The organism is Paracoccus aminovorans (assembly GCF_900005615.1).
In the GTDB taxonomy this organism is placed as follows: Bacteria; Pseudomonadota; Alphaproteobacteria; order Rhodobacterales; family Rhodobacteraceae; genus Paracoccus; species Paracoccus aminovorans.
Genome location: NZ_LN832559.1, coordinates 490,664 through 603,012, shown reverse-complemented (window position 1 = coordinate 603,012; position 112,349 = coordinate 490,664). Strand labels below are relative to the sequence as shown.

Genomic DNA, 112,349 nt, shown 5'->3' with positions numbered 1-112,349 from the left:
TCGTCCTGTTCGACGGCAAGCTCGATCATCTTGCCGCGCCATTCTTCGGCGACGTCCTGAAGATCGGCACGGATGGGCTGACGGATCCAGCTGGCGCCCAGATCCTCACCGATCCAGACCCATTCTTCCATCTTGATCAGGTCGACGATGCCTTCCAGCTTGTCCTCGGCGCCGATCGGCAGGGCGATCGGGCAGGGGGTGCCGCCAGTGCGGTCCTTGATCATAGCGACGCATTTGAAGAAATCGGCGCCGATCTTGTCCATCTTGTTGACGAAGACGATCCGCGGAACCTTGTAGCGGTCGGCCTGGCGCCAGACGGTTTCGGTCTGCGGCTCGACCCCGGCGTTGCCGTCCAGCAGGCAGATCGCGCCGTCAAGCACGGCCAGCGAACGCTCGACCTCGATGGTGAAGTCGACGTGGCCGGGGGTGTCGATGATGTTGAAGCGGTTGCGCTGCGAGGGATCGATCTCGTAGTCCGAGTCCTCGTGCTTCTGCCAGAAGGTGGTGGTCGCCGCCGAGGTGATGGTGATGCCGCGCTCGGCTTCCTGTTCCATCCAGTCCATGGTGGACGCACCTTCGTGCGTCTCGCCCATCTTGTGGTTCTTGCCGGTGTAGAACAGGATGCGCTCGGTCGTCGTGGTCTTGCCCGCGTCGATATGGGCCATGATCCCGAAGTTCCGGTAACGCTCCAGCGGATATTCGCGTGCCATAAAGGGCCTTCCTTCCGGTTACCAGCGGTAGTGGCTGAACGCCTTGTTGGCGTCGGCCATCTTGTGGGTGTCTTCGCGCTTCTTCACCGCGGTGCCGCGGCCGTTGACGGCATCGGCCAGTTCGCCGGCCAGGCGCTCTTCCATCGTATGCTCATTGCGCTTCTTGCTGGCGTCGATCAGCCAGCGGATGGCCAGAGCCTCGCGGCGGGTCGGACGCACTTCGACCGGAACCTGGTAGGTGGCACCGCCGACGCGGCGCGAGCGCACTTCGACCGAAGGCTTCACATTGTCGAGGGCTTCGTGGAACACCTCGATGGGCTCGCGCTTCAGCTTGCCCTGGACGCGGTCCAGCGCCGAATAGACGATGCGCTCGGCGACCGACTTCTTGCCGTCGATCATCAGGTTGTTCATGAATTTGGTCAGCACGCGATCGCCATACTTGGCGTCGGGCAGGACTTCGCGCTTCTCAGCGGCGTGACGACGAGACATATGCGGATCTCCTTACTTCGGACGCTTCGCGCCGTATTTCGAACGGCGTTGACGACGGTCTTTGACGCCCTGGGTATCCAGAACACCGCGCAGGATGTGGTAACGGACACCCGGAAGGTCTTTCACCCGGCCGCCGCGGATCAGCACGACGCTGTGTTCCTGCAGGTTGTGCTTTTCGCCCGGGATGTAGGAGATGACCTCGAAGCCATTCGTCAGGCGCACCTTGGCGACCTTCCGCATGGCGGAGTTCGGTTTCTTCGGCGTCGTGGTATAGACGCGCGTGCATACGCCCCGCTTCTGCGGGCAGGATTGAAGGTGCTGCGACTTCGAGCGCTGCACCTTGGGCTGCCGCGGTTTGCGGATCAGCTGTTGGATCGTCGGCATTCGGTTCCCCGTCTTGCTTTCGTCAATACTCGCAACCATCGGCTGCGCCACTTCTCGACAGCGAATCACGCGAATCGTGAAACGCCACGACCCATCCTGTCCCCGGACTGGGGGCGGGACGGGTGATTTCCAGAGGATCGGGGCGGTTCCGGCCCGGATCGTGACCGGTAAGGGCCCTGGGCACCCGGCAGTCTCCTGTCGGGTGTGCGGCGTATATGGGGAATCCCCGGGCGAGTCAACAGCGCGCCCCGGGCGCCGCGCCGGCCTCAGGCCGGGGGCAGCGCCCGCGCCCCGGTGGCGAGCCCCGGCAGGTCGATGCGGAAGCGCCGGGCCAGCAGCCCCTCGATGTCCTCGCCCTGCCCTTCCACCGCATAGCCCGCGCCCACCGCGCCCGAGTCGTTGTCCTCGTGCAGCATGCGCACATACATCGGCTTGCCGGCCAGCGTCACGCCGGGCATGGACAGGTTGACCTTGAAATGCGGGAAATGCAGCACGCAGCGTCCGGCATCGGGCGGCAGGAAGATGGTCAGCGCGGCGCTGGCATTGTGGATGATGCGCATCTCGGCTTCGATGCCGCCCGGCCCGGCGCGCAGCACCGCGCCCCGCGCATAGTCGCAGGACAGCCGGCGGTTCTGCCGCCACAGCGGCTTCATCCGCGCAAAATCGCGACGCGCGTCGCGAATGAAGTCGACGGCCACCGCATCGTCGTCGTCATGCCGGAAATGCCCGACCACATCGGCATCCGGATCGATATGCGGCGCCACGGCGGCCATGCAGGCGTCGATATGCTTCTCCATCGGCGGCACCAGCGCCAGCCGCAGCTGCGGCAGGATTTCGGTCAATTCGTGCAGACGCGACAGCCAGGGCTCGGGCAGGTCGGGGCCGGTCATCAGCACCAGGGTGAAATCGGGATCCTTCTGCGCCAGCCAGGCCGGCAGGGCGACGTTCTGGAACCAGAACCAGCGCCGCGCCAGCCGCGCCGGGTCGTAGAGAAAGGCGCGGCGCTGCGCCAGCGTCTCGTGCGCGACCTGGAAACCGCGCCCGCCCAGATAGGAAAAGCGGCACAGGCCCAGCATCTGCACGCGCATCAGGACGTTCCTCCGACTTTCCGTTCGCGCAGGATCGTATAGATGCCCGCGCCCACCACCAGCGCCGATCCCGCCCAGGTCCACAGGTCCGGCCAATCGCCGAAGACCAGCAGCCCCAGCAGGATCGCCCAGACCAGCGAGGTATAGCGAAACGGCGCGACGAAGGAAATCTCGCCCACGCGCATGGTCGCCACCGCGGTCAGATAGCCCACGGCCAGGAACGCCGCCGACAGCAGCAACAGCGCGAACTCCCCGCCGCTCGGCATGCGCCAGGCCTCGGACCCTGCCATGACGAAGCCCGAGAGCATCACCGTCAGCGCCGCATAGAAGGCCACGGTCGAAGAGCCGACCCCGACCGAAAACAGCCGCGTCGCCATGTCGCGCAACACGATCAGCAGCATCGCCGCCAGCGCCAGAACCGACCAGACATCGAACGCACCGGTTCCGGGGCGCAGGATCAGCATCACGCCGACAAAGCCCACCCCGATGGCCAGAAGCCGCCGCCATCCCAGCCGCTCGCCAAAGAACAGCGCCGCGGTCAGCGTCACCGCCAGCGGCAAGGCCTGCATGATCGCCGACAGGTCGGCCAGGGCCATCTGCCGCAGCGCCAGAAGGTAGAGCAAGGTCGAGACGACATCGGCACTGCTGCGCAGCAGCAGCGGCCCCAGGTCGCGCCGCGGCACCCGCAGCCGCAAACCGCCCTGCGCCCGCGCCACCGCCAGCATCAGCGCCAGCACCATGGCGCCGCGGATCGCCACCGATTCGTAAAGCGGCAGGCTCTGCGTCACCGTCTTCATCACGGCGTCGTTGCAGGTAAAGGCCGCCATGCTGAGGATCATCAGCAAGGTGCCCCGCAGGTTGTCCGCGGGGCTGGCTTGCAGCGCGGCAGAGACCGGGGCAGACCTGACCGGCCGGTCTACGGAACTGAGCGGTGCGCGCATTGAAACCCCGGCCTTTTATCCATGCCTAAAAAGCCCGCAGGGAAAAAGCCAGTGCTGTTTAGACCCCGCGATACGACGCCAGCAGGTCCGCGGCCCTTTCGTCACGCACCATGCGCGCGGCCTCGACCGGCACGACGCGGCGACCGACCGGCCATATGGAAATCGCCGCCAGCTTGAAGCCTTGCAGGCCGAAGGAGATGCCGATGACGGTCAGGCAGCACAACACGCCGGCAAGCAGATAGGCCAGGAACAGCGCAATGCCGAATGTCGCCGCCCAGAGCAGGTTGAAAGACGAAGCCGATGGTGCCGGTCGCGGCGGTGGTCGCCGTCAGCCCTTGCGGTCCAGATCGCGGACATGGACCACCTCCTCGCCGAAGGGCCAAGCCGACATCCTGGCCATCTCGATCGCGGCGCGGGTCAGTGGCAGCCCGATGATCGAGATCGCGAACACCGCCGCACCGATCAGCCACAGCAGGCCCGTATACCAGCCGCCCAGCACGAACCAGATGACATTTCCCGCAAATCGCATCGCTCGATCCTTCCATGTTTGCTCCGGTCTGACGGCAAATGGCTGAGGGAACGTTAACGGAGAAATGCAAAAGGCCCGGCTGATGCCGGGCCTTTCGTTGTCATGGTTCAGGCGATCACTCGCCCGCCTGCTCCACCGAGGTTTCCTCCGGCGCGATCAGCGCGGCGGTGGCTTCGGCCTCGGCGCGGCGGGCCTCGATCACCTCGTTGTCGCGCTCGCTGGCGATGCGCTTGACGCGGGCGGTGGCGCCGCCGGTGCCGGCCGGGATCAGCCGGCCGACGATGACGTTCTCCTTGAGGCCCACCAGCTTGTCGCGCTTGCCCTGCACGGCGGCTTCGGTCAGCACCCGCGTGGTCTCCTGGAACGAGGCGGCCGAGATGAAGCTGCGGGTCTGCAAGCTCGCCTTGGTGATGCCCAGCAGCACCGGCTCGCCCACGGCCGGACGGCCGCCCTTGGCTTCGATCTTGGCGTTCTCTTCCTCGAATTCCTCGCGGTCGATGTGCTCGCCCTTCAGAAGCGTGGTGTCGCCCGAATCCAGGATCTCGATCTTCTGCAGCATCTGGCGAACGATCACCTCGATGTGCTTGTCGTTGATCTTCACGCCCTGCAGTCGATACACGTCCTGCACCTCGTCGATGAGATAGTCGGCCAGAGCCTCGATTCCCATGATGCGCAGGATGTCATGCGGCGCCGGGTTGCCGTCCATGATGTAGTCGCCCTTCTGCACGAAGTCGCCTTCCTGCACCGGGATGTGCTTGCCTTTCGGCACCATGTATTCGACCGGAGCCAGCGTGTCGTCGGCGGGCTCGATGGCGATGCGGCGCTTGTTCTTGTAGTCCTTGCCGAAGCGCACATAGCCATCCAGCTCGGCGATGATCGCGTGATCCTTGGGACGACGGGCCTCGAACAGTTCCGCCACGCGGGGCAGACCCCCGGTGATGTCCTTGGTCTTGGCGCCTTCGCGCGGGATCCGCGCCACCACGTCGCCGGCCTTGATCTCCTGCCCGTCCTCGACCGACAGAATCGCGTCGACCGACATCGGATAGGTGACCGGGTTGCCGTTCTCGTTGCGCACCGGCTCGCCATCGGCATCGACGATGATGATCTCGGGCTTCAGCTCGTTGCCTTTCGGGGCCGAGCGCCAGTCCGTCACGATCTTCTGCGTCATGCCGGTCGCGTCGTCGGTCTCGTCGCGGACCGAGATCCCCGACAGCAGGTCGACATATTTCGCGACGCCGGCCTTCTCTGCGATGATCGGCAGGGTATAGGGGTCCCATTCGAACATCTTCTGGCCGCGGGCCACGGCATCACCGTCGCGCACGAACAGTTTCGAGCCGTAGAACAGCTTGTGGCTGGCCAGGGTCTCGCCGGTGGCCGACTTGATGTGCAGCTGCATGTTGCGGCTCATCACGATCAGCTCGCCATTGGCGTTTTCCAGCGTGCTTTCGTTCTCGAACGCGATGGTGCCGTCCTGCGCCGCCGCGATGAAGGACTGCTGGCCACCCTGGGCGATGCCGCCGATGTGGAAGGTGCGCATCGTCAGCTGCGTGCCCGGCTCGCCGATCGACTGCGCCGCGATGATGCCCACCGCCTCGCCGATGTTCACCAGCGTGCCGCGCGCCAGGTCGCGGCCATAGCAGAGCGCGCAGATGCCGTCGTCCGACTCGCAGGTCAGGGCCGAGCGGATGCGCACCGAGGCCACGCCGGCCTGCTCGATCTCGTCGGCCTTGCGTTCGTCGATGAGTTCGTTCTTGCGAACGATCACGACATCCTCGCCCGGCACCAGCACGTCGTCGGCCGCGACACGGCCCAGAACGCGCTCGCTCAGCGGGCTGACCACCTCGCCATCGTTGACCGCCGCCGAGGCGGTGATCGCGCGGTCGGTCCCGCAGTCATGCTCGCGGATGATGCAGTCCTGCGCCACGTCGACCAGACGACGCGTCAGATAGCCCGAGTTCGCCGTCTTCAACGCGGTGTCCGACAGACCCTTCCGGGCGCCGTGGGTCGAGTTGAAGTATTCAAGAACGGTCAGACCTTCCTTGAAGTTCGAGATGATCGGCGTCTCGATGATCTCGCCGTTCGGCTTGGCCATCAAGCCGCGCATCCCGCCCAGCTGCTTCATCTGGCTGACCGAGCCCCGGGCGCCCGAGTGCGCCATCATGTAGACCGAGTTCGGCTCAAGCTCCGCACCCTTCTCGTCCTTCTTGGTGGCCGAGATGGTCTTCATCATCGCGTCGGTGACCTTGTCGTTGCACTTCGACCAGGCGTCCACGACCTTGTTGTACTTCTCGCCCTGGGTGATCAGGCCGTCGAGATATTGCTGCTCGAAGGACTTCACCTGGTCCTGGGTTTCCTCGACCAGTTCCCATTTCGTCGGCGGCACCACCATGTCGTCCTTGCCGAACGAGATGCCGGCGCGGAAGGCCTCGCGGAAGCCCAGACCCATGATCTGGTCGCAGAAGATCACCGATTCTTTCTGGCCGCAGTAGCGATAGACGGTGTCGATGACGTTCTGGATGTCCTTCTTGCGCAGCAGGCGGTTCACCAGCTCGAAGGGCGCCTTGGCGTTCTTCGGCAAGAGCGAGCCCAGGCGCAGACGGCCCGGCGTGGTCTCATAGCGCTTGATGACCTCGTTGCCGTTCTCGTCGATCTGCGGCAGGCGGGCAGTGATGCGGGCGTGCAGATGCACGGAACCCGAGGCCAGAGCGTGCTCGACCTCTTCCAGGTTCGCGAAGACCATGCCTTCGCCCTTCATGCCCTCGCGCTCCATGGTCGTGTAATACAGACCCAGAACCATGTCCTGCGACGGCACGATGATCGGCGCGCCGTTGGCGGGCGACAGCACGTTGTTCGTGGACATCATCAGGACGCGCGCTTCCAACTGGGCCTCAAGGCTCAGCGGGACGTGAACCGCCATCTGGTCGCCGTCGAAGTCGGCGTTGAAGGCCGAGCAGACCAGCGGGTGCAGCTGGATTGCCTTGCCCTCGATCAGGATCGGCTCGAACGCCTGGATGCCCAGGCGGTGCAGCGTCGGCGCGCGGTTCAGCAGCACCGGATGCTCGCGGATCACCTCGTCCAGGATGTCCCAGACCTCGGGGCGTTCCTTCTCGACCAGCTTCTTGGCCTGCTTGACGGTGGACGAAAGCCCCTTCGCCTCAAGCCGCGAATAGATGAACGGCTTGAACAGTTCGAGCGCCATCTTCTTCGGCAGCCCGCATTGGTGCAGCTTCAGCTCCGGCCCGGTCACGATCACCGAACGGCCCGAGAAGTCGACCCGTTTCCCCAGAAGGTTCTGGCGGAAGCGGCCCTGCTTGCCCTTCAGCATGTCCGACAGCGATTTCAGCGGACGCTTGTTGTTGCCGGTGATGACCCGGCCGCGGCGACCGTTGTCGAACAGCGCATCGACCGATTCCTGCAGCATCCGCTTTTCGTTGCGGACGATGATGTCGGGCGCGCGCAATTCGATCAGCCGCTTCAGGCGGTTGTTGCGGTTGATGACCCGGCGATAAAGGTCGTTCAGGTCCGAGGTCGCGAACCGGCCCCCGTCCAGCGGCACCAGCGGACGCAGTTCCGGCGGAATGACCGGAATGACGGTCAGCACCATCCACTCGGGCCGGTTGCCCGACTCGAGGAACGATTCGACGATCTTCAGCCGCTTGATGATCTTCTTGGGCTTCAACTCGCCGGTCGCCTCTTTCAGCTCCTCGCGGAGTTGCTCGGCGGTGGCGGCCAGGTCGATGTTCGCCAGCATCTCGCGGATCGCCTCGGCGCCAATATTGGCGGTGAAGGCGTCGGCGCCATACTGGTCCTGCGCGTCGAGGAATTCCTCCTCGGTCAGCAGCTGCCCATAGGACAGGTCGGTCAGACCCGGTTCGATCACGACGTAGTTTTCGAAATAGAGGATGCGCTCAAGATCGCGCAGCGTCATGTCCAGCATCAGGCCGATGCGCGAGGGCAGCGACTTCAGGAACCAGATATGCGCGACCGGGGCGGCCAGCTCGATATGGCCCATGCGCTCGCGCCGGACCTTTTGCAGCGTCACCTCGACGCCGCATTTCTCGCAGACCAGGCCGCGATATTTCATGCGCTTGTATTTGCCGCACAGGCATTCGTAATCCTTGATCGGGCCAAAGATGCGCGCGCAGAACAGGCCGTCACGCTCGGGCTTGAACGTGCGGTAGTTGATGGTCTCGGGCTTCTTCACCTCGCCATAGGACCAGGCGAGGATTTCCTCGGGCGAGGCCAGCGAGATCTTGATTTCGTCGAACTGCCGCGGCGCAGCCAGCGGGTTCAGGGGATTGGTGGCAAGTTCCTGGTTCATTTTCAAATCCTAATGAGGGGCGCGGGGGAACGGGCGGCACGGCCGCAGGGTGCGCTGAAGCGCACCCCCGGGACCGATGCTCACTCGTCCTCCTCCGCATCCAGGAGTTCCATGTTGAGGCCCAGACCCCGGACCTCCTTGACCAGCACGTTGAACGATTCCGGCACGCCGGCCTCGAAATTGTCCTCGCCCTTGACGATGCTCTCATAGACCTTGGTCCGGCCGGCCACGTCGTCCGACTTGACCGTCAGCATCTCTTGCAGGGTATAGGCGGCGCCATAGGCTTCCAGCGCCCAGACCTCCATCTCACCCAGACGCTGACCACCGAACTGCGCCTTGCCGCCCAGCGGCTGCTGGGTGACGAGCGAATACGGGCCGGTCGAGCGGGCGTGCATCTTGTCGTCGACAAGGTGGTGCAGCTTCAGGACGTATTTCATCCCGACGGTGACCTTGCGGGCGAACTGCTCGCCGGTGCGGCCGTCGAACACCACGGACTGCCCCGAGGTGTCGAAACCGGCCCGCCGCAGCGCGTCGTTCACATCCGCTTCCTTGGCGCCGTCAAAGACCGGTGTCGCGATCGGAACGCCGCCGCGCACGGCATTGGCGTGCTCGACCAGCGTCTCGTCGTCCAGGCCCTCGAAGGTCTCGGCATAGAACTGGTCGCCATAGCCGATCTTCATCGCCTCGCGCACCGGGGCCATATCGCCGTTGCGGCGATAGTCCTGCAGCGCCTCGTCGATCTTGATGCCCAGACCGCGCGAGGCCCAGCCCATGTGGGTTTCCAGGATCTGCCCGACGTTCATCCGCGACGGCACGCCCAGCGGGTTCAGCACCAGGTCGACCGGGGTGCCGTCGGCCAGGAAGGGCATGTCCTCGATGGGAACCACCTTGGACACCACACCCTTGTTGCCGTGACGACCGGCCATCTTGTCGCCCGCCTGCAGCTTGCGCTTCACGGCGACAAAGACCTTGACCATCTTCATCACGCCCGGAGGCAGGTCGTCGCCCTGGCGCACCTTCTCGACCTTGTCGTCGAAACGGTTGTCCAGCGCCCGCTTCAGGCTGTCGAACTGCTGGTTCAGCGCCTCGACTTCCTTGGCGGTCTCCTCGTCGGCGACGGCAAGCTGCCACCACTGGCCGCGGCTCAGCTGGCCCAGCACGTCCTCATCGACATTGACGCCGGCGCGGACGCCTTTCGGCCCCTTGACGACTTCCTTGCCCATGATCAGCGATTTCAGGCGCGCATAGATGTTGCGCTCCAGGATCGCCAGCTCGTCGTCGCGGTCGCGCGACAGGCGCTCGACTTCCTCGCGCTCGATCTGCAGCGCACGCTCGTCCTTGTCGACGCCGTGGCGGTTGAACACCCGGACCTCGACGATGGTGCCATAGGCGCCCGGCGGCAGACGCAGCGAGGTGTCGCGCACGTCGCTGGCCTTTTCGCCGAAGATGGCGCGCAGCAGCTTTTCTTCCGGCGTCATCGGCGATTCACCCTTCGGGGTGATCTTGCCGACCAGGATGTCGCCCGGACCGACTTCGGCGCCGATATAGACGATGCCAGCCTCGTCGAGGTTGCGCAGCGCCTCTTCACCGACGTTCGGGATGTCGCGGGTGATCTCTTCCGGGCCCAGTTTCGTGTCGCGGGCCGCCACTTCGTATTCGTCGATGTGGATCGAGGTGAACACGTCGTCGCGGTGGATCCGCTCCGAGATCAGGATCGAGTCTTCGTAGTTGTAGCCGTTCCAGGGCATGAAGGCCACGACCACGTTGCGGCCGATTGCGAGTTCGCCCTGATCGGTCGAGGGACCGTCGGCCACGACCTGGCCCTTGACCACGCGGTCGCCCACCTTGACCAGCGGACGCTGGTTGATGGTCGAGGACTGGTTCGAGCGCTTGAACTTGCGCAGGCGATAGATGTCCACGCCAGCATCGCCCGCGGCCATGTCCTCGGTCGCCCGGATAACGATCCGCTGCGCATCGACCTGGTCGATGATGCCGCCGCGACGGGCCATGATGGCCGCCCCGGAATCGCGCGCCACGGTCGCTTCCATGCCGGTGCCGACGAAGGGCGCCTCGGCCCGCAGCAGCGGAACCGCCTGACGCTGCATGTTCGAACCCATCAGCGCGCGGTTGGCGTCGTCGTTCTCCAGGAAGGGGATCAGCGCCGCCGCCACCGAAACCAGCTGTTTCGGCGACACGTCGATCAGGTCCACCGCATCGACCGGGTTCAGCATGAAATCGCCCGATTGCCGGGTCGAGATCAGCTCGTCGACGAACTTGCCGTCCTCGTCCAGGGTGGCGTTCGCCTGGGCGATGGTGTGACGCATCTCCTCGGTCGCGGACATATAGACCACGTCGTCGGTGACCTTGCCCTCGATGACCTTGCGATAGGGGGTCTCGATGAAGCCGTATTTGTTCACGCGGGCAAAGGTCGCGAGGCTGTTGATCAGGCCGATGTTCTGGCCTTCCGGCGTCTCGATCGGGCACATCCGGCCGTAATGGGTCGGGTGAACGTCGCGCACCTCGAAGCCGGCGCGCTCACGCGTCAGACCGCCCGGGCCAAGCGCCGAAAGACGACGCTTGTGCGTCACTTCCGACAGCGGGTTGGTCTGGTCCATGAACTGCGACAGCTGCGACGAGCCGAAGAACTCGCGCACCGCGGCAGCCGCCGGCTTGGCGTTGATCAGGTCCTGCGGCATCACCGTGTCGATCTCGACGCCCGACATGCGTTCGCGGATCGCCCGCTCCATGCGCAGCAGGCCGATGCGATACTGGTTCTCCATCAGCTCGCCGACCGAGCGCACCCGGCGGTTGCCGAGGTGGTCGATGTCGTCGATCTCGCCCTTGCCGTCGCGCAGTTCCACCAGCCCGCGGATGCAGGCGATGATGTCTTCGTGACGCAGGGTGCGCTGGGTATCCGGCGCGTCCAGATCCAGGCGCATGTTCATCTTGACGCGACCGACGGCCGAAAGGTCGTAGCGCTCGCTGTCGAAGAACAGGCTGTTGAACAGCGTCGAGGCGGCCTCGACGGTCGGCGGCTCGCCCGGACGCATGACGCGATAGATGTCCATCAGGGCACCGTCGCGGTTCATGTTCTTGTCGGCCGCCATGGTGTTGCGGATATAGGGACCGACGTTGACATGGTCGATGTCCAGAACCGGGATGTCCTCGATGCCGTTGTCCAAGAGCACCTTCAGCAACCCGCCCGACAGCTCGCCGTCGCGGTCGTATTCGGCGGTGATCTCGTCGCCGGCCTCGGCATAGATCAGGCCGGTCTGCTCGTTGATGATGTCCTTCGCCACGAAGCGGCCGATGATCTTGTCGAAGGGCAGCAGCAGGCTGATGTCGCCTTTTTCCGCCAGTTGCTTGACCAGACGCGGCGTCACCTTGTCGCCGGCCTTGGTGATGACTTCGCCGGTCTCGGCGTTCACCAGGTCATAGCTCGGACGGGTGCCGCGCACGCGCTCGGGGAAGAAGCGGGTGACCCAGCCGGCTTCCTTGCCCTTGACGGCGCGCTGCAGCTTGTAGTCCACGGTGTCGTAGAAGGCATCCATGATGCCCTCCTGGTCCATGCCGAGCGCATAGAGCAGCGTCGTCACCGGCAGTTTCCGGCGGCGGTCGATGCGCGCGAACACCAGGTCCTTGGCGTCGAATTCGAAATCCAGCCACGAGCCGCGATAGGGAATGATCCGGCAGGCGAACAGCAGCTTGCCCGAGCTGTGCGTCTTGCCGCGGTCGTGATCGAAGAACACGCCGGGCGAGCGGTGCATCTGCGACACCACGACGCGCTCGGTGCCGTTCACGATGAAGGTGCCGTTCTGCGTCATCAGGGGCATGTCGCCCATGTAGACGTCCTGTTCCTTGATGTCCTTGACCGACTTGGCGCCGGTGTTCTCTTCGACATCGAACACGATCAGGCGCAGCGTCACCTTCAACGGCGCGGCATAGGTCATGTCGCGGGCCTGGCACTCGTCCACGTCGTATTTCGGGCGTTCCAGTTCGTATTTCACGAACTCCAGCGTCGCGGTCTCGTTGAAGTCCTTGATCGGGAACACCGACTGGAACACGCCCTGGATGCCTTCGCCGTCCTGGTGGCCCTCGGCCTCGCCCGACCGCAGGAACAGGTCATAGGAGGATTTCTGAACCTCGATCAGGTTCGGCATCTCCAGAACTTCGCGGATATTGCCATAGTAACGCCGGATGCGTTTCTGGCCGACATAAGCTTGCGCCATAGAGGGTCTTACCTTTCGTCTTTCGCTTGCGGCGGTCGTCGGGGCCCGACCGGCGCGAGGCGGCGAATGAGGGGCGGGGTCCAATTCGTGCCGCGCGTCCCACCGCGCCGCTCCCGAACCCCGAACATGCCCTGAAGGAAGGTCTGGTCATGGCCCGCGGCCGAAAACCGTCCTTCAAGACAGGTTCGGCAGGGACCGGGAGAACCCCCGGACCCTGCCATTTTCTTCCGAAATCAATCGGCGCGCACCATCCGGTGCAGGCCCGATTACTTCAGCTCGACCTTGGCGCCAGCCGCTTCGAGCTTTTTCTTCATTTCTTCGGCGTCGCCTTTCGAGGCGCCTTCCTTGACCTTGCCGCCGGCTTCCACCAGGTCCTTGGCTTCTTTCAGGCCCAGGCCGGTGATCGCGCGCACTTCCTTGATCACGTTGATCTTGTTGGCGCCGGCGTCGGTCAGGACGACGTCGAATTCGGTCTTCTCTTCGACGGCTTCGGCGGCCGCGGCCGGGCCGGCAACCATGACGGCGCCACCGGCGGCCGGCTCGATGCCGTATTCGTCTTTCAGGATGGTCTTCAGTTCCTGGGCTTCCAGCAGGGTCAGGCCCACGATTTCTTCGGCGAGTTTTTTCAGGTCAGCCATTTTTCCGTTCTTTCCATTAAGTGTTCCAACGTCGGGGTTTCAACCCCACGACGGGACGGGATTGCCTCAAGCGGCCTCGCGCTCTTCCAGAGTCGTAAGGATGCCCGCGATGTTGGAAGCAGGTGCGCCGATCGCGCCCGCGATGTTCGCAGCAGGGGCACCGATGCAGGACACGATCGAAGCGATAAGCTCCTCGCGCGACGGCATCTGGGCCACGGCTTTCACACCGGCCGGGTCAAGCGCCGTGTCGCCCATCGCACCGCCCAGGATCACGAACTTGTCGTTCCCCTTGGCGTATTTGTCCGCGACCTTGGCAGCAGCCACGGGATCGTCGGAAAAGGCGAGCACGGTCATGCCCGTCAGATAGTCGGCGATGCTGGCGCAAGGCTTTCCATCCAGGGCGATCTTGGCGAGCCTGTTCTTGGCAACGCGAACGGACCCGCCAGCTTCGCGCATCTGCGCGCGCAGGTCCTGCATTTCGGCAACCGTCATCCCCTCGTAGCGGGCAACCACCACGACGCCAGAGGCTTCAAAGATCTGGCCGAGTTCCTCGACCAATTGCTCTTTCTGCGCTCTATCCACGGTTTCACTCCAAGTATGGGGGTTTCCCCCCGGCTCTCACTTCCCTGCCGCCAGAACAGCGGCAGGAATGGGTCCGTGACGGTCCAAGATCCCCCGAAGAAACCCTCGGAAAATGGTCTTGATCCCATCTCAGGAAGGACGATTAAGCGGGGCAGGCCCCGCACCCTCCGTCTCGGACAGGACGGAGCATCGCTGCCCCGCCATCCGTCGGCCCCCGTCGAAGGACGCCGGCGAAATTCTTGCCGCTTACTGCGCGGCGGTCGAAGACAGGTCCAGCGACACGCCCGGACCCATGGTCGAGCTGATCGAGACTTTCTTCACATAGGTGCCCTTCGCGCCCGAGGGCTTCGCCCGGGTCACCGCATCGACGAAGGCGCGGATGTTCTCGGCCAGCTTGGCGGCGTCGAACGAGGCCTTGCCGACGCCGGCGTGGACCACGCCCGCCTTCTCGGCCTTGAACTGGACTTCACCGCCCTTGGCTGCTTCCACGGCCGATTTCACGTCCATGGTCACGGTGCCGACCTTGGGGTTCGGCATCAGGTTGCGCGGGCCCAGGATCTTGCCCAGACGGCCGACGAGCGGCATCATGTCCGGGGTGGCGATGCAGCGATCGAATTCGATCTTGCCCGACTGGATGGTTTCCATCAGGTCTTCCGCACCGACGATCTCGGCACCAGCGGCCTTGGCTTCGTCGGCCTTGGGACCACGGGCGAAGACGGCGACGCGGACGTGCTTGCCGGTGCCGTTGGGCAGGGTCACGACGCCGCGGACCATCTGGTCGGCGTGGCGCGGATCGACGCCCAGGTTCATCGCGATCTCGACGGTCTCGTCGAATTTCGCCTTGGTGTTGGCTTTCACCAGCGCCACGGCATCCTCGACCGACAGGTTCGACTTGCCGTCGAAGGCGGCGCGGGCGGCGGCTTTGTTCTTGGAAATCTTAGCCATGACTTAGCCTTTCACCTCGATGCCGATGGAACGGGCCGAGCCGAGGATGATCTGCATCGCGGCTTCGACGTCGTTCGCGGACAGGTCTTTCATCTTGGCTTCGGCGATCTCGCGCACCTGCTTGACGGTCACGGTGCCGGCAACCGCACGGCCGGGCTTTTCCGAACCCCTGGCGCGGTTGCGCTTGCCGACCGGCTTCAGGCCGGCGGCCTTCTTCAGCAGGAACGAGGCCGGCGCGGTCTTGGTCTCGAAGGTGAAGGACTTGTCGGCGTAATAGGTGATCACGACCGGAACGGGCGAGCCCTGTTCCATTTCCTGCGTGCGGGCATTGAACGCCTTGCAGAATTCCATGATGTTGATGCCGCGCTGACCCAGGGCCGGGCCGACGGGCGGGGACGGGTTGGCCTGACCGGCCTTGATTTGCAGCTTCAGGCTGCCGACGACTTTCTTGGCCATCTGGCCCTCTCCTTATCATCACGCCCGCCAGGCGGGCCGACTTAGCGGTACGGCCTTGCCCCCGGTCCATTCCCGGCGGCGCAGCCTCCCGCGACGATCACGCGGTCTTGGCGACCTGCGTGAATTCCAGCTCGACCGGCGTCGGCCGGCCGAAGATCGAGACGGTGACCTTGATGCGGTTCGAGACCTCATCCACCTCCTCGACCATGCCCGAGAAGCCCTCGAAGGGCCCGTCGGTCACATTCACCTTTTCGCCCACGTCGAAGCGGATCAGGTTGCGCGGCGCGACCTCGGCCCCGCCCTCGCCGGTGCGATGCAGGATGCCGTTCACCTCGTCGTCGCGCATCGGCTGCGGCTTGCCCTGGGCGCCCAGGAAGCCGGTGACGCGGTTGATCGAGTTCACCAGGTGATAGGTCCGGTCCGAAAGCTCCATCCGCACCAGCACATAGCCGGGCATGAAGCGGCGCTCGGAGGTGACCTTCTTGCCGCGGCGGATCTCGATCACTTCCTCGGTCGGGACCAGGACCTCGTCGATCTCGTCCTCGAGACCCTTCTCGGCGACGGCCTGACGAATCGCCTCGGCGACCTTCTTTTCAAAGTTCGACAGGACGCTGACCGAATACCAACGCTTTGCCATGTCTCGATCGACCCCTGTTTCCTTCCGGGCAGGCCAAGCCAACCCCTTGAATTCCCTTACCGCCCCGGCCGGATCGCGGAAATTCCGCGCAGCCTCCGGCCAAATTGAAATCGGCGCGCACGACCGAATCGATGCACGCCGCGTCACGGGCAGGTCGGGCGGACATACCGCCACCCGGCCCTGGATGCAAGCCCTCAGCTGCCGACCAGGTGGATGACCCCCGAGATCCCGGCCTTGATCGCCAGATCGACCAGGAAGAAGAACAGCGAGGCCAGCGTCGCCATGATGAAGACCATGATCGTGGTCGTCACCACCTCGCGGCGCGTGGGCCAGACGATCTTGCCGACTTCGGCGCGGACCTGGCTGATGAACTGGACGGGGTTGGCCATGGGGATTCCCTTCGGTCTTGCAGCGCGTCAGATAGACCGCGCCGGCCGGGTTTTCAAGCGCGGATCTGGTCGGCGGCCTGCGGTTCCAGGAACTCGACCCGCGGCAGCCGGCGCAGCGCCGCCACCTGGGCGGCGTAATTCTGGGCCGAGCGTGCATGATCCGCCGCCTCCAAGAGGCGCAGCGGGCCGTGCCCGTCGGCGCGACGGAACCGGCGCCGCGCCCGCGCCGCCAGGTCGCGCAGATCCGCCTCGGTGTCGGCCATGGCGCGGCGCAGGAACCATTCGTATCCCGGCTGGGTCAGGCTTTCGTTCGACGGCGGCGGCTCGGGCACCGCGTCCGCCAGCCCCGGCGGCAGCAGGCGGCGCAGCAATTCCGGACGCAACGCGGCGTAATCCTCGTAGCGCCAGACCACCACCCGCGCCACCTCCTCCATGGCCGCCAGCCGCTTGACCAGACCCAGCCAGCCGACCTCGGCCGGATCGCGGCCGCGCAGATAGGGGGCCAGTTCGATCTCGTTGCCGAGCGCGACCTGCAAGGCAAAGGCCGAGACGTTGAACCCCGCCGGATCCCGGATCGCCAGATAGAGCACCGCCGGCCCGCCGCCCGCCAGCCCGATCGCCTGCCGCAGCCGGCGCACGGCGAAGGGATAGAGCAGCCCGCGGCGCGAGAAGATGCGGCCGCGATGGGTGCCGCCCAGGATGTTCTCCTCGGACAGCAGCAGGTCGGCGCAGCCCTGACGGCGGTCCTGCAGGGCGGCGGAAAAGGCGGGTTCGGCCGCACAGCCGGCGCCGTCGGCCAGGATCTGCGACAGGTCCATCGGCGCCTCGCGCAGCTGCGCGGGATCGACATAGCACAGCCCGGCCGCCTGCAGCCGGTCGCGGATCTGGCGCAGCGAATATTGCAGATGGGTCGAGGCGGTCTTGTGCGCCCCCAGATGGATGCTCAGGGCCATGAAATCCGTAAGGTCAGGGCACGCGGCAATATCGCGGAGGGCGGCTGGCAGGGGTTGGGGGACTCGAACCCACGACCCTCGGTTTTGGAGACCGATGCTCTACCAACTGAGCTAAACCCCTAAGCCGCGCGCCTGATTACGGCAGGCGCGCCCGCGGTTCAAGAGGAAATCAGTCGGCCTCGATGAAACCGCCCGACTGCCGCGCCCAAAGTCCGGCATAGATGCCCCCCTGCGCCAGCAGCGCCTCATGCGTGCCCTGCTCGACGATGCGGCCCCGCTCCATCACCACCAGCCGGTCCATGCGGGCGATGGTCGACAGCCGGTGCGCGATGGCGATCACCGTCTTGCCCTGCATCAGCATGTCGAGCTGGCCCTGGATCGCCGCCTCGACCTCGCTGTCCAATGCGCTGGTCGCCTCGTCCAGCACCAGGATCGGCGCGTCCTTCAGCAGCACCCGCGCGATGGCGATGCGCTGGCGCTGGCCGCCCGAGAGCTTCACCCCGCGCTCGCCGACATGGGCGTCCAGACCGTGCCGGCCCTGCGAATCGGTCAGGCCGGCGATGAAATCGGCCTCGGCCAGGGCGGCGGCGCGCAGGATCTCGGCCTCGGATGCGTCCGGCCGGCCATAGGCGATATTGTCGCGGATCGAGCGGTGCAGCAGCGAGGTGTCCTGCGTCACCACGCCGATGGCCGCGCGCAGGGATTCTTGCGTGACCTGGGCGATGTCCTGGCCGTCGATCAGGATGCGGCCCGATTCCAGGTCGTGGAAACGCAGCATCAGGTTCACCAGCGTCGATTTCCCCGCGCCCGAGCGGCCGACCAGCCCGATCCGTTCGCCCGGCGCGATGGCCAGCGACAGGTCGTCCAGCACCGCGCCGCGGCCGGGCCGCGCCGCCTCGCCATAGCGGAAGGTGACGCGGTCGAAGGCGACCCGGCCCTCGGGCACCGCCAACGGCCTTGCGCCGCGCGCATCGGTGACCATGCGCGGCAGCGACAGCGAGCCGATGCCGTCGCGCACCGTGCCGATGTTCTCGAACAGGCCGGCGAATTCCCACATGATCCAATGCGACATGTTGCCCAGCCGCAGCGCCAGCGGGATCGCCACCGCGACCGCGCCGACGTCGATCTTGCCGCCGACCCACAGCCACAGCCCCAACACGGTGACCGCGAAGGTCAGCAGCGAGTTCAGCGAGGACAGCAGGATGTTCTGGATCGAGGCCAGCCGCATCTGCCCGTGCACGGTCTGCAGGAACCCGTCCATGCTTTCGCGGACATAGGCCTCTTCGCGCGAACTGTGCGAGAACAGCTTCACCGTCGAGATGTTGGTATAGCTGTCCACCACCCGGCCAGTCATCTGCGCCCGGGCATCGGCCTGCGCCTCGCTGATGCGGCCGATGCGCGGGATCAGCCACCACAGCAGAAGCCCGTAAAGCAGCCCCCAGCCGGCAAAGGGCAGCGCCAGCCAGCCGTCGGTCGAGGCCGCCAGGATCAGCGCGCCGATGAAATACACCCCGACATAGACCAGCACGTCCATGAACTTCATCGCCACTTCGCGCACGGCCAGCGCGGTCTGCATCAGCTTGGTGGCGATGCGCCCGGCGAATTCGTCCTGGAAATAGCTCATCGACTGCCGCAGCAGATAGCGATGCGCCTGCCAGCGGATGCGCTGCGGGAAATTGCCCATCAGCGTCTGGTGCATGAGCAGCGAGAACAGCACCTGCAGCAGCGGCAGGCCGATCACCAGGATGGCGCCCATCAGCAGCAGCCGGTTGCCCTCGACCGCCCAGAAATTCTCGCGGTCGGCGCCGGCCAGCCGGTTCACCAGCTCGCCCAGATAGCCGAAGAGCACCACCTCGCCCACGGCGATCATGGCCGAGCAGGCGGCCATGGACAGCATGTAGCCCTCGGCCCCGCGCGCGAAATGCAGCATGAACCGCCACAGCCCCTGCGGCGGCATCCGCGGCGGATCGGCGGGATAGGGATCAAGCCGGCGCTCGAACCAGCTGAACATGTCGGACCTCGTTCGCATCAGCCCGGGCCGTCGCCCGGTCGGTTTCGTCGGACCGCCTCAGGCGGCCAGTTCCTCCAGCGCCGCGACATCGGCGCGGGCCAGCGCGACGGTGGCGCGGGCGATCCGCTCCGGCGGCCAATGCCACCATTGCAAGGCCAGCAGCCGGCCGATGGTGGCCTCGTCGAAGCGCAGCCGCAGCACGCGGCCCGGATTGCCGGCGACCACCGCGTAATCCGGCACCACGCCGCCGACCACCGCACCCGCGCCGATGATGACGCCGCTGCCGATCCGCGCGCCCGGCAGGATGGTGGCGCCGTCGCCGATCCAGACGTCGTGGCCGATCACCGTATCCGGCAGGCCGCTGATCTGGTCGATGTAATCGCCGACCCGCGCATGGTCGAAGATCGCGAAGGGATAGGTCGAGATCCCGGCCATCGGATGATTGGCCGAGGCGGTGACGATCCGCACCCGGTCGGCGATCTGGCAGAACCGTCCGATCACCAGCCGTTCGGGTGCGCCGGCATAGGTATAGGGCGCCAGCCGCACCGCCCAATCCTCGGGCGGCTCGAAGCTGCTGGCATAGGTGAAATCGCCGATCTCGATATTCGGGTGGTCGATCACCCGGTTCAGATGCACCAGCCCCCGGTTCAGGGTGCCGTCGGGAAAGCGCATGGGATGGGGCGAAGCCGCATCAAGGAAGTCAGCCGTCATGGGAATCCTCTTCAATCCGTCCGTGAAAGGTCAGATCTGCGGGCTGTCCATGACACCATTCTCCTTTGCTGCGGCGGCCACCATAATCGGATTTCGCCGCCGAGGCAACCGGGGCACCCCGGGCGGATCCGGGAAAACGGCGAAGGCACATCGGGATGCCCTCGCCGACGCGGCCTTCACCCCGACCTAAAGGTGCCGGCTTTCGGGCGCGGGGTTCCACCAGGCGTCATGGGCGCCGTCGGCGTAAAAGACCGGGGCGGCGATCAGTTCGGCCTCGGGCACGTCGTCCAGGGCCGAGACGCAGACCATGACGAAGCGCCCGCCCATTTCGGCAAGGTCGCCCTCGGTCCACAGCCGGGTGCCGCAATGGCCGCAGAACATGTGGTGCATGTCCACGCCGTCCTCGCGCCGGCGCGGCGTTTCGACCAGCAGTTCCGTGCCATGGGTCAGCCGGAAGCGGCTGGGATCGGGCAGCCGCATCTCCCAATACCGCATCTTGCGGCAGAAGCGGCAGTTGCAGCGCATGGTGCCCAGGGCGAGGTCGCCCTCGGCCTCGAAGCGGACGGCGCCGCAGAAGCACGAACCGCGATAGGTTTTCATGGCGCCGCTCCGTGATGCACGGCTTCGATGTTGTTGCCGTCGGGGTCCAGCACGAAGGCGCCGTAATAGCCGGGGTGATATTCGGGCCTCAGGCCGGGGGCGCCGTTGTCGCGACCACCCGCTGCCAGAGCGGCCGCATGGAAGGCATCCACGGCTGCCCGGTCCGACGCGGCAAAGGCGACATGGGTGCCCGGGCCGGCGGGCCTGCCGCTCCCGATCCAGAAGAAAGGCTTGTCCGCCCGGCCATAGCCCAGATGCGCACCATGACCGCCGGTCATCTCTTCCGTCACCTCCATCACCGCGGCAATCCCGAGGGGCGCCAGCGCCATGTCGTAGAAGCCGCGCGACCGGGCCAGGTCCGACACGGCAATTCCGATATGATCGATCATCCGCATTCTCCTTTCGCGGCGATGATCAGGCACAACTGCTGACAGATCGTGTCAGTTTCCGGATTGCGGATCAGCCTTTCGTCAACGTGGGGCTGGCCAGGATTCCGGACCTGATATCCCGCCACGATGGCCCAGATCTCGATCCCGAATCTTCCGTCCCACGGCCGCCCGCTTACCCGGCTCGGGGCGGACGGCGCCGAGGCTTCCGTCATCTCCGGCAACTTCGCCCAGTCGGCTCTGGGCTGCCCCGTTCCGGATCGATCCACCTCGCCATGCGGGGGATCCAAGGACGGGGGCCGCACCACCGATACCGAACTTGTTTGTCCTCCTCGCCATAGGCGCGCGCTTATCCCTCTGGCGGGAAAGAAGAACCCGGCAGAGAACTCCCGCTGCCCGATGTGTCCGATCAGCCGCATCGACGCGATGCGGTGGCGGAGGTGTACCGGCCTGCCACACCAACTCAGGCGCGGGCGCCACGCTTTGGCGCGCCCTTCCCCGCTTGCCCCCGTCACAGATAGCGGCCGCCGCGCTGAAGCACTTCGATCTGGTAGCCGTCGGGGTCGGCGATGAAAAAGAAGCGCGCGATGACCGCGCCGCCGGGGGCGAAATCGACCAGCTTGCGCGGCGCGAAGCCCTCTGCCTGCAGCCGCGCATGCAACCGGTCCAGGTCGTCGACAGAAAAGGCGACATGGCCATGGCCGTCTCCCAGGTCATAAGGCCGGGTCCGGCCCTTGTTGATGGTCAGTTCCAGCTCGGTCTCGCTTTCGCCATTCGCCAGATAGACCAGCGTAAACTCCGGAAAATCCAGCCGCTCAGCCACCTTCAGCCCGAACACCCGTTCGTAGAAGGCCACCGAGCGGGCCTCGTCCAGCACCCGGATCATGGAATGGATATATTTCGCCACGCACGGCCTCCATTGCATCTGCGTCGAGGGTCACGTTAGGCGTTCGGGCCAACCGCGGGTAGGGGTGGCCTCCAGCCGCACGGCGCGAGACGGGCACTTCCTCCACGGCAGCATACCGATGCCGCTTCGGCGTCAATCCGCTCCACCGGCCCCCTCGCCTCTCGCTCTTCGCGATCTACCGCTGCCCCCAATACTGCGCCCCAGACGGCCTTATCCATCAGCACCCCAGCCCCCTCACCCCGAATTCTTTTGTGTCGAAATATCCCGGGGTCCGGGGCAGCGCCCCGGCCGCAGCGGTGCCACCACCGCCCAGCGCCGCCGCGACCAAGCCCCCGCCCGCCCACATCAAAAAGCCCGCCCCTTTTCCGGAGCGGGCCTGTCCGCCGCGATATCCCGCCGATCTCTCGGACCGGGATCACCCGGCGCTGTCTCGACCGGGCGGGACCACAGCCCCGCCCCGCATCGTCACTTGATGATCTTCGACACCACGCCGGCGCCGACCGTGCGGCCGCCTTCGCGGATCGCGAAGCGCAGCTTCTCTTCCATCGCGATCGGCGCGATCAGCTCGACCTCGAACTTCAGGTTGTCGCCCGGCATCACCATCTCGGTGCCTTCCGGAAGCTTCACCGTCCCGGTCACGTCCGTCGTGCGGAAGTAGAACTGCGGCCGGTAGTTCGCGAAGAACGGCGTGTGGCGGCCGCCCTCTTCCTTGGTCAGGATATAGGCCTCGGCCTCGAACTGCGTGTGCGGCTTCACCGAACCCGGCTTGCACAGCACCTGGCCGCGCTCGACGCCGTCGCGGTCGATGCCGCGCAGCAGCGCGCCGATGTTGTCGCCGGCTTCCCCGCGGTCCAGGAGCTTGCGGAACATCTCGACGCCGGTGCAGGTGGTCTTGCGGGTGTCGCGGATGCCCACGATCTCAAGCTCGTCGCCCACGTTCACCGCACCGCGCTCGACGCGGCCGGTCACCACGGTGCCGCGGCCCGAGATCGAGAACACGTCCTCGATCGGCATCAGGAACGGCTGGTCCACGGCGCGCTCGGGCGTCGGGATGTATTCGTCCACGGCGGCGATCAGCGCGCGGATCGAATCCTCGCCGATCTCCTTGTCGCGGCCTTCCAGCGCGGCCAGGGCCGAGCCCTTGATGATCGGAATGTCGTCGCCGGGGTAGTCGTAGGACGACAGCAGCTCGCGCACTTCCATCTCGACCAGTTCCAGCAGTTCCGGATCGTCCACCTGGTCGACCTTGTTCAGGTAGACGACCATGTAGGGGATGCCGACCTGGCGGCCCAGCAGGATGTGCTCGCGCGTCTGCGGCATCGGGCCGTCGGCGGCGTTCACCACCAGGATGGCGCCGTCCATCTGCGCCGCGCCGGTGATCATGTTCTTCACGTAGTCGGCGTGGCCGGGGCAGTCGACGTGCGCGTAGTGCCGGTTCTCCGATTCGTATTCCACATGCGCGGTCGAGATCGTGATCCCGCGGGCACGTTCTTCGGGCGCGCCGTCGATCTGGTCGTAGGCCTTGAATTCCCCGAAGTATTTCGTGATCGCAGCCGTCAGCGTCGTCTTGCCGTGGTCAACGTGCCCGATCGTCCCGATGTTGACGTGCGGTTTCGTCCGTTCAAACTTTGCCTTTGCCATCATGGCCTCCTATCGGGGGGCCACCCGCGCGACAGCCCCGTCGTGAAACATCCGCCGCGACTTATAATCGTGCCGGGGAAAAATCAAGGGCAGCCAGGCCTTCCGGGGCGCCCATCTTGCCGCCGTAGCCTGGCGGAACCGAAACCGGGCGGCCGCGTTGCAGTTTCGGACAAGAGGGTGCCCGGTGATGGGGCTCCCGCCACGCTTCCGGAGGATCACGATGAGCCTGATGAAATCCCTCGCCCGCGTCGCGGCCGGCGTCATGCTGGCCAAGGGCATCGGCACCATGATGAAGAACGCCCAGAGCCGGTCGCAGCAAAGCGGCAGGCCAAGCTCGGGCGGGCTGCTCGACGACCTGCTGGGCAGCAATACCGGACAGGGCGGCAGCCGCTCGTCTGGCTCGGGGGGCCTGGGAGACATGCTGGGGCAGGTGCTGGGCGGGCGCGGCGGCGCCGGCTCGGGCAGCGCCTATGGCGGGCCGAATTCGCCGCGGCAGGCCGGCACCTCGGGCGGCCTCGGCGGCATCCTCGACCAGCTGACCGGCGGGCGCGGCAGTTCGGGCAGCAGTTCGGGCGGCGTGCTGGGCGGCGCGGCGGCCGGGGGGCTGGGCGGCGTCCTGGGCGATCTGCTGGGCCAGCGCGGGGCGGCGCAGGCGGGCGCTCCGGCCGGCGGCGGGCTGGCGCACAAGGATGCCCAGGCGCAGAACGATTCCAGCTTCGGCGATCTTTTCAACGAGGCGCTGACCACCGGGGACGAGCCTCAGACCGCGCCCACGCCCGAACAGAACGCCCTGGCCGGGCTGATGCTGAAGGCGATGATCCAGGCGGCGAAATCCGACGGCCAGATCGACGAGGCCGAGAAGGCCAAGCTGATGGACCAGTTCGGCGAGCTGGACGACGACGAGCGCGCCTTCATCCGCGAACAGATGGCGGCCCCCGTCGATGCCGCCGCCCTTGCCGCCGAGGTTCCCGAGGGCGCCGGCCCGCAGGTCTATCTGATGTCGCTGATGGCGATCGAGTTCGACAACCGCAAAGAGGCCGAATACCTGCACGCGCTGGCGCAGGGCCTGGGCCTCGACAAGCAGACCGTGAACGGCATCCATGAAAAGGTCGGCGTCATCAACCTCTACGCCTGATCGAACAGGCCCAGCTGGCGCGGGGCGTCCTCCGCCCCGCCCTCTTCCAGCCCCGACAGCGTGATGCCCAGCAGCCGCACCCCATGCGGATCGGCAAAGACCGGGGCCAGCAGGTCGCAGGCGATGCCCAGCATCTCGTCCCGGCTTTCCACCGGCCGCGGCAAGGACCGCGCTCGAGTGATCTGGCGGAAATCGCCGTATTTCACCTTCAGCGTCACCGTCCGCCCGGCGCGGCCCGCGCCCGAGGCATGGCGCCAGACCTTGCCGGCCAGCTCCTCCAGCGCCGCATGGGCGTCGGGCAGGTCGCGCAGGTCGTGGAAATAGGTGTTTTCCGCGCCGATGCTCTTGCGGATGCGATCAGGCCTGACCTCGCGATGGTCGATGCCGCGCGCGATGTTCCAGTAATAGCTCCCGGACTTGCCGAAGCGCGCGGTCAAGAATTCCAGGCTCTGCCGGGCCAGGTCGGCGCCGGTGGCGATGCCATGGGACTGCATCCGCGCCGCCGTGGCCGGGCCGATGCCGTGGAAGCGGCCGATGGGCAGGCTCTGCACGAAGCCCGCACCCGCCTCGGGCGGGATCACGAACAGCCCGTCGGGCTTGCGCTGGTCCGAAGCCAGCTTGGCCAGGAACTTGTTGTAGCTGACCCCGGCCGAGGCGGTCAGCCCGGTCGCCGCCCTGATCCGCGCCCGGATCTCTTGCGCGATGCGGGTGGCGGTGCGGCCGCCCAGGTGGTCGGTCAGGTCCAGATAGGCCTCGTCCAGCGACAGCGGCTCGACCAGCGGGGTGTATTCGGCAAAGATCGCGCGCACCTGCTGGCTGACGACGCGATAGACGTCGAACCGCGGCTTCACGAAGATCAGGTCCGGGCAAAGCCGCATCGCCCGCATCGAGGGCATGGCCGAGCGCACGCCAAAGCGCCGCGACTCATAGCTGGCCGCCGCCACCACGCCGCGCTGGATGCCGCCCACGGCGACCGGGCGCCCGCGCAGGTCCGGGTTGTCGCGCTGCTCGACCGAGGCATAGAAGGCGTCCATGTCCACATGCACGATGCGGCGGACGCGCTCCCCGGCCGGGGCGGTCACGGGATGATGCGGGCATCCCCCGCCGTCAGCCCGTCTCCCATGCGGTCGAAGCGCATATGGGCGATGGCCCGCCCGCCGGACTGGGTGCAAAGCACCCCGGCTTCGCGCCCGTCCGGCATCAGGATCGGCGTGCCGACCGGCGCCGAGCCCTCTATGCCGACCGTCACCAGGCCCTTGCGCAATTCGGTCTTGTGCTTCATCCGCGCGGTGACCTCTTGCCCGACATAGCAGCCCTTGCGGAAATCGACGCCGTGCAGGCGCTCGAAGCCGGCTTCCAGGATGAAGGTCTCGTTCGGGATCAGCTCGACCAGCGTTTCCGGAATGCAATGCGCGACCCGGATCGCGTCCCAGTCGCTGCCGTCGTCGCCCTCGGCCCCGTAAAGCCGCCAGCCCAGCGCCTCGTGGCGCGGGTCGGCGATCGCGCCCTCGGGCATGGGCGAGGTGCCGCGCGCCACGGCCAGTTCGGTCGGCTCGACCGCCACCTTCGAGCGCAATTTATACATCGACAGCCGCCGCGCCAAGTCGTCCGCCAGCCGCGCGTCCACGTCGAGCAGCAGCCGCTCGGCCTCGGGCACGACCAGGAAATCGGCCAGATACTTGCCCTGCGGCGTCAGCAGCGCCGCCCAGGCCGGGGCCGCACCGACCCTGTTCGTCACCAGCCCCTGCAGGAACTCGACCCGATCCGGTCCCGAGACCGCCAGAATCCGCCGCATCACGTCTCTCCGAATTGCAGCCTGACCAGGGCGGCATAGGCGCCGCCCCGGGCCATAAGCTGGTCATGGTCGCCCTCTTCGACAACCCGGCCGTGGTCCATCACCACGATCTTGTCGGCCTGGCGCACGGTGGACAGCCGATGCGCGATGACCAGCGTGGTGCGGCCGACCGAAAGCTCGTCCAGCGCCTGCTGCACCAGCCGCTCGCTTTGCGCGTCCAAGGCGCTGGTCGCCTCGTCCAGAAGCAGGATCGGCGCATCGCGCAGGATCGCGCGGGCGATGGCCACGCGCTGGCGCTGCCCCCCGGACAGGGCCGAGCCGCGCGGCCCGGCCGGCGTGTCCAGCCCCAGGGGCAGCGCATCGGTGAAATCGGCGACATGGGCGGCGACGATGGCGCGGCGCAGCGCCTCGTCGTCCTGGTCGCGGCCCAGCAGGATGTTCTCGCGCAGGGTCTCGTCGAACAGCGCCGCCTCCTGGCTGACGGTGGAAAACTGGTCGCGCAGCACGTCCAGGTCGAAGTCGCGCAGCGGCACGCCGCCCAGCGTGATCACCCCCGAGGCCGGGTCGACCATCCGCGTCAGCAGGTTGAAGACCGTGGACTTGCCGGCGCCCGAGGCTCCGACCAGCGCCGTGGTCCGGCCGGCCTCGGCGGTGAAGCTCAGCCCCCTCAGCACCGGATGGCCGTCATAGGCCATCTGCACGTCCTCCAGCCGGATGGTGGTGTCCGGCGGCGGCTCGTGGCGCGGTCCCGACACGATCGAGGGCCGCAGGTCCATCACCTCGTAGATCCGCTCCAGCGAGGCCGCGGCCGCCTGCCAGGTTCCGGTCAGCCCGCTCAGCCGGCGCAGCGGCTGAAAGGCCAGCGCCAGCGCGGTGAAGAAGGACATGAAGTCGCCGACCGTGCGCTCGCCGCGGGTGACCTCGGCCCCGCCCAGCGCCAGCACGCCGACGAAGCCGATGCCGGTGACGACATCCACCAGCGCCGGCACGGTGGCGCCGATGCCCGACATCTTGATCTCGGCCCGGCGGATGCGGTTCACGATCTGGTCGAATCGGCCGGCCTGATAGGCCTCCATCCGGTTCAGCTTGACGGCGTTGATGCCGTGCAGCACCTCGTCCAGCCGGGTGGCGCGCTGGCTGGCATTGACGCGGTTCTGCCGCACCTTGCGGCGGATATAGCGCTGGACCAGAACCGTCGGCACGATCAGGATCGGCGCCCCCACCAGCGCGGTCAGCGTCCACCACGGGTCCACCGCCACCGCGACGCCGAACAGCGACACCAGCGACACCATGTCCCGCCCGGCACCCGAGATGAAGGTGGTCCAGACGCCCTGCACCGCCTGCGTGTCGCCCTGCACCCGCTCGATCACCGCACCGGGCGGGTTCTTCTGGAAGAAGCCGCCGTCCAGCGTCATGATATGCGACAGCAGGTCCGTCTGCATCCGGGTCGAGACCGACAGCGACACCGAGGTCATCAGACTGCGGTTGATGACGAAGGTCGCTGCCCGGACCAGGAACAGCGCGAAGATCGAACCGCCGACCCACCAGATCGCCCCGGTGTCGCCGCCGACGAATACGCGGTCGAACAGCGGCTTCAGCATCCAGCTGAGCAGGCCCAGGGTCGAGCCTTCGAGGATCAGGAAGAACAGCGCCAGCAGGATGCGCGCCCAATAGCGGTGCAGATAGTCGCGCCACATCCGGGCGAACAGATGGGCCGTCTTGTGAAGTCTGTCCGCCATCGCGTCCCCGGGTCCTCGGTCAGCGCCAAGGGATAAGGCCCAAGGCGCGCCGGGGCAAGCCGCCGCCTCCCAGCACGGGCGCCAGCGTCTTTCCGTTTTTCAAATACCCCGGCCCACATCGCCACCTGCGCTCCCGTTGACCTTGTCCCGGGGCCGTCCTACCGATGGCGCGTCAGCAGAAAGGCTTCCCCATGAGCTTTGCCCCGGGCCGCGCCGTTCTTGCCATTCCCGGACCCTCGCCGGTGCCGGACCGGGTGCTGCGGGCCATGCATCGCCCGTCGCCCGACATCTACGGCGAAGAGCTTGCGGCCGAGAATCGCGCCATGATCGCGGCGCTGAAGCGGCTGGCGGGAACGTCGGGCCAGATCGCGCCCTATATCGGCAACGGCCATGCCGGATGGGAGGCCGCGACCGCCAACCTGTTCCACCGCGGCGACCGGGCGCTGGTGCTGGTCTCGGGCCATTTCGGCCAGGCCTGGGCCGAGAACGCCCGCGCGGTCGGAGTCGCGGTCGAGACGCTGGACTTCGGCCTGGCGCCGCCCGATCCGCAGCGCCTGGCCGACCGGCTGGCCCTGGACCGCAACGGCGCGATCAGGGCGGTGCTGGTCTGCCAGGTCGATGCCGCCAGTTCCGCCCGCGCCGACATCCCCGCGCTCCGCGCCGCAATGGGTGGGCACCCGGCCTTCCTGGCCGTCGACGCCATCGCCTCGCTGGGCTGCGAGCCGATGCGGATGGACGAATGGGGCGTCGACCTGCTGGTCTCGGCCAGCCAGAAGGGGCTGATGGTGCCGCCGGGACTGGCCTTCCTGTGGTTCTCCAAGCGGCTGGCCACGCGGCAACGCACCGACCTGGCGACGCCCTACTGGGACTGGACCCCACGCGCCCGGGCCGAACAACTGTGGCAGTTCTGGGGCGGCACGCCGCCGGTGCAGCACATCTTCGGCATGAACGAGGCCCTGCGGATGCTCCTGGACGAGGAAACCCTGCCCGCCGCCTGGGCCCGGCACGAGGGGCTGGCGCGGGCCACCTGGGCGGCGCTGGACCGCTGGGGCGCGGGCGGCCACAACATCGGCCCACTGGTCGCCGAACGGGCGGGACGCGCCCGCTCGGTGACCGCGGCGATGCTGCCGCGCGCGGCGGAGTTGCGGGCCTAGACCGCCGCCAAGGCCGGGGTGACGCTGGGCATCGGCCTGGGCGCGCCCGATCCGGAAAGCGCGCTGCGCATCGCCCATATGGGCCACGCCAATGCCCACCAGCTTCTGGGCGTGCTGGCGATGATCGAGGCCGGCCTAACCGCCCTCGCCATCCCGCACGGCACCGGCGCCCTTGATGCCGCAGCTACGGAACTCGCCCGGCTGGCCTGAGTTCGCGGCTTGCGCTACCGCCGCGCCGGCCCGACCCTGCCGCCGAAACCGCGAACGGACATCGCCATGCGCATCACCCCCCTGCCCGAGTTCCAATCCGAGGCGCTGCTGCCCGGCCAGGATTTCGCCGCCGTCGAGCGGCTGATCCGCGCCGAGGCCGCGGAACACGGGCTGGACCTGCACAGCGGCCACGGCCGCTCGATCTGGTGCGCGGTCGAGCAGGGCGAATTCGGCGCCAGGAAGCGCGGCGACGGCGTGCTGGTCTTTGCCCGCGCCCATCGCATCGAGGCGCTGGCGGCGATGCAGCAGGCGATCGCCGAACCCCTGGCGCGCCACCTGCCCTCGGCCGCCGCCGCGCTGCGCTGGCCCGGAGCCGCCGAGGCCGGCCGCCCGCCGGCGAATTTCAGCTTCGCCGAGGTGGTCTCGGCCCATCGGCTCTGCGCGGATTTCCTGCGCCTGCGGCTGGCGGCGCCGGACCTGCATCGCCTGTCCGGCAGCGATTCGATCCATTTCCGGCTGGTGCTGCCCGCGCCGGACGATCCGGCGCCGGAATGGCCGCGAACCGGCGCGAACGGCCAGATCCTCTGGCCTCGGGGCGACAAGGCCCTGCACCGCCCGGTCTATACCGTGCGCGCCATCGATGCCGGCCGGGGCTGGCTCGACCTCGACATCTTCGACCACCCGGGCGGGCGCGCCGTCGGCTGGGCGCGCAGGGCCGTGCCCGGGACGCGGCTCGGCCTGCTCGGCCCCGGCGGCGGCGGCATCCCGGCACCTGGGCATCTGGTGCTGGCGGGCGACGAGACCGCCTATCCCGCCTTGGCCCGCATCCTGGAATCGCGTGCCGGCCAGGCCGGAGGCGAGGTCTTCCTGCTGGGCGACCACGCCGATTATCCGCTGCCCCGCCCCCCGGGATTTGCGCTGCACCACCTGCCGCAAGGCGCGCCGGCGCTGTGCGACCGGCTGGCAAAAGCGCCTCCGGCCGCGGACAGCCAGCTGTGGATGGCCTGCGCCCGGTCGGGAATCGAGGCGCTGCGGGCGCTGCTTTTCGGGCGATTCGGCCACGACCGCGGCCGGGCCCATCTTGCAGCCTACTGGAACGACAAAGATTAACGCTTTGCTCCGGCTAATAGTTGACAATTTTACCTTGCTGTTCGATACGAACCCCAAGTCGCGGCCACGGGCGTCAAGGCGGCACGTCCTCGCATGTGCCCGGCCCAAGCAAGAAGCGCACGATCGAATGCCGGAAAGACCAAGGATCGCCATGACCAACCTGACGCTGCCGCGCCCCCGCGCGGGGACCGCTCTCGCGCTCGCCTGCCTGATGCTGGCCACGCCGATTTCCGCCCAGGACAATGCCGCGGGCACCCAGCCCGTCCCGGCCGCGCCCGAGGCGCAGACCGCCCAGCCGCAACCGGCGCCCGAAGCCGCGCCACAGCAGGCCGCGCCCGCCCCGGTCACGACCCCCGCCCCGGTCGGGACCCCCGCGCCGACGGAAACCGCACCGGCCGCATCCGCACCGACACCCGCTGCGACGCCGGACACAGTGCCGGCGCCGGCCCCCGAAACCGCCACGGGCGACGCGGCCCCTGCCGCCGCCCAGTCCCCGGCCGCCGCCGACACCGCCGCGCCTGAGGGCACGCCGGCACCGGCCGCCGCGGCCGAAGTCCCTGCGCCGGAAAGCAACAGCATCCTGCCGCAGGCGTTGCAGGACGCGCTGGATCCGGTGCTGAATCCGTCGCCGCGCGATCCCAGCCTGCCGCACGACCTGTCGCCCTGGGGCATGTTCCTGGCCGCCGACTGGGTGGTGAAAGGGGTGATGATCGGCCTGGCCTTCGCCTCGATCATCACCTGGACCGTGCTGGTCGCCAAGATGCTGGAACTGGCGGGTGCCATGAAGCGCGCGCAATCCGGCATCCGCCGGATCGAGGGCGCGCGCGGCCTGCCCTCGGCGCTGGACGCCGCCGGCAACCGCCGCGACCCGGTCTCGCGCATGATCCGCGCCGCCGCCAGCGAATACGACCGCTCGGCGCCGGCGCTGGACCAGGCGGGCGACACCGGCGTCAAGGAGCGCGTCGATTCGCACCTGGACCGCATCGAGGCCGTCGCCGGCCGCCGCATGAGCCGGGGCACCGGCGTGCTGGCCACCATCGGCTCGACCGCGCCCTTCGTCGGGCTGTTCGGCACCGTCTGGGGCATCATGAACAGCTTCATCGGCATTTCGCAGGCGCAGACCACCAACCTCGCCGTGGTGGCCCCGGGCATCGCCGAGGCGCTGCTGGCCACCGCCCTGGGCCTGGTGGCCGCGATTCCGGCGGTGGTGATCTACAACGTCTTCGCCCGCGCCATCACCGGCTATCGCCTGCGGCTCGCCAATGCCGCCGCCGGGATCAAGCGCCTGGTCAGCCGCGACCTCGACTTCCGCGGCGCGACGCCCCGCGCGGAGGTCTGAGCCATGGCCGGCGGCATCCGCGAGACCCAAGGCGACGATCTGGTCGAAAGCCACGAGATCAACGTCACCCCCTTCATCGACGTGATGCTGGTGCTGCTGATCATCTTCATGGTCGCGGCGCCGCTGGCCACGGTCGATGTCAACGTCGACCTGCCGGTGTCGAACGCGACCCCGGCCCAGCGCCCCGACCAGCCGGTCTATATCACCGTCAAGCCCGACCTGACGCTGGCCATCGGCAATGAGGACGTGCCGGCCGGCGGGCTGGCCGCGGCACTGTCCCAGGCCACCGAGAACAACCGCGAGCAGCGCATCTTCCTGCGCGCCGACCGCGAGGTCTCCTACGGCGACCTGATGGGGGTAATGAACACGCTGCGCGAGACCGGATACCTCAAGATCGCGCTGGTCGGGCTCGAAGCCGCGCCGGCGGCCGCAGAGCCCGCCTCCGCCGGCGCGTCCGTCGCGGCCCCGGCGCAAGGAGCGGCGCAGCCATGAGCGGAAGATCGTCCTCGGCGCTGCGGGATGTCGCGCTTTGGGGCGGGGCGGCCGCCGTGGTGCTGATCGCGCATCTGGGCGGGGCGCTGTGGGTGCTGCACACCGCCAAGGCCGCGACGCCCCCCGGCTTGCCCGACCCGGTCTTCGTCGACCTTGCCCCGATCCCCGAGGCCGCGACCCCGCCGGAAGAGGAAGAGACCCCGGAAATGGCCGAGGCCGAGCCGGAGCCCGAGCCCGAGGTCGCCCTGCCCGAGCCCCTGCCCGAGCTGGAGCCGGTTCCCGACATGAACTCGCTGTTCGAGCCGCCGCCCGACGCGGTGGTGCTGCAGAAATCCGAGCGTCCGAAAGAGCGCCCCGAGCCGGAGCCCGAGCCGAAGAAGATCGTCGAGAAGCAGCCCGAGCCGAAGAAGAAAGAGAAGAAGGAGCGGGCGCCCGAGGAACAGCCGGCGCGCAAGGCCACCACCCAGGTCCGCGCGCAGAGGTCCGACCGCACCGCCGCGCCGACCGCCGATGCCGGCGTCGCCAGCCCGCGCCAGGTCGCCAGCTGGCAGTCCAAGGTGAACGCGGCCGTGGCGCGGCACATGAAGCGCACCCGGATCAAGGGGCAAGGCGCGATCGTGGTGAACCTGAACTTCACCGTGGATCCCGGCGGCCGGGTGGCGGGCGCCAGGCTCGCCAGTTCGACCGGCAATGCGGCAAACGACGCGGCGCTGAACCGCCAGGTCGCGCGGATGCCGCGCCTGCCCGCGCATCCCTCGGGCAAGAGCATCACCCTGACCCTGCCGGTCAGGATCGACTAGACCGCGAACCGCCGGCCGCCCTGGCCGGCGTTTTCCATTGCAGCCGGTGCGACCCGCCGCCGGTCAAGCCGCGCCCGCCGCCGGGATCGCCGTCACGCCCAGCACCGGCGCAAGGCCGCGCACCACCTCGGCCAGGGCGCGGGCGTCGGCCCCGGCCTCGGCATTGCGGCGCCAGACCACCGCCAGATCGCGCGAGGGCGCCGGATCGGCAAAGGGCACGATCCGCAGCCGCCCGTCGCGGTTCTCATCCGCCAGCGCCAGTTGCGGAATCAGCGTCATGCCCATGCCGCTGGCCACCATCCGCATCAGCGTCGCCATCGAGGCCGCCTCGAGGTTCAGCTTGCGGCGCGGGTTGCGCAGCCCGCAGACCTCCAGCGCCTGGTCGCGCAGGCAATGCCCGTCGGCCAGCAGCAGCAACCGCTCGGCCTGGATGCTTTCGGGCCGCGCCGGGCCGGACAGATAGGTGGTATCGTCCTCGGACAGGGCGATCAGGAAGCCGTCGCGCAGCACCGGCACGGCCTCGATCCCGGGCTCGCCCACCGGCAGCGCCATGATGCCGGCGTCGAAGCGGTGGCTGGCGACGCCGGCGGTCAGCGCGTCGGTGACGACCTCGTGCAGCTCCAGTTCCAGCGCCGGATGCGCGGCACGCAGCGCCGGCACCAGATGCGGGATCAGATAGGGCGCGACGGTCGGGATGATCGCCAGCCGCAGCCGCCCCGACAGCACCTCGCGCCCGGCCCGTGCCAGCGCGTCCAGCCGCTTGGCGGTGTCGATCAGCTCCTGCGCCACCGGCAGCAGCCGCTCGCCCAGGGCGGTCAGGCGCACCGGTCCCGCCCCCGCCCCGCGCTCGAACAGCGCGCCGCCCAGCCGGTCCTCGAGCTGGGCGATCTGGCTGGACAGGCCGGGCTGCGAGACATGCACCGTCTCGGCCGCGCGGCCAAAGTTGCCCATCCGGGCGACGGCAAGGAAATAGGTCATCTGGCGCAGGGTGAAATTCATAAGCGCAGGCTATCAATTTTTGCTGTCACCACAATCCCCGCTTAAAGCATTTCGGCGCCCTGAAGCGCTTGGGGTTAACTTGTGGTGCTGATCGTGATTCCCTTCTTTGTGGACGGATGAGTCAAATCAGCACCATTGCCATCGGCACTTCGGGTTCGGTTTCGGCGATACATCAAGAAGGGACCGAGCGGCGGCGCCACGCCTGACGTTCGCGCCAGCGACAGGAGTACGTCAGGCCCAGGCGATCAGGACGAGGGGCACGCCGAACCGTTGCCCCAGGACCGTCCCAAGGGGCATGGCAAACCTGCCCCGCACCGGGCCTTCTTCGAGGAACTGCTCGCACAGGATCCCCGATGGCGCGCTGTCTGAACTCAGCAAAGCGCTGGCCGCGGCGGAAGGTGTTCTTGTCCGTCACTCGTTCCTTGCCGGCCTGCTGTCACGTCTTGGATTCACCTATGAGAAAAATCTCAGGTGGCCGGCCTAGCGCCGCGGTGCGAGGGTAAGACAGCGGCGGATCGATTGGTTCGCGCATCGCCGGACCGCCATCGCGGAACGGCCGGACCGTGTGGTTTTGTAGACGAAACCGGTCAAGATCACCCGCCTGCGAGGCCGGTCCCTGCGCGGGACACGCCTGGTCATGGATGCGTCTTTCGACGGCTGGGGAGGCAGCCTCCGATCGCCGGCCTCAATCCCGACGCGCTGATTGTTCCCGTGGCACCCAAACAGAGCGATGGACGAGCCCGCCTTCGCTATACGCGCGAGGTCCTGATCCCAGAGATCGCGCCGGGAACCGTGGTGATCCTCGACAACCTAGCCATCCACAGCAACAAGCGGGCTGCCCAGGCTCTGCGTGCCCATCGCTGCCGGTTCTATCTGCCGCCATATTCGCCAGATCCGAACCCGATCGAGATGGCGGCCGCCAAGCTCAACGTCCTCCTGCGCAGGATCGGCGCAGGATCCTTAACCGATAGCCATCGGCCAAGTCTGCGATATCTTCGATCCCAACGAGTGCTGGAACCACTTCAAGCCGCGGCCTAGAGTAAAACAGAAGCACCTGGAGAATTGCCGAAAATCGCGTCGGGAGGCACGAGTCCCGCATTCTTCCCACATCGCCCGAAAAGCCGCTGCTGCGAGGATTCGCCGAACCGCAGTGCGATCCGGCGAATCCGGCGGTGCCATCGCCAGCCGGTCAGACTGGCATCCGGTCCACCAGCAGCTTGTCGATGCGACGGCCGTCCAGATCCACGACCTCGATGCGCCAGCCCTGCCAGTCCACGCGGTCCCCGGCCTGCGGCAGCTGCCCGGCCAGTTCCAGCACCAGCCCGGCGGCGGTGGAATAGTCGTGGTCCTCGGGCAGGGGCACGCCCAGGCGGTCGGCGAATTCGTCCACCGGCATCCAGCCGGCGACCAGCAAGCTGCCGTCCTCGCGCTCGACCAGCTTCGGCTCGTCGTCGTCGAAGCCGGCATATTCGCCGGTGATGGCTTCCAGCACGTCCATCGGCGTCACCACGCCCTCGAAATGGCCGTATTCGTCATAGACCAGCAGCATCTGGCCGGGCGCGGCGCGCAGCCGGGCGATGACTTCGGGCGCGTCCATGGTCTCGGGGATGATCGGGGCCGGATGCATGACCTCGCGCAGGTCGATGGCCTGGGCGCGGCTTTGCGACATCAGGTCCAGGCTGGCGACAACGCCGATCAGGTTGTTCGGGTCGCCGTCGCTGACCGGCAGCCGGGTGCGGCGGCTGTCGTGGAACTTGCGCGCCATCTCTTGCCAGCTGTCGGCGACATCGACCACCGGGATGTCGCGGCGCGGCGTCATCAGTCCGCGGGCCGAGCGGTCGGCGATGCGCATCACGCCGGCGATCATCTCGGTCTCGGCGCGGTGGATGACGCCCGCCGTCTCGGCCTCGGAAATCATCAGCCGGATCTCTTCGTCGCTGATGCCCTGGCGGTCGCCGCCCGACTGGCCCAGCGCGGCCAGCACCAGCTTGCCCGAGCGGTCCAAGAGCCAGACCAGCGGCGCCGCCACCTTGGAAATGGCGCGCATCAGCGGCGCGACGCGGGCCGCCATCTGTTCGGGCGCGCGCAGGGCGATCTGCTTGGGCACCAGTTCGCCCAGGATCAGCGACAGATAGGTGATCGCCACCACCACGCCGCCCATGCCCAGGGGCTGCGCGACCGAGGCCGGCACCCCCCAGCCCGGCAGCGCCGCCGCCAGGCGCGCGCCCAGCGTGGCGCCGGAAAAGGCGCCCGACAGCACGCCGACCAGGGTGATGCCGATCTGGACCGAGGACAGGAAGCGTCCCGGGTCCTCGGCCAGCGCCAGCGCCGTCGCGGCACCGCGGTCGCCGCGCTCGGCCATCACCTTCAGCCGTGCCGGACGGGCCGAAACGATGGCCAGCTCGGACATGGCCAGCAGGCCATTGAGCAGCGTCAGCACGAGAACAATCGCAATCTCAATCCACATGAGAGGAGCTCGAAAACTTTCTGGGATATGCCGGGTCGAGAGCGCGGCAGGCTGCCGCCCGTCTCTCGTGAGGATCGTCGATCATGCGCGTATCGGCGTCTGGCTCCGGCTGTGTCATGGCTCAATATAAAACCCGCGCGCCGCAGGGCAACGCCTGATCGCGTTTTCGGCGGAAATGCCGCGCCCGGCGTGGCATTGTCGCAAGTTGACGTAACGGAAGAATTTTGCGCCCGATTGCGGGGGCTTATGGCAATCCGCCGGCGACGGTCCTAGCCTGGGCCATGCAACAGGGGCGGAAAACGGGGGAATCATGGTCCAGACCGAGGGGAAAAATCCTGAAAAGATCGTCCTGGTGCTTCAGGGCGGCGGTGCGCTGGGCGCCTATCAGGCCGGCGCCTACGAGGCGCTGTGCAAGGCCGAGCAGGAACCGGAATGGCTGGCGGGCATCTCGATCGGCTCGATCAACGCGGCGCTGATCGCCGGCAACCCGCCCGGCGCCCGGCTGGAGGCGCTGCGCCGCTTCTGGGAAGGCGTCACCGGCGCCCCCTGGCTGATGGGAACGCCGCTTGAGGGCGGGCTGCTGCCCGACCAGATCCGCTCGTTCTGCAACGAGGGCCGGGCGGCGATGACCACCTTCCTGGGCGCGCCCGGCTTCTTTCGCCCGCGCCTGCCGGACATGTTCTCGTTCCTGCCGGGGGTGATGCGGCAGACCAGCTGGTACGACACCGCCCCCCTGCGCGATACGCTGCACGAACTGGTGGATTTCGACTATCTGAACGACCACGGCCCGCGCGTGACCGTCTGCGCCGTCGATATCGAGACCGGCAATTTCACCTGTTTCGACAGCCGCAAGACCCGGATCACCGCCGATCACATCATGGCCTCGGGCGCGCTGCCGCCGGGCTTTCCGGCGGTCGAGATCGACGGCCGGCACTATTGGGACGGCGGGCTGGTGTCGAATTCGCCCCTGCAGGTGGTGCTGGAAAAGCCCTGCCAGCGGCCGCTCTGCGTCTATCAGGTGGATCTGTATCCCTCGCGCGACGGGCTGCCGCACACCATGGCCCGGGTCGAGCAGCGCGAGCGCGAGATCCGCTTTTCCAGCCGCACCCGGTTCAACACCGACGAGTTCCGCACCCGCCATGCACTGTCGCGCGCCGCCCGCCGGCTGCGCGCCCGCCTGCCCGAGACGCTGCGCGACGACCCCGACCTGAAGTTGCTGATCGAGGCCGGCCCCTCGCAGCCGGTCAGCCTGATGCACCTGATCTATCGCCATGCGGATTACGAAAGCGGCTCCAAGGATTACGAATTCTCGCGCCTGTCGATGCTGGACCATTGGCGCGACGGGCTGCACGACGCCGAAAGCTCGCTGGGCCATCCGGAATGGGTGAACCGGCGCGTGCCCGAGGACGGGCTGATGGTCTTCGACATGTGCGACCCGCATCGCGCGGGCGACGGCACGGCCTGACGCCGATGGCTTGCCAAGGCCCGCCGCCTCGGCGACACAGCGAAGTGAGAACCGGGCCGGGAACGGCGCGGCGCGGCGAGGGGTTCGTCCGCGCGGCCCCTTGCGCCCCAGGCAGTCAGGACAGGACATGAACCGGAAACTGGTCGTCATTGGGGCGCTGGCCATCGCGGCGGGCGCGGGCATGTGGTTCTGGTGGCAGCATTCGGCGCGCTACCCCTCGACCGACGACGCCTATCTGACGGCGAATATCGTGACTGTGGCGCCGCAGGTCGGCGGGCGCGTGGTGCAGGTGGACGTGGCCGAGAACCAGCATGTCGCGGCAGGCGCGGCGCTGTTCACCATCGACGACACCGAGCTTCGCGCCCAGGTCGCCGCCGCGCAGGCCCAGCTCGACATCGCCATGCAGGGCTCGGGCGCCAGCCATGCCGGCGTGGCCCAGGCCGAGGCGCAGCTGGCCAGCGCCCGCGCCTCGCGGTCGAACGCCCAGCTCAGCTACGACCGGCAGGCAGCGCTTTTCGCCAAGGGCGACGTGGCCAAGGCCGCCCGCGACCAGGCGCAGACGGCGCTGGACCAGGCCGTCGCCGGAGTCGCGGCGGCCGAGGCGGCGCTGAAGGCCGCGCAGGACCAGTTCGGCCAGGGCGGCAGCGATAACGCCTCGGTCCGGGCGGCGCAGGCGGCGCTGGACCAGGCCAAGCTGGCGCTGGGTTACAGCCGCGTGGCCGCCCCGGCCACGGGCTGGGTCAGCAATATCTCGCTGCGGCCCGGGCAGGTGGTCTCGGCCGGGCAGGCGCTGTTCTCGCTGGTCGAGGACCAGGGTTGGTGGGTGCAGGCGAATTTCAAGGAAACCGACCTGGACCGCATCCGCCCGGGCCAGCCCGCCACCATCCGCATCGACATGTATCCCGGCGTGAAGCTCAAGGGCCATGTGCAGTCCATCGGCGCCGGGTCGGGGGCCAGCTTCTCGCTGCTGCCGCCCGAGAACGCCTCGGGCAACTGGGTCAAGGTCACCCAGCGCTTCCCGGTGCGCGTGGTGCTGGACGAACGGCCCGCCGACCCCGCCTTCCAGCTGCGCACCGGCGCCTCGACCACGGTCACCGTGGACACCGTGGGCGGGCCATGACCGCCGAGAAGGTCCGCTGGAGCGTCGTCGTCGCGGTGGTGATGACCGCGATCCTCGAGGTCCTGGACAGCACCATCGTCAACGTGGCGCTGCCGCATATGAAGGCCAGCTTCGGCATCACCTCGGACCAGACGGTCTGGATCCTGACCAGCTACATCGTCTCGGCGGTGGCGGCGATGCCGCTGACCGGGCTCTTGGCGAGGCGCTATGGCCGGCGGCGGCTGATCATGACCGCGATCATCGGCTTCGCCGCCTTCTCGGCGCTCTGCGGCGCCTCGATCAGCATCGGCATGATGGTGGTCTGCCGGGTGATGCAGGGCCTGTTCGGCGCCTTCCTGATCCCGCTGTCGCAGTCGATCCTGTTCGACAGCTTCCCCGGCGAAAAGCGCGGCCAGGCCATGGCCCTGTTCGGGCTGGGCGTGGTGGTGGCGCCGGTCCTGGGCCCCACCATCGGCGCACTGCTGACCGAGCATTTCAGCTGGCGCGCGGTGTTTTATGTCAACCTGCCGGTGGCGGCGCTGGCCCTGTCGCTGATGGCCGGCGGCCTGCCGAAAGAGGACGTGAAGCCCGCGCCCATCGACTGGACCGGCCTGGTGCTGATGATCCTGGCGGTCGGCGGCTTGCAGATGACGCTGGACCTGGGCGAAAGCCGGGACTGGTTCGCCTCGCGGCTGATCCAGGTCTGTTTCGCGCTGTTCCTGTTTGCCGGGGCCGCTTTCCTCGCGCGCGGCATCGGCAATCCCAGGAACGTCATCGACCTGAGGCTGTTTCGCGACCGCAGCTTCGCGGCGGCGAATATCGCCATGACCGGTTTCGGCCTGGCCATGTTCGGCACGCTGGCGATCCTGCCCTTGTTCGTGCAGGGGCTTTTGGGCTTCGACGTGCTGACGGCGGGCTATCTGTTCATGCCGCGCGGGCTGGCGGCCGGCATCACCATGGTGCTGACCGGCGCGGTGCTGCTGCGCAAGTTCGACCCGCGGCTGCTGGTCGCCATCGGCCTGCTGATGACCGGCGTCGGCAACCTGCAGCTGGCGCATCTGAACCTGAACGCCGGCTTCTGGGACCTGGCCTGGCCCGGGGTCGTGTCGGGCATCGGCATGGGGCTGTTCTTCGTGCCCATGTCCACCGTCGCCTTCCAGCACATCGCCCGCGAGCATCAGGACGAGGCGTCCGGGCTTTACGGCGTGGTGCGCCAGATCGGCAGCTCGGTCGGCATCGCCATCGTCGGCTGGCAGGTGGCGCAGCGCACGCAGATCCACTGGCACACGCTGGCCGGCCATATCTCGGCCACCGACCCGCAGGCGCAGCACTGGGCGCAGGTCATGGGCCTGCCGCTGGCCTCGCCCGAGGCGGCGGCGCAACTGACGCAGATGATCGCCCAGCAGGCGCAGATGCTGGCCTTTCGCGACGCCTTCATCCTGACCGGCTGGGGCGCCTTCGTCATGCTGCCGGTGGTCCTGCTGATGAGCCGCCCGCGCCCCGGCGCCGGCGCCCCAGCCGCCGCGCATTAGCCCGGCGGGCCGACCTTCACTTTCGCCCGGCCTTGCCCTATGAGGGCGGCAATCCCGAAAAAGGAATCCCCATGGCCAGCGCCAATCTCAACATCATGATCAAGGCCGCGCGCAAGGCGGGCCGCAGCCTCGTCAAGGACTTCCGCGAGGTCGAGAACCTTCAGGTCTCGGTCAAGGGCGCCGGCGATTTCGTCAGCCGCGCCGACCGCGAGGCCGAACGCATCATCAAGGAAGAGCTGCGCACCGCCCGCCCGAACTATGGCTGGCTGGGCGAAGAGACTGGCGAAGAGGCGGGCGAGGACCCGACCCGCCGCTGGATCGTCGATCCGCTGGACGGCACCACCAACTTCCTGCACGGCCTGCCGCATTGGGCGGTCAGCATCGCGCTGGAACACAAGGGCGAGATCGTCGCCGCCGTGGTCTTCGACGCCGCCAAGGACGAACTGTTCACCGCCGAGCGCGGCGACGGCGCCTTCCTGAACGACCGCCGCATCCGCGTCTCCGGCCGCCGGCAGATGATCGAGTCGATCTTTGCCACCGGCGTGCCCTTCGCCGGCCGCCCGACCCTGCCCGCGACGCTGCGCGACCTGGGCCGGCTGATGCCGCTGACCTCGGGCGTGCGGCGCTGGGGCGCGGCGGCGCTGGACCTGGCCTATGTCGCCGCCGGCCGCTTCGACGGCTATTGGGAACGCGGCATCCAGCCCTGGGACCTGGCCGCCGGCATCCTGCTGGTGAAAGAGGCCGGCGGCCGCGTCGAATCGATCCGCGGCGAGGAAGGCCCGGTCGCGACCGGCTCGGCCCTGGCCGCGAACCCGCAGCTTTTCGGCGAATTCGCCGAGATCATCCGCCGCCCGGACTAAGCCCCGGATTGACCTTTCCCCCGCCGCGGCGCATGGCGGGGGTCCAGCCTTGGAATCGCGCCATGCCAGACGACAGCCCGACGGGACCGCTGATGTCCCCCACCGCCCAGCCGCCGGCGGTGCCTCCGCCCATGGCGCAGCCCCGCCGCGACCGACAGGGCACCGCCATCCTGCTGATGTGCGTCACCGCCCTGATGTTCGCGGGCCAGGACGGCATTTCGCGGCACCTGGGCTCGACCTATTCGCCGGTCTTCATCACCATGCTGCGCTATTGGTTCTTCACCGTCTTCGCGGTGGCGCTGTGCCTGCGCGCGCCCGGCGGGCTGCGCGCGGCGATGCGCAGCAAGCGGCCAGTGGTGCAGTTCTTTCGCGGCATGCTGCTGGCGCTGGAAATCGTCGTCACCATCGAATGCTTCGTGCGGCTGGGGCTGATCAACACCCATGCCATCTTTGCCTGCTACCCGCTGATCATCTCGGTCCTGTCCGGGCCGGTGCTGGGCGAAAAGGTCGGCTGGCGGCGCTGGCTGGCGGTGGCCGTCGGCTTCTGCGGCATCCTGGTGGTGCTGCAACCCGGCCGCGACGTCTTCACGCCCGAGGCGGCGCTGCCCTTCCTGGCCGCGGCGATGTTCGCGGCCTACGGCCTGCTCACCCGGCTGGCGGGGCGCGAAGACAGCGCCATGACCAGCTTCTTCTGGACCGCGGTCTGGGGCGCGGTCTGCATGACCGTGCTGGGCCTGCGCACATGGGAACCGATCGCGCCGCAGGACATTCCCTGGCTGCTGATCCTCTGCGTCTGCGCCGGCTGCGCGCATTTCATGCTCATCAAGGCCTATGAGCTGGCCGAGGCCTCGGCCCTGCAGCCGTTTTCCTATACGCAGCTGGTGTGGATCAGCATCTTCGGCGTGGTGATCTTCGGCGAGACGCTGGCGCCGCATGTCGCCATCGGCGGCGCCATCGTCGTCGGCGCCGGCATGTTCACCTGGTGGCGTTCGCGGGTCCGCGAGCGGGCCGCGCGGCGCTGAGGGGCGCCGCGGCGGCCTCGACCACCGGCGGCGGACCCAGCACCTCGGCCAGCACCCCGCCCGAGCCATAGCCCCGTAGCGTCCGCGCCGGCATCAGCGGCCGGGCCGAGCCCGCCAGCCGGATCGGCGGCGGCGGCGGCGCCGGCTTCATGCCACCTCCGGTCAGGTCCCAGCTCGGCACCAGCGGCACCGGCGCCCCCTTGATGCGGGCGCGATAGACCGGCAGCGCCTCGGCCACGCGCATGACATAGTTGCGGGTCTCGTCGAAGGGGATCATCTCGACCCAATCCACCGGATCGACCTCGCCGCGCAGGTCGCCGAAATCCTGCAGCCAACGGGCCGAGCGCCCCGGCCCGGCGTTATAGCCCGCCGCCACCAGCGCCACCGAAGGGCCGAAACGCTGGCGCAGCCCGTCCAGATAGGCCGCGCCCAGCCGGGCGTTGTAGGCGGCGTCGCGCGTCAACCGCGCCTGATCGAAGGGCTCGCCCAGCTTGCGGGCCATGGCGCGCGCGGTGTCGGGCATGACCTGCATCAGCCCCAGCGCCCCGGCGTGCGAGGATACGGTATGGTTGAACTCGCTTTCGCGCCGGGCGATGGCCATGACCAGTTCGGGCGGCAGACCCAGGTCGTCGCCTTCCAGCCCGGTCAGCGGGAAATAGGCGGCGGGATAGACCGCGCCCTTGGCGGCCGCGGCCTTGGCCAGCCGCAGCGCGTGCCAGGGCAGCCGCATTTCCAGCATCATCCTGGCCATGCGGCCGATGTCCTCGGCCGGGGCGGTCTCGGCCAGGTGCAGCAGGAAGCGCGCGCCCTGGTCGGGCTCGCCCGCCGCCAGCAGCCAGGTGCCCGCCTGCCAGACCCGGTTGCCGCGCAGGGCGGCGCCGCGCCAGTCGGGCAGCGTGGCCTCGGACCGGCCGGCGACGGCCAGCGCCGGCTGCATCGGCTGGCCCAGCCGTTCCGCGGCCAGCTGGCCGTACCAAGCGGATTGATAGGCGGCGGCACGGCCGAAGGCCGCATCGGCACCGGCGGCATCGCTCGCGGCCGCCAGCGCCCGGCCCTGCCAGTAATGCGCCCGCGACAGCGAGATCGGGCTGGCGACCGCCCGCTCCAATTCGTGGAAATGCCGCAGCGCCCGGTCGGGCGCCCCGCTCCGCAGCGCGGCATAGCCGGCAAGCCACTCCAGGTCGGAAAAGGCGTCGCTGCCCGGCGGCAGGAAATGCCCGGCGGCCAGCCGCTCGGCCAGGGTCCAGTCGCCCTGCCGCAACGCCAGCCGCGCGTAATCGGCGCGCTTGGGCGCCCAGGCGACGGGGTCGCGCAGCGCCTCGGCGCCGGTCGAGCGCTCCAGCATCAGGTCGCGCGCCAGCTCGGGCATCTTGGCCCAGACCCGCCAGCGGAAGCGGTCCAGCGCCAGCCCGGCGTCGTTGCGCTGCACGTCGGGCAGCGCCAGGATCAGCGCGTCCACCCCGGGCTGCGCCGATTGCAGCGCCAGCCGCGCCTTGCCCAGCGCCTGCGCCGGCCCCGAGGCCAGCGGCAGCGTCACCTGCGCCGCCTGCCATTCGCCCAGGTCCAGAAGCCGCATCAGCCGCGCGTCGTGCAGCCCGGCCAAATCGGCGCCATATGCGGCCAGAAAGATGTCCGCCTCGGCCTTGTTCAGCGCCACCTCGGTCCAGAAGCGGGCGATCTCGGTTTTCGCGGCGGCCGGATCGGTCGCCTGCAGGGCCGCGATCAGCGCCATGGCGCCGTTCAGCGTGTCGGGCCGGCGGGTGGCGAACCAGGCGACGACCTCGGCCGGCGGCAGGCCGGCGCGCAGCACCGCGTCGCCGCGCTTGTAGAGCAGCGCCATGCCCGGCCAGTCACCGTTGCGGGCGGCGAAGTCGCGGTATTCCGGCCAGCTGCCCTGCCCGGCGCGCAGCCGCTGCCAGGCGATCAGGTCGCCGGCGATGGGCCCCGAGGCCCGCGCCTCGGCGGCGGCACCGGCCCAGTCGCGCATCCCGGCGGCGGCCAGGGCCCGCGACAGATGGGCGGCGTCCTCGGCCTGGGCCGGCGCGGCAAGGCCCAGGCCGAGGGCCAGCAGAGGTCCCAGAATCCTGTCGCGGAAAGGATACATCATGGCGCCATTTCTGCGGGACTTGCCGGGGCCGCGCAACTCACAACCTTGGCAAGCGCCGTTCCCGGTTGTAAGGCCGCATAAACCAAACTCAGGATCTTCCCATGTTCAAAGGCTCGATGCCCGCGCTGGTCACGCCATTCACTCCCGAGGGAGAGCTGGATCTTCCCACGCTGGAAAAGCTCGTCGAATGGCATATCGCGCAGGGGACCCATGGGCTGGTGCCGGTCGGAACCACCGGCGAAAGCCCGACGCTCAGCCACGAGGAACATCGCAAGGTCATCGAGGAAGTGGTCCGCATGACCGCCGGCCGGGTACCGGTCATCGCCGGCGCCGGGTCGAACTCGACGCGCGAGGGCATCGGTCTGGTGCAGCACGCCCAGGCCGCCGGCGCCGATGCGGCCCTGGTGGTGACGCCCTATTACAACAAGCCGACCCAGGCCGGGCTGATCGCGCATTACACCGCGCTGCACGACGCCAGCGACTTGCCGATCATCATCTACAACATCCCCGGCCGCTCGGTCATCGACATGACGCCCGAGACCATGGGCCAGCTTGCGAAACTGCCGCGCATCGTCGGCGTCAAGGATGCGACCGGCAAGCTGGAGCGGGTCAGCCAGCAGCGCGCCGCCTGCGGCAAGGATTTCGTGCAGCTGTCGGGCGAGGATGCCACCGCGCTGGGCTTCAACGCCCATGGCGGCGTCGGCTGCATCTCGGTCACCGCGAACGTGGCGCCGAAGCTTTGCGCCGAATTCCAGGAGGCGACGCTGGCCGGCGACTATGCCAAGGCGCTGGACTATCAGGACCGGCTGATGCCGCTGCACGAGGCGATCTTCATCGAGCCGGGCGTCGCCGGGGCGAAATACGCCATGTCGCGGCTGGGGCTTTGCAGCGACGCGGTGCGGCTGCCGCTGGTCGGGCTGACCGAGGCCACCAAGGCCCGCATCGACGCCGCCATGGCCCATGCCGGACTGATCTGAACCGAAGCCGACCGGAAGCGACGGGGCGGGTTTTCCCGCCCCTTTTCCTGTCAGGGCCCGGCCGGCAGCCGCGCGGCGACGGTCCAGCCGTCCTTGCCCTGCCGGAGGCGCCAGCTTTTCCGCTCGATCCGGGTGCCGCGTGCGGTGCGATAGGCGGCCACGGTCAGCACCGGGGCCTCGCCCGCAACCGCCTCGATCCGGCCCGGCGCCTCGATACCGTCGGAAAAGCCGACCAGCACGTCCCGGTCGCTTGCGGGCAGCCCCTCGGGCAGCTCGACCCCGCACCCGGGATAGGCGTGGGTATCCTTCAACAGCACCCACATGTCCTAGCCCTCGTTCTCGGCGGCGCCGTCCTGGTCCGGGTCGGCGAAGGTCGCCCAGTCCCGGCCCGGCGCCGGGCGCGGGATCGCGTCGCGGTGCCAGCCCAGGTGCATATGCGCCTTGGCGATGAAATAGCCGGTGACCGGCGCGGTCAGCAGCAGGAACAGGGTGATCAGCAGTTCGTGCCAGGTGAACCGGCCGGTCTGCGCCGGGAACCAGACCATCGAGGCGACCAGCACCGCCCCCACCCCCAGCGTCGCCGATTTCGTCGGCGCATGCAGCCGGGTCATCGGGTCCGGCAGCCGCACCAGCCCCCAGGAGCCGACCAGCCCGAAGAACCCGCCCGCCACCAGCAGCGCCGAGACGACGATATCCGCGACCATGGCGCCCTCCCTATTCGATGATGTCGCCGCGCAGGACGAACTTGGCATAGGCGACGGTGGAAATGAAGCCGAGCATGGCAAAGAGCAGCGCCGCCTCGAAATAGATGCCGGTGCCGCGGTCGATGCCGAAGATCGCCAGAAGCGCGATCATGTTCAGCGCCATCGTGTCCAGCGCCAGCACCCGGTCGGCCAGCCCGGGCGCGCGGACGACCCGGTAAAGGCAGCAGAGCAGCGCCAGCCCGAAGCAGCCATAGGCGAACCAGATCGCATAAAGGATCATTCGAAGATCTCCTTCAGCCGGGCCTCGTAGCGGGTCTTGATCTCGTCGCGCACGGCATCGGGGTCGGGGGCGTGCAGACAATGCACCAGCAGCGCGCGGCCGTCCTGCGACAGGTCGCAGCTGACCGAGCCCGGGGGTCAGGGTGATGGTGCCGGCCAGCGCGGCGATGGCCTCGGGGCGGCACAGGTCCAGCGGCACGGCGATCCAGGCCGGGCGCAGCGCGCGGCGCGGCTTGAACAGCACGATCAGCGCCACCGCGACATTGGCCTTGACGATGTCGGCCAGCACCAGCGCCAGGTAGCCCGGGATCCGGCCCGGCCGGCGAAAGCCCCGCGTGCCCGGCCAATAGGGCACGGTCAGCAGCGGCACCGCCACGCCGACCAGCACGGCAAAGACCAGCGAACCCCAGGCCCAGCGGTTGACCAGCCCCAGCCAGACCAGCGCCAGCACCAGCGACAGCACGGGATGCGGCAGCAGCCGGCGGATCATTTCGTGCCCTCCTGCCCCGAGAGCACGGCCTCCAGATAGAGCGGCTGGTCGTGCAGCTGCAGCGCCGTGTCTTCGGCCAGGCGCATGGCCGGGCCGGCAAAGACGGTCAGCGCAACGATGCCCGCCAGCAGCGCGGCGATGGCCGCGACCGCCAGCCCCTGCCCCACAGGGGCGGGGGGCGCGGGACCGGCCTGGCAGCCCTTCCAGAACAGCAGCGCGCCGGCGCGGGTCATGCCATAGATCGCGACCAGCGAGCCGAGCAGGATCACCGCCCAGACCCAGACCACAGCCGGAGTCTCGGCCGTGGCCTGCATCACCAGCAGTTTGCCGATGAAGCCCGACAACGGCGGCATGCCGGTGACCGCGATGGCAGTGACGAAGAACAGCACCGCCACCAGACCGCTGCCGGGCATGGTCGGGCGCGGGCGCAGCCAGGGATCGCCCCGGCGCGCGCCGATCAGGTCCACGACCAGGAACAGCGCCGCCCCGGCCAGCGTCGAATGCACCAGGTAATAGACCGCCGCCGCCGTGGACTGCGGGTTCTGCTGCGCCACCGCGATCATCAGCGTCCCGACCGAGCCGATGGCCGCGAAAGCCGCCAGCCGCCCCAGGTGCCGGCTGCCCAGCACGCCGGTCTGCCCCAGCGCCAGCGTGAACAGCGCGGCGGGCAAGAGCAGGTCCACGACCGCGCTTTCGACCGCGGTGTCCTGCGGAAAGACCAGCGCCATGAAGCGCATGATGCCATAGGCCCCGACCTTGGTCATCACCGCGAACAGCGCCGCCACCGGCCCCGGCGCATTAGCATAGGTCGCGGGCAGCCAGAAATGCAGCGGCACCAGCGCCGCCTTGACCGCAAAGGCCAGCATCAGCAGCACCGCGCCGGTGCGCAGAAGCGCGGAATCGCCCGGCGGGATCGCCGCCGCCCGCGCCGCCATGTCGGCCATGTTCAGCGTGCCGGTGACCGCATAGAGCACCCCCAGCGCCGCCAGGAACAGCACCGAGCCGGCCAGGTTGTAGGCGATGTATTGCACGCCCGCGCGCAGCCGCATCTCGCCGCCGCCATGGACCATCAGCCCGTAGCTGGCGATCAGCATCACCTCGAAGAAGACGAACAGGTTGAAGGCGTCTCCGGTCAGGAAGGCGCCGCAGAGCCCCATCAGCTGGAACTGCCACAGCGCATGGAAGTGCCGCACGCGCCGGTCCCAGCCCGAGCCTACGGCGTAAAGCTGCACCACCAGCGCCAGCGCCGCGGTCAGCAGCAGCAGCAGCGCCGCCAGCCGGTCCAGCACCAGAACGATGCCGAAGGGCGCCGCCCAGTTGCCCAGGCGATAGACCCGGACCACGCCGTCCGCGGCCAGCAGGTTCAGGCCCAGTGCCAGGCCCAGCAGCAGCGCGGTGCTCGCAACCGACAGCGCCCGCTGCAGGCGCAGGTCGCCGCGCAGCGCCAGGATAATCAGCGCCCCCAGCGCGGCCGGCAGCAGGACCGGGGCGATCAGCGCATGGCTCATGGCGCGCCGTCCCCGGGGTCGCGGTCGGCAGGGGGCATGTCCACGCGGTCGTCTCCGCCCTCCAGGAAGGCCCCCAGCGCCAGCATCACCGCGCCCACCACGCAAAGGAACACGCCCAGGTCAAAGCCCATGGCCGTGGCCAGCTCGAAGGGTCCAGCCCGGGCAGTTCGACATAGCCATAGGCCGAGGTCAGGAACGGCTGTCCCGCGAACCAGGCGCCGATGCCGGTCAGCCCGGCCGCGATCACCCCGGCGCCGATCAGCGCGTGATAGCTGATGCGCTGCCGATCCTGCGCCCAGGCATAGCCCGAGGCCATGTATTGCGACACCAGCGCCACCGATACCACCAGTCCGGCGATGAAGCCCCCGCCCGGCGCGTTGTGGCCGCGCAGGAAGATGTAGAGCCCGACCACCAGCGACAGCGGCAGCACCAGCCGCGTCACCACCAACAGCGGCAGCGGGTGGCGGTCGCCGGCGCGACGCGCCCCGCGCCAGCCGAGCAGGCGCCAGCCGCCGGCGCGGGCCAGCAGCGCCTCGGTCAGGGCAAAGATGGCCAGGGCGGCGATGCCCAGCACGGTGATCTCGCCGAAGGTGTCGTAGCCGCGGAAATCGACCAGGATCACGTTCACCACATTGTCGCCACCGCCCAGCGTGTGGCTGTTTTCCAGCATGTAGCCCGAGATCGGCAGCAGCGCGAAATCGCTGCGCATCACCGCATGGGCCAGCGCGCCGAAGCCCAGCCCGGCCAGGACGGCGATGAAGGCATCGATGCCGCGCTGGCGGCCGGGGCTTTCCACAGGCGTCCGCTTCGGCAGGAAGTTCAGCGCCAGCAGCAGCAGGATCACCGTGACGACCTCGACCGAGATCTGGGTCAGCGCCAGGTCCGGGGCCGAGAGATAGAGGAAGCTGGCCGAGACCATCAGCCCGACGATGCCGACCAGCACCAGCGCCAGCAGGCGCCGGCGGTGAAAGGCGACCATGCAGCCGGTCGCCACCATCAGCGCCAGCCAGCCGACCAGCGGCACCGCCGGCACCTCGAGCATCGGCCGGGTCGCTCCGCGCCAGCCTCCGGTCGCAAAGGCCCAGAATCCGCAGCCCAGCACGGTCAGCGTGAACCCGGCCAGCGCCCGCGACATCGAGCCGTTGGTCAGCCGGTCGGTGACGCGGGCGGCGGCGCAGGTCGCGGCCCGGGTCACGGCGTCGAACAGGGCCTTGGCGTCCGGCCGCTCCAGCCCGTCGCGCAACGCGATCAGCGGCCGGTTCAGCGCCAGCAGCACCACGCCCCCGCCACCGCGGCGATGGACAGCAGCAGCGCCGGGGTCACGCCGTGCCACAGCGCGAAAGGCGGATGCACCACGGCGCCGGTGGTGGCGCTGGCCGAGACCTCGACCGGCCAGCCGGCCAGCCGGTTCGGGAACAGCCCGATCAGCACCACCAGCGCCGCCAGCAGCGCCGGCGGCAGCCACAGGCCGGGACCGGGATCGTGCGACCGGTGCGGATAATCCCGCCGCTCGGGGCCCAGGAACACCTGCCAGACCAGCCGCAGCGCATAGCAGACCGAAAACGCCGCCCCCAATGCCGCCAGCGCCGCGACCAGCCAGGGGTTGCCCTGCCAGGCGGCATGGCCGGCGTTTTCCAGCATCAGCTCTTTCGACAGGAAGCCGTTCAGCGGCGGGATGCCGGCCATGGACAGCGCCGCGATGGTGGTGATGGCGAAGGTCAGCGGCATCAGCCGCCGCAACCCGCCCAGCCGCGCGATCGAGCGGATGCCGGCCTCGTGATCGACGATCCCGGCCACCATGAACAGCGCCGCCTTGAAGGTGGCGTGGTTGACGATATGGAACATCGCCGCCACGGCCGCCGCCTGGGTGCCGAAGCCCAAAAGCATGGTGATCAGCCCCAGGTGCGAGACGGTCGAATAGGCCAGCAGCGACTTCAGGTCGTCGCGGAACATGGCGATCCAGGCGCCCAGCACCATGGTCGCAAGCCCGGTGGTGGCGACGATATAGAACCATTCCGGCGTCCCCGACAGCACCGGCCACAGCCGCGCCATCAGGAACAGCCCCGCCTTCACCATGGTCGCCGAATGCAGATAGGCCGAGACCGGCGTCGGCGCCGCCATCGCGTGCGGCAGCCAGAAATGGAACGGGTACTGCGCCGATTTGGTGAAGGCGCCCAGCAGGATCAACAGCAGCGCCGGCAGGTAGAGCGGGCTGGCCTGGATCGCCTCGCGCGCCAGCAGGATGTCGCCCAGATCGAAACTGCCGGCGATATTGCCCAGGATCAGCATCCCCGCGATCATGGCAAGCCCGCCGGCGGCGGTCACGGTCAGCGCCATGCGCGCGCCCTGCCGCCCCTCGGGCCGGTGCTTCCAATAGCCGATCGGCAGAAAGGACGACAGCAAGGTCAGTTCCCAGAACACCATCAGCAGCAGGACGTTGTCCGACAGCACGATGCCCAGCATCGCCCCCTGGAACAGCATCAGATAGGTATAGAACAGTCCTGCCGGGTCCCGGGGCGACAGGTAGAATCGCGCATAGCCGATGATCAGCAGCCCGATGCCCAGGATCAGGATGCCGAACAGCAGGCCCAGCCCGTCCAGCCGGAAATGCGCGTTCAGCCCCAGCGCGGGCAGTCAGGCGAAGCGCGCCGTGACCACCTCGCCGGCCATGATCGCCGGGATGTGCAGGCAAAGCCCCAGCAGCGCGACCAGGCTGGCCGCCGCGCAAGAGACCGCCGCGACGTCCCGCCCCCAGCGGATCAGCCATCCGGGCAGCAGCGCCCCGACGAACGGAAGCACGGCGATGAGCGCTGGCGACATTGCCCCTCGTCCCTTGTCGGTCCCCCTCTGTCCCCGATGGACGCCAGCGGGTCAAGCCGATGACAAAGCAACTAGGCGATGTTCGCCTTTCGTGCTAACGCTGGGCAAAAAGGGAACAGGCATGAAGATCATCGGCATAGACCCCGGCCTGCGGAACATGGGCTGGGGCGTGATCGCGGTGGACGGGCCGCGCTTGCGGCACCTGGGCAACGGCATCGTCCGCTCCGAGGCGGGGGATCTGGGACCGCGGCTCTCGACGCTTTATCGCGGGCTCTGCGCGGTGATCGCCCTGCACGGCCCGGATGCCGCCGCAGTGGAGCAGACCTTCGTCAACAAGGATGCGACCGGCACCCTGAAGCTGGGCCAGGCGCGCGGCATCGCGCTGCTGGCGCCGGCCGAGGCCGGGCTGGAGATCGGCGAATACGCCCCGAACGCGGTCAAGAAGACCGTGGTCGGCGTCGGCCATGCCGCCAAGGAACAGATCCAGCACATGGTCCGCTTCATGCTGCCGGGGGTCGAATTGGCCGGCCCGGATGCGGCGGACGCGCTGGCGGTGGCGATCTGCCACGCCCATCACATCCAGGGCCGCGCGCTGCGGATCAAGGTGCAGGCATGAGGAGGTTTGCATGATCGGCCGCATCGCCGGCATCATCCTGCACCGGGCGCAGGACCAGGTGCTGATCGACGTGCGCGGCGTGGGCTATATCGTCCATGTCAGCGAACGCACCGCCGCGAACCTGCCGCCCGCCGGGCAGGCGACCGCGCTTTATACCGAACTGCTGGTGCGCGAGGACCTGCTGCAGCTTTTCGGCTTCCCCACGCTTCTGGAAAAGGAATGGCACCGGCTGCTGACCTCGGTGCAGGGGGTGGGCGCCAAGGTGGCGCTGGCGATGCTGGGCACGCTCGGGCCCGAGGGGCTGGCCCGGGCGCTGGCACTGGGCGACTGGTCGGCGCTGCGCAAGGCGCCGGGCGTCGGTCCGAAGCTGGCGCAACGCGTGGCGATGGAGCTGAAGGACAAGGCCCCCGCCGTGATGGCGATGGGCGGCAACCTGACCGTCGATCCCGGCCCCCTGCCCGAGCCCTCGGCCGAGGTGATCGAGGCGCCTGTCGCCCGGACCGCACCACCGGCGCCGTCCTCGGCCCAGGCGACGGCGGATGCGCTCTCGGCGCTCGGCAATCTGGGTTACGCTCCGTCCGAGGCCGCCTCGGCGGTGGCCGAGGCCGCGGCGCGGGAACCGCAGGCGGCCACGGCGGCTTTGATCCGCGCGGCCCTGCGGCTGCTGGCCCCCAAGGAGTGACGACCATGACCGGAAACCTGCGCACCTTCGTCCTGATGGCCGCCCTGACCGCGCTGGTCATGGGCATGGGCTATCTGCTGGGCGGCCAGGGCGGTGCGGTGATCGCGCTGGTGATCGCCGGGGCGGGCAATGTCTTCGCCTGGTGGAACAGCGACAAGATGGTGCTGCGCCAGCAGGGCGCCCATCCGGTCACCCGCCAGCAGGCGCCGGAACTGGTGGACATGGTCGCGGAACTGGCGCAGCGCGCCGGCCTGCCGATGCCGGCGGTCTATGTGCTGGAGACCGAGCAGCCCAATGCCTTCGCCACCGGCCGCAACCCGGAAAATGCCGCCGTGGCGGTGACCCAGGGCATCATGCGGGTGCTGAACCGCGACGAGCTTGCCGGGGTGATCGCGCATGAGCTGGCCCATATCAGGCATCGCGACACGCTGACCATGACGGTGACCGCGACCATGGCCGGCGCCATCGCCATGCTGGGCAACATGCTGATGTTTTCCTCGATGTTCGGTGGGCGCGACGACAATCGCGGCGGCGGGCTGGCCGGGATCCTGGCGATGATCTTTGCCCCGATGGCGGCGGGGCTGGTGCAGATGGCGATCTCGCGCACCCGCGAATACGAGGCCGACCGCAGCGGCGCCCGGATCTGCGGCCAGCCGATGGCGCTGGCCTCGGCACTGGCCAAGATCTCGCGCGCGGCGGGCCAGGTGGTGAACATCCCGGCGGAACGGAACCCGGCCTCGGCGTCGATGTTCATCGTGAATCCGCTGCACGCGCTGCGCATGGACCGGCTGTTCGCCACCCACCCGCCGGCCGAGGAGCGTATCGCCCGGCTGCAGGCCATGGCCGCGGATTTCGCGCCCTCGCGCGTGCCGGCCTCGGGCGGACCCGGCGGACCCTGGGGCGCGCGATGATCCAGCCCGACCCCATGATGCGCCCCGAGCCGATCGAGGGCGAGACCGAAGACCGCGCGCTGCGCCCGCAGATGCTGACGGATTTCGTCGGCCAAGCCGAGGCCCGCGCCAACCTGCGCGTCTTCATCGAAAGCGCCAAGATGCGCGGCAAGGCCATGGACCACACCCTGTTCCACGGCCCCCCCGGTCTCGGCAAGACCACCCTGGCGCAGATCATGGCGCGCGAGCTGGGGGTGAACTTCAAGATGACCTCCGGCCCGGTGCTGGCGCGGGCGGGCGACCTCGCCGCGATCCTGACCAATCTGGAAAACCGCGACGTGCTCTTCATCGACGAGATCCACCGCATGAACCCGGCGGTCGAGGAGATCCTCTATCCGGCGATGGAGGATTTCGAGCTGGACCTGGTGATCGGCGAAGGTCCGGCGGCGCGGACGGTGCGGATCGAGTTGCAGCCCTTCACCTTGGTCGGCGCCACCACGCGGCTGGGGCTGCTGACCACGCCCCTGCGCGACCGCTTCGGCATCCCGACGCGGCTGCAATTCTATACCATCGATGAGCTGGACCTGATCGTGACCCGCGGCGCCCGGCTGATGGGGATCCCCTCGGAACCCGAGGGCACGCGCGAGATCGCCCGCCGCGCCCGCGGCACGCCGCGCATCGCCGGCCGGCTGTTGCGCCGGGTGATCGACTTTGCCCTGGTCGAGGGCGACGGGCGGCTGACGCGCGCCATCGCCGATTCGGCGCTGACCCGGCTGGGCGTGGACCACATCGGGCTCGACACCGCGGATCGCCGCTATCTGACGCTGATGGCCGAGCATTACGGCGGCGGCCCGGTCGGAGTCGAAACGCTGTCGGCGGCCCTGTCGGAAAGCCGCGACGCCATCGAAGAGGTGATCGAGCCCTATCTGATGCAGCAGGGCTTGGTCGCCCGCACCCCGCGCGGCCGGATGCTGGCACGGCTGGGCTGGCGGCATCTGGGCCTGGATGCGCCGCGCGCGCAGGAAAGCCTGTTCGATGAATGACCGGAGGAAAGGCACGCATGATGCGTGCCGCGAGCGCGCCCAAGGGTTTCCGGCCGATCCCGCGCGGAGATCCTGCCACCTTGCGCGCCGGGCGGCGGCGCCGCGACCGGGGGCTTTGCGCCCCCGGACCCCCGCAGGATATTTCCGCACAAAAGAACAGGCGGAGTGGTAGCTCTTCCGGCTTTTCCGGCGTGAGCCCATGGCGCGGCGCCCGGTCGGCGCGTGGGTCCGCCGCGGCTAGATGCTTGTTGCCGGCATCTTTCGGGATCGGATCGACGATGAAACTGTCTGGGGCTGAAGTCCAGATCTTGTGAATGTCAGCGTAAGGTGTGGATCGTCGGGTGCCTTCAATTTGGTTCCAACGAGTCGCCGCGGTGGCGACACCGCCGATCGTCGTCGGAATGCAGGGTTTGGACGTTCGACAGAAAACTATCCGCCGAGTCGTTTCTTGATCCGCCTCGCCGTGCTTGATGGTTCAGCTCATCGGCGCGACCTGTCCCTTGATTCGAGCACGATTGGAATGCGGCAGGTTGGCGTCCCGTCCCATGTGGATGCCGGCGCAGACCACGCGGCCGCCCTTGCGCACCGCCCGCAGCGCCACGGGCACCAGTTCGCCCAGCGGAGCGAAGATGATCGCCGCGTCCAGCGGCTCGGGCGGCGGCTGGTCCGAACCGCCGGCCCAGTCGGCGCCCAGGCTGCGGGCAAAATCCTGCGACATGCGGTCGCCGGGCCGGGTGAAGACATGGACCGAACGGCCCTGCCAGGCCGCCACCTGCGCGACGATATGGGCCGCGGCGCCGAAGCCGTAAAGCCCCAGCCGCCGGCCCTGACCGGCCATGGTCAGCGCACGCCAGCCGATCAGCCCGGCGCAGAGCAGCGGCGCCAGCGCCACGTCCGCGCCTTCCTCGCCCAGCGGAAAGATGAAGCGGGCATCGGCGACGACCGCGGTGGCATAGCCGCCGTCGCTCGTGTAGCCGGTGAAGCCCGGCCGGTCGCAGAGGTTTTCCTGCCCGCGCAGGCAATAGGGGCAGGGTCTTCTTTCTGCGGGCCATGTCGACCAGTTGCGTCGCCGAAAAATGCATGTCGACGGCTGCGAACAGGATTTCCTTCGCTCGTCCGGACCTCGGCAATATCCGTACGGGAGAAGCCGACGGATGGTGCTGGGAACGCTGCCGTTCGGATTGCCGCCATCGACATCGGGCAAGCACGCAGTGCTGAGCGCTGAGCGGGTCAGTCGCAGTATCGCAAGCTTGAACGCAAGCGATCATCAAGTGGGCAGCGTATAGCGGCGAAATGCCACCACCATCGCCTCTTGGGCCTCGGTGCGGGGCGTTGGCCCTTGCGGTCCTCGACGGACTCGGGCTTGCGCAGGGCCGCCGCCGTCATGGGGTCGAGACCGAGTTGGCCGCCCGGCGACGCTTGCGATCTCTGTATTGCTGCTTGGACAGCCTGATCGTGGCGCTTCCGCGACCAACCGGTCCCTTCGGGCCTGCTTCCATGTCATGGAGAGGACCGAAACCGTCAAACATGGCGGCAGACGGCTAGGCTCGTCCGCGGTCGGACAGCAGCCGGTCTTCCTGGGCGATGAAATGCTCCATCATCACCCGCCACAGCCGCTCGGCCAGATCCGGATCCAGCCCTTGCTCGGCGGCAAGGCGGCGGGCATTGGCGGCGACCTCCTCGACGCGGCTGTGGATGCGGGCAGGCAGGCTTTCGCGCGCCTTGATCCGCGCCGCCTCGTCGATCAGCGCCGAGCGTTCGGCCAAAAGCGCGATCAGCCGGGCGTCCAGCGCATCGATGCGGGCCCGCAGGTCGGGCATGGCGGAATCGGGGGGCAGCGGCGGGTCGAAGGTGCTCATGTCCGTCCCATGCCCTGATGCGCCCGCCAAGGCAAGCCGCAGGATCGGCGGATTGTTGCGCGCATGTCGCAGGTCATCGGCAAAATTCCGCTCAATCAGAAACGGGCTGGCGGGAATCGGCGTTTCGTTTCCAGCTGAGGGCAAGCCATGCCCTGCCACAGAAAGGTCGCTCGCATGAAAGCCGCCAGTTTCGTGATCAATATCGGTTTCGGCCTCGGCTTGGCGCTTGGCGCCGTCGCGCTGTTGCTGCTCTGAGCCTGCCGGACCAGAGTTGTGCCATGAAAACCCCCGGGGTCGAGACCCGGGGGTTCTTGGACTTCAACCCTGCGGCTGCGGCGCGGCGTCGGGGGGCGGAGCGACGCTGCCGGCGCGCGGGATCGCCGTGACCGAGGGGATGGAGGAGCCGGGCGTATCGTCGTCGCCGCCCAGGGCCTCGCCGCGGATCACCTTGCCGATATCCTCGCCGGTCAGGGTTTCGTATTCCAGCAGACCCTTGGCGAGGCGCTCGAATTCCTCCTGCTTCTCGTTCAGGATGCGCCAGGCCTCCTGATAGCCTTCCTCGATCAACCCGTGGACCTCCTGCTCGATCAGCTCCTTGGTCGCGGCCGAGACCGAGAAGCCGCCGGTATTGCCCTGGTAGCCCTCATGCGCCTCGGCATAGTCGATATTGCCGACCTTGTCGGACATGCCCCAGCGCATGACCATGGCGCGCGCCAGCGCCGAAGCCTGCTGGATGTCGCCCGCCGGGCCGTTCGAAACGCCTTCCGCGCCGTATTTGATGATCTCGGCCGCCTTGCCGGCCATGGTCATGGCGAGTTTCTGCTTGGCCTCGTCCTTGTGATAGTTCAGCCGATCCATTTCCGGCAGGCTGACCACCATACCCAGAGCACCGCCGCGCGGGATGATCGTCGCCTTGTAGACCGGGTCGCATTTCGGCAGGGACAGGCCGACGATGGCGTGGCCGGCCTCGTGATAGGCGGTCTTTTCCTTCTGCTCGGGGGTCAGGACCATGCTGCGGCGCTCGACACCCAGCATGACCTTGTCCTTGGCGTTCTCGAAATCCTCCATGGCGACGAAGCGGCGGCCAATGCGGGCGGCGGTCAGCGCGGCCTCGTTCACCAGGTTCATCAGGTCGGCGCCAGAAAAGCCGGGCGTGCCGCGCGCGATGATGCGCAGGTCCACGTCGGGGCCGACCGGCACCTTGCGGGCGTGGACGGACAGGATCTTTTCGCGGCCCTTGATGTCGGGGTTCGGGACATAGATCTGGCGGTCGAAACGGCCGGGGCGCAGGAGCGCCGGGTCCAGCACGTCCTTGCGGTTGGTGGCGGCGATGATGATGACGCCCTCGTTGGCGTCGAAGCCGTCCATTTCCACCAGCAACTGGTTCAGGGTCTGCTCGCGTTCGTCGTTGCCGCCGCCGATGCCGACGCCACGGGCGCGGCCGACGGCGTCGATCTCGTCGATGAAGACGATGCAGGGGGCGGATTTCTTGGCCTGCTCGAACATGTCACGCACGCGGCTGGCGCCGACGCCGACGAACATCTCGACGAAATCGGAGCCCGAGATGGTAAAGAAGGGCACGCCCGCCTCGCCGGCGATGGCGCGGGCGAGCAGCGTCTTACCGGTGCCGGGCGGACCGACCAGCAGCGCGCCTTTCGGGATCCTCCCGCCCAGACGGCTGAATTTCTGCGGATTGCGCAGGAATTCGACGATCTCTTCCAGTTCTTCCTTGGCCTCGTCGATGCCGGCGACGTCGTCGAAGGTCACCCGGCCGTGCTTTTCCGTCAGCAGCTTGGCGCGCGACTTGCCAAAGCCCATGGCCCCGCCTTTGCCGCCGCCCTGCATCCGGTTCATGAAGAAGATCCAGACGCCGATCAGCAGGATGAAGGGCAGCCAGACGCCCAAGAGCGACATGAAGCCCGACTGCTGCTGGCGCTCGACCTTGACCTCGACGCCCTTGTCGATCAGCCGGTCGGCGATTTCCTCGCCCTGCGGACGGACGGTGGCATATTGCTTGCCGTCCTTGCCGAGGATGCCGACCGTCTCGCCGTCGATGGTGACCGAGGAAACCTCGTCCTTGTCCACCCGCTGGATGAAGTCGGAATAGCTGATCTGGCGGCTGTTCATCTGAGAAGAACCGTCGCTGAACAGGTTGAACAGCGCCAGGATCATCAGAAACAGCACGACCCAGAAGGCGATATTGCGCGCGTTGCCCAAAGGCAGGTCCTCCGCGGGTAAACAGGCTTTCGTGTGAAAATAGGGATTCCGCCGTCAGGTTCAATGCACATAGAGCATCGCGCGGAAATCCGGCAGTCCGCGCAGGGGTTCGACCGAGACATTGGCGGCCGGTTCCAGCAGCGGCGCCGCCAGCAGCGCCTCGCCCTGCCAGACGGCGGGGGTGGCGGCGGCCTCGTCGCGGGACAGGCCCGAATCGCGCCAGGGCAGGCCCGGCAGCGGATCGTGGCCCAGCGCACGCACCTCTTGACCCGGAGCCAGGCCGCGGATGCGCCAGCGGTGGTCCCAGACCACGGGATCGCCCGTCGCGGGCGCGGTGCGGGCACTGGCGGCGGGTTCGCGCAGCAGCTGCAGCCAGCCCTCCCGCGGCCGGGCGATCACCCCGTCCAGCGTCACCTGCCGGCCCTGCGCCAATTCGTCCAGCGCATGCAGGACCGGCGCGCGCCGCGGCGGATAGTCGCCGCCGGTCACGAAGCGCAGGCCGGTGACCAGAAGCCGGCGCCGGATCTCGGACGGTGCGGCCAGGAAGGCGGGCAGCGGCAGGGACAGGCCGGCGGCGCGGGACCGCGCGCCTTCGGCCGCCTGCGCCGCGTAATGGGACAGCGCATCGCGCGCCATGGCCAGGTTCGCCGCCGATTGCGCCAGTTGCGACAGAGGCAGCTCCAGCCCGGCCAGCGCCTTGCGGGCGCGGATGCGCTGGAAATCCTCGCGCTCGTTCGACGGGTCGTCGATCCAGCCGATGCCGCGCGCCACCAGCCAGCCGCGCAGTTCCGCGCGCGAGATCGCCAGCAGCGGCCGCAACCAGATCGTGCCCTGCGCGGCACGACGCGCGGCCATGCCGGAAAGACCGTCCACGCCGGCGCCGCGCGCCAGCCGCATCAGCAGCGTTTCGGCCTGGTCGTCCTGCGTATGGCCGAGAAGCACTGCGGGCAGGCCGTGCCGCCCCGCCCAGTCGGCCAGCAGGCGCAGGCGTGCCTCACGCGCGGCAGCCATCAGGTTGCCGCCGCCCTCGCGATGCCAAGGCAATGTCTCATGCGGGATGCCCAGCGCCGCGGCGGCCTGCCCGGCCTGCCGGGCCTCGTCGGCCGAGCCCGCGCGCAACCCGTGGTCAACCGTTGCCGCCAGCAGCCGCGCGCGGCCCCAGCCTTGCGCCAGGTGCATCAAGGCGACCGAATCGCCGCCGCCGGACAGGGCGATGCCCAGGGCGGGCAGGTCCCCGGCCAAGCGGTCCAGCGCGGCATGGGCGCGGGTTTCGACCGCGCCCGGTTCAGCCGCCATCCGCCAGGTCCGCGGCAGCCTCGGGGTCCATGTCCGGATCCATGCCCTCGGCGTCCTGGGCCGAGCCCTCGATCAGCGGCTCGCAGCCGGTCTCGGCCATGCGCTTCTGCGCCTCGGCCGCCTGCGGGGCCTCGGGGAAGCGATTGGCGATTTCCTGAAGATAGAAGCAGCCCTCGCCCGGGCCGCCCTTGGCCGACATGGCGCGGGACAGGCCCAACAGCGCATCCGCCGCCTGCGGCCCGTCGGGATTGGCGGCGAAGCTTTCCAGCCAGGCCAGCCCGGCCCCGTCCAGATCGCCGGCCGAATCCAGCGCCGCCCCGCGCAGGAACAGCGCCTCGGCGGTCAGCGGACCGCCGGCATGGGTCTTGGCGACGGCCGCGAAGAGGTCCGCAGCACGGCGAAAGTCACCTTGACCGAGCACCTCCCGGGCCCGGTCGAAATCGGCCTTTTCCGCCGCGGTGGCGGCCCCGGCCGAAGGGGTTCTGGCAGGCGCGAGCGCCCCTTTCTGGTCCGAGGACGGCATGGGCGACGATCCGCCCTGGTCGCCCAGCGTCGGCGTGGTCAGGCTGCCCAGGTCGCAGCCCTCTTCCATCTCGCACAGGCGGAACTCGATGTCGCCGATGCGGGTGGTGCCGTCCTTGACCACGCGGTCGATGCGGTTCTGCAACTGCTCGGTCTGGCCGGTCAGCTGCGCCAGCCGCGCCTCCATCGCGTTCATGCGGTCGATGGCGCTGTCGCCGCCCGCCGCGGCGAAGCCGGCCTGACCCGAGGCCACCAGCTGCGCCCGCAGCGATTGCAGGTCGGCGGAAAGCTGGTTCAGCTCGGTGCGGATGTCGGCCAGCGACTGGCCGTCCTGCGCCGCCGCCGGCAGCGCCGCCAGCGCCAAGCCGGCCGCAAGAAGCCAGCCTCTGATGGGATTTCCGGGCATCACGTCCCCGCCCCTGACCGCAGCGCCGTCACCGCGCGCCGGTTCTTGGAATAGCATTCCTCGGTCGAGCAGATCGCCAGCGGCCGTTCCTTGCCATAGCTGACCTTCTGCAGCCGGCCGGGCGCCACGCCCTGCGAGATCAGGTATTCCTGCACCGAGCTGGCCCGCCGCGCGCCCAGCGCGAGGTTGTATTCGCGGGTGCCCTGTTCGTCGGCGTGACCCTCGATCACGGCCGAGAAGCCCTGGTTCTGGTTCAGCCAGCCGGCCTGGTTGGCCAGCTGGGTGCGCGCCTCGGGCGAGAGCGTCGACTGGTCCACCGCGAACAGCACCGTGTCGCCGATGGCGGTCTTGAAATATTCCGGCGAGCCCGGCAGCGCCGCCGCGCCGACCCCGCCCATGCCCGCGCCGCCGGCCCCGGCATAGGGGTCCTGCACCTGCATGTCCTGCGCCGGACGGGCACAGGCCGCCAGCGCGAGAACGGCGCCGACCGCGGCAATCTTGATGAAAGTCTTCATATTCCTGTCCATCTCACGCGCTTAGGGCAGCAGCGGGCCCCAGTCGGGGTCCGAGGCTGCGCCATTGATCTTGACCGGCCGCATGTTGCGCCCCGTGATGTCCACCGAATGCAGGCGCGGTTCGCCGTTGCCGCCGGGGGTCACGCGGGTGAACATCACCACGCGCCCATTGGGGGCCCAAGTCGGCCCCTCGTCAAGGAACGATTCTGTCAGCATTTTCTCTTCCGAGCCATCGGTGCGCATGACGCCGATGTAGAACTTGCCGCCCTCTTGCCGGGTAAAGGCGATCATGTCGCCGCGCGGCGACCAGACCGGCGTGCCGTAGCGGCCCGAGCCGAAGCTGATGCGCTTGGGCTCGCCGCCGTTCGCGCCCATGACGTAAAGCTGCGGCACGCCCGAGCGGTCGCTTTCAAAGACGATCTGCTTGCCGTCCGGGCTGTAGCTGGGCGAGGTCTCGATCGAAGGCGCGTTGGTCAGCGCCCGCTGCGCGCCAGAACCGGCGTCCATCTGGTAGATGTCGGTATTGCCGTTCTGCTCCAGCGAATAGACGATCCAGCGCCCGTCGGGCGAGAAGCGGGGCGAGAAGCTCATGGTGCCCTGCTGGCCCGCGCTCAGCTGACGGGTGGACAGCGAGTTCACGTCCATCATCACCGCCTGCGGGAAGCCGGTGGCATAGCTGGTGTAAAGCAGCCGCGATCCGTCCGGCGAGAAGCGCGGCTTCAGCACCAGCGTCGAATCGTCGGTCAGCCATTTCACGTTGGCGCCGTCGTAATCCATGATGCCGATGCGCTTGCGGCGCGCGTCCTTGGGCCCGGCCTCCTGCACGAAGGCGACGCGGCTGTCGAAATACGGCCCCTCGCCCGTCAGCCGGGCATAGACCTGGTCGGCCGCCTTATGCGCGGCGCGGCGCCAGTTGCCGGTCGCGGCGTCGAACTGCATGCCGTCGCCCAGCGGCTGGCCGGCGAAGACGTCGAACAGCCGGAACTTGACGATGACCTTGCCGCCCTCGACCCGGACGGCACCGGTGATCAGCGCCTGGGCGTTGATGGCCTTCCAATCCTCGTAGGAAACCGGCGCGTCGAAGCTTTCCGGCCGGGCGATATGGGCCGAGGCCGGGATTTCCCGGAACAGCCCGGTGCCGGTCAGGTCGGCGGCGATCAGGCTTTGCACCTGCGACAGGTATTCGCCGGCGCCGCCCTCGTCGTGGAACTTGGCGATGGCGAAGGGCATCGGCTCGATCACGCCGTCGGTGATCTCGATCCGCAGGGGGCCGTCCTGCGCCAGCACCGGCGCAGCCGTGCCAAGACCCGCGAGGGCCATGACGGAGGTCAGTAGGATTTTACGCAACATGAATCGCCCTCGTAAGGTCTTGGTTGCAGGATGGGAGTGTTGCGCGGGCAATAGCATGTCACTTGACCCGCGCGCCACCGCTGGCGTTGAAGTCGATGATGACATCCTTCCAGCGGTTGTATTTTTCCGGCGGCAGCTTGTAGCCGCCGCGCTCGCACATCAGGATCGCCCGGCGCGCGGCCTCATAGGCCTGTTTCGCCGCCGCGTCCGAGCCGCCCTCGCTGCCGATCATCCGCAGCGAGCCCTTTTCGACCGTGCCGTCCGGCGCCATCGAGAAGCGCACCGAAACCGTGGTCCGGCTGGCCTCGGTCGACAGCGAGCCGCGGTTCCAGCATTGCTCGACCGCGACGCGGAAGCCGTCCTTTTCGCCCTGGCTCAGCGGCGGACCGCTGGCCGCCGCCCCGCCGCCGCCGGACCCGGCCGAGCCCTGATCCTGCATCGCCTCTTTCAGCGCGGCCTGCTTGGCGGCCTCGGCCTTGCGCTCGGCCTCGGCCTGTTCCTTGGCCTTCTTCTCGGCCGCGGCTTCGGCGGCAGCCTTCTTCGCCGCGGCGGCCTTTTCCTCGGCCTCTTTGCGGGCCTTGGCCTCGGCGGCCTTCTTCTCGGCAGCGGCCTTTTCGGCCTTCTCCGCCGCGGCTTTTTCGGCCTTTTCGGCGGCTGCCTTCTCGGCTTTCTCTGCGGCCTCCCGCTCGGCGGCTTTTTCTGCGGCGGCACGGCGCGCGGCATCGGCCTTTTTCTCGGCCGCGCGTTTTTCCGCGGCCTTTTGCTCGGCGGCAGCCTCTTGATCGGCGGCTTCCGCCTCGGCCTGACGGCGGGCACGTTCCTTGGCGGCGTCGGCCTTGCGGGCGGCATCGGCCTCGGCCTGCCGCGCGGCCGCTTCGCGGCGCTCGTCCCGGGCGCGTTCCTCGGCGGCGCGACGGGCCGCCTCTTGCTGGGCCTTCTTGGCGGCGGCTTGCTCGGCGGCGGCTTCCTCGGCTTCGCGGGCCAGGACGGCCTCGCGCTGGCGGGCGGCCTCGGCGCTCGCGCGGCGGGCCTGCACGGCCTCGGCCAGCCCCTCGGGACGGCCGCGCGGGCGGGCGGATTCGGCCGGGGCCTGGGCCGAGCGTTGCGGAATCGGTGCCGGAGACTGCGCCGGGTTGCGCGCGGGGTCAGGCCGGTCGGCAGGTTGCGGCAGGGCGGCCAGGTCCATGGCGTTGTCGGGCGGCGACACCTGCGGCGCATCGGTCGCGACGGCGACCGGCCGGCGGGTGCCCTGGAAATCCGACAGGTCCGGCCGCGCCTCGGGCCGCTCCGAGGGCGTGGCCAGTTCCGCGACCTGACCGTCCGGGACGGGCGGGCTTACCGCCTCTACCGCTCCCGGGCGGTTCTCGTCGCTGGGCGGGCGCGGCTGCGCCGGCGTGGAGGCGGCTTCTTCGGCCACCGGTCCGCGCCCTGCGGCGGCGGCGGCCAGCGACTGGAATTCGGCCTCGGACATGGTGGCGACCTCGGCCATGCGCACCGCTTCCAACGGCTGCGGCCGGAACAGCGCGCCGCCGACCAGCGCCGCGCCGATCAGCCCGGCATGGGCGACGCCCGAGACCCAGTAGCCGATGCGATCCGCCCGGTCCATGGCGTCAGCCATTCCCGCCCGCGTCCATGCGCGGCCCGCCGGCCTCGGTGACCAGCACGATGTTGTTGAACCCAGCGGCGTTCAGGGCGCCCATGACCTGCATCACCCGCGCATAGGGAATGGCGCCGTCGGCACGCAGATAGATCTTGTCGCTCTGGCGCTCCTCGGCCACGGCGCGCAGGCGCGTGACCAGCTCGTCCTCGGGGACTTCCGAGGTCATCACCAGGATCGGCCCCTCGGGGGTGATCGAGACGGCGAGCGGCTCCTCGGGCTCGGCCGGCACCGCCTGGGCGGCGGTCTTGGGCAGTTCCAGCGGCACGCCCACGGTCAGAAGCGGCGCCGCGACCATGAAGATGATCAAGAGCACCAGCATCACGTCCACGAAGGGCGTGACGTTGATTTCCGCCATCGGCTGGCTGCGGGCGCGGCCCCGGCCCTTGCGTCCGCGCTTGACGACCCCGGCGCCCATCTATTCGTCGTCCAGCTGGCGCGACAGGATGGTCGAGAACTCGTCCGCGAAGGATTCGTAATTCCCGGTGATGCGGTCGGCATCCGCGCTGAGCTTGTTGTAGAAGATCACCGCAGGAATCGCCGCCAGCAGGCCCAGCGCGGTCGCGACCAGCGCCTCGGCGATCCCGGGCGCCACCACGGCCAGCGAGGTGTTCTGCGAGATCGCGATCTCCTCGAAGGCGGTCTTGATACCCCAGACGGTGCCGAACAGGCCGATGAAGGGCGCGGTCGAGCCGACGGTGGCCAGGAAGGGCAGCCCCCCGGTCAACCGGTCGTTCTCGCGGTTGATGGCGACGTTCATGGCGCGGTCGATGCGCGCGGTGGCGCCGGCGATCAGGTTGCCGTCGTCGCGGTGGCTGCGGCGCCATTCGGTCATGCCCGCCGAAAAGACCCGCTCGGCCGCGCCCGAGGGGCTGTCGCCGATGCGGTCGTAAAGATCCTCAAGCGGCTGGCCCGACCAGAAGGCGCGGTCGAAGCGGTCGGCCTCGCGCCGGGCGGCGTTGAAGCTGATGAACTTGCGGATGATGATCGCCCAGGCCCAGAACGAGGCCAGGATCAGGATCACCATGACGATCTGCACCGTCAGAGAGGCGCGCGCGAACAGCGCGATCAGCGAGAAATCGACCGGCTGCCCGGCTCCGGCGAGTTGTTCCATGGATTTCGGCCTGTCCTTTGGGCCGCTGCGGCGCGGCTTCTGCCAAGGCCAACTAGCAGAAGAGCCCGGGCGGCAAAACCCTGCCGACGTCAAATCTGCGTCAGTTGCCGCCGGGACCGACCGCCCGCAACCGCGCCGCCACGTCCTCGGGAACGGCGGCCGGCCGCCCGGAATCGGCCAGGCAGGCGATGGTGACCCGCGCCCGGAACAGTTCCGTTTCGCCCCGGATCACGCGCTGGTCCAGCACGATCCGCGCCGGTCTCAGATCGTACAGACGGGACTGGACCTCCAGCAAATCCTCGAACCGCGCGGGGGACAGATAGTCCGCCTCGACCCGGCGCACGGCGAAGACGATGCCCTGCCGTTTCAGCGCGCGCTGATCGATCCCCAGTTCCCGCAGCCATTCGGAACGGCCCCGCTCGATGAACTTGAGATAGTTCGCGTAATAGACGATCCCGGCAAGGTCGGTATCCTCGTAATAGACGCGGATCGGAAATCTGTGCATGGCGGCCCCGGTTGCTGGGTGGTCGGGGGGCCTTCCGCCCCCGTCGCCTGACGGCGACTCCCCCGGAGGATATTTGGACACAAAAGAAGCCGAAAGGCCTAACACGACAGCCGGGCTACAAGCCGCAGGGCATGCGAGGCATCTCGGGCAGCTGCCGGCAGCGCGGGATCATAAGCGGCGCGGATCAGCCCGGCGAGCGCGGCCGAAGGCGTCACGTCGCGCGCGAAGGTCAGCATCGCGCGCACGGCCAGGGTCTCGGCCAGCTGTCCGGGATGGGCGCTGGCCAGGGGGCCGCCCATATTCACCAAGGTGATGCAGGCGCGAATCGCGCCATCGGCGTCGAAGCGGAAGAGGCGATACTGATCGGCACCCTGCCGCTTCAGCCGGCCCGGCAGATCGGCCTGCCCGGTCAGCCGGTCGAAATCCGGCACGCCCCGCAACTCGTCCCAATCGCGGGTGAAGAAGGTGAGCATGTTCGCGCCCATCTCGGGATCGGTCTCGGCGATCGGCTGGCCGGCATGGGCCAGCACGGCTCTGGTCGCGGCGCGAAACACCGGCAGGCTCTCTTCGGCCAGCCCGAAGATGACGGGCGCCACCGCCCGCCCCCAGCGGGCGCAGAGATACTGCCCGTCTCGGGTGAACAAAGCCGCGATCTGGCCTTTGTCCTTCAGGCCCATTCTTTTGTGTCCCAAATATCCTCGGGGGTGAATTGCGGCGCAGCCGCAAGAGGGGGCGGAAAGCCCCCTCGCTTCGCAGGCGTCACCCGACGATGGTCGCCTCGGTCGCGGCGCGCATCGCATCCTCGCTGACGCCTTCGGCCAGCTCGACGATCCGCAGCCCGCCCGGAACCACGTCCAGCACGCCCAGGTTGGTGATGATCCGGTTCACCACCTTCTGCCCGGTCAGCGGCAGCGTGCAGGCCTTCAGCACCTTCGACTCGCCGTGCTTCGAGCTGTGGTCCATCACCACCACCACGCGACCGACCCCGGCCACCAGGTCCATCGCGCCGCCCATGCCCTTGACCAGCTTGCCCGGGATCATCCAGTTCGCCAGGTCGCCGTTCTCGGCCACCTCCATCGCGCCCAGGATCGCCATCGCGATCTTGCCGCCCCGGATCATGGCGAAGCTTTCGGAACTGTCGAAATAGGCGGTCTGCGGCAACTCGGTCACCGTCTGCTTGCCGGCGTTGATCAGGTCCGGGTCCTCTTCGCCCTCGAACGGAAACGGCCCGATGCCCAGCATGCCGTTTTCCGATTGCAGCGTCACATGCACCCCCTCGGGGATGTAGTTCGCGACCAGCGTCGGGATGCCGATGCCGAGGTTCACGTACCAGCCGTCCTGCAGCTCCTGCGCGGCCCGCGCCGCCATCTGGTTGCGGTCCCATGCCATGCTCAGGCCTCCTTCTTGCGGGTCGTGCGCTGCTCGATGCGCTTTTCATGCGCGCCCTGGATCAGGCGGTGGACATAGATCCCGGGCAGGTGGATGGCATCGGGGTCGAGCGAGCCGGTCGGCACGATCTCCTCGACCTCGCAGACGCAGATGCGGCCGCATTTTGCCGCCGGCACGTTGAAGTTGCGCGCGGTCTTGCGGAAGATCACGTTGCCCGACTCGTCCGCCTTCCAGCCCTTGACGATGGCGAGATCCGCGACGATGCCGCGTTCCAGGATATAGGTCTCGCCGTCGAAGTCCTTGTGGTCCTTGCCCTCGGCGATCACCGTGCCGACGCCGGTTTTCGTGTAGAAGCCCGGGATGCCGGCGCCGCCGGCGCGCATCCGCTCGGCGAGCGTGCCCTGCGGATTGAACTCCAGCTCCAGCTCGCCCGAGAGATACTGGCGCATGAACTCGGCGTTCTCGCCGACGTAGGAGGAGATCATCTTGCGGATCTGCCGCGAATCCAGCAGCTTGCCCAGCCCGAACCCGTCGACGCCGCAATTGTTCGAGGCCACGGTCAGATCCCTGGTCCCCGCCTTCAGGATCGCCTCGATCAGCAGTTCCGGGATGCCGCAAAGCCCGAAACCCCCGGCCGCGATCAGCATCCCGTCCCGCAAAACACCCTCAAGCGCAGACCCGGCGCTCGCGTAGACCTTACTCATGCATCCCTCCCGTACTGGACGGGCCAGTTGTGGACATATTCGCGAATCCTGTCAACGCGCCGGGAACCCGTTGGCGCGAGCGGGCATTCCGTCGCAAGGGAGGCCGCCATGTCCGCGATTTCCATCCGCCGCGCCTATGATCCGCCGGACCCCGGCGAGGGGCGCCGGGTGCTGGTCGACCGGATCTGGCCGCGCGGCATCAGCCGCGAGACGCTGGGCGCCGACCTGTGGCTGCGCGAGATCGCGCCTTCGGACGACTTGCGGCACTGGTTCGGCCACGATCCGCAGAAATGGGACGAGTTCCGCCGCCGCTACGGCAAGGAACTGGACGCCAATCCCCAGCCGGTGCGCGAGTTGCGGCAACTGGCCAACGCCGGCCCGGTGGTGCTGCTCTATGGCGCCCGCGACACCCGGCACAACAATGCCGTGGCGCTGCGCGACTACCTGGCTCAATAGCCCAGCGTGGCGGCATCCGGCCGGCGCGGGTCCGAGGCACCGTAGAGCATCCCCGTCGCCGGGTCGCGCATGATGGACTGAGTCGAGCCCATCGCCTCTTTCACCACGACGTCGTGGCCTTTGGCTTGCAGGATGCGGATGGTGTCGAGGCCGATGCCCTCTTCCACCCGCAACTCGTCGGGCAGCCACTGGTGATGGATGCGCGGCGCGGTCGAGGCCTCGGCCACGTTCATGCCGTGGTCGATCATGTTCATCACCACCTGCAGGACCGTGGTGATGATCCGCGCGCGCCCGGGCGAGCCGGTGACCAGCCAGACCTTGCCGTCCTTCAGCACCATAGTCGGCGTCATCGAGGACAACGGCCGCTTGCCGGCCTGAACCGCATTGGCATCGCCGCCGACCAGGCCGAAGGCATTCGGCACGCCGGGCTTGGCCGAGAAATCGTCCATCTCGTTGTTCATCAATACGCCCGTGCCCTCGGCCACCAGGCCCGAGCCGTAGTTGAGATTGATCGTATAGGTGTTCGAGACCGCGTTGCCGTCCTTGTCCACCACCGAGAAATGCGTGGTCTGGTCGGATTCGTAAGGCGCGAGGTCCGCCGGCTTGATCGTCGTCGAAGGCATGGCGAAATCGGCGCTGATCTTGCGGCGCATCTCGGCCGCGTAGTCCTTGCTGGTCAGCGCCGCGACCGGCACATCGACGAAATCCGGATCGCCCAGATATTCCGAGCGGTCGGCATAGGCCAGCTTCATCGCCTCGGCCATCAGGTGAATGGTCTCGCCCGTGTTCTGCCCGAGCGTCGTGATCGGATAGCCTTCCAGCGCGTTCAGGATCTGGATCAGATGCACCCCGCCCGAGGACGGCGGCGGCATCGACACGATGTCATAGCCGCGATAGCTGCCGCGCACCGGCTCGCGCAGGACGGGCTTGTAGGCGGCCATGTCCTCGGGGGTGATCACCCCTCCGGCCGCCTGCACCGAGCGGGCGATGGTCTCGGCCACCTCGCCCTTGTAGAAGCCGTCCGGCCCCTCGGCCGCGATCTTCTTCAGCGTCTTCGCCAAGTCGGCCTGCACCAGCCTGTCGCCCGGGCGATAGGCCACGCCGCCGGGCTTGAAGAAGATGGCGGCGCTGGCGGGAAACTTCTCCAGATGCGCGCGCTCGGCCTCGATGCTGTCGGCAAGCTCCGGGGTGATGGTGATCCCCTCTTCGGCCAGCCGGATCGCCGGGGCGATCACCACGGCCCAGTCCATGCTGCCGTAATGGTCCAGCGCCAGCTTCATGCCCGCGACCGTCCCCGGCACGCCCGAGGCCGCGCCGCTGTAGAGCGACCTTTCGCTGTCGGCCTCGCCCGCCGCGTCCAGGAACATGTCGCGCGTGGCGCCCTGCGGCGCCATCTCGCGATAGTCGATGGCATGGGTCTGACCGGTCTCCGCGTCATGGACCAGCATGAAACCGCCGCCGCCGATATTACCGGCGCGCGGCAAGGTCACGGCAAGGGCAAAGGCGACCGCCACGCCCGCATCGACCGCATTGCCGCCCTGCGCCATGATGTCCCGGCCGATCTCGGCCGCCAGCCGCTCCTGCGCCGAGACCATGCCGCTCTCTGCCCAAACCGGGTGGATACGGTCCATCGGGTCGAAGATCGCGGCCTGCTGCGCCATGGCCGAAAAGCTCATGCCAGCCAGCATGAAAGCTGCCACACGGCCCGTCCTGACGATTCGACCCTTCATGGCATCCTCCCGCTCAACCGTCACGGGTCGAGCCTAGCAGCGTGCCGCGAATCCAAAAGCCCAAATTGCGGTGCCAGGACAGCACCAACGTCGCGACATGAGTATTTGAGGAACGAAGAAACGCACGGTTGCCAATCGCATCTGGCGCGAGACGGGGACTTCTTCGTTCCTCAAATACTCAAATCCGACCGCTCGGAGAGGGCATCACTCCGCCTTTTTCGCCTTGGCCTTGGCCTTGGCAGCAGGTTTCTTCGCCGCAGGCTTTTTTGCGGCAGGCTTCTTCTCGGCGGCCTTGGCTTCGGCAGGCTTTTTCGCCGCAGCCTTCTTCGCCGGTTTCTTGCCGGATTTCGTAGCCTTCTCGGCGATGAGTTCCAGCGCCCGCTCCAGCGTGACCGCGCCGGGCTCCAGGTCGCGGGGCAGGGTCGCGTTGACCTTGCCCCATTTGACATAGGGGCCATAGCGGCCGGCCATGACCTGCACCGGGCCGCCCTCCGGATGCTCGCCCAGTTCCGCCAGCGGCGCGGCGGCTGCGGCGCGGCCCCGCGTCGGCTTCGAGGCCAGCACTTCGACGGCACGGTTCATGCCGATGGTGAAGACCTCGTCCACATCCGGCAGGTTCGCGTATTTCGCGCCATGCTTCACATAGGGGCCGTAGCGGCCGATGCCGGCCTCGACCGGGACGCCGTCCTCGGGATGGGGACCGATCTCGCGCGGCAGGGCCAGCAGGGCCAACGCCTTTTCCAGATCGACCGCGGCCAGGTCCCAGCCCTTGGGGATCGAGGCCCGCGGCGGCTTCGGCTGTTCGGCGGTGACGTCGCCGCGCTGGACATAGGGGCCGAAGCGGCCGTTCTTCAGGCTGATTTCGTCGCCATTGTCGCTGCCCAGCACGGTGTCGCCCACCACCTCGGCATCGGGGCTGCTGATCGGGCGGGTGAAGCGGCATTCGGGATAATTGGTGCAGCCGATGAAGGCGCCGCCCGAACGCGCCGTCTTCAGGTGCAGCCGCCCCTTGTGACACAGCGGGCATTCGCGCGGGTCGCTGCCATCGGCGCGCGGCGGGTAAAGCGCCGGCGCCAGCGCGTCGTCGATCGCCTCGAGCACCTCAGTGATGCGCAGCTCGCTGGTGCCGTCCAGCGCGGCGGTGAAGTCCCGCCAGAAGCGGCGCAGCACCTCGCGATAGGCCAGGTCGCCGGCGCTGATGTCGTCGAGCTCGCCTTCCAGATGCGCGGTGAAGTCGTAGCTGACATAGCGCGGGAAGTATTTCAGCAGGAAGATGGTGACCAGCCGGCCCTTGTCCTCGGGGATCAGGCGGTTCTGTTCCTTGCGGACATAATCGCGGTCCTGGATCGTGGTGACGATGCTGGCATAGGTCGAGGGCCGGCCGATGCCCAGCTCCTCCATGCGCTTGACCAGCGTCGCCTCGGTATAGCGGGGCGGCGCCTGGGTGAAATGCTGCTCGGGCGTGACCGAGCGCTTGTCGGCCGCCTCGCCCTCGTGAATCAGCGGCAGGCGGCGGCCGTCCTCGTCGTCCTCGTCGTCGCGGCCCTGATCGTAGACCTTCAGGAAGCCGTCGAACAGCATCACCTGACCATTGGCGCGCAGCCCGACCTGGCCGTCCGCCGAAGCGATCTCGACCGTGGTGCGCTCCATCCGCGCCGATTCCATCTGGCTGGCGATGGTGCGCTTCCAGATCAGGTCGTAAAGCGCCTTCTGGTCCTTGTCCGCGACGGGCAGCTTGTCGGGCGACAGCATCATGTCGGTCGGACGGATGCATTCGTGGGCTTCCTGCGCGTTCTTGGCCTTGTTCTTGTACATGCGCGGGCTTTTCGGCAGGTATTCCGCGCCGAACCGCTTCTTGATCGCGTCGCGGGCGGCCATCACCGCCTCGGGCGCCATGTCGATGCCGTCGGTCCGCATATAGGTGATGTGGCCGGCCTCGTAGAGCCGCTGCGCCGCCGACATGCAGGCCCGCGCGCCCAGGCCCAGCTTGCGGCTGGCCTCCTGCTGCAGGGTCGAGGTCATGAAGGGCGGCCAGGGATTGCGGCTGGCGGGCTTGGCCGAGACGCTGGAGACCGACAGGTCCCGCGAGGTGATCGCGGCGACGGCCAGCTTGGCGGCTTCTTCATCGGCGATGTCGAAGCGTTCCAGCTTCTTGCCGCCGAAGACGGTCATGGTCGCGTCATATTCGTCGCCGCGCGGGGTGGCTAGGCGGGCATGGACCGACCAGTATTCGCGGGCCTTGAAGGCCTCGATCTCCATCTCGCGGTCGACGATGATGCGCAGGGCGACGGATTGCACCCGGCCGGCCGACTTGGCGCCAGGCAACTTGCGCCACAGGACCGGCGACAGGTTGAAGCCGACAAGGTAGTCCAGCGCCCGGCGCGCCAGATAGGCGTCGACCAGCGGCTGGTCGATCTGGCGCGGGTTCGCCATGGCCTCGGTCACGGCATTCTTGGTGATGGCGTTGAAGGTCACGCGGCTGACCTCGGCGCCCTTCTTCAGGGCCGGCGCCAGGGTTTCTAGCAGGTGCCAGGAAATCGCCTCGCCTTCGCGGTCGGGGTCGGTGGCGAGGATCAGGTTCGGATCGCTCGCCAGGGCATCCTTGATCGCCTTGACATGCTTGCGGCTGTCCGCCGCCACTTCCCATTTCATGGCGAAATCGGCATCGGGATCGACGCTGCCATCCTTGGGCGGCAGGTCGCGGACATGCCCGAAGGACGCCAGAACCGTATAGTCGTCGCCAAGATATTTATTGATCGTCTTGGCTTTGGCCGGGGATTCGACGACGACGACGGGCATGAAAATTCCTTCGCATGATTCGGCGCCGGAACATGGGCAACGCCCGGCGATCTGTCAACGCCGGGCTTTTTCCGTTTCCGAAATACCCCACGGGGGTCCGGGGGTGTGAAACCCCCGGCGACACCCTCAGATGCCGTCGCCGACGAAGGCCTTTTCGACCACGAATTCCTTCGGTTCGCTGTTGGCACCCTCGCGCAGGCCGAAGCCTTCCAGCACCGTCTTCACATCGGTGTTGAAGGCCAGGCTGCCGCAGATCATGGCGCGGTCATTCGCCGCATCCATGGGCGGCAGGCCCAGATCGGCAAAGACCTTGCCCGAGGTCAGGTTGTCGGTGATCCGGCCCATGAAGGGTGTCGTCTCGCGCGTGGTCGTCGGGTAGTACAGCAGCCGGCTGGTGAATTCCTCGCCATAGAGCTCGCCCAGCAGCGGGTCGTTGCGCAGGTTCTCGACCAGCTCGCGGCCATAGTTCAGCTCGTCGGCGGTGCGGCAGGTGTGCATCATGATCACCTGCTCGAACCGCTCATAGCTTTCCGGCTCGCGCATCAGGCTGGCGAAGGGCGCGATGCCGGTGCCAGTGGCCAGAAACCACAGCCGCTTGCCGGGCAGCAGCGCGTCCAGCACCAGCGTGCCCACCGGCTTCGGGCGCAGGATGATCTCGTCGCCCGGCCGGATGTTCTGCAGCTTCGAGGTCAGCGGCCCATCCGGCACCTTGATCGAATAGAATTCCAGCTCGTCGTCCCAGGCCGGCGAGGCGATGGAATAGGCGCGCAGGATCGGCTTGCCGTTGTCGCCGGGCAGGCCGATCATCACGAATTCGCCCGAGCGGAAGCGCAGGCTCGCCGGCCGCGTCACGCGGAACGAGAACAGCCGGTCGTTCCAGTGGCGGACGGCGGTCACGGTCTGGGCGTCGGGCAGGGTCTTTGCGGGTTTGGCGGCAACTTCGGCCACGGGCACATCCAGGGTCATGTCGATTCCGGTCTATCTAGATCACAAGGGCGCCGGGGGGAAACCCCGGACTCAACCGGCAAGGCGCGACCGATGGTCCCAATCCTGCCAGTCGGCGCGGTAGAGCCACTGTTCCTGTGGCTGGCGGGCGGCTAGTGCGGCCGGGATGCGGACTTCGTCGAAGCCCACGCGGCGCGCCATGGCGTATTGGTCGGCGATCAGGCCGCCCACGGCACGCAGGCGACCCTTGTAGCCCTTTTGCCGCAGGAGCCGTGCCAGTGAAAAGCCCCGTCCGTCGGTCATCGCCGGGAAATCGACGGCCAGCAGTTCGTGGTCAAGATAGTCGCCCAGGCGCGCCGGATCGGTGTCGGGACCCAGCACGACCGGCTCGGCGCCGTCGTCGGGATGGAAGCCGTCGTCGCGGACCAGAAAGAAATCGCTCATGTGTTCGCTCCTGCGCGGACCATCTTGCCGCCGATGAAGTGGATGCCGCATTCGGTCTTGGCCTGGCCGCGCCAACGCCCGGCGCGCGGGTCCTCGCCCGGCTTGATGGGCGAGGTGCAGGGCGCGCAGCCGATCGAGGCATAGCCCTTGGCGACCAGCGGATGCCGCGGCAGGTTGTTTTCCGCCATGTATTCCTGCACGTCCTCGCGCCGCCAATGCGCCAGGGGATTGATGCGCAGGCGCGAGGGCGGCTCGGATTCGAAGAAGTCGAGCTGCTGACGCTCGCCGCCCTGGAAACGCTTGCGGCCGGTGATCCAGGCATCGAACTTGGACAGTTCGCGCTCCAGGGGAATGGTCTTGCGGAAATCGCAGCAGGCGTCGGTGTTGAACTGATGCAGCGTGCCGTCCGGGTCGTTCAGCGCCACCTCGCGTTCGCTGGCGCGGATCACCCGCACGTCGGTCAGGCCCAGCTTGCGCGTGACCTCGAGCTGATAGTCCAGGGTTTCCTGGAACAGCATCATCGTGTCGATGAACAGCACCGGCGTTCCCGGCGCCACCAGCGAGACCATGTGCAGGAGCACCACCGATTCCGAGCCGAAGGACGAGACCAGCGTCGTCGAACCCAGGTCCGGGTCCTTCAACGCGCGGCGCAGCACCTCGGTCGCGGCATGATGCTTGTAGCGATCATTCAACCGCGCGGCGCGCGCGTCCAGCGTGTCGTCAAGCATCGGCCGGATACAGCGCCGCCTTGAACGGAGCCACCCCAAGACGGCGATAGGCGTCGATGAAGCGTTCGTCGGGCGATTCCCGCAGTTCCAGATAGGCGTCGACCAGCCGGTCGATGGCCGGCACAACCTCCTCCGCTGGGAAGCCGGCGCCGGCGCGCTGGCCCAGGCTCGGGATCTCGTATCCGTCGCCGCCCAGCGTGATCTGGTAGTTCTCGACGCCCGCCCGGTCCAGGCCGAGGATGCCGATATGGCCCAGGTGGTGATGGCCGCAGGCGTTGATGCAGCCCGAGATGCGGATCTTCATCTCGCCGATGTCGTCCTCAAGGCCGCGGGCGCGGAAATGCGCGGCGATATCCTGCGCGATCGGGATCGAGCGCGCGGTCGCCAGCGTGCAATAGTCCATGCCGGGGCAAGAGATGATGTCGGTGATCTTGCCGAAGTTCGCCGTCGCCAGCCCGACCGCGCGCAGCGCCTCGTAAAGCTCGGGCAGGTCGGCCTTGCGCACATGCGGCAGCACCAGGTTCTGGTCGTGGTTCACCCGGATGTCGCCATGGGCCAGCCGCTCGGCCAGGTCGGCCACCAGCCGCATCTGGTCGGCGCTCATGTCGCCCGGCGTGGCGCCCGGCGCCTTCAGCGTGACGATGACGCTGGCATAGCCCGGCACCTTGTGCGGATGCAGGTTGGTGTCGGTCCAGGAGCGGAAGGCACCGTTCGCGGCGCGCGCGGCCTCATAACCCTCGACCGGTGCGTCCAGGAACTCCGGCGGCGCGAAACGCTCGCGCAGGTCGCGCAGGATTTCCTGGTCCAGGCCCGAGAACTGCTGGCGGCGGAACTTGAACTCTTCCTCGACATCGGCGCGGAACACGTCGAGGCCGCGCTCGTTCACGGTGATCTTGATGCGGGCCTTGAACTTGTTGTCGCGCCGGCCGGTCAGGTTATAGACCGACAGGATCGCTTCCATATAGGGCAGCAGGTCGGCCTGCGGCAGGAAATCGCGGATCACCTGGCCCAGATAGGGCGTGCGGCCCAGGCCGCCGCCGACCCAGACCTGGAAGCCGTGCTTGCCGTCCTTCTCGACGATGCGCAGCCCGATGTCATAGGCCGAGACCGCCGAACGGTCCTGCTTGCCGGCCGAAACCGAGATCTTGAACTTGCGCGGCAGGAACTGGAACTCGGCATGGTCGGTGGACCAGATGCGGATCAGCTCGGCCCAGGGGCGCGGGTCCTCCAGCTCGTCGCCGGCGGCGCCGGCGAAAGCGTCGGCGTTGATGTTGCGGATGGTGTTGCCCGAGGTCTGGATCGAATGGATGCCGACCGAGCTCAGCGCATCCATGGAATCCGGGATGTCGACCAGCTTGTGCCAGTGGAACTGGATATTGGTGCGGGTGGTGAAATGGCCATAGCCGCGGTCGAAGCGGTCGGCCACATCGCCCAGCATGCGCATCTGGTCCGGGGTCAGCGCGCCATAGGGGATCGCCACCCGGTACATATAGGAATGCAGCTGCAGATAGACGCCGTTCTTCAGCCGCAGCGGCCGGAATTCCTCTTCGGTCAGGCTGCCGTCCAGGCGGCGCTCGACCTGGCGGCGGAACTGCTGGGCGCGGTGGCGCAGGTATTCGCGATGCTGGTCGTTGTGCTGGGGACGTGCGTCAAACATTGCTGGCCTCGAATGCGGCTTGCTGGAAATGCTTGTGGGTCGGGCCGCTGCGGCGGAACGCCTCGCGGAAATGGGCCGGCTCGGGGCGGCCGTCGGGGCCGCGCCTGGCTTCGACCAGATAGGCGCCGACGACCAGGTCGGCCTGGGCGATGGCGTCGAGCAGGGCCAGTTCGGCGATGGCCACGTCCTCGAACAGCTCGGCCTCGCGCGGGTCGGCGGTCCATTGGCCGTTACGCATCCACACGCAATGGCCCATGCGCAGGTCATTCGCCGTGATGACGCCGGGGGTTGCGGGGGATGGGGTGAAGCCCTTGGACATGGCCTTTGCCTTTCGTGTTCTGTCCCTGCAATATAGAAAATAATCCCCCATATTGACGAGTGGGGCGGAAAAATAAGAAACATGTCCCGCCGATACGGCAAAGGACAAGGACGGGATTTCAGAATGAGCGACGACCGACAAACACCCGTGCGGCTGGACGATACCGACCGCAAAATCCTGTCCCTGCTGCAAGAGGACGCGACGCTGTCGCTCGACGACATCGCGGCCCGGGTGGGGGCCTCGAAGACCCCGGTCTGGAACCGGATTCGCAAGCTGCGCGAGGGTGGCGTCATCCGGGCACAGGTGGCGCTGCTGGACCCCGATTCGCTGGGGTTGGACGCCTGCTTCTTCGTCCTGATCCGCACCAGCGAACACGATCCGGAATGGGCGCGCCGGTTCCTGGCGGCGGTGCGTGCCCGCCCCGAGGTGATCGAGGCCCACCGGCTGGCCGGCGACATCGACTATATCCTGAAGGTGCGGGTGCGGAATGCGCGGGCCTACGACCGCTTCTACCAGGCGCTGATCGCCGAAGTGAAGATCCACAACGTCACCGCGCTGTTGTCCATGGAAGAGCTGAAGGCGACGACCGCGCTGCCGTTGGAATGACCTGCGCCTGTGGCGCGGTCGCATGGGTATTTGGGAAACGGAAAAGCTGTCAGCTCAGCGCCTTGAGCGCGCGGGGCAGCGCCTCGGCGAAGGCGGCCATGTCAGGCTCGGGGCCGCAAGAGACACGGATGCAGCGATCCATCGGCGCGACGCCCGGCATGCGGGCGAAGATGCCCTGCCGCGCCAGCGTCTGGAGCAGCGCGCCAGCGAAGGCGCCGTCGCAATGCGTGTCGAGGGCGACGAAATTCGTCGCCGAGGGCAGCGCCGTCAGCCCGTTCGACTGCGCGATCCCCGCGAGGCGGTCACGGGACGCGGCCACCTCGGCCCGGACATGCGCCAGCCAGTCCGCATCTTCGAGCGCGGCCACCGCCCCGATCTGCGAGATGCGGTTCATGCCGAAATGGTTGCGGATGCGGTCGAAGCTGGCGATCAGCTCGGCCGGACCGATCGCATAGCCCACGCGAGCGCCGGCCATGGCATAGGCCTTGGAAAAGGTGCGAAGCCGGATCACCCGCGCATCCTCGGGGTCGATCCGAGGTATGGCTTCCTCGGGGGCGAATTCGGCATAGGCCTCGTCCAGAACCAGCAGGCTGGCGGCGGGCAGGTCGTCCAGCAGGGCCTCGATGCGGCCGGCGGTATGCCAGCTGCCCATGGGATTGTCCGGATTCGCCAGATAGACCAGCCGCGCGTTCTGGTCGCGGGCGGCGCCGGCCAGCGCCCCGGGATCCTCGGCATCGTCGCGATAGGGCACCTTGACCAGCCGGCCGCCGAATCCCGCGACATGGTAGTTGAAGGTCGGATAGGCGCCGTCCGAGGTCACCACCGCCTCGCCCGGCGCCACCGTCAGCCGCACCAGAAGGCCCAGAAGCCCGTCGATGCCCTCCCCCACCATGACGTTCTCCGGCGCGACTCCATGATGCGCAGCCAGCGCGTGGCGCAGGTCGTGGCTGTCGGGGTCACCGTATTTCCAGACCTCGACCGCCGCCCGCTGCATGGCCGCCACCGCCCGCGGCGACGGGCCGAAGCCGTTTTCATTGGCCCCCAGCCGGGCGCGGAAAGGCCGGCCGGCACGCCGCTCCAGCGTCTCGGGTCCGGTGAAGGGCACGCTGGCGGGCAGCGCGGCGACAAGGGGGGCGAAGCGGAACCGGGTCATGCCACCACAGAAACCGCAAAGCCCGGCGCGGCGCAAGAGGCCGGCTGGGGCTTCTTTTGTGCCCAAATATCCCGGGGGAGTCGCGCGATACGCGCGACGGGGGCAGAGCCCCCTTTAGAAAGCCTTGAAGGTCATCGTGGTCAGCGTGCGCACGATGTCGGGGATGTCGAACAGGGCCTCGGACAGGAAATGGCCGACATCCTTGTCCTCGGGCACATAGATCTTGGCCAGCAGGTCGTATTCCCCCGAGGTCGAGTAAAGCTCGCTGACGATCTCGCGGTCGTAGATCGCGTCGGCGACCTCGTAGGTCTTGCCGGGCGTGCAACGGAACTGGACGAAAACCGGGCGCATCGGGTCCTCCTGAAGGCTTTGCCCGCGAACCTAGACCGGCTGCGGCGCGCGGGTCCAGTCCCCGCGACGCAGCCCCAGCCAGAAACGCCGCATCAGCAACGCGGCGGCGCAGCTCAGCCCGGCCACCAGGCCCAGCCAAAGACCCGCCGAACCGATGCCGGCCGGAAAGGCCAGCCCATAGGCCACAGGGATGCCGATGAGCCAATAGCTGATCCCGGCGATGACCATCGGCACGCGGGTATCCTGCACCCCGCGCAACAGGCCCAGCCCGATCACCTGCATCGCGTCCATCAGCTGGAACAGGCCGGCATAGAACAGCAGCCTGGCCGCCAGGTCGACAAGCGCCGGGGTCTCGGGATGGGTGGCGTCGAGATAAAGTCCGACCAGCTGACGCGGGAACAGCTCGAACCCCGCGACCGCCAGCAGGGCGCAAACCGCCGAGACCGCCGTCACCGTCACCGCCGCGTCGCGCATCCAGGCGGCGTCGCCGCGGCCCTTGGCCTGGCCGATCCGCACCGTGGCGGCGTTCGACATGCCCAGGTGCAGCATGAAGGTCAGCGAGGCCAGCTGCAACGCGATGCCATGCGCGGCCAATTCGCGCGTGCCGATCCAGCCCATCATCACGTTCGAGCCGACGAACAGCCCGCCCTCGGCCAGCATGGTCAGGCCGATGGGCATCCCCAGCAGAAAGACCCGGCGCATCCCGCCCCAGTCCGGACGCCAGAAGCGCTGGAACAGGTGGTATTTGCGCGCCGCGGGCAGCCAGGCGGCATAGGCGACGATCGCCAGCAGCTGGAGACATTGCACCGCCACGGCGGCGATGGCGGCGCCGCGCACGCCCAGTTCCGGCGCGCCCATATTGCCGAAGATCAGCACCCAGTTCAGCGCGATCACCAGCGGCAGCCCCGCCAGCGTGATCCACAGCACCACCTGCGGGCGCTCCATCGCGGCAAGGTAGCTGTTCAGCGTCAGCTGGCACAGCACGGCGATCAGCCCGAAGCCCTCGATGCGCAGGTAGTCCTGCGCCAGCTGCGCCACCTCTGGGGCCTGGCCGATGGCCAGCAGGATCGGGCCGGAATGCCACATCACCGGCAGCACCAGCACCGCGAAACCCAGCGACAGCCACAGCGCCATGCGGGCCGAGCGGCGCACCTCGACCTCGTCCCCGCGCGCGATGGCGGCGGCGATCAGCCCCATGACCCCGATGCCGAAACCCATGCCCAGGAAGAACAGGATGTTGAAGAAGGACACGGCGATGACCAGCGAGGCGAGTTCGGTCACGCCGTACCAGCCCATCATCACCGTATCCGCGACATGGATGGCCATGCGGGCCAGATGGCTGCCGACCAGCGGCAGGCCCAGCGCGAGAGTCGCGCGCAGATGCGGGGCGTAGCGGACAAGATTCATGCGCCTGCCTTATCCTTGGGCAGAACCGGCGGCAAGCGGTGACGCTGGGCCGGTCAGGGCCGGATCTCGACCTCGGTGCCCAGGGCCGCATGGGCGAAGATCTCCTCGATCTCGGCATTGGTCAGCGCGATGCAGCCGGCGGTCCAGTCGCCCTTGACCCGATAGCCGTCGGGCACCTGGTTCGGCTGGCCGTGGATCATGATGTCGCCGCCGGGATCATAGCCGCCCCGGCGCGCGGCGTCGCGATGGCGCTTCTGCGGATAGTCCAGCCCCAGCGACAGGTGATAGGCGCTCTGCCGGTTCAGCCGGTCGATGCGGAAGATGCCCTCGGGCGTGCGGCCGTCGCCCTGCCGGCCCTTGTCGCCGTCGGGCGAAAAGCCCAGCGCGATGCGAAAGCGGCGCGGCGCGCCCTCGCGCTGCCAGACGGTCATGCGGCGGGCGGATTTCTCGACCAGGATGCGCTCGACCGGCGAGGCGATGGGCGCCTCGGGCCGGGCGGGCGGGCGCTGCAGGATCGGCGGCCATGCCAACCGCGGCAGCCGCAGGTCCGGCCAGTGCCAGCCCTCGGCGGTCGGCTGCGGGCGCGGCGGGACCGGCTGCGGCGCCCAAAGCAGCCACAGCCCCCACAGCAGCGCCGCCAGGCACAGCGCCGAAAAGATCGCGCCCAGCCGTCTCATTGCAGGTCGGCGAAGGCCTCTTGCAGCCGCGCCACCGCTTCGGTCACGCGGGCGCGCGGGGTGGCGAGGTTGAAGCGCAGGAAATCCTCGCCGCCCAGGCCGAAGGTGCCGCCGTGATTCGCCGCGATCCGCGCCTGTTTCTCGACCCGGCGGGTGAATTCGGCCCGCTCCATGCCGGTGCCCGAGAAATCGACCCAGGCCAGGTAGGTCGCTTCCAGCGGCATCGAGCGCAGCCCCGGAATCGCGTTCACGCCCGCGTCGAACAGCCGCCGGTTGTCGTCCAGATAGGCGGTCAGCGCATCGACCCACGCGGCGCCCTCGGGCGAATAGGCGGCGGCGACCATGCCGGGGCCGAACAGGCCCGGCGAGATGCCCTGCGCCATGATCCGTCCCTGCAGCCGCTGCCGCAGCCCCTCGTCCGCGACGATCAGGTTGCCGATATGGGCGCCGGCGATGTTGAAGGTCTTGGTCGCCGCCGTCAGCGTCACCAGCCGCGGCGCCAGCTCGGGCACCAGACCCGCCAGCACGCGATGGCGCGCGCCGGGCATCACCAGGTCGTGGTGGATCTCGTCCGAGACCAGAATCAGGTCATGGGCCTGGCAAAAGGCCGCGACCTCGCGCAGTTCGGCCTCGGTCCAGACGCGGCCGCCGGGATTGTGCGGCGAACACAGGATCAGCATCCGCTCGCGCCCGGTCATCAGCGCGGCCCAGCCTTCCCAGTCCATGCGATAGCGCCCTTCCTCGACGGCCAGCGGGAACTCGGCCACCTCGCGGCCCCCGGCGCGGATGACCCGGGCAAAGGCGTGATAGACCGGGGTCATCAGGATCACCCGGTCGCCGGGCTGGGTGAAGGCATCGACGCAAAGCGCGGTGCCATTGACCAGCCCATGCGCCGACAGGATCCATTCCGGCGCCACCTCCCAGCCGTGGCGGCTGGCCATCCACCAGCGGATGGCGTCGGTATAGGCGGGGTTGCTGCCCGGATAGCCATAGACGCCATGCGCGGCGAACCCCTCGACCGCGCGCTGGACCGAGGCCGGCGGGCGAAAATCCATGTCCGCCACCCACATGGCGATGCCGTCCTGCGGGGAAACCCCGTAGATCGCCTGCATGTCGTCCCATTTGGAGCAGCTGGTGCCGGTGCGGTCGATGATCTCGTCGAAATCGGGCTGGGCCATGGTCCCCTCGTTTTCCATCCGCCGCCACCATAGCGCGTTGTTGCGCAAGGCCAAGGCTTGCCCTAGATCACGGTCATGACATTGCGCAGCATCATCCTCCACCCCGATCCGCGGCTGAAGAAGATTTGCGAGCCGGTGGCCCGCGTGACGCCCGAGATCGAGACCCTGGCCGCCGACATGCTGGCCACCATGTACGACGCGCCGGGCGTGGGCCTGGCGGCGCCGCAGGTGGGCGTGCTGTCGCGGCTTTATGTCATGGACTGCAACAAGGACCCCGAGGCGCCGCGCCAGCCGGTGGTCATGCTGAACCCGGAAGTCACCTGGCGCTCGGAAGCGCTGAACACCTATGAGGAAGGCTGCCTCTCGATCCCCGACCATTACGCCGACGTGACCCGCCCGGCCCAGGTCCGGGTGCGCTGGCTGGGCCTGGACGGCAGGACCGAGGAGCGCGAGTTCGACGGGCTCTGGGCCACCTGCGCCCAGCACGAGATCGACCACCTCGACGGCAAGCTGTTCCTCGACTACCTCGGCCCGATCAAGCGCCAGATGATCACCCGGAAGATGATCAAGCTGAAGCGCGAGCGCGCCCGTGCCTGAGCCCCTCACGGGCAAGGACATGGCCGGCGCCCCCCGGGCTCCCGATCCGGCTGCGCTGGCCGCGCGGGGCCGGGTCCGCCCGATCCTGCTCCATCCCGATCCGGCGCTGCGGCGGCGCTGCACGCCGGTGGGACGGCTGGGCTGGGATCGGCTGTCGCAGCTTGCCGCCGACCTGCTGGTCACCATGTACGACGCCGGCGGCCGCGGCCTCGCCGGGCCGCAGCTGGGCGAGTGCCATCGCATCTTCGTCATGGATCCCGGCTGGAAACAGGGCGCCCCCCTGCCCCGCATCGTGCTCGACCCCGAGATCCTGCCGCTGGCCGGCGAGGTGGCGACCCTGGAAGAGACCTGCCTCTCGATCCCCGGCCGCCCGGTCGCGGTCGCACGGCCCGCCGTCGTGTCGCTGCGCTGCTTCGACCTGACCGGGGCGCTGCAACTGCTGACCCTTTCGGGCATCGAGGCCCGCATCGCCCAGCACGAGGCCGACCACCTCGACGGAAGGCTGATCCTCGACATCCTCCCCGAGGCGGATCGCTAAAAAGCGCGGCATTTTCCCGCCCGCCGCCCAACAGGCTGCGGAAAAACCCTCGCGACGCGACACACCGGGCGAAAGGCGGGAAAACCGCCTCGAACCGCCCGAAAATGCCCTGCTTTCTGGCCGATCCCGGTCGGATCCAAAACGACTTTTCCGTCCCGACGCTCTCACGGAATTCCTTTTCCGGCAGCCCGTTAAGCCTTCCTTCGCCGCTGCACCCTAGTCTGGCCGCAGGTTCCGCTGCGTGCGAGGTGTCGGCTTGTCTTTCCTCTGGTCCTTCCTGGCCTTCCTGGCCGGCCTGCTGCTGGGCCATCGGCTGGGCCGGCGCCGTGCAGCCGCCGCAAGTGCCGCGCCGAATACCAAGCCCGCGCCGGCCGTGCCGCCGCATGAATGGGCGGCCTTCGGCCAGGGCAGCGGCCCGACCGTGCCCAGCCGGGCCTCGGCGGAAACCCCGGGCCGGATTTACCTCCACTCTCCGCCGTGATACCGGGCGGCACCCTGAAAGGCCGCCCGATGACCGTCCGTCCCTGCCTGCCCTATGCCGACCGCCGCCTGCACATCCCCGCCGAGCCGGTGCCCGCGATCACCGAGACCGTCCGGATGATCTGGGACGATATGATCGACACGATGGAGGCGATGCCGGGCGTCGGCCTGGCCGCGCCGCAGATCGGCATCATGCAGCGGCTGGCGGTGGTCGACGCCTCGGACAAGCGTGGCCAGGCCGTCCGCATGGCCAATCCGGAAATCCTGCACGCCAGCGTGCAGTTGCGCGCGCATGAGGAAGCCAGCCCCAACCTGCCCGGCGTCTCGGCCCGGATCGAGCGCCCTCGCGCGGTCACCGTCCGCTTCCTCAATGCCCAGGGCGAAGTCGAAGAACGCGATTTCGTCGGGCTCTGGGCAACCTCGGTCCAGCACCAGATCGACCATCTGAACGGCCGGCTCTACGTCGATCACCTCTCGCCCCTGCGCCGCAAGATGCTGGTGGCGAAATCCGCCAAGCTGACGCGCCGCTGACCGCCGACGGCGTCCGGTCGACGCTGTGTCGAACCCCCGCATGGGCAAGTATGGCCCTTTCCCTCGACCCGGCGCCTGATGATGTTCGTGAGGGCCGGTTTCACCCCTGTTCGACCGTAAGGGAACAGTGTCCCGCTACCGGCCGCTTGACCGGGTTGCGACCCGCTCCCCGGCCTTCTTCGCTTTCGAAATATCCCGGGGGAACGCCTGCCCGGCCCCCGCGCGAAACCTCCGCGCGCCAGAGACCTTCCCAAGCCGCCGCGGAAGCCTTTCCTTTCCCCGGACCCGCCCCTAACATCCGCGGGAACAAGGCGATGAACCCGCGCCGGCATCTTGCGACGGGACAGATCAGAAAGGCGGCAGGCCACCGATGTTTTCCGCGCTTCCCCTGCTCGCCGGCCTGCTGCTCGTCGCCGCCTCGCTGACGCCTTCGCTGATCCCGCGCGACTGGCTGACGCAAGGGGTGCTGGCCGGCGCCTCGATGGCGGCGGGCTATGCGATGATGCAATTCCTGCTGGCGGTCTGGCGCACGCTGGAAATCCCGGTGCTGAGGGGACGGGCCGCGCGCGCGGCCCATGCGGTGCTGGCCGTGCCGGTGCTGGCCCTGCTCTTGCGCTGCGTCTTCCTGGCCGACGAATGGCAGAACAGCATCCGCGCGCGCATGGGCATGCCCGATGTCGAGGTCGCCAGCACCACCAAGATGCTGGCGACCGGGCTCGCGGTGTTTCTGCTGCTGTTCCTGATCGGCAAGGCGGTGCAGGCGCTTTTCGACCTGCTGCGGCTGCGGCTGGCGCGCTATATCCCGGTGCGCAGCGCCAATGTGCTGGGACTGCTGCTGGCGGGGCTGATCGTGGTCTTCCTGACCCGCGACGGCGTCGTGAACGGGGCGATGCGCCTGGCCGACAGCTCTTATGTCGCCGCCCAGCACCTGACCGACCCCAGCGCCCCGCCGCCCGAGCAGGACTGGCGGCCCGGTTCGGCGGGCTCGGACATCTCCTGGGACCTGATGGGCAAGCCGGGCCGCGATTTCGTGCTGGGCGGCCCCGACGCCGACGCCATTGCCCGCTTCACCGGCCGCCCGGCGAAGCAGCCGCTGCGCATCTATGTCGGGCTCGCGCAGGACAAGGACCCGCAGGCCCGCGCCCGCGTCGCGCTGTCCGAGATGCTGCGCGTCGGCGCCTTCGACCGCAAGGTGCTGGTCCTGGCCAGCCCCACGGGCACCGGCTGGATGGACCCGGCCAGCTACGACGCGCTGGAATACATGCAGGGCGGCGATCTGGCGACGGTGGCGATCCAGTATTCCTATCTGCAAAGCCCTCTGGCGCTGATCTTCGAGACCGATGCCGGCCTCGCCCAGACCGAGGCGCTGATGCGGCTGGTCTATGACCACTGGCGCAGCCTGCCGGCCGACAGGCGGCCGCGCCTGTATCTGCACGGCATCTCGCTGGGGGCGTGGTCCTCGATGCATTCGTTCAACCCGTTCCAGATGATGAACGAGCCGGTGTCGGGCGCCTTCTGGGTCGGCCCGCCCTTCCCCTCGACGCTGTGGCGCCAGGCCAATGCCGCGCGCCAACCCGGCAGCCCCTTCATCCTGCCCCGGATCGACGAGGGCGAGGTCATCCGCTATGCCAGCCAGTTCGCGGCGCCGGACCGCTCGGGCAAGCCCTGGGGCCGGCTGCGCATCCTGTTCCTGCAATACGGCAGCGACCCGATCGTGTTCTACGACGCCGCCTCGCTGTGGCGCGCGCCGCAGTGGATGCGCGAACCGCCGGCGCCCGACGTCTCGCCGCGCCTGCGCTTCACCCCGGTCGTCACGCAGCTGCAACTGGCGGTGGACATGCTGGTGGCGACCTCGGCCCCGCCCGGCTTCGGCCATATCTACCACGCGCACGACTATATCGACGGCTGGGTCTCGGTCACCGCACCCCAGGACTGGACGGCCGAAGACACCCGCCGGCTGAAGGCGATCTGCGGCACGAACGGGCGAATGGGATGCGAAAACCGCTGATCCTGACGCTGTCGGCCCTGGCGCTGATGCTGGCCGGGCTGGGGCTGAACACCGCCCGCAATTACGCCGGCTGGCAGCCCGCGCCGGATACGCCCTCCGAGCGCCGCGCCCGGCTGGAGCCGCATTGGCGGTTGCTGCGCCCCGACACGCCCGGGCCGCATCCGGCCGCGGTGCTGCTGTCGGGCTGCGACGGGGTGCATGACAACATGGATTACTGGGCGCGGCAATTCGTGGCGATGGGTCGGGCGGCGCTGATCCTCGACAGCCATGCCCCGCGCGGGCTGGACAAGGCCCAGGCCTGGCGCGCGGTCTGCGCAGCGCAGGTGCTGCCCGGGTCCGAACGAGCCGGAGACCTGGCCGTGGCGCTGGCCGCGCTGCGCGACATGCCGGGCATCGACGCCGCGCAGGTGGCGGTGCTCGGCGCCTCGCATGGCGGCTGGACGGCGATGGAGCTTTTGCACGCGCTTTCCGCGACTGCGCCGCCGCCCGGCCTGACCGAATGGCCGGCGCCGCCCGCCAGCCTGGCGGCGCAGCTGGGTCCGGTGGTGCTGCTTTATCCCTATTGCGGCCTCGTCAGCACGGCAGACGGGCCCTGGCCCGCGCAGGTCCGGGTGCTGATGCTGCTGGCCGGGCAGGATTCCATCACCGATCCCGACGCCTGCCGCGCCACGGCCGCCGACCAGCTGGCGCGAGGCACCGACCTGACCCTGCGCATCGACCCCGAGGCCGACCACGGCTTCGACCAGAGCGAGCGCTCGCGCCTGTCGCCGCTGGAGTTCGACCCCGAAGCCACCGCCTGGGCCCGCGCGCGCGTGCTGGCCTTCGTCCGGGGTTTTGCCCTGCCCGCCGCCGGGCTATGACGGCAGGGCAGGAACGGAGGCCAGCAATGCGCGTCATCTTCATGGGCACACCCGATTTCTCGGTCCCGGCGCTGCGGGCCATCGCCGCGCGGCACCAGGTCGTCGCGGTCTATTCCCAGCCGCCCCGTGCGGCGGGGCGCGGGCAGAAGCCCCGCCCCTCGCCCGTGCATCGCGCGGCCGAGGACCTGGGGCTGACGGTCCGCACCCCCGAAACCCTGCGCGACCCGACGGATCGCGCCGATTTCGCGGCTCTTGGCGCCGATGTCGCGGTGGTGGTGGCCTATGGGCTGATCCTGCCGCAGGTGGTGCTGGACGCGCCGCGGCTCGGGTGCCTGAACATCCACGCCTCGCTGCTGCCGCGCTGGCGGGGCGCGGCACCGATCCATCGCGCCATCATGGCCGGCGATGCGGAAACCGGCGTCGCCATCATGCAGATGCAGGCTGGGCTCGATACCGGCCCGGTGCTGGCCGAGGCGCGCACCGCCATCGGCGCGCAGGACACCACCGCCGACCTGCACGACCGGCTGGCCGCCATGGGCGCCGAACTGATCGCCGCGACGCTGGACCGTCTGCCGCTGCCCGCCGTGCCGCAGCCGGAATCGGGCGTGACCTATGCCCACAAGATCGACAAGGCCGAGGCCCGCATCGACTGGACCCGGCCGGCCGAGGTCGTGGACCGGCAGATCCGCGCGCTCTCGCCCTTTCCCGGTGCCTGGTGCCTGGTCGAAGGCGAGCGGGTGAAGCTCTTGCGCTCGCGCCTGGCCGCGGGCTCCGGCCCGCCGGGGAGGGTGCTGTCGGGCTTTACCGTGGCCTGCGGCACGGGCGCTGTCGAGGTGCTGGAGGCGCAGCGCGAGGGCAAGCGGCCGATGCCCGCCGCCGAGGTGCTGCGCGGGCTGACCCTGCCGCCGCTACTGAACTGAACCTGTTGCCCTTTCGCCACGAAGGCACCGGATCCGGCCGCTGCGGCAGCCGGATCCGTTCATCCCGTGGTAGCATTCGACCGTGGCAAGACACCGCGGCCGCGTGCCGCTCCAGCGACGAAATCCGTTTCCGTCCCAAGGAGTGAAATCATGGACAATCTTGTTCGCACCATGTCCGACAACTGGTGGGTGCTGCTGTTGCGCGGCATCGCCGCCGTGGCCTTCGGCCTGATCGCGCTGGCCATGCCGGGGCTGACGCTGCTGGTGCTGCTGATCACCTTCGGGGTCTATGCGGTCTTCGACGGCATCCTGGCCATCGTCACCGGCTTTCGCCGCAAAGCTCAGGACGAGCAGTGGTGGGCCTGGGCGCTCGACGGGCTGCTGTCGGTGCTGATCGGCCTGATGGCGCTGTTCTGGCCGGCGGCGACGGCCGTGGCCTTCGTGCTGTGGATGGCGGCCTGGGCCATCGTCGCGGGCATCTTTCGCATCATCGCGGCCATCCGCCTGCGGCGCGAGATCGAGGGCGAATGGGCCTTGGGCCTCAGCGGGTTGCTGCTGGCGCTTTGGGGCATCCTGCTGGTGCTGCTGCCGGCGGCGGGCCTGCTGGGCTTTGCCTGGATGATCGGGACCCTGGCGGTGCTGATCGGCATCGTGCTGATCGTGCTGGCCTTCCGGCTCAGGGGGCTGAAGACGGCCTAGGCCGCACGGGTATTCGGGCAACGAAGAAAGGGTCAGGTCCCGCGCGGCTTGGCGCGCAGGGTCGGGTTGGCCTCCAACGGGTTTTCGGGCCAGGGGTGGCGCGGATAGCGGCCGCGCATGTCCTTCCTGACATCGCCATAGCCGCCGGTCCAGAAGCCCGGCAGGTCGGTCGTCACCGCGATGGGCTTGCCGCCCGGCGACAGCATCGAGATGCGCAGCGCCCGCCCGCCGACCGTGGGATGGCGCGAGACGCCGAACAGTTCCTGCAGCTTCAGCTCGATCGAGGGGGTTTCGTGGTCGTAGTCGATGGGCACCTTGCGGGCCAGCGGGGTGACGAAATGCGCGGGCGCCACCCGGTCCAGCGCCTGCTGGCCGTCCCAGCCGATGCGGGATTTCAGCGCCTCGGTCAGGTCGAGCCCGCGCAGGTCCGAGAGCGTCCGCGCCTTGGTCAGCCAGGGCAGAAGCCAGTCGGGATCCGACAGCAGGCTCGCGTCATCGACCGGCCCCAGGTCCGGCACCAGTGCGATCCGCGCCCGCAGCCGCGCGGCGCCAGGCGTCCAGGTCAGGCCGTGCTGGCGCAGCCCCTCGAAAGCCGCGCGCGCCAGCGCCTGCGGATCGGGGCTGTCCAGCGCCCGGTCCGACAGCACCAGCGCGCCCAGGCGTTCCTGGCGGCGCGCGGTCACGCGGCTGTCGCGGCGCGACCATTCCACCGCCTCGACGGTCTCGATGCGGCCCGCGTAAAGCGCGCGGATCTCGGCTTCATGGATCGGCAGGGCCAGGCGGATGCGGGCCTCGCGCGTGTCGCCGTCGAGGTCGGTCGCGACGATGAAGCGATGCGCGGCCATGGCGTCGCCCTCGGGCAGCACGGCGCCCTTGCCCCCCGACAGCACATAGCGCGGCTGGTCGTCCCGGCGGCGCTGGCCGATGCGGTCGGGATAGGCCAGCGCCGCCATGGCGCCGGGCGACAGGTCGGTGCTGTCGCCGGCCCCGCTTCCGGCCATGTGGCGCAGACGCTTCGCCTCGTCGCGGATGCGGCGCAGGGCGGCGTCGTTCACCGGCCAGGGATGGCGGTCGCGATAGGCGCGCAGGTCGCGCAGCGCCGTCAGCCGGGGCGCAAGGTCGGCCGGCGCCCCGCTCAGCGGGTCGCGGTCGGCCAGCAGCGCGGCCAGCCCAGCGGCCTCGCGCCCGGCCACGACCAGCATATGCGCCAGCCGCGGATGCAGTGGCAGCGCGGCCAGCCGGCGGCCGTGATCGGTGATCCGCCCGGCCGCGTCCAGCGCACCGAGGTCGCGCAGCAGCACGCGGGCCTCGGCCAGCGCGGCCTCGGGCGGGGGGGTCAGGAAGGCAAGGTCGTTGCCGTCCGAGCCCCAGATCGCCAGCTCCAGCGCCAGCCCCGACAGGTCAGCCACCGCGATCTCGGGCGGGGCGAAGGCCGGCAAGGCACCCTCTTCGGCCCGCGCCCACATCCGGTAGCAGATCCCCGGCGCGACCCGGCCGGCGCGGCCGCGGCGCTGTTCGGCCTCGGCCCGGCTGACCCGCTCCGTCACCAGCCGCGACATGCCCGAGCCGGGGTCGAAACGCGCCCGCCGCGCCCGGCCGGCGTCGACCACCACCTTGACGTCGGGAATGGTCAGCGAGGTTTCGGCAATGGACGTCGCCAGCACCACCCGCCGCCCAGACGCCGGGCGCAGCACCGCCTGTTGCGCCTTGAACTCCATCGCGCCATACAGCGCCACCACCTCGGCCGGCAGGTCCAGCGCGGCCATGGTGCGGCGGATCTCGCCCTCGCCGGGCAGGAAGGCCAGGATGGTACCGCCCAGGGCCCGCGTCGCCGCCTCGGCTTCGGCGATCAGCCGGGCGGCCTCGGGGACCAGCCGCGCGCCGGCGGGCAGGGGACGGTCCAGCCAGCGCGTCTCGACCGGAAAGGCGCGGCCGTTCGAGCGGATCACCGGCGCGCCGTCCAGCAGCGCCGCGACCGGCTCGGCGTCGAGCGTGGCCGACATGACCAGCAGCGCCAGGTCCGGGCGCAGCGCCGCCCGCGCCTCCCATGCCAGCGCGAGGCCGAGGTCGGCGTTCAGGCTGCGCTCGTGGAATTCGTCGAAGATCACGCAGCCGATGCCGTCGAGCGAGGGGTCCGATTGCAGCATCCGGGTCAGGATGCCCTCGGTCACCACCTCGATGCGGGTGCCGGGGACGGATTCGCCGCGGATGCGATAGCCGACGCTTTGGCCCAGCGGCTCGCCCAGGGTCTCGGCCATGCGGGCGGCGGCGGCACGGGCGGCAAGGCGGCGCGGTTCCAGCATCAGGATCAGGCCCGGCACGACCGGCAACAGCGCCAGCGGCACGCGCGTGGTCTTGCCGGCGCCCGGCGGCGCCATCAGCACGGCCCGGCCATGCGCCGACAGCGCGGCGGTCAGGTCGGGCAGGACGGCGTCGATGGGGAGCTGCATGGCTCCTTATGGCAAAAGCACCACGGCGGGGGAAGGCCGGCGCGAGGGCGTTGACAGCGGCCGGACTCTCGCGATTGCGTGATCGCATTGATCGAAAGGGGATTGCGATGAACGACTGGCTTTTGCTGCTGGTGCCGCTGGGGGCTGCGGCTTTCGCGCAGCTTTTCGACGACGACGACGATGCGCATGGGGGCGACGCCACCCCGCCGCCGGCTGGCACGCCGGGCGATGACGACCTTGTCATCGACGACGGAAACGGCGTGACCGACGGCGGCGCGGGCGACGACACGCTGACCGCGACCCGCAACGGCGGCGAGGCTCTGGTGGTCGATTATCACGATGGCAATGCCTGCTGGCGCGAGAACATCCACCGCGACGGCTCGGCCGACTGGGACTGGCACAGCGCCGAGCCCTATCCCGACGGCGGGCCCGACCTGGGCGTCACCGCCCTGCGCGGCGGCGCGGGCAATGACAGCATCATCGCCACCGGGCCGGCGATGGATCTGGACGGAGGCGCGGGCGACGACACGATTTCGCTGCACTCGGATCGCGCCCTCGACGATTCGGGCCTGCGGCACGGTCACGGCGTGGCGCGCGGCGGTGCGGGGGACGATGTGATCTCGGTCACGGGCCACAATCTGATCGCGGATGGCGGCGACGGCAATGACAGCCTGTCGCTGGCCGGCGACCGGAGCACGGGATGGGGCGGTGCGGGCGACGACCGGATCACGGGCAGCGGCAGCCGCATCGAGGTCGCGGGCGGCACGGGCCGCGACACGATCTCGCTCGAGGGATCGGGCAACAGGCTGGACGGCGGCGAAGGCGACGACAGCCTGACGCTGACGGGCATCAACGACGGGGCCTATGGCGCTGTCTATGGCGGGTCGGGGGCGGACCATATCCGGGTCTCGGGCAGCGGCATGGTGGTCTCGGGCGGCTCCGGCATCGATGTCTCGGACGGTGCGGCGGACACGCTGGATATCGCCGGGCTGACCGACAGCGAGCTGTATCTGGACGGCGAGGACGTGCTGCTGGACCACGGCGACGACAATACCGGCCTGACCTTCTACCTGACGGGCGGCCATGGCCTGCAGGGCAATGCTTCGGACGAGCGGGTCTATCTGCGGGACGCGGGACGCGTCGATGCGGGGGCGGGCAATGACACGCTGACGGTCGATGTGGGCCGCTCTGCCTTCGACGTGGTCGATGGAGCGACGCTGGCGGGCGGCGCCGGCAACGACATGCTGCGCGGCGCCTATGGCCCGGCGGACAGTGGCATCGGCAGCGGCGAGGACGGCTATTCCCTGCGCATCGGCAACAGCAACGACGTGCTGGACGGGGGCGAGGGCGACGACGTCATCCGCTTCGATCTGTCCGATACGGTGACGGGCGGCGCGGGCGCGGACAGCTTGACCGGCTTTGCCGACAGCGGGCACCACGCGGTCGTGACCGACTTCGCCCGGGGCGAGGATCGGCTGCATGTCTATCTGAACCCCGAGGACATCATGCCCGACTCGCCCCGGAACGGGCCGGACGACTACAGCAACGTCTCGGTGCAGGAATCGGGCGGCGATACCGTGATCCGGCTAAACGCCGCCGAAGCGGTGACCGTGCAGAACGCGACCGGGATGAACATCGGCCTGCGCCATGACGGCGCCTTCGGCGGCGAAAGCACCTGGACCGATCTGAACGGCAATCCGGTCGATCCCGACGACCTGGACGTGACGCTGGACCTCTATCGCTGACGGCCGGTCCTGCCGCCCCTACACATCCGCTGCCCGGCTGCATATCTTGGCCGGGCGACAGGCGGGGGACCGGATGGGAATTGCCGACGATCTGATGCAGGGCCTGGGGATTTCCGACCCGGTGATCCGGCTGGGGGTGACCGGGCTCTCGCGCGCCGGCAAGACCGTGTTCATCACTTCGCTGGTGGCGAATCTGCTGGACCGGGGCCGGATGCCGGCCCTGCGCGCGGCGGCGGACGGCTCGCTGAAGGCGGCGTGGCTGCAGCCGCAGCCCGACGACACCGTGCCGCGTTTCGACTACGAACGCCACCTGGCCGCCATGACCGGCCCCGACCCGCATTGGCCCGAGGGCACGCGCCATGTCAGCCAGCTGCGCCTGTCCCTGCGCGTGCAGCCGCGCGGCATGATCGCCGGCTGGCGCGGCACGCAGGTGCTGCATCTCGACATCGTGGACTATCCGGGCGAGTGGCTTCTGGACCTGCGCCTGATGGAGCGCGACTTCGACGCCTGGTCGCAGGAGGTGCTGGACCGCATGAAGGGCCGCCCCGGCGCGCTGGAGTTCCTGGCCGCGCTGGCCTCGACCGATCCCGCGCGCTTCGAGGAAGGCGCGGCACAGGCGCTGGCCGCCGCCTATACCAGCCACCTGCACCGGGCGCGCGAGGCCGGCTGGTCGGACTGCACCCCCGGCCGCTTCCTGATGCCCGGAGAGCTGGAGGGCTCGCCGGCGCTGACCTTCACGCCGCTGCCGCAGCAGATGCGCGACACGGCCCTGGGCCGCGAATTCGCCCGCCGCTTCGGCGCCTACAAGGCGCGGGTGGTCAGGCCCTTCTTCCGCGAGCATTTCGCCCGCATCGACCGGCAGGTGGTGCTGATGGACGTGCTGGGCGCGATCCACGCCGGGCCGCAGGCGGTCGAGGACATGCGCCGCGCCATGGCCGACATCCTGACCGCCTTCCGCCCCGGCCGCGCCGGCTGGCTGGCGCAGCTTCTGGGCACGCGGCGGGTGGAACGCATCCTGTTCGCCGCCACCAAGGCCGACCACCTGCACCATATCCAGCACCCGCGCCTGACCGCGATCACCGCCGCCATGCTGCGCGAGGCCCGCGACCGCGCCGATTTCTCGGGTGCGCGGACCGAGGCCATGTCCATCGCCTCGCTGCGCTGCACCACCGAGGAGATGATCCGCCAGGACGGCGAGGACCTGCCCGCCGTGCGCGGCACGCTGATGGACGGGCGGCAGGCGGCCTTCTATCCTGGCGAGCTGCCGGCGAATCCGGCCGAGCTGCTGGTGCCGGCAAGCCAGGGTGCTGCGCGCTGGCTGGACGGCGATTATGCGATCATGGACTTCGCCCCGGCGCCGGCCACGCTGCGCCCGGGCGACGGGCCGCCGCATATCCGGCTGGACCGGGCGGCGGAATTCCTGATCGGCGACCGGATCTGAGGAGGCATGATGGCTGAACCCCCGAAAGACCTCGCGAAACGGCGCGGGCCGGTCCTGATCGAGATGGGCGCCGATGCCGTGCCCTCCGACGCCGAGCCGGTGGCCCAGGCCATGCCCGAGACCCCGCCGCTGCCGCCCTCCGGCGACCGCCGCGACCGGCGTGCCCCGCGCAGCGAGACGCGCGAGGGCGCGGCACCCTCGCCCGCCGATGCCCCGGCGATCGAGGACGGCCCGCTGGCGCCGCTGCCGCAGCCCCGCACCATGCAGATGGTGGCGCGGCTGGTCGGCGCCGGTCCGTCGCGGCTGACGCGGTTCTTCCTGAATACCGGGGTGGCGCTCTTTACCTTCCTGCTGTCGGTGGCGGGGCTGCGCTATCTGACCGACCTGCTGAACGCCTATCCGCTGCTCGGCTGGATCGGCATCGGGCTGATGGTGCTGTTCTGCCTGGCGGCGCTGGCCATGGCGTTCCGCGAATACCGGGCCTGGGCGCGCTTCGGCGCCATCGATGGCATCAACCGCGCGGCCGGCGCGGCGCTGGCCTCGGGCGACTTGGCGGCGGCGCAGCAGGTGGTGGGGCGGATGGAAAGCCTCTACGGCACCCGGCCCGAGCTGGAATGGGGCCTGACCCGGCTCAAGGAGCGCAAATCCGAGGCTTATGACCCCGAAACCCTGATCGCCATGGCCGAGGGCGAGCTTCTGGCACCGCTGGACCAGCAGGCCCGGCGCGAGATCGAGGCCGCCGCCCGCACCGTCGCCGCCGCGACGGCGCTGATCCCGCTGGCGCTGGCCGATGTCTTTGCCGCGCTGGCGGCGAACCTGCGCATGATCCGCCGCATGGCCGAGATCTATGGCGGCCGCGCCGGCGCCGTCGGCGGCTGGCGGCTGGCGCGCACGGTGATGACGCATCTGGTCGCGACCGGCGCCGTCGCGGCCGGGGACGACCTGATCCATACCGTCGCCGGAGCCGGCCTGCTGGCCAAGGTCTCGAAACGCTTCGGCGAGGGCGTGGTGAACGGGGCGCTGACCGCCCGCGTCGGCATCGCCGCCATGGAAGTCTGCCGGCCCTTGCCCTTCATCCACCAGCCCCGGCCCAAGGTCGGCAACCTGATCGCGCGCGGGTTGAAGGGGCTGTTCGGCGAGGAAGAGCCACGCTAGGCGCCCCGCCGCAGCGTCGCATGAGTATTTGGGAAACGGTGAAACAGCCTCGGCGTCCTTGTCTTTCCGTTTTTCAAATACCCATCCGGCCGTGCGCATGAACACCGTGGGTTGGGTATTTGCAGAGCAAAGAAGCGGGCGTTTCCTGTCCCGCCGTGCTGGCGTATGAATCGGGCATGAGCGCGCGCCGTCTTGCCTTTCTGCTGATGTCTTTCGTCCTGCTGCTGGGTCTTGGCGCCGGGCTGCGCGACCAGCTGGATGCCTGGGTCGATGCGACCGCGCTGCCCCGGCTCGAAGTGCCGGTGGGGGTCGAGGTGGTGGCGCGGGACGGCAGCTTGCTGCGGCCCTTCCAGGTGGCCGACGGGCGCTGGCGGCTGGATGCCGGGCCGGTCGATCCACTGTTTCTGGACATGCTGCTGCTGTGGGAGGATCGGCGGTTCCAGCGCCATGGCGGTGTCGACGGGCTGGCGATCCTGCGCGCCGCAGGGCAGGCGTTGCGGCATGGGCGGGTGGTTTCGGGCGGCTCGACCCTGACCATGCAGGTGGCGCGGCTGATCGAGGCGGGACCGACCGGGCAATGGGCCGGCAAGCTGCGGCAGCTGCGGCTGGCCTTGGCGCTGGAGCGGCATCTGACCAAGCGCGAGATCCTGGGGCTTTACCTGCGCCTCGCCCCCTATGGCGCCAATGTCGAGGGCATCCGCGCCGCCAGCCTGCAATGGTTCGGCAAGGAGCCGCGCCGGCTGACGCCCGCCCAGGCAGCCCTGTTGGTGGCGCTGCCGCAATCGCCCGAAAGCCGGCGGCCCGACCGCTTTCCCAAGACGGCCAAGGCGGCGCGGGATCGCGTGCTGGCACAGGCCGCTCGGGCAGGGCTGATTTCGGATGCCGATGCCCGGGCGGCGATGGCCGAGCCGGTACCGGGCCGCAGGCGGGCCTTTCCGGCGCTCGCGCCGCTGCTGGCCGCGCGGCTGGTGCGCGAGAACCCCGGTGCCGCGCGGATCGAGACCACCATCGACCCGCGCCTGCAGCGCCGGGCCGAGGATCTGGCCTCGCGCGCCGTGCGCGGTGCGGGACGGCGGCTGTCGGCGGCGGTGGTGCTGGCCGATCACCGCAGCGGCGAGATCCTGGCCGAGGTCGGCGCGGCGGACTGGGCCGACGGCGCCTCGGCCGGTTTCGTGGACATGGCGCGGGCCTGGCGCAGCCCGGGCTCGACGCTGAAGCCCTTCGTCTATGGGCTGGCCTTCGACGATGGGCTGGCGCATCCCGAGACGCTGATCGAGGATCGGCCGACCGCCTTCGGCCTCTGGCAGCCGCAGAATTTCGACAAGCATTTCCGCGGCACCGTCAGCCTGAAGAACGCGCTGGTCTGGTCCTTGAACATTCCGGTGGTGAAGCTGGCCGATGCCGTCGGGCCGAACCGCATCGCCCAGGCCCTGTGCCGCGGCGGGGTCGAACTGCGGCTTGCCGGCGATGCGCCCGGGCTGGCCGTGGTGCTGGGCGGCGCCGGCGTCACGCTGGAGGGGCTGGCGCAAGGTTACGCCGCCTTGGCGCGGGGCGGGCAAGGCATTGCGCTGTCGCCGTTGCCGAGCGGGGCCAAAGCGGGGGGCGCGCCGATGTTCGGGCCGGTCGCCGCCTGGCAGGTCGGCAATATCCTGGCCGCGAATCCGGCACCGCAAGGGGCGCGGCAGCGGGTTCTGGCCTACAAGACCGGCACCTCCTACGGGTTCCGGGACGCGCTGGCGGTGGGCTATGACGGGGCGCATGTCGGCGCGGTCTGGCTGGGACGACCGGACGGGACGCCCGTGCCCGGCGGCTTCGGCGGCGATCTGGCGGCGCCGGTGCTGTTCGATCTGTTCGACGCCCTGCCCTCGGTCGCGCTGCCGCCGCCTCCGCCGCAGACACTGACCCTGCCGAACAGCGCCCTGCCCCTGCCCTTGCGCCGCTTCGCGCCCCCGGGCGAGGCCAGCGCCGCCGCCGCGCGCCCGGCCGGCCCCGACGCGCTGCGCCTGACCTATCCGCCCGATGGGGCCGAATTGGAGGCGCGGGGCGCGCTGACCGCCAAGGCGCGGGGCGGGCGCGGGCCCTGGACCTTCCTGCTGAACGGCGCGCCCGCCGCCATCGCTCGGCCGCAACCCTCGGCCGAGCTGCCGAACCCCGGCCCGGGCTTCGCCGTGCTGACGGTGGTGGATGCCGACGGCGCCTCGGCGACTGCGGCAATCCGGCTGCACTGAGGCGTTTTGCGCGTTTCGTGATTCGCTTGACCTTTCCTTAACCGGAATTTGCGACATATTTCGATCATGCTGCATATCAACGACCAGATCACGATCCAGGAATGGGAACTGTCCGAGCAATTCACCCGGTCTCAGGGACCGGGCGGACAGAACGTGAACAAGGTCGAGACCGCGGTCGAGCTGCGTTTTGAGGCCGAGCGCTCGCCGCACCTGCCCGCGCCAGTCAAGGCGCGGCTGAAGCGGCTGGCGGGGCGGCGCTGGACCCAGGACGGCGCCGTGCTGATCCGGGCCGAGGAAACCCGCAGCCAGGCCCGCAACCGCGAGATCGCGCGCGAAAGACTGGCCGAGCTGATCCGCCAGGCGCTGGTCGCGCCGCGCAAGCGCATCCCGACGCGGCCGACGCTGGGCAGCCAGCGCCGTCGCCTGGCCGCCAAGACCCAGCGCGGCGAGGTCAAGGCCGCCCGCACCCGAATCCGCGACGCGGAGGGCGGCGAATGATCGTTGCGTTCCGCGACCGGCTGGCGCGCCTGCTGGGCCGCCGCCCGCCCGAGATGCAGGTCGCCGCGCTGTGCCTGGACGAAACGACCGGGCAGGTGCTCTTGGTGACCAGCCGCGGCACCGGGCGCTGGATCGTGCCCAAGGGCTGGCCGATGCCCGGCCGCAGCCTGGCCGGCGCCGCCATGCAGGAGGCCTGGGAGGAGGCCGGGGCCCGGGGTCGCATCGGCGAGGCCGAGATCGGCCGCTATCACTATGACAAGGACCAGGATCACGGCTTTGCCATCCCGGTCGAGGTCCGGGTGTTTCCGCTTTGGGTCGACCGGCTGGAGGACCGTTTCCCCGAGGCCGACCAGCGCCAACGCCGCTGGTTCGCGCCAGACGAGGCGGCGCGGATGGTCGCCGAATCGGGCCTGCGGCGCATCCTGCGGGCGCTGCCGGCGCCTGGGGCGCGGTGACGCGGGGCATGACACGCCGTTCCCGCGAATACCGGACGCTGGACAAGGATCTGAGCCGCGTCGCCAATACCGAGCGCGCGGTCATGCAATCGGGCCGGCCGGTGTTCCGGCTGGGCATCGCGCTGCTCTTCATGGCCGCTGCCGCCTATGCCGCCACCGGGGTCTTTGCCGGCCAGCCGGCGCTGGGCATCGTCGCCGCGGCGATGGCGGTGGCGGCCTGGCTAGGGCTGTCGATCGGCGCAAACGACGTGTCGAACTCGCTGAGCCCGGCGGTGGGCGCCGGTGCCATCGGCATGACCTCCGGCCTGCTGCTGGTCGCCGTGATGGAGGTGCTGGGCGCGGTCATCGCCGGCGCCCCGGTCACCGTGACCCTGACCCAAGGGCTGGTCGGCGGCACGCTGGGCCAGGGCGAGGCGACGGCGCGGATGATGCTGACCGCGCTGCTGGCCGCCGGCTGCTGGATCAGCCTTGCGACCTGGCTGGATGCGCCGGTCAGCACCACCCATTCCGTGGTCGGCGCCATCGCCGGCGCCGGGCTGGCGAGCTTCGGCCCCGGCGCGGTCAACTGGCCCGAACTGGGCCTGATCGCGATCGGCTGGGTGATCTCTCCGCTGCTCTCGGGCGCGCTGGCGGCGCTGCTGCTGGCGGCGCTGCGCAACCGCGTGACCGAGCGCGAGGACCGGGTCGCCGCCGGCCGGGTCTGGCTGCCGATCATGGTCGCGGCGACGACCGGCCTGCTGGCTTCGCTGGCGGCGGTGGCCTGGCACGGGCTGGCCTTGTCGACCGTGCTGGCGCTGGGTCTGGCGGGCGCGGGCGGCGGCTGGCTGTATGCCCGGCTGCGCATCCGGCGCGAGATCGCCGCCGACCGCGGCGAGCGTCTGGCGCTGAAAAAGCTGCTGGGCGTGCCGCTGGTGACGGCGGCGGCGGTGATGGGCTTTGCGCATGGCTCGAACGACACCTCGAACGTGGCGGCGCCGCTGGGCATCATCCTGGACAGCCTGCCGACGCAGGGCGGGCTGCTGCCGCAGGGCCGGCTGGTGCTGCTTCTGGGCGGGATCGGCATCGCGCTGGGGGTGCTGCTGTTCGGGCGCCGGCTGGTCTATATGGTCGGCAGCAAGATCACCCGGCTGAACGCCGCCCGGGCGCTGTGCATCTCGCTGGCGACCTCGGCGACGGTGCTGGGGTTTTCGGCGGCGGGGCTGCCGGTCTCGACCACGCATATCGCCGTGGGCGGGGTGTTCGGCATCGGCTTTTACCGCGAATGGCGCGACCGGAGGCTGGCCGGCGCCCTGCCGGCGCTGCCCGACGAAGAGCGCCGCCGCCGCCACCTCGTGCGGCGTTCCTACATGCGGATGATCCTGGGCGCCTGGCTGATCACGGTGCCGGCGGCGGCCCTGCTGGCCGCGGTCATGGTCTGGATCGGCCGGCTGCTCTAGGCACGTCAGGCGCGGCGCAGCGCCGCCTCGCCCGCGGCGCGGGTTTCGGCCAGGGTGGCGCCGGGGGACAGCGCCTCGGGGTCCAGCTTCAGTTCCAGCAGCGCCAGGGTGCCGGCGGCGCGGGCGCGGGCGAAGGCGGGGGCGAAATCCCGCTGCTGCGCCACCAGCTCGCCGAAACCGCCATGGGCGCGGGCCAGCGCGGCGAAATCCGGGTTGACCAGGTCGGTGCCCGAGACCCGGCCGGGATAGCTGCGTTCCTGATGCATGCGGATGGTGCCGAAACGGCCGTTGTTCGCGACCAGCACGATCACCGCCGCGCCATGCTGGGCGGCGGTGGCCAGTTCGGCCGCCGTCATCTGCAGGCAGCCGTCGCCGGCAAGGCAGACCACCACGCGGTCGGGGTGCTGCAGTTTGGCGGCGATGGCCGCCGGCAGGCCGTAGCCCATCGAGCCCGAGGTCGGCGCCAGCTGGCTGCCCCAGCGGCGATAACGGTAATAGCGGTGCAGGAAGGCCGCGTAATTGCCGGCGCCGTTGGTGACGATGGCCTCGGCCGGCAGGGTGTCCGACAGCCAGCGCACCACCTCCTCCAGGCGCAATGCGCCCGGGGTGGGCTGGGGCTGTTGCCACGCCTCGTAGGCCGCGCGCAGACCGGCGGTCCAGTCGTCCCAGCGGCGCGGCGCCGGACTCGCGGCCAGGGCGGCGACCACCGCGCGCGGATCGGCTGCCAGCCCCGGATCGGGGCGCCACAGATGCCCCAGCTCGTCGGGCGAGGGGTGGACGTGTATTACCCGCGCCCGCGGCCGGACCGGGTCCATCAGCTCATAGCCGCGGGTCAGCGTGTCCCCCAGCCGCGAGCCCAGCGACAGGATGCAATCCGCCTGCCCCAGCGCCTGGCCCAGCGCCGGATTCATGCCGACGCCCAGGTCGCCGACGTAATTCGGATGGTCGTTGTCCATGTGCCCCTGCCGCCGGAAGGGCACCGCGACCGGCAGGCCCCAGCCGGCGGCGAAACGCGCCAGGTCCTCCGCCGCCCGCTGCGACCAGAGCGAGCCGCCGGGCACCACCAAAGGCCGCCGCGCCGCGGCAAGCGCCCCGGCGACGGCCTGCACCGATGCCGGCGCCACCGCGTCCAGCGCCGCCGCCGGCGGCGGGATGTCCTGCACCTCGGCCCGGGCCGAGAGCATGTCCTCGGGCAGCGCCAGCACCACCGGCCCCGGCCGCCCCGACACCGCCAGATGGAAGGCGCGGGACAGGTATTCCGGGATGCGCTCGGTCCGGTCGATCTGCGCCGCCCATTTCGCCAGCGGGCCGAACAGGGCGCGGTAATCGACCTCTTGAAAGGCCTCGCGGTCGCGGTGGCCGCGGGCGATCTGGCCTACGAACAGGATCATCGGCGTCGAATCCTGCCGCGCCACATGCACGCCGGCGCTGGCATTGGTGGCGCCGGGGCCTCGGGTGACGAAGGCCACGCCCGGCCGGCCGGTCAGCTTGCCCTGCGCCTCGGCCATCATCGCGGCCGCGCCCTCGTGCCGGCAGGTGACGTTCTGGATGCCCGAGGCGTAAAGCCCGTCCAGCGCCGCCAGGAAGCTTTCGCCGGGGACCGAGAACACCCGCCCGACCCCGTTCGCCTTCAGCGCATCGACCAGAATCTGCCCGCCGTGCCGCATCGCCGCCTCCCTTGCCTCGGGGCCAGTCTTGCCGCGCCGGCGGTGGCTGGCAAGCCGCAGCGCCCGACGCGCGTCCGTAAACTTCTTCCGAAAGCCTTTCCGCCCCCGCCGCGCCGCGCTAAGGCCGCGATGCATCGATCTTTTTCAGGACCATGACATGAAACGACTACTTCTCGCGGCGGGCCTTGTGCTGCTGGCCATGCACGGCGCGCAGGCGCTGACCAAGGACCAGAAGCGCGAGCAGATGATCGCGGCCACCCTGCCGCCCGAGGACCGCCCCGGCATCTTCCTTGTCTTCCCGACCGAGGCCGGCGGTTTCCAGTCGACCTTCCAGATCGTCTATTTCCCCGAGGAAGTCGGCGAAAAGCAGGTGCAGGCCCGCATCGCCCGGATCTGCGCCGCGCACCGGAACGCGCAGGTGGACGGGCGGCTGCACGTCTGGCGCCCCTCGAAACCCGACGCGGTGAAACTGGCCGACGGCCGCCAGCGCCCGGCGATGAAGACCACGCTGAGCTGTTTCGCCCGCTGAGCGGCGCGGACCGCGCCAAGCCTTTACAGCCCGGCGCGGCCGCCCTATCTGTGCGGGGTCATGGCCACGAAATCCGACCCCAACTACAAGATCATCGCCGAGAACCGTCGGGCGCGCTTCGACTATTTCATCGAAAGCGACCTCGAGGTCGGCATCGTGCTGACCGGCTCCGAGGTGAAAAGCCTGCGCACCGGCCAGTCGAACATCGCCGAAAGCTATGCCTCGGTCGAACAGGGCGAGCTTTGGCTGATCAACGGCTATATCGCCGCCTACAAGCAGGCCGGCGTCTTTGGCCATGAGGAACGGCGCAAGCGCAAGCTGCTGGTCAGCCGCAAGGAACTGGCGCGGCTCTGGCAGGCGGTGGGGCGCGAGGGCATGACGCTGGTGCCGCTGGTGATGTATTTCAACGATCGCGGCATGGTGAAGCTGAAGATCGGCGTCGCCAAGGGCAAGAAGAACCACGACAAGCGCGAAACCGACGCGAAACGCGACTGGAACCGGCAGAAGCAGCGCCTGCTCAAGCAGGGCTGACCCCCGGGTTAAGCATTGCAGGCCCGCGCGGCTGGGGTTACATCGGTGTCGTTTCTGCGCCCGGGGGGAAGGCCGATGTCCACCGATTCCGACGATCCGAAGGTCCTGGTCTCGACCGGCTGGCTCGCCGCCCATCTGCACGATCCCGACCTGCGCATCATCGACGCCAGCTGGTTCCTGGAGCCGGACCGCGACGCCCGCGCCGAATACATGGACGCGCATATTCCGGGCGCCCGCTTCTTCAACATCGACGAGATCGCGGACAAGCGCAGCGAGCTGCCGCATATGGCGCCGCAGCCCGAGATGTTCGTCAGCCGCATGCGCGCCATGGGCATCGGCGACGGCCACCAGGTGGTGGTCTATGACAATTCGCCGGTGCGCTCGGCGGCGCGGGTCTGGTGGACCTTCCGGCTGATGGGAAAGCAGGATGTGGCCGTGCTGGACGGCGGCTTCGGCAAATGGCTGGCCGAAGGCCGCGAGGTCGAGGACATGCCGCCGATCCTGCGCGACCGACACATCACCGTGCAGCGCCAGGCGGCGCTGGTGCGCGACGTGACCCAGGTCGCCGCCGCCAGCAAGCTGGGCGACCAGCAGATCGTCGATGCCCGCGGCCCCGAACGCTTTCGCGGCGAGGCCCCCGAGCCGCGCCCCGGCCTGCGCTCGGGCCATATCCCCGGATCGCGCAGCCTGCCCTTCGGCCGGCTCTACGACGCCGACGGCACGCTGAAACCCGTGGCCGAGCTGCGCGCTGCCTTCGAGGCGGCCGGCGTGGACCTGTCGCGGCCGGTGATCACCACCTGCGGCTCGGGCGTGACGGCGGCCTCGCTGTTCCTGGCGCTGGAGCGCATCGGCCACCGGGACCATTCGCTTTATGACGGAAGCTGGGCCGAATGGGGCAGCTTCCCCGATCTTAAAATCGCAACCGGAGACGCGTGATGCTGGGCAATCTGAAACCGCAGGCCCCCGACAAGATCCTGGCCCTGATGGGCGAGTTCAAGGCCGATCCCCGCCAGGGCAAGATCGACCTGGGCGTGGGGGTCTACAAGGATGCCGACGGCCGCACCCCGATCATGCGCGCCGTCCGCGCCGCCGAACAGCGGATGCTGGAAGCCGAAACCACCAAGTCCTATGCCGGCCTGGCCGGAGAGCCCGAGTTCCACAAGGCCATGGCCGAGATGATCCTGGGCGATCTCTACAAGCCCGGGACCACGGCGGCGCTGGCCACCGTCGGCGGCACCGGCGCCATCCGCCAGGCGCTGGAACTGGCGCGGCTGGCCAATCCCGGCCTGAAGGTCTTCGTCAGCAACCCGACCTGGCCGAACCATGTCTCGATCATGAACTTCATGGGCGTGCCGGTGGTCGAATACCGCTATTTCGACGCCGAGACCCGGGGCGTCGATTTCGAGGCGATGAAGGCCGACATCTCGGCCGCGAAACAGGGCGACGTGGTGCTGCTGCATGGCTGCTGCCACAACCCGACCGGCGCCAACCTGACGCTGGAGCAATGGGCCGAGGTCGCCGCGATCCTGGAAAAGACCGGCGCCACGCCGCTGATCGACCTGGCCTACCAGGGCTTCGGCGACGGGCTGGAACAGGACGCCGCCGGCACCCGGCTGATCGCCAGCCGCATCCCCGAGGTGCTGATCGCCGCCTCGTGCAGCAAGAACTTCGGCATCTATCGCGAGCGCACCGGCATCCTGCTGGCGCTGTGCGCCGACGCGGCGACCAAGGAGCTGGCGCAGGGGACCATGGCCTTCCTGAACCGCCAGACCTATTCCTTCCCGCCCTTCCACGGCGCCAGGATCGTCTCGACCGTGCTGACCACGCCCGAACTGCGCGCCGACTGGATGGCCGAGCTTGAGGCCGTGCGCGGCGGCATGCTGAAGCTGCGCGAGCAGCTGGCGGCCGAATTGCGCAGCCTGTCGGGCTCGGACCGCTTCGGCTTCGTGGCCGAGCATCGCGGCATGTTCTCGCGCCTGGGCGCCACGCCCGAGCAGGTGAAGCAGGTCAAGGAAGAGTTCGGCATCTACATGGTGGGCGATTCCCGCATCAACATCGCCGGCCTGAACCAGACCACGATCCCGATCCTGGCGCGTGCCATCATCGAAGCGGGCGTCTGACCGGCCTTTCATCGCGAACGCGGGGCGCCGGCTTTCGGCGCCCTTTTCCACACCGACCAGCCGATCCCGACAGGGCCGGCGGGATGAAATCCGGATGCGCGACGCCGAGGCACTGCCCTGACAATGGCACAAGTGTTTGTTGCGGCGTGCCAAATTGTCCGAGAGTATTCCCTCTCCAGTCTCGATGAGGCCATCGACCTCTGCAACGATGCTCTGCATCTGTGCAAGATTAGTGATGTCCTGGGCCGCAGGAGCCGTCCGCCGACATCAAGGTCCTTCTCTGCGATCTGGCGCAATTCACGATCAAGGTTGGCGAGGTGGTGGTGGCCATCGGGCGACGCATGGTCAGCACTGCGATCTGGTGGCGCGGACAATCCCCGGCACCGCGCTTGGTGTCGCGGTGGCGCTGCCCCTGAGCGCCCTGATCGGTGGGGTTCCGCTGATCGGCAGCCCTTGCCCTGGCGCTGCAAAAGCTGCTGCTGTTGATCGGCATGACCGCCGGCACGATCCAGGCATCCGCAACCACGCGACGAAGGATGCGACAGACCGCGTTGCCCAGCCGTTCTCGGCCTTGAACGGAGCAGTCGCGGCATGAGCACGGAACAGGAACAGATCGACCAATTCGAGGACGTTCAGCGTATCATCGCCAACGACCTGAAATTCAAGGCCCGACTGGGCATCCGCGAGGATGCATTTACCTCGGTCAAGCTTTCCAAGGTCGCTGGCGACCTGTGGGACGTGGGCGGTGCCGCCTCGACAGGGGCGACCATCGCGCAATCGGGGGCCGTCGCCGGAGCCTTCTTTTCCAAGACCGGACTGATGGCCGCGCTTGGCTTCGGCGGCGCGGCGGTCACTCCGGTCGGCTGGGTCGTGGCCGCCGCCCTGGCCAGCGGCGGCGCCTATTACGGCGTCATGCGGCTGTTTCGGGGCTATGAGGATTCGCGGGTCGAGGTGGTGCCCAAGTTCCTGAACACACCCATCGACCTTCTGGGATCCTCGCTCCTGGACCTGATGGGGGCGCTGTCGCTGAAGATCGCGACGATCGACGGCGAAGCCGACCCGCGCGAGATCGCCGTGATCCGCGACTATTTCATCCACGACTGGGGCTATGACGCGACCTATGTCGGTCATGCTCTGATGCTTTTGCAGGAGAACGCCGAGAAATCCCGGCTTGCCGACATGACCCAGGCCTTGGCCGCCTTCGTTCACGCCAACCCGGACTGCAAGTTCTCGGCGGTGCAGCAGGAAATCAAGGTCTTGCTGACGGACATCGCCCGAGCCGACGGCACCGTGGACGAGCGCGAGGAAATGGCCATCGAGCGCATCCTGCGGGCGCTCGACGAACAGAACTCGGTCCGGGCCTCGATGGGCCGCGCAGCATCGGGAACGGTGGCCGCAGCCTCATCCGCAGTGGGCTGGATCGGCAGGAGGTTCGGCCGGGGAAAAGGCTGACCCCGTCGGCCATCGCCTCGGAGCCGCGGCGCTTTCCGCCTTCCCGATACCCTGGGGTGCGGGGCAAAGTCCCGGCCCGAAACGCGCGCGAACCCGCTAGCCCTTCCGGCCCAGCTTGCGGTCGATATAGCTGCGCAATTCCTCGATCTCGGTCCGGCTTTCCGCAAGCTCGCCCTGGGCGGCGCGCAATCCGGCTTCGGCGCTGCCCAGGCGCGCGATCAGATCGGCCTCGCGCTCTTCCAGTTGCGAAACGGCCAGATCGCGGGCCTCCTCGGCCTCGTGCAGCTGCTGGGCCATGCTCTCCAGCTCGCCCATCTCGGCGCGGGTGACGCGGGACAGGCGGTGGATCAGCCAGCTGGCGAACCAGCCCAGCAGGAAGGCGGCGAACAGGATGATCGCGGTGGCAAGGATGAATTCGTTGCGGTTCATGCAGGCTCGGGTGATGGGTTGCGGGATCGGGGCGGCATCAGGGCGTCTCGGGACGCGGCTGCGGGCGGTTCAGCTGCACCGCGCCGGCGGCCGGCAGGGTGGCGGTCTCGGTCGCGGCCTCGACCAGCGCGGCCGCGGCCGGCAGCGTGGCTGCCGCCGCCGGATCGACCGGAGGCGGCAGCAGCGCGGCCGCCGGCCCGGTCGCGGCCAGGATCGCCAGCCGGTCGGGCAGCACGGCCGCAGCGGCCGGCAGGGTCCCGGCATGGGCGGGGGCCACCGGCGCCACCGCCAGCGCGGCCGGCTCGGTCGCGGCGGTCAGCGCCAGGGCGGGGTCGGTCGGCACCCCGAGCGCCGGGCCGATGGCGGCGGTCGCCGCCGCCTGCGCGGCCGCCCGGGCGCGGGCGGCGACCGCTTCGGCGCTGTCGGTCACGCCCTTGACCAGCGCGGCCGGCGACGGTGCCCGGGTCATCACCGGCTCGTCCGACAGCAGGGTGAATTCGATGCGCCGGTTGGCCTCGCGGCCGGCGTCGGTGTCGTTCTCGGCCACCGGCCGGCTTTCGCCATAGCCCTTGGCGGTCAGGTTGGCGGTGTCGATCCCGGCCTCCTTCATCGCCGTCAGCACCGCCTGCGCGCGCGAGCGCGACAGTTCCGCGTTGAACCCGGCCGAGCCCTGGGAATCGGTATGGCCACCGACCTCGATGCGGAAATCCGCGCAAAGCGTCATGGTCTCGGCCAGCCGGGCCAGCGTCGGGCCGGGATCGCCGGCGATCAGCGACTTGTTCGGCTCGAAGCCGATCTCGGATTCCCGCATCGCCGCGTTCAGCCGGTCCACGCATTCCACGCCCGAGGGCAGGCCCAGCAGCGGGTCCATGCGTTGGTCGTAGCGGATCGCCAGCTCATAGCGCGCGCCCGGCCCCAGCCGCTGCGCCAGCCGCGCCGCCACCATGTCCGAGGCGGTCTGGCTGCCCGAGACCCCGCTGACCCGCACCAGGTCCGGCGTCACCGTCGCCGTGCCGCGCTCCAGCCCGCCCATGGCCTCGATGGCGGCGATGGCGCGCAGCGTCCAGCCGCCCGGCACCGAATCGTCGCTGCGCAGCGCGCTGTCGACATGGCCGAAGCGGGCGCGGGCGATGCTTTCCACCGCCTCGCGCATGCGGTCGTCGGTGATCCGCCCGCGCAGCGAGACGCCGCCGTGATCGACCACCGCCACGAACTCCGCCGGGCCCTTGGCCGCGGCATCGGGCTGTTCATGCTGCGCGGTCAGATCGAAGGCCGGCGGCAGCGCTGCTTCCAGCCGGCCGGCCGCCTCGTCGAAGCGGGCACTCTCGACCTCGGCTGGGGCGAACAGCGCCACCTGGGTGTCCGAGATCGTCACCGAGCCCGCCCCCATGCTTTCGACCGCGCGGATCGCCGGCACCGCCGCATCGGCCCAGCGGGGCGAGGGCGCACCAAGGCCCAGCGGACAGGGCGGATCGCCCGCCACGCCGGCCGCGCGCCCCGCATCCAGGATGCGGTCGCGCGCCGCCTCGGTATCGGCGGCGCAGGCATCGAAGCGGGGCCCCGCCGCATCCTTGACGAAGCGCAGGGTGAAGGGCGCGATCACCGGCCGCGGCGCGGTGATGTCGGCGGTCAGGGTGACCGTGGCCGGCCGGGCGCGGGCCAGGGCCGCTTCCAGCGCCACCTTCTCGCGCGGGCTGTCGGTGATGGCGCGGACCGAGACCCGGCCCGCCGCGACCGAGACCTTGGCCCGCCGCGCCAGTTCCGCTGCCTTGAGGCCGAAGGCAAAGGCGTCCTCCCAGGCCTCGGGGACCGGGTAATCCGCGCTCTCCATCAGGTCCGACACCTGCGCGGCCCCGGTCTGGCGCTTCAGCCGATCGACCAGCCCCTTGCGATCCAGGCTGGCGGGGACCAGGCCGATGATCGAGATGCCCTCGTCGTTGCGCAGAAGCTCGATCTCGAAGTCGGGGGTGGCCAGGGCCGCGGCGGCGGCGACCTGGATGTCGTCGATCACGCGGCCGGCGCCGACCACCGACTCGGCCCGGGCCCGGGCGCGAAAGCGCTGCACCTCGTCCGGGGCGACGCCGCCCAGTTGCACCTGCAAGCCATCGGTGCCGACGGTGATCCAGTCGTAATCCGCCAGCACGGCCGAGACGTCGCGCGCGGCGCGCTGTTCGACGAAATCGGCGGCGGCGGTGGCGCCCCACAGGGACAGGCCGCCGGCTGCGGCAAGCGCGACCAGGCTTGCCAGGACGACCGGGCCGCGACGCGGCGCGGATCGCTTGGGATTGGCCATCAGGGGGACCCTCGGGCTGTTTCCGACCCGCCGGATGTAAACCCTGCCCGCCGGTTTCGCAATCAGGCCAGCCCGGCCAGGGCGAGAAACAGCGCAACCACCAGCCCGGCGTCGCGGTTGCTGCGGAACAGCCGCAGGCAGTCCGCGCCGTCCGCAATGTCCAGACGCCACAGCTGCCAGGCCAGATGCGCGGCAAAACCCGCAACCCCCAGCAGGGCGAGGATCAGCGCCCATCCCTGCGCCCCCGCCGCCAGCACCGCCAGCGCCAGCAGCGCCGCCGAGGCCGCGCCGAAGCCCGCCAGCCAGCGATGCGTGTCGCGGCCGAACAGGCGCGCGGTGGATTTGACCCCGATCAGGGCGTCGTCCTCGGTGTCCTGGTGGGCGTAGATCGTGTCGTAGAAGATCGTCCAGGCGATGCCCGAAAGCCAGGCCAGCACCGGCGCCGGCGCCAGGTTGCCGGTATGCGCGGCCCAGGCCAGCAGCGCGCCCCAGTTGAAGGCGAGCCCCAGGAACAGCTGCGGCCACCAGGTGAAGCGCTTGGCGAAGGGATAGATCGCCACCAGCGCCAGCGAAGCCACGCCCAAGCCGATGGCCGCCGCGCCCAGGGTCAGCAGGATGACGAACCCGGCCAGCGCCTGCGCCGCCAGCCAGACCAGCGCCCCCGCGACCGTCACCTGCCCCGAGGGAATCGGCCGCGACCGCGTCCGCGCCACCTGAGCGTCGATGTCGCGGTCGGTGATGTCGTTCCAGGTGCAGCCGGCGCCCCGCATCAGCAGGGCGCCCAGCCCGCAGGCCAGGGCGATCCACAGGTCGCGCCACTCCGGCCGGTCCGCGATCATGGCCAGCCCGATCCCCCACCAGCAGGGCAGCAGCAGCAGCCAGGTCCCGATCGGGCGGTCGGCGCGGGACATGCGCAGCCAGGGCCTCCAGCCCGGCGGGGCGTGGCGGTCCACCCAATTGTCGGGCGGGGCGTCCGCGACGGTGCCGGGCCCCTCTGGCGTCGGGCGGGTGGTCTGCATTAGGCTGCGCCCCATCATGGCGAAAATCAGACTGTTCATAGAGCACCCCCTGGCCGAGGGACAAGCCGTCCCGCTGAACCCCGACCAGGCGCATTACCTGGCCTCGGTCATGCGGCAGGGTCCGGGGGGCGAGATCCTGGTCTTCAACGGGCGCGACGGCGAATGGCTGGCGCGGATCGAACGGCTGGCCAAGCGCGGCGGCGATCTGGCGGCGCTGCGGCAGACCGCGCCGCAGCTGGACCCGCCGGACCTGTGGCTGGTTTTTGCCCCGATCAAGAAGGCGCGCACCGATTTCATCGTGGAAAAGGCCGCCGAACTGGGCGCCGCCCGCATCCTGCCGGTGCAGACCGACCACACCAATTCCGAACGCATCCGCCAGGACCGCCTGCAGGCCCATGCCGTCGAGGCGGCCGAGCAATGCGGCGGCACCTTCGTCCCCGAGGTCTGCGACCTGCTGCCGCTGTCGCGGCTTCTGGACGGCTGGGACGGCGCCCGCCGCATCCTGTGGGCCGACGAGGCGCTGGCCGGCCCGGCCGAGACGCTGGAGAACCTGCCGCGCGGTCCCTGGGCGATTCTCATCGGCCCCGAGGGCGGCTGGTCCGAGGCCGAGCGCCGCCGGCTTGCGGCCATGGATTGCGTCACCCGCATCTCTCTGGGCCCCCGAATCCTGCGCGCCGATACCGCTGCCGTTGCGTCACTTGTCCTGTGGCAGGCCCGGCTGGGCGACTGGCGCTAGGCGATCAGGCCGCCTGCGCGCAATCTTTCACCGCGGCTGGCCGGTTTTGTCGCGGAATCTTGCTGCGCGCTTCGCAAATTTACCCTTCCGTCACAAAAGTTAAGAAAAAACGGTTGCTTATGCAGTTGCTGCATAGCGGCAATGCCGGTTTGTCCGTGGTTTTCGCGAAGAGCCCGATCTATATGCTGTGTCATCAACGAAGCGCCCGATGAGCGGGCATATCTCAAGGTGAAGACTATGGCTGCGATTGACGCAATCCGCATTGACAGCGGGCTGGGTTTCTTCGGAATTGGCTCGAAAATCTGGGCGGCCCTGACTGCCTGGAACGAAGTGCGCGTCACGAAGAACGCGCTGAGCCGCCTGACGGATCGCGAGCTGGACGACATCGGCCTGTGCCGCGGCGACATCGATCAGATCGCCCGCGCCCACTAAGCGGCGGCAACACGGACGGATGCGGCCAGGCGGTTTTCCGCGGGACCATCCCCCCGGCCCGGGAAGGGCATGACGCTCAGGCGGCCCGCAAGGCCGCCTTTCGTATTTGCCGGGCCATCCTGCGTTGCCTTGTGGCCGGGGCCGGTCAGGACCGGGCGACGACCAGGGTGGACCAGTCGCCGAAATCGTCGCGCCTTTCCAGCGGCAGACCGCCTGCGGCATAGGCGGCGGAGAC

At 69.1% G+C, this 112,349-nt stretch carries 103 protein-coding genes, 1 tRNA gene and 5 pseudogenes (2 of these 109 running past the window's edge); 41 read left to right on the top strand and 68 right to left on the bottom strand.

Annotation, left to right across the window (positions count from 1 at the left end; genetic code table 11):
• From fusA to tuf, 24 genes and pseudogenes are all read right to left on the bottom strand, one after another.
• Positions 1-710, bottom strand: partial view of an elongation factor G gene (gene fusA, locus JCM7685_RS03045; RefSeq protein WP_074970830.1) — the 5' portion only. The gene continues 1,414 nt to the left of window position 1, outside the view; the window shows 710 of its 2,124 coding nt (coding positions 1-710); it begins with the start codon at positions 708-710; its stop codon lies off the left edge, out of view.
• A gap of 18 nt (positions 711-728) precedes the next feature.
• Entirely contained in the window at positions 729-1,199 is a 471-nt protein-coding gene (gene rpsG / locus JCM7685_RS03040; protein WP_074970828.1) for a 30S ribosomal protein S7, read from the bottom strand.
• Positions 1,200-1,211: 12 nt separating this feature from the next.
• Positions 1,212-1,583: a 30S ribosomal protein S12 gene (rpsL, locus tag JCM7685_RS03035; RefSeq protein WP_010399029.1), complete on the bottom strand. Its 372-nt coding sequence runs from the start codon at positions 1,581-1,583 to the stop codon at positions 1,212-1,214.
• A 266-nt stretch (positions 1,584-1,849) separates the two neighbouring features.
• Entirely contained in the window at positions 1,850-2,671 is an 822-nt protein-coding gene (locus JCM7685_RS03030; protein ID WP_074970826.1) for a putative rhamnosyl transferase, read from the bottom strand.
• Entirely contained in the window at positions 2,671-3,612 is a 942-nt protein-coding gene (locus JCM7685_RS03025; protein WP_083412954.1) for a DMT family transporter, read from the bottom strand. The genes JCM7685_RS03030 and JCM7685_RS03025 overlap by 1 nt, the downstream gene beginning before the upstream one ends.
• A gap of 58 nt (positions 3,613-3,670) precedes the next feature.
• Entirely contained in the window at positions 3,671-3,895 is a 225-nt protein-coding gene (locus tag JCM7685_RS19990; protein WP_197701074.1) for a YccF domain-containing protein, read from the bottom strand.
• A gap of 45 nt (positions 3,896-3,940) precedes the next feature.
• Complete coding sequence (locus JCM7685_RS19985; protein ID WP_197701064.1) at positions 3,941-4,141, bottom strand: YccF domain-containing protein; 201 nt, start codon at positions 4,139-4,141, stop codon at positions 3,941-3,943.
• A 115-nt stretch (positions 4,142-4,256) separates the two neighbouring features.
• The gene (rpoC, locus tag JCM7685_RS03015; protein ID WP_074970822.1) at positions 4,257-8,462 is read right to left on the bottom strand and encodes a DNA-directed RNA polymerase subunit beta'; all 4,206 of its coding nucleotides are present in this window, start codon (positions 8,460-8,462) and stop codon (positions 4,257-4,259) included.
• Positions 8,463-8,542: 80 nt separating this feature from the next.
• On the bottom strand, positions 8,543-12,691 hold the full coding sequence (rpoB, locus tag JCM7685_RS03010; protein WP_074970820.1) for a DNA-directed RNA polymerase subunit beta: 4,149 nt from the start codon (positions 12,689-12,691) through the stop codon (positions 8,543-8,545).
• A gap of 266 nt (positions 12,692-12,957) precedes the next feature.
• Positions 12,958-13,329 carry a 50S ribosomal protein L7/L12 gene (rplL, locus tag JCM7685_RS03005; protein WP_074970818.1) on the bottom strand — a complete coding sequence of 124 codons (372 nt, stop codon included), beginning with the start codon at positions 13,327-13,329 and terminating at the stop codon, positions 12,958-12,960.
• 66 nt (positions 13,330-13,395) lie between these two features.
• Positions 13,396-13,911 (bottom strand): 50S ribosomal protein L10, encoded by a 516-nt coding sequence (gene rplJ, locus JCM7685_RS03000; protein WP_074970817.1) that lies wholly within the window; start codon positions 13,909-13,911, stop codon positions 13,396-13,398.
• A gap of 246 nt (positions 13,912-14,157) precedes the next feature.
• Positions 14,158-14,856 (bottom strand): 50S ribosomal protein L1, encoded by a 699-nt coding sequence (gene rplA, locus JCM7685_RS02995; RefSeq protein ID WP_074970815.1) that lies wholly within the window; start codon positions 14,854-14,856, stop codon positions 14,158-14,160.
• Between the two features lie 3 nt (positions 14,857-14,859).
• Complete coding sequence (rplK, locus tag JCM7685_RS02990; RefSeq protein ID WP_074970813.1) at positions 14,860-15,312, bottom strand: 50S ribosomal protein L11; 453 nt, start codon at positions 15,310-15,312, stop codon at positions 14,860-14,862.
• A 97-nt stretch (positions 15,313-15,409) separates the two neighbouring features.
• The gene (gene nusG / locus JCM7685_RS02985; RefSeq protein WP_074970811.1) at positions 15,410-15,949 is read right to left on the bottom strand and encodes a transcription termination/antitermination protein NusG; all 540 of its coding nucleotides are present in this window, start codon (positions 15,947-15,949) and stop codon (positions 15,410-15,412) included.
• Positions 15,950-16,143: 194 nt separating this feature from the next.
• Positions 16,144-16,344 (bottom strand): preprotein translocase subunit SecE, encoded by a 201-nt coding sequence (secE, locus tag JCM7685_RS02980; RefSeq protein WP_100526020.1) that lies wholly within the window; start codon positions 16,342-16,344, stop codon positions 16,144-16,146.
• A gap of 47 nt (positions 16,345-16,391) precedes the next feature.
• Positions 16,392-17,291, bottom strand: coding sequence for a hypothetical protein (locus JCM7685_RS02975; protein ID WP_074970807.1), 900 nt, complete (start codon positions 17,289-17,291; stop codon positions 16,392-16,394).
• Between the two features lie 45 nt (positions 17,292-17,336).
• A tRNA-Trp gene (locus JCM7685_RS02970) sits at positions 17,337-17,412 on the bottom strand.
• Positions 17,413-17,460: 48 nt separating this feature from the next.
• Positions 17,461-18,177: pseudogene (locus JCM7685_RS20680) on the bottom strand (ABC transporter ATP-binding protein); the annotation flags it as partial.
• Between the two features lie 228 nt (positions 18,178-18,405).
• Positions 18,406-19,161 (bottom strand): annotated as a pseudogene (locus JCM7685_RS20675) (ABC transporter transmembrane domain-containing protein); the annotation flags it as partial.
• 198 nt (positions 19,162-19,359) lie between these two features.
• On the bottom strand, positions 19,360-20,013 hold the full coding sequence (locus tag JCM7685_RS02960) for a CatB-related O-acetyltransferase (protein WP_074970803.1): 654 nt from the start codon (positions 20,011-20,013) through the stop codon (positions 19,360-19,362).
• Positions 20,014-20,199: 186 nt separating this feature from the next.
• Entirely contained in the window at positions 20,200-20,613 is a 414-nt protein-coding gene (locus JCM7685_RS02955; RefSeq protein WP_074970801.1) for a GFA family protein, read from the bottom strand.
• Positions 20,610-21,002 (bottom strand): VOC family protein, encoded by a 393-nt coding sequence (locus JCM7685_RS02950; protein WP_074970799.1) that lies wholly within the window; start codon positions 21,000-21,002, stop codon positions 20,610-20,612. The genes JCM7685_RS02955 and JCM7685_RS02950 overlap by 4 nt, the downstream gene beginning before the upstream one ends.
• Before the next feature lie 508 nt (positions 21,003-21,510).
• The gene (locus JCM7685_RS02945; RefSeq protein WP_074970797.1) at positions 21,511-21,906 is read right to left on the bottom strand and encodes a VOC family protein; all 396 of its coding nucleotides are present in this window, start codon (positions 21,904-21,906) and stop codon (positions 21,511-21,513) included.
• Positions 21,907-22,371: 465 nt separating this feature from the next.
• On the bottom strand, positions 22,372-23,547 hold the full coding sequence (gene tuf / locus JCM7685_RS02940; protein ID WP_074966919.1) for an elongation factor Tu: 1,176 nt from the start codon (positions 23,545-23,547) through the stop codon (positions 22,372-22,374).
• A 220-nt stretch (positions 23,548-23,767) separates the two neighbouring features.
• On the opposite strand from tuf, the gene JCM7685_RS02935 reads away from it, so the two are divergent.
• Complete coding sequence (locus JCM7685_RS02935; protein ID WP_074966823.1) at positions 23,768-24,682, top strand: DUF533 domain-containing protein; 915 nt, start codon at positions 23,768-23,770, stop codon at positions 24,680-24,682.
• On the opposite strand, the gene dinB is transcribed toward JCM7685_RS02935, so the two are convergent.
• Genes dinB through JCM7685_RS02920 form a run of 3 tightly spaced genes read right to left on the bottom strand, consistent with a single transcriptional unit; the run spans position 24,673 to position 28,216 of the window.
• Entirely contained in the window at positions 24,673-25,764 is a 1,092-nt protein-coding gene (gene dinB, locus JCM7685_RS02930) for a DNA polymerase IV (RefSeq protein ID WP_074966824.1), read from the bottom strand. The two genes, JCM7685_RS02935 and dinB, sit on opposite strands and share 10 nt — an antisense overlap.
• Positions 25,761-26,477 carry a CAF17-like 4Fe-4S cluster assembly/insertion protein YgfZ gene (gene ygfZ, locus JCM7685_RS02925; protein ID WP_074966825.1) on the bottom strand — a complete coding sequence of 239 codons (717 nt, stop codon included), beginning with the start codon at positions 26,475-26,477 and terminating at the stop codon, positions 25,761-25,763. The genes dinB and ygfZ overlap by 4 nt, the downstream gene beginning before the upstream one ends.
• Entirely contained in the window at positions 26,477-28,216 is a 1,740-nt protein-coding gene (locus JCM7685_RS02920; RefSeq protein WP_074966826.1) for an ABC transporter ATP-binding protein, read from the bottom strand. Before JCM7685_RS02920 ends, ygfZ begins: the two co-directional genes overlap by 1 nt.
• A gap of 191 nt (positions 28,217-28,407) precedes the next feature.
• Here JCM7685_RS02920 and JCM7685_RS02915 point away from each other — a divergent pair.
• The 5 genes and pseudogenes from JCM7685_RS02915 to JCM7685_RS02895 all read left to right on the top strand — a co-directional run bounded on the left by JCM7685_RS02915 (position 28,408) and on the right by JCM7685_RS02895 (position 33,321).
• Positions 28,408-29,580 (top strand): annotated as a pseudogene (locus tag JCM7685_RS02915) (pyridoxal-phosphate-dependent aminotransferase family protein).
• A 66-nt stretch (positions 29,581-29,646) separates the two neighbouring features.
• On the top strand, positions 29,647-30,690 hold the full coding sequence (locus tag JCM7685_RS02910) for a siderophore-interacting protein (RefSeq protein WP_074966920.1): 1,044 nt from the start codon (positions 29,647-29,649) through the stop codon (positions 30,688-30,690).
• A gap of 151 nt (positions 30,691-30,841) precedes the next feature.
• Positions 30,842-32,029: a tonB-system energizer ExbB gene (gene exbB, locus JCM7685_RS20515; protein WP_074966827.1), complete on the top strand. Its 1,188-nt coding sequence runs from the start codon at positions 30,842-30,844 to the stop codon at positions 32,027-32,029.
• A 3-nt stretch (positions 32,030-32,032) separates the two neighbouring features.
• Positions 32,033-32,521 (top strand): TonB system transport protein ExbD, encoded by a 489-nt coding sequence (gene exbD, locus JCM7685_RS02900; protein ID WP_074966828.1) that lies wholly within the window; start codon positions 32,033-32,035, stop codon positions 32,519-32,521.
• A complete protein-coding gene (locus tag JCM7685_RS02895; protein ID WP_074966829.1) occupies positions 32,518-33,321 on the top strand; it encodes an energy transducer TonB family protein in 804 nt (267 codons plus the stop codon). The genes exbD and JCM7685_RS02895 overlap by 4 nt, the downstream gene beginning before the upstream one ends.
• A 63-nt stretch (positions 33,322-33,384) precedes the next feature.
• Here the strand turns inward: JCM7685_RS02895 and JCM7685_RS02890 are convergent, their stop codons facing one another.
• Positions 33,385-34,320: a hydrogen peroxide-inducible genes activator gene (locus JCM7685_RS02890; RefSeq protein ID WP_074966830.1), complete on the bottom strand. Its 936-nt coding sequence runs from the start codon at positions 34,318-34,320 to the stop codon at positions 33,385-33,387.
• Between the two features lie 471 nt (positions 34,321-34,791).
• Here JCM7685_RS02890 and JCM7685_RS20670 point away from each other — a divergent pair, with 471 nt between their 5' ends.
• Positions 34,792-35,358 (top strand): transposase, encoded by a 567-nt coding sequence (locus JCM7685_RS20670; protein ID WP_074966831.1) that lies wholly within the window; start codon positions 34,792-34,794, stop codon positions 35,356-35,358.
• A 151-nt stretch (positions 35,359-35,509) separates the two neighbouring features.
• Here JCM7685_RS20670 and JCM7685_RS02880 read toward each other — a convergent pair whose 3' ends face one another.
• Positions 35,510-36,787 carry a hemolysin family protein gene (locus tag JCM7685_RS02880; RefSeq protein WP_074966832.1) on the bottom strand — a complete coding sequence of 426 codons (1,278 nt, stop codon included), beginning with the start codon at positions 36,785-36,787 and terminating at the stop codon, positions 35,510-35,512.
• Positions 36,788-37,097: 310 nt separating this feature from the next.
• On the opposite strand from JCM7685_RS02880, the gene JCM7685_RS02875 reads away from it, so the two are divergent.
• From JCM7685_RS02875 to JCM7685_RS02855, 5 genes are all read left to right on the top strand, one after another.
• Positions 37,098-38,252 (top strand): DUF3734 domain-containing protein, encoded by a 1,155-nt coding sequence (locus JCM7685_RS02875; RefSeq protein WP_074966833.1) that lies wholly within the window; start codon positions 37,098-37,100, stop codon positions 38,250-38,252.
• Between the two features lie 127 nt (positions 38,253-38,379).
• Positions 38,380-39,372, top strand: coding sequence for an HlyD family secretion protein (locus JCM7685_RS02870; RefSeq protein ID WP_074966834.1), 993 nt, complete (start codon positions 38,380-38,382; stop codon positions 39,370-39,372).
• Positions 39,369-40,883: a DHA2 family efflux MFS transporter permease subunit gene (locus JCM7685_RS02865; RefSeq protein WP_074966835.1), complete on the top strand. Its 1,515-nt coding sequence runs from the start codon at positions 39,369-39,371 to the stop codon at positions 40,881-40,883. Before JCM7685_RS02870 ends, JCM7685_RS02865 begins: the two co-directional genes overlap by 4 nt.
• A 71-nt stretch (positions 40,884-40,954) precedes the next feature.
• Positions 40,955-41,743, top strand: a complete 789-nt coding sequence (locus tag JCM7685_RS02860; RefSeq protein ID WP_074966836.1) for an inositol monophosphatase family protein — start codon at positions 40,955-40,957, stop codon at positions 41,741-41,743.
• A gap of 62 nt (positions 41,744-41,805) precedes the next feature.
• On the top strand, positions 41,806-42,765 hold the full coding sequence (locus tag JCM7685_RS02855) for a DMT family transporter (protein ID WP_083412631.1): 960 nt from the start codon (positions 41,806-41,808) through the stop codon (positions 42,763-42,765).
• Here JCM7685_RS02855 and JCM7685_RS02850 read toward each other — a convergent pair.
• Complete coding sequence (locus JCM7685_RS02850; RefSeq protein WP_231964679.1) at positions 42,719-44,872, bottom strand: lytic transglycosylase domain-containing protein; 2,154 nt, start codon at positions 44,870-44,872, stop codon at positions 42,719-42,721. The genes JCM7685_RS02855 and JCM7685_RS02850 overlap by 47 nt on opposite strands.
• A 101-nt stretch (positions 44,873-44,973) precedes the next feature.
• Between JCM7685_RS02850 and dapA the strand changes: the two genes are divergently transcribed.
• A complete protein-coding gene (dapA, locus tag JCM7685_RS02845) occupies positions 44,974-45,849 on the top strand; it encodes a 4-hydroxy-tetrahydrodipicolinate synthase (protein ID WP_074966838.1) in 876 nt (291 codons plus the stop codon).
• A gap of 50 nt (positions 45,850-45,899) precedes the next feature.
• On the opposite strand, the gene JCM7685_RS02840 is transcribed toward dapA, so the two are convergent.
• From JCM7685_RS02840 to JCM7685_RS02815, 6 genes and pseudogenes are all read right to left on the bottom strand, one after another.
• Positions 45,900-46,172, bottom strand: a complete 273-nt coding sequence (locus JCM7685_RS02840; RefSeq protein WP_074966839.1) for a hypothetical protein — start codon at positions 46,170-46,172, stop codon at positions 45,900-45,902.
• Positions 46,173-46,175: 3 nt separating this feature from the next.
• Positions 46,176-46,553, bottom strand: coding sequence for a Na+/H+ antiporter subunit G (locus JCM7685_RS02835; RefSeq protein ID WP_074966840.1), 378 nt, complete (start codon positions 46,551-46,553; stop codon positions 46,176-46,178).
• A 10-nt stretch (positions 46,554-46,563) separates the two neighbouring features.
• The gene (locus JCM7685_RS02830) at positions 46,564-46,833 is read right to left on the bottom strand and encodes a K+/H+ antiporter subunit F (RefSeq protein ID WP_074966841.1); all 270 of its coding nucleotides are present in this window, start codon (positions 46,831-46,833) and stop codon (positions 46,564-46,566) included.
• Positions 46,830-47,322, bottom strand: a pseudogene (locus JCM7685_RS02825) (Na+/H+ antiporter subunit E). Before JCM7685_RS02825 ends, JCM7685_RS02830 begins: the two are co-directional and overlap by 4 nt.
• Positions 47,319-48,830, bottom strand: coding sequence for a monovalent cation/H+ antiporter subunit D (locus JCM7685_RS02820; protein WP_074966842.1), 1,512 nt, complete (start codon positions 48,828-48,830; stop codon positions 47,319-47,321). The pseudogene JCM7685_RS02825 and the gene JCM7685_RS02820 overlap by 4 nt, the downstream one beginning before the upstream one ends.
• Positions 48,827-51,650 (bottom strand): annotated as a pseudogene (locus tag JCM7685_RS02815) (monovalent cation/H+ antiporter subunit A). The gene JCM7685_RS02820 and the pseudogene JCM7685_RS02815 overlap by 4 nt, the downstream one beginning before the upstream one ends.
• 121 nt (positions 51,651-51,771) lie before the next feature.
• Between JCM7685_RS02815 and ruvC the strand changes: the two are divergent.
• The 4 genes from ruvC to ruvB are packed head-to-tail and all read left to right on the top strand — an operon-like array spanning position 51,772 to position 54,881.
• Positions 51,772-52,266, top strand: coding sequence for a crossover junction endodeoxyribonuclease RuvC (gene ruvC, locus JCM7685_RS02810; protein ID WP_074966843.1), 495 nt, complete (start codon positions 51,772-51,774; stop codon positions 52,264-52,266).
• A gap of 10 nt (positions 52,267-52,276) precedes the next feature.
• Positions 52,277-52,948: a Holliday junction branch migration protein RuvA gene (ruvA, locus tag JCM7685_RS02805; RefSeq protein WP_074966844.1), complete on the top strand. Its 672-nt coding sequence runs from the start codon at positions 52,277-52,279 to the stop codon at positions 52,946-52,948.
• Positions 52,949-52,953: 5 nt separating this feature from the next.
• Entirely contained in the window at positions 52,954-53,859 is a 906-nt protein-coding gene (gene htpX, locus JCM7685_RS02800) for a zinc metalloprotease HtpX (RefSeq protein ID WP_074966845.1), read from the top strand.
• Entirely contained in the window at positions 53,856-54,881 is a 1,026-nt protein-coding gene (ruvB, locus tag JCM7685_RS02795; protein ID WP_074966846.1) for a Holliday junction branch migration DNA helicase RuvB, read from the top strand. The genes htpX and ruvB overlap by 4 nt, the downstream gene beginning before the upstream one ends.
• Positions 54,882-55,356: 475 nt before the next feature.
• Here the strand turns inward: ruvB and JCM7685_RS02790 are convergent, their stop codons facing one another.
• From JCM7685_RS02790 to JCM7685_RS02725, 14 genes are all read right to left on the bottom strand, one after another.
• Entirely contained in the window at positions 55,357-55,773 is a 417-nt protein-coding gene (locus JCM7685_RS02790) for an MDR/zinc-dependent alcohol dehydrogenase-like family protein (RefSeq protein WP_231964726.1), read from the bottom strand.
• A gap of 649 nt (positions 55,774-56,422) precedes the next feature.
• Positions 56,423-56,740 carry a chorismate mutase gene (locus JCM7685_RS02785; RefSeq protein WP_074966847.1) on the bottom strand — a complete coding sequence of 106 codons (318 nt, stop codon included), beginning with the start codon at positions 56,738-56,740 and terminating at the stop codon, positions 56,423-56,425.
• A 318-nt stretch (positions 56,741-57,058) separates the two neighbouring features.
• Positions 57,059-58,957, bottom strand: a complete 1,899-nt coding sequence (ftsH, locus tag JCM7685_RS02780; protein WP_074966848.1) for an ATP-dependent zinc metalloprotease FtsH — start codon at positions 58,955-58,957, stop codon at positions 57,059-57,061.
• A gap of 60 nt (positions 58,958-59,017) precedes the next feature.
• On the bottom strand, positions 59,018-60,253 hold the full coding sequence (gene tilS / locus JCM7685_RS02775) for a tRNA lysidine(34) synthetase TilS (protein WP_083412633.1): 1,236 nt from the start codon (positions 60,251-60,253) through the stop codon (positions 59,018-59,020).
• Positions 60,243-61,181, bottom strand: coding sequence for a tetratricopeptide repeat protein (locus JCM7685_RS02770; protein ID WP_074966849.1), 939 nt, complete (start codon positions 61,179-61,181; stop codon positions 60,243-60,245). Before JCM7685_RS02770 ends, tilS begins: the two co-directional genes overlap by 11 nt.
• A complete protein-coding gene (gene pal, locus JCM7685_RS02765) occupies positions 61,181-61,696 on the bottom strand; it encodes a peptidoglycan-associated lipoprotein Pal (protein WP_074966850.1) in 516 nt (171 codons plus the stop codon). The genes JCM7685_RS02770 and pal overlap by 1 nt, the downstream gene beginning before the upstream one ends.
• Before the next feature lie 21 nt (positions 61,697-61,717).
• Complete coding sequence (gene tolB / locus JCM7685_RS02760; protein ID WP_074966851.1) at positions 61,718-63,046, bottom strand: Tol-Pal system beta propeller repeat protein TolB; 1,329 nt, start codon at positions 63,044-63,046, stop codon at positions 61,718-61,720.
• Between the two features lie 58 nt (positions 63,047-63,104).
• Positions 63,105-64,664, bottom strand: coding sequence for a protein TolA (locus JCM7685_RS02755; protein ID WP_231964678.1), 1,560 nt, complete (start codon positions 64,662-64,664; stop codon positions 63,105-63,107).
• Positions 64,657-65,121, bottom strand: a complete 465-nt coding sequence (locus tag JCM7685_RS02750; RefSeq protein ID WP_074966853.1) for an ExbD/TolR family protein — start codon at positions 65,119-65,121, stop codon at positions 64,657-64,659. The genes JCM7685_RS02755 and JCM7685_RS02750 overlap by 8 nt, the downstream gene beginning before the upstream one ends.
• Complete coding sequence (gene tolQ / locus JCM7685_RS02745; RefSeq protein WP_074966854.1) at positions 65,122-65,817, bottom strand: protein TolQ; 696 nt, start codon at positions 65,815-65,817, stop codon at positions 65,122-65,124.
• A 100-nt stretch (positions 65,818-65,917) separates the two neighbouring features.
• A complete protein-coding gene (ybgC, locus tag JCM7685_RS02740) occupies positions 65,918-66,322 on the bottom strand; it encodes a tol-pal system-associated acyl-CoA thioesterase (protein WP_074966855.1) in 405 nt (134 codons plus the stop codon).
• Positions 66,323-66,420: 98 nt separating this feature from the next.
• The gene (locus JCM7685_RS02735) at positions 66,421-66,999 is read right to left on the bottom strand and encodes a hypothetical protein (protein WP_083412634.1); all 579 of its coding nucleotides are present in this window, start codon (positions 66,997-66,999) and stop codon (positions 66,421-66,423) included.
• 82 nt (positions 67,000-67,081) lie between these two features.
• Complete coding sequence (locus tag JCM7685_RS02730; RefSeq protein ID WP_074966856.1) at positions 67,082-67,711, bottom strand: 3-oxoacid CoA-transferase subunit B; 630 nt, start codon at positions 67,709-67,711, stop codon at positions 67,082-67,084.
• A gap of 2 nt (positions 67,712-67,713) precedes the next feature.
• Entirely contained in the window at positions 67,714-68,415 is a 702-nt protein-coding gene (locus JCM7685_RS02725; RefSeq protein WP_074966857.1) for a CoA transferase subunit A, read from the bottom strand.
• Between the two features lie 108 nt (positions 68,416-68,523).
• On the opposite strand from JCM7685_RS02725, the gene JCM7685_RS02720 reads away from it, so the two are divergent.
• Positions 68,524-68,871, top strand: coding sequence for a DUF488 domain-containing protein (locus JCM7685_RS02720; protein WP_074966858.1), 348 nt, complete (start codon positions 68,524-68,526; stop codon positions 68,869-68,871).
• Here JCM7685_RS02720 and ggt read toward each other — a convergent pair.
• From ggt to JCM7685_RS02685, 7 genes are all read right to left on the bottom strand, one after another.
• Entirely contained in the window at positions 68,865-70,571 is a 1,707-nt protein-coding gene (ggt, locus tag JCM7685_RS02715) for a gamma-glutamyltransferase (RefSeq protein ID WP_231964677.1), read from the bottom strand. The genes JCM7685_RS02720 and ggt overlap by 7 nt on opposite strands.
• Positions 70,572-70,805: 234 nt before the next feature.
• A complete protein-coding gene (topA, locus tag JCM7685_RS02710) occupies positions 70,806-73,400 on the bottom strand; it encodes a type I DNA topoisomerase (RefSeq protein ID WP_074966860.1) in 2,595 nt (864 codons plus the stop codon).
• A gap of 126 nt (positions 73,401-73,526) precedes the next feature.
• Complete coding sequence (locus JCM7685_RS02705; RefSeq protein ID WP_074966861.1) at positions 73,527-74,366, bottom strand: ferredoxin--NADP reductase; 840 nt, start codon at positions 74,364-74,366, stop codon at positions 73,527-73,529.
• A 51-nt stretch (positions 74,367-74,417) separates the two neighbouring features.
• Positions 74,418-74,789: a DUF934 domain-containing protein gene (locus tag JCM7685_RS02700; RefSeq protein ID WP_074966862.1), complete on the bottom strand. Its 372-nt coding sequence runs from the start codon at positions 74,787-74,789 to the stop codon at positions 74,418-74,420.
• The gene (locus tag JCM7685_RS02695) at positions 74,786-75,517 is read right to left on the bottom strand and encodes a phosphoadenylyl-sulfate reductase (RefSeq protein WP_074966863.1); all 732 of its coding nucleotides are present in this window, start codon (positions 75,515-75,517) and stop codon (positions 74,786-74,788) included. The genes JCM7685_RS02700 and JCM7685_RS02695 overlap by 4 nt, the downstream gene beginning before the upstream one ends.
• Positions 75,510-77,174 carry a nitrite/sulfite reductase gene (locus JCM7685_RS02690; protein WP_074966864.1) on the bottom strand — a complete coding sequence of 555 codons (1,665 nt, stop codon included), beginning with the start codon at positions 77,172-77,174 and terminating at the stop codon, positions 75,510-75,512. The genes JCM7685_RS02695 and JCM7685_RS02690 overlap by 8 nt, the downstream gene beginning before the upstream one ends.
• On the bottom strand, positions 77,167-77,493 hold the full coding sequence (locus tag JCM7685_RS02685) for a DUF2849 domain-containing protein (RefSeq protein WP_074966865.1): 327 nt from the start codon (positions 77,491-77,493) through the stop codon (positions 77,167-77,169). The genes JCM7685_RS02690 and JCM7685_RS02685 overlap by 8 nt, the downstream gene beginning before the upstream one ends.
• Before the next feature lie 123 nt (positions 77,494-77,616).
• Here JCM7685_RS02685 and JCM7685_RS02680 point away from each other — a divergent pair, with 123 nt between their 5' ends.
• Complete coding sequence (locus tag JCM7685_RS02680; protein WP_074966866.1) at positions 77,617-78,099, top strand: Lrp/AsnC family transcriptional regulator; 483 nt, start codon at positions 77,617-77,619, stop codon at positions 78,097-78,099.
• Positions 78,100-78,148: 49 nt separating this feature from the next.
• Here the strand turns inward: JCM7685_RS02680 and JCM7685_RS02675 are convergent, their stop codons facing one another.
• From JCM7685_RS02675 to JCM7685_RS02655, 5 genes are all read right to left on the bottom strand, one after another.
• Complete coding sequence (locus JCM7685_RS02675) at positions 78,149-79,252, bottom strand: pyridoxal phosphate-dependent aminotransferase (RefSeq protein WP_074966929.1); 1,104 nt, start codon at positions 79,250-79,252, stop codon at positions 78,149-78,151.
• 114 nt (positions 79,253-79,366) lie between these two features.
• Complete coding sequence (locus JCM7685_RS02670) at positions 79,367-79,603, bottom strand: Lrp/AsnC ligand binding domain-containing protein (RefSeq protein WP_074966867.1); 237 nt, start codon at positions 79,601-79,603, stop codon at positions 79,367-79,369.
• A 30-nt stretch (positions 79,604-79,633) separates the two neighbouring features.
• Positions 79,634-81,010: an MATE family efflux transporter gene (locus JCM7685_RS02665; RefSeq protein WP_074966868.1), complete on the bottom strand. Its 1,377-nt coding sequence runs from the start codon at positions 81,008-81,010 to the stop codon at positions 79,634-79,636.
• Between the two features lie 53 nt (positions 81,011-81,063).
• The gene (locus tag JCM7685_RS02660; protein WP_074966869.1) at positions 81,064-81,687 is read right to left on the bottom strand and encodes a L,D-transpeptidase family protein; all 624 of its coding nucleotides are present in this window, start codon (positions 81,685-81,687) and stop codon (positions 81,064-81,066) included.
• A complete protein-coding gene (locus JCM7685_RS02655; RefSeq protein ID WP_074966931.1) occupies positions 81,684-82,865 on the bottom strand; it encodes a MalY/PatB family protein in 1,182 nt (393 codons plus the stop codon). Before JCM7685_RS02655 ends, JCM7685_RS02660 begins: the two co-directional genes overlap by 4 nt.
• 75 nt (positions 82,866-82,940) lie before the next feature.
• Between JCM7685_RS02655 and def (JCM7685_RS02650) the strand changes: the two genes are divergently transcribed.
• The 8 genes from def (JCM7685_RS02650) to JCM7685_RS02615 all read left to right on the top strand — a co-directional run bounded on the left by def (JCM7685_RS02650) (position 82,941) and on the right by JCM7685_RS02615 (position 89,498).
• Entirely contained in the window at positions 82,941-83,462 is a 522-nt protein-coding gene (def, locus tag JCM7685_RS02650; RefSeq protein ID WP_074966870.1) for a peptide deformylase, read from the top strand.
• A 19-nt stretch (positions 83,463-83,481) separates the two neighbouring features.
• Complete coding sequence (locus JCM7685_RS02645) at positions 83,482-84,000, top strand: peptide deformylase (protein ID WP_074966871.1); 519 nt, start codon at positions 83,482-83,484, stop codon at positions 83,998-84,000.
• 256 nt (positions 84,001-84,256) lie between these two features.
• A complete protein-coding gene (locus tag JCM7685_RS02640) occupies positions 84,257-84,481 on the top strand; it encodes a hypothetical protein (protein WP_074966872.1) in 225 nt (74 codons plus the stop codon).
• A gap of 29 nt (positions 84,482-84,510) precedes the next feature.
• Positions 84,511-85,011 carry a peptide deformylase gene (gene def / locus JCM7685_RS02635; protein WP_074966873.1) on the top strand — a complete coding sequence of 167 codons (501 nt, stop codon included), beginning with the start codon at positions 84,511-84,513 and terminating at the stop codon, positions 85,009-85,011.
• Positions 85,012-85,381: 370 nt separating this feature from the next.
• Positions 85,382-87,019 carry an alpha/beta hydrolase gene (locus JCM7685_RS02630; RefSeq protein ID WP_074966874.1) on the top strand — a complete coding sequence of 546 codons (1,638 nt, stop codon included), beginning with the start codon at positions 85,382-85,384 and terminating at the stop codon, positions 87,017-87,019.
• Complete coding sequence (locus tag JCM7685_RS02625) at positions 87,004-87,879, top strand: dienelactone hydrolase family protein (protein ID WP_074966875.1); 876 nt, start codon at positions 87,004-87,006, stop codon at positions 87,877-87,879. Before JCM7685_RS02630 ends, JCM7685_RS02625 begins: the two co-directional genes overlap by 16 nt.
• A gap of 26 nt (positions 87,880-87,905) precedes the next feature.
• On the top strand, positions 87,906-88,799 hold the full coding sequence (fmt, locus tag JCM7685_RS02620; RefSeq protein ID WP_074966876.1) for a methionyl-tRNA formyltransferase: 894 nt from the start codon (positions 87,906-87,908) through the stop codon (positions 88,797-88,799).
• Positions 88,800-88,949: 150 nt separating this feature from the next.
• A complete protein-coding gene (locus JCM7685_RS02615) occupies positions 88,950-89,498 on the top strand; it encodes an HdeD family acid-resistance protein (RefSeq protein WP_074966877.1) in 549 nt (182 codons plus the stop codon).
• A 32-nt stretch (positions 89,499-89,530) separates the two neighbouring features.
• On the opposite strand, the gene hrpB is transcribed toward JCM7685_RS02615, so the two are convergent.
• Entirely contained in the window at positions 89,531-91,948 is a 2,418-nt protein-coding gene (gene hrpB / locus JCM7685_RS02610; RefSeq protein ID WP_074966878.1) for an ATP-dependent helicase HrpB, read from the bottom strand.
• A 107-nt stretch (positions 91,949-92,055) separates the two neighbouring features.
• Here hrpB and JCM7685_RS02605 point away from each other — a divergent pair, with 107 nt between their 5' ends.
• The 7 genes from JCM7685_RS02605 to JCM7685_RS02575 all read left to right on the top strand — a co-directional run bounded on the left by JCM7685_RS02605 (position 92,056) and on the right by JCM7685_RS02575 (position 100,906).
• The gene (locus JCM7685_RS02605) at positions 92,056-93,693 is read left to right on the top strand and encodes a calcium-binding protein (protein ID WP_074966879.1); all 1,638 of its coding nucleotides are present in this window, start codon (positions 92,056-92,058) and stop codon (positions 93,691-93,693) included.
• Positions 93,694-93,766: 73 nt separating this feature from the next.
• Positions 93,767-95,134 (top strand): YcjX family GTP-binding protein, encoded by a 1,368-nt coding sequence (locus tag JCM7685_RS02600; protein ID WP_074966880.1) that lies wholly within the window; start codon positions 93,767-93,769, stop codon positions 95,132-95,134.
• Positions 95,135-95,140: 6 nt separating this feature from the next.
• Positions 95,141-96,289 carry a YcjF family protein gene (locus tag JCM7685_RS02595; RefSeq protein ID WP_408634316.1) on the top strand — a complete coding sequence of 383 codons (1,149 nt, stop codon included), beginning with the start codon at positions 95,141-95,143 and terminating at the stop codon, positions 96,287-96,289.
• Positions 96,290-96,465: 176 nt separating this feature from the next.
• Entirely contained in the window at positions 96,466-98,517 is a 2,052-nt protein-coding gene (pbpC, locus tag JCM7685_RS02590) for a penicillin-binding protein 1C (protein WP_074966936.1), read from the top strand.
• 66 nt (positions 98,518-98,583) lie between these two features.
• A complete protein-coding gene (gene arfB, locus JCM7685_RS02585) occupies positions 98,584-99,015 on the top strand; it encodes an alternative ribosome rescue aminoacyl-tRNA hydrolase ArfB (protein ID WP_074966881.1) in 432 nt (143 codons plus the stop codon).
• Positions 99,012-99,470, top strand: a complete 459-nt coding sequence (locus JCM7685_RS02580) for an NUDIX hydrolase (RefSeq protein ID WP_074966882.1) — start codon at positions 99,012-99,014, stop codon at positions 99,468-99,470. Before arfB ends, JCM7685_RS02580 begins: the two co-directional genes overlap by 4 nt.
• Positions 99,471-99,478: 8 nt before the next feature.
• Complete coding sequence (locus JCM7685_RS02575; RefSeq protein WP_074966883.1) at positions 99,479-100,906, top strand: inorganic phosphate transporter; 1,428 nt, start codon at positions 99,479-99,481, stop codon at positions 100,904-100,906.
• Between the two features lie 5 nt (positions 100,907-100,911).
• On the opposite strand, the gene JCM7685_RS02570 is transcribed toward JCM7685_RS02575, so the two are convergent.
• A complete protein-coding gene (locus JCM7685_RS02570; RefSeq protein WP_074966884.1) occupies positions 100,912-102,573 on the bottom strand; it encodes a thiamine pyrophosphate-binding protein in 1,662 nt (553 codons plus the stop codon).
• A gap of 157 nt (positions 102,574-102,730) precedes the next feature.
• Here JCM7685_RS02570 and JCM7685_RS02565 point away from each other — a divergent pair, with 157 nt between their 5' ends.
• From JCM7685_RS02565 to JCM7685_RS02545, 5 genes are all read left to right on the top strand, one after another.
• Complete coding sequence (locus JCM7685_RS02565) at positions 102,731-103,102, top strand: hypothetical protein (protein ID WP_139218073.1); 372 nt, start codon at positions 102,731-102,733, stop codon at positions 103,100-103,102.
• 60 nt (positions 103,103-103,162) lie between these two features.
• Positions 103,163-103,633: an SsrA-binding protein SmpB gene (gene smpB / locus JCM7685_RS02560; RefSeq protein ID WP_074966886.1), complete on the top strand. Its 471-nt coding sequence runs from the start codon at positions 103,163-103,165 to the stop codon at positions 103,631-103,633.
• 75 nt (positions 103,634-103,708) lie between these two features.
• Complete coding sequence (gene sseA / locus JCM7685_RS02555; protein ID WP_074966887.1) at positions 103,709-104,569, top strand: 3-mercaptopyruvate sulfurtransferase; 861 nt, start codon at positions 103,709-103,711, stop codon at positions 104,567-104,569.
• On the top strand, positions 104,569-105,753 hold the full coding sequence (locus JCM7685_RS02550; protein WP_074966888.1) for an amino acid aminotransferase: 1,185 nt from the start codon (positions 104,569-104,571) through the stop codon (positions 105,751-105,753). Before sseA ends, JCM7685_RS02550 begins: the two co-directional genes overlap by 1 nt.
• A 591-nt stretch (positions 105,754-106,344) precedes the next feature.
• Entirely contained in the window at positions 106,345-107,205 is an 861-nt protein-coding gene (locus JCM7685_RS02545) for a TerB family tellurite resistance protein (RefSeq protein ID WP_074966889.1), read from the top strand.
• 96 nt (positions 107,206-107,301) lie between these two features.
• Here the strand turns inward: JCM7685_RS02545 and JCM7685_RS02540 are convergent, their stop codons facing one another.
• From JCM7685_RS02540 to ubiA, 3 genes are all read right to left on the bottom strand, one after another.
• On the bottom strand, positions 107,302-107,634 hold the full coding sequence (locus JCM7685_RS02540; protein ID WP_074966890.1) for a hypothetical protein: 333 nt from the start codon (positions 107,632-107,634) through the stop codon (positions 107,302-107,304).
• A 37-nt stretch (positions 107,635-107,671) separates the two neighbouring features.
• The gene (locus JCM7685_RS02535) at positions 107,672-109,927 is read right to left on the bottom strand and encodes an OmpA family protein (RefSeq protein ID WP_083412638.1); all 2,256 of its coding nucleotides are present in this window, start codon (positions 109,925-109,927) and stop codon (positions 107,672-107,674) included.
• A 62-nt stretch (positions 109,928-109,989) separates the two neighbouring features.
• Positions 109,990-110,946, bottom strand: coding sequence for a 4-hydroxybenzoate octaprenyltransferase (gene ubiA, locus JCM7685_RS02530; protein ID WP_074966891.1), 957 nt, complete (start codon positions 110,944-110,946; stop codon positions 109,990-109,992).
• Positions 110,947-110,962: 16 nt separating this feature from the next.
• Between ubiA and JCM7685_RS02525 the strand changes: the two genes are divergently transcribed.
• Entirely contained in the window at positions 110,963-111,682 is a 720-nt protein-coding gene (locus JCM7685_RS02525) for a 16S rRNA (uracil(1498)-N(3))-methyltransferase (RefSeq protein ID WP_074966892.1), read from the top strand.
• Positions 111,683-111,919: 237 nt separating this feature from the next.
• A complete protein-coding gene (locus JCM7685_RS02520) occupies positions 111,920-112,114 on the top strand; it encodes a DUF1127 domain-containing protein (protein WP_074966893.1) in 195 nt (64 codons plus the stop codon).
• 145 nt (positions 112,115-112,259) lie between these two features.
• Here the strand turns inward: JCM7685_RS02520 and JCM7685_RS02515 are convergent, their stop codons facing one another.
• On the bottom strand, positions 112,260-112,349 hold the 3' end of the coding sequence (locus JCM7685_RS02515; RefSeq protein WP_074966894.1) for a 50S ribosomal protein L11 methyltransferase. It continues 780 nt past the right edge of the window; only the last 90 of its 870 coding nucleotides appear in the window; its start codon lies beyond the right edge, outside the window — the gene reads right to left on this strand; it ends in the stop codon at positions 112,260-112,262.

What these genes read in the sequence shown, in the direction of transcription:
- rpsG (WP_074970828.1), bottom strand. Translation starts at nt 1,199, where the DNA reads ATGTCTCGTCGTCACGCCGCTGAGAAGCGCGAAGTCCTGCCCGACGCC.
- rpsL (WP_010399029.1), bottom strand. Translation starts at nt 1,583, where the DNA reads ATGCCGACGATCCAACAGCTGATCCGCAAACCGCGGCAGCCCAAGGTG.
- JCM7685_RS03030 (WP_074970826.1), bottom strand. Translation starts at nt 2,671, where the DNA reads ATGCGCGTGCAGATGCTGGGCCTGTGCCGCTTTTCCTATCTGGGCGGG.
- JCM7685_RS03025 (WP_083412954.1), bottom strand. Translation starts at nt 3,612, where the DNA reads ATGCGCGCACCGCTCAGTTCCGTAGACCGGCCGGTCAGGTCTGCCCCG.
- JCM7685_RS19985 (WP_197701064.1), bottom strand. Translation starts at nt 4,141, where the DNA reads ATGCGATTTGCGGGAAATGTCATCTGGTTCGTGCTGGGCGGCTGGTAT.
- rpoC (WP_074970822.1), bottom strand. Translation starts at nt 8,462, where the DNA reads ATGAACCAGGAACTTGCCACCAATCCCCTGAACCCGCTGGCTGCGCCG.
- rpoB (WP_074970820.1), bottom strand. Translation starts at nt 12,691, where the DNA reads ATGGCGCAAGCTTATGTCGGCCAGAAACGCATCCGGCGTTACTATGGC.
- rplL (WP_074970818.1), bottom strand. Translation starts at nt 13,329, where the DNA reads ATGGCTGACCTGAAAAAACTCGCCGAAGAAATCGTGGGCCTGACCCTG.
- rplA (WP_074970815.1), bottom strand. Translation starts at nt 14,856, where the DNA reads ATGGCTAAGATTTCCAAGAACAAAGCCGCCGCCCGCGCCGCCTTCGAC.
- rplK (WP_074970813.1), bottom strand. Translation starts at nt 15,312, where the DNA reads ATGGCCAAGAAAGTCGTCGGCAGCCTGAAGCTGCAAATCAAGGCCGGT.
- nusG (WP_074970811.1), bottom strand. Translation starts at nt 15,949, where the DNA reads ATGGCAAAGCGTTGGTATTCGGTCAGCGTCCTGTCGAACTTTGAAAAG.
- JCM7685_RS02975 (WP_074970807.1), bottom strand. Translation starts at nt 17,291, where the DNA reads ATGGCCCTGAGCATCCATCTGGGGGCGCACAAGACCGCCTCGACCCAT.
- JCM7685_RS02960 (WP_074970803.1), bottom strand. Translation starts at nt 20,013, where the DNA reads ATGACGGCTGACTTCCTTGATGCGGCTTCGCCCCATCCCATGCGCTTT.
- JCM7685_RS02955 (WP_074970801.1), bottom strand. Translation starts at nt 20,613, where the DNA reads ATGAAAACCTATCGCGGTTCGTGCTTCTGCGGCGCCGTCCGCTTCGAG.
- JCM7685_RS02950 (WP_074970799.1), bottom strand. Translation starts at nt 21,002, where the DNA reads ATGATCGATCATATCGGAATTGCCGTGTCGGACCTGGCCCGGTCGCGC.
- tuf (WP_074966919.1), bottom strand. Translation starts at nt 23,547, where the DNA reads ATGGCAAAGGCAAAGTTTGAACGGACGAAACCGCACGTCAACATCGGG.
- JCM7685_RS02935 (WP_074966823.1), top strand. Translation starts at nt 23,768, where the DNA reads ATGAGCCTGATGAAATCCCTCGCCCGCGTCGCGGCCGGCGTCATGCTG.
- ygfZ (WP_074966825.1), bottom strand. Translation starts at nt 26,477, where the DNA reads ATGCGGCGGATTCTGGCGGTCTCGGGACCGGATCGGGTCGAGTTCCTG.
- JCM7685_RS02920 (WP_074966826.1), bottom strand. Translation starts at nt 28,216, where the DNA reads ATGGCGGACAGACTTCACAAGACGGCCCATCTGTTCGCCCGGATGTGG.
- JCM7685_RS02910 (WP_074966920.1), top strand. Translation starts at nt 29,647, where the DNA reads ATGCGCATCACCCCCCTGCCCGAGTTCCAATCCGAGGCGCTGCTGCCC.
- exbB (WP_074966827.1), top strand. Translation starts at nt 30,842, where the DNA reads ATGACCAACCTGACGCTGCCGCGCCCCCGCGCGGGGACCGCTCTCGCG.
- exbD (WP_074966828.1), top strand. Translation starts at nt 32,033, where the DNA reads ATGGCCGGCGGCATCCGCGAGACCCAAGGCGACGATCTGGTCGAAAGC.
- JCM7685_RS02895 (WP_074966829.1), top strand. Translation starts at nt 32,518, where the DNA reads ATGAGCGGAAGATCGTCCTCGGCGCTGCGGGATGTCGCGCTTTGGGGC.
- JCM7685_RS02890 (WP_074966830.1), bottom strand. Translation starts at nt 34,320, where the DNA reads ATGAATTTCACCCTGCGCCAGATGACCTATTTCCTTGCCGTCGCCCGG.
- JCM7685_RS02880 (WP_074966832.1), bottom strand. Translation starts at nt 36,787, where the DNA reads ATGTGGATTGAGATTGCGATTGTTCTCGTGCTGACGCTGCTCAATGGC.
- JCM7685_RS02875 (WP_074966833.1), top strand. Translation starts at nt 37,098, where the DNA reads ATGGTCCAGACCGAGGGGAAAAATCCTGAAAAGATCGTCCTGGTGCTT.
- JCM7685_RS02870 (WP_074966834.1), top strand. Translation starts at nt 38,380, where the DNA reads ATGAACCGGAAACTGGTCGTCATTGGGGCGCTGGCCATCGCGGCGGGC.
- JCM7685_RS02865 (WP_074966835.1), top strand. Translation starts at nt 39,369, where the DNA reads ATGACCGCCGAGAAGGTCCGCTGGAGCGTCGTCGTCGCGGTGGTGATG.
- JCM7685_RS02860 (WP_074966836.1), top strand. Translation starts at nt 40,955, where the DNA reads ATGGCCAGCGCCAATCTCAACATCATGATCAAGGCCGCGCGCAAGGCG.
- JCM7685_RS02855 (WP_083412631.1), top strand. Translation starts at nt 41,806, where the DNA reads ATGCCAGACGACAGCCCGACGGGACCGCTGATGTCCCCCACCGCCCAG.
- JCM7685_RS02850 (WP_231964679.1), bottom strand. Translation starts at nt 44,872, where the DNA reads ATGATGTATCCTTTCCGCGACAGGATTCTGGGACCTCTGCTGGCCCTC.
- dapA (WP_074966838.1), top strand. Translation starts at nt 44,974, where the DNA reads ATGTTCAAAGGCTCGATGCCCGCGCTGGTCACGCCATTCACTCCCGAG.
- JCM7685_RS02840 (WP_074966839.1), bottom strand. Translation starts at nt 46,172, where the DNA reads ATGTGGGTGCTGTTGAAGGATACCCACGCCTATCCCGGGTGCGGGGTC.
- JCM7685_RS02835 (WP_074966840.1), bottom strand. Translation starts at nt 46,553, where the DNA reads ATGGTCGCGGATATCGTCGTCTCGGCGCTGCTGGTGGCGGGCGGGTTC.
- JCM7685_RS02830 (WP_074966841.1), bottom strand. Translation starts at nt 46,833, where the DNA reads ATGATCCTTTATGCGATCTGGTTCGCCTATGGCTGCTTCGGGCTGGCG.
- JCM7685_RS02820 (WP_074966842.1), bottom strand. Translation starts at nt 48,830, where the DNA reads ATGAGCCATGCGCTGATCGCCCCGGTCCTGCTGCCGGCCGCGCTGGGG.
- ruvC (WP_074966843.1), top strand. Translation starts at nt 51,772, where the DNA reads ATGAAGATCATCGGCATAGACCCCGGCCTGCGGAACATGGGCTGGGGC.
- ruvA (WP_074966844.1), top strand. Translation starts at nt 52,277, where the DNA reads ATGATCGGCCGCATCGCCGGCATCATCCTGCACCGGGCGCAGGACCAG.
- htpX (WP_074966845.1), top strand. Translation starts at nt 52,954, where the DNA reads ATGACCGGAAACCTGCGCACCTTCGTCCTGATGGCCGCCCTGACCGCG.
- ruvB (WP_074966846.1), top strand. Translation starts at nt 53,856, where the DNA reads ATGATCCAGCCCGACCCCATGATGCGCCCCGAGCCGATCGAGGGCGAG.
- JCM7685_RS02785 (WP_074966847.1), bottom strand. Translation starts at nt 56,740, where the DNA reads ATGAGCACCTTCGACCCGCCGCTGCCCCCCGATTCCGCCATGCCCGAC.
- tilS (WP_083412633.1), bottom strand. Translation starts at nt 60,253, where the DNA reads ATGGCGGCTGAACCGGGCGCGGTCGAAACCCGCGCCCATGCCGCGCTG.
- JCM7685_RS02770 (WP_074966849.1), bottom strand. Translation starts at nt 61,181, where the DNA reads ATGCCCGGAAATCCCATCAGAGGCTGGCTTCTTGCGGCCGGCTTGGCG.
- pal (WP_074966850.1), bottom strand. Translation starts at nt 61,696, where the DNA reads ATGAAGACTTTCATCAAGATTGCCGCGGTCGGCGCCGTTCTCGCGCTG.
- tolB (WP_074966851.1), bottom strand. Translation starts at nt 63,046, where the DNA reads ATGTTGCGTAAAATCCTACTGACCTCCGTCATGGCCCTCGCGGGTCTT.
- JCM7685_RS02755 (WP_231964678.1), bottom strand. Translation starts at nt 64,664, where the DNA reads ATGGCTGACGCCATGGACCGGGCGGATCGCATCGGCTACTGGGTCTCG.
- JCM7685_RS02750 (WP_074966853.1), bottom strand. Translation starts at nt 65,121, where the DNA reads ATGGGCGCCGGGGTCGTCAAGCGCGGACGCAAGGGCCGGGGCCGCGCC.
- tolQ (WP_074966854.1), bottom strand. Translation starts at nt 65,817, where the DNA reads ATGGAACAACTCGCCGGAGCCGGGCAGCCGGTCGATTTCTCGCTGATC.
- ybgC (WP_074966855.1), bottom strand. Translation starts at nt 66,322, where the DNA reads ATGCACAGATTTCCGATCCGCGTCTATTACGAGGATACCGACCTTGCC.
- JCM7685_RS02735 (WP_083412634.1), bottom strand. Translation starts at nt 66,999, where the DNA reads ATGGGCCTGAAGGACAAAGGCCAGATCGCGGCTTTGTTCACCCGAGAC.
- JCM7685_RS02730 (WP_074966856.1), bottom strand. Translation starts at nt 67,711, where the DNA reads ATGGCATGGGACCGCAACCAGATGGCGGCGCGGGCCGCGCAGGAGCTG.
- JCM7685_RS02725 (WP_074966857.1), bottom strand. Translation starts at nt 68,415, where the DNA reads ATGAGTAAGGTCTACGCGAGCGCCGGGTCTGCGCTTGAGGGTGTTTTG.
- JCM7685_RS02720 (WP_074966858.1), top strand. Translation starts at nt 68,524, where the DNA reads ATGTCCGCGATTTCCATCCGCCGCGCCTATGATCCGCCGGACCCCGGC.
- topA (WP_074966860.1), bottom strand. Translation starts at nt 73,400, where the DNA reads ATGCCCGTCGTCGTCGTCGAATCCCCGGCCAAAGCCAAGACGATCAAT.
- JCM7685_RS02705 (WP_074966861.1), bottom strand. Translation starts at nt 74,366, where the DNA reads ATGACCCTGGATGTGCCCGTGGCCGAAGTTGCCGCCAAACCCGCAAAG.
- JCM7685_RS02700 (WP_074966862.1), bottom strand. Translation starts at nt 74,789, where the DNA reads ATGAGCGATTTCTTTCTGGTCCGCGACGACGGCTTCCATCCCGACGAC.
- JCM7685_RS02695 (WP_074966863.1), bottom strand. Translation starts at nt 75,517, where the DNA reads ATGCTTGACGACACGCTGGACGCGCGCGCCGCGCGGTTGAATGATCGC.
- JCM7685_RS02690 (WP_074966864.1), bottom strand. Translation starts at nt 77,174, where the DNA reads ATGTTTGACGCACGTCCCCAGCACAACGACCAGCATCGCGAATACCTG.
- JCM7685_RS02685 (WP_074966865.1), bottom strand. Translation starts at nt 77,493, where the DNA reads ATGTCCAAGGGCTTCACCCCATCCCCCGCAACCCCCGGCGTCATCACG.
- JCM7685_RS02680 (WP_074966866.1), top strand. Translation starts at nt 77,617, where the DNA reads ATGAGCGACGACCGACAAACACCCGTGCGGCTGGACGATACCGACCGC.
- JCM7685_RS02675 (WP_074966929.1), bottom strand. Translation starts at nt 79,252, where the DNA reads ATGACCCGGTTCCGCTTCGCCCCCCTTGTCGCCGCGCTGCCCGCCAGC.
- JCM7685_RS02670 (WP_074966867.1), bottom strand. Translation starts at nt 79,603, where the DNA reads ATGCGCCCGGTTTTCGTCCAGTTCCGTTGCACGCCCGGCAAGACCTAC.
- JCM7685_RS02665 (WP_074966868.1), bottom strand. Translation starts at nt 81,010, where the DNA reads ATGAATCTTGTCCGCTACGCCCCGCATCTGCGCGCGACTCTCGCGCTG.
- JCM7685_RS02660 (WP_074966869.1), bottom strand. Translation starts at nt 81,687, where the DNA reads ATGAGACGGCTGGGCGCGATCTTTTCGGCGCTGTGCCTGGCGGCGCTG.
- JCM7685_RS02655 (WP_074966931.1), bottom strand. Translation starts at nt 82,865, where the DNA reads ATGGCCCAGCCCGATTTCGACGAGATCATCGACCGCACCGGCACCAGC.
- def (WP_074966870.1), top strand. Translation starts at nt 82,941, where the DNA reads ATGACATTGCGCAGCATCATCCTCCACCCCGATCCGCGGCTGAAGAAG.
- JCM7685_RS02645 (WP_074966871.1), top strand. Translation starts at nt 83,482, where the DNA reads ATGGCCGGCGCCCCCCGGGCTCCCGATCCGGCTGCGCTGGCCGCGCGG.
- def (WP_074966873.1), top strand. Translation starts at nt 84,511, where the DNA reads ATGACCGTCCGTCCCTGCCTGCCCTATGCCGACCGCCGCCTGCACATC.
- JCM7685_RS02630 (WP_074966874.1), top strand. Translation starts at nt 85,382, where the DNA reads ATGTTTTCCGCGCTTCCCCTGCTCGCCGGCCTGCTGCTCGTCGCCGCC.
- JCM7685_RS02625 (WP_074966875.1), top strand. Translation starts at nt 87,004, where the DNA reads ATGCGAAAACCGCTGATCCTGACGCTGTCGGCCCTGGCGCTGATGCTG.
- fmt (WP_074966876.1), top strand. Translation starts at nt 87,906, where the DNA reads ATGCGCGTCATCTTCATGGGCACACCCGATTTCTCGGTCCCGGCGCTG.
- JCM7685_RS02615 (WP_074966877.1), top strand. Translation starts at nt 88,950, where the DNA reads ATGGACAATCTTGTTCGCACCATGTCCGACAACTGGTGGGTGCTGCTG.
- hrpB (WP_074966878.1), bottom strand. Translation starts at nt 91,948, where the DNA reads ATGCAGCTCCCCATCGACGCCGTCCTGCCCGACCTGACCGCCGCGCTG.
- JCM7685_RS02605 (WP_074966879.1), top strand. Translation starts at nt 92,056, where the DNA reads ATGAACGACTGGCTTTTGCTGCTGGTGCCGCTGGGGGCTGCGGCTTTC.
- JCM7685_RS02600 (WP_074966880.1), top strand. Translation starts at nt 93,767, where the DNA reads ATGGGAATTGCCGACGATCTGATGCAGGGCCTGGGGATTTCCGACCCG.
- JCM7685_RS02595 (WP_408634316.1), top strand. Translation starts at nt 95,141, where the DNA reads ATGATGGCTGAACCCCCGAAAGACCTCGCGAAACGGCGCGGGCCGGTC.
- pbpC (WP_074966936.1), top strand. Translation starts at nt 96,466, where the DNA reads ATGAGCGCGCGCCGTCTTGCCTTTCTGCTGATGTCTTTCGTCCTGCTG.
- arfB (WP_074966881.1), top strand. Translation starts at nt 98,584, where the DNA reads ATGCTGCATATCAACGACCAGATCACGATCCAGGAATGGGAACTGTCC.
- JCM7685_RS02580 (WP_074966882.1), top strand. Translation starts at nt 99,012, where the DNA reads ATGATCGTTGCGTTCCGCGACCGGCTGGCGCGCCTGCTGGGCCGCCGC.
- JCM7685_RS02575 (WP_074966883.1), top strand. Translation starts at nt 99,479, where the DNA reads ATGACACGCCGTTCCCGCGAATACCGGACGCTGGACAAGGATCTGAGC.
- JCM7685_RS02570 (WP_074966884.1), bottom strand. Translation starts at nt 102,573, where the DNA reads ATGCGGCACGGCGGGCAGATTCTGGTCGATGCGCTGAAGGCGAACGGG.
- JCM7685_RS02565 (WP_139218073.1), top strand. Translation starts at nt 102,731, where the DNA reads ATGAAACGACTACTTCTCGCGGCGGGCCTTGTGCTGCTGGCCATGCAC.
- smpB (WP_074966886.1), top strand. Translation starts at nt 103,163, where the DNA reads ATGGCCACGAAATCCGACCCCAACTACAAGATCATCGCCGAGAACCGT.
- sseA (WP_074966887.1), top strand. Translation starts at nt 103,709, where the DNA reads ATGTCCACCGATTCCGACGATCCGAAGGTCCTGGTCTCGACCGGCTGG.
- JCM7685_RS02550 (WP_074966888.1), top strand. Translation starts at nt 104,569, where the DNA reads ATGCTGGGCAATCTGAAACCGCAGGCCCCCGACAAGATCCTGGCCCTG.
- JCM7685_RS02545 (WP_074966889.1), top strand. Translation starts at nt 106,345, where the DNA reads ATGAGCACGGAACAGGAACAGATCGACCAATTCGAGGACGTTCAGCGT.
- JCM7685_RS02540 (WP_074966890.1), bottom strand. Translation starts at nt 107,634, where the DNA reads ATGAACCGCAACGAATTCATCCTTGCCACCGCGATCATCCTGTTCGCC.
- JCM7685_RS02535 (WP_083412638.1), bottom strand. Translation starts at nt 109,927, where the DNA reads ATGGCCAATCCCAAGCGATCCGCGCCGCGTCGCGGCCCGGTCGTCCTG.
- ubiA (WP_074966891.1), bottom strand. Translation starts at nt 110,946, where the DNA reads ATGCAGACCACCCGCCCGACGCCAGAGGGGCCCGGCACCGTCGCGGAC.
- JCM7685_RS02525 (WP_074966892.1), top strand. Translation starts at nt 110,963, where the DNA reads ATGGCGAAAATCAGACTGTTCATAGAGCACCCCCTGGCCGAGGGACAA.
- JCM7685_RS02520 (WP_074966893.1), top strand. Translation starts at nt 111,920, where the DNA reads ATGGCTGCGATTGACGCAATCCGCATTGACAGCGGGCTGGGTTTCTTC.